The 114,422-nt window shown below is 73.4% G+C and carries 102 protein-coding genes (2 of these 102 only partly in view); 52 read left to right on the plus strand and 50 right to left on the minus strand.

What is annotated here, in order from left to right:
• The 4 genes from GA0070610_RS23030 to mfd all read right to left on the minus strand — a co-directional run.
• Positions 1-1,423, minus strand: the 5' portion of a protein-coding gene (locus GA0070610_RS23030) for a DUF885 domain-containing protein (protein WP_089001976.1). It extends 197 nt beyond the left edge of the window; the window shows 1,423 of its 1,620 coding nt (coding positions 1-1,423); its start codon is at positions 1,421-1,423; its stop codon lies off the left edge, out of view.
• A 9-nt stretch (positions 1,424-1,432) separates the two neighbouring features.
• A complete protein-coding gene (locus GA0070610_RS23035) occupies positions 1,433-2,404 on the minus strand; it encodes a nucleoside triphosphate pyrophosphohydrolase (protein WP_089001977.1) in 972 nt (323 codons plus the stop codon).
• 2 nt (positions 2,405-2,406) lie between these two features.
• A complete protein-coding gene (locus GA0070610_RS23040; RefSeq protein WP_089003681.1) occupies positions 2,407-3,177 on the minus strand; it encodes a hypothetical protein in 771 nt (256 codons plus the stop codon).
• Positions 3,178-3,347: 170 nt separating this feature from the next.
• Positions 3,348-6,992, minus strand: a complete 3,645-nt coding sequence (mfd, locus tag GA0070610_RS23045; protein WP_089001978.1) for a transcription-repair coupling factor — start codon at positions 6,990-6,992, stop codon at positions 3,348-3,350.
• A 151-nt stretch (positions 6,993-7,143) separates the two neighbouring features.
• On the opposite strand from mfd, the gene GA0070610_RS23050 reads away from it, so the two are divergent.
• The 4 genes from GA0070610_RS23050 to GA0070610_RS23065 all read left to right on the plus strand — a co-directional run bounded on the left by GA0070610_RS23050 (position 7,144) and on the right by GA0070610_RS23065 (position 11,471).
• Positions 7,144-8,037, plus strand: a complete 894-nt coding sequence (locus GA0070610_RS23050; protein WP_157747216.1) for a helix-turn-helix domain-containing protein — start codon at positions 7,144-7,146, stop codon at positions 8,035-8,037.
• Positions 8,038-8,155: 118 nt separating this feature from the next.
• A complete protein-coding gene (locus GA0070610_RS23055) occupies positions 8,156-9,046 on the plus strand; it encodes a helix-turn-helix domain-containing protein (RefSeq protein ID WP_089001980.1) in 891 nt (296 codons plus the stop codon).
• A gap of 442 nt (positions 9,047-9,488) precedes the next feature.
• Positions 9,489-10,412 carry a cyclase family protein gene (locus GA0070610_RS23060; protein WP_089001981.1) on the plus strand — a complete coding sequence of 308 codons (924 nt, stop codon included), beginning with the start codon at positions 9,489-9,491 and terminating at the stop codon, positions 10,410-10,412.
• A gap of 168 nt (positions 10,413-10,580) precedes the next feature.
• Positions 10,581-11,471: a DUF559 domain-containing protein gene (locus GA0070610_RS23065; RefSeq protein WP_231925781.1), complete on the plus strand. Its 891-nt coding sequence runs from the start codon at positions 10,581-10,583 to the stop codon at positions 11,469-11,471.
• 167 nt (positions 11,472-11,638) lie between these two features.
• Here the strand turns inward: GA0070610_RS23065 and GA0070610_RS23070 are convergent, their stop codons facing one another.
• Complete coding sequence (locus GA0070610_RS23070; protein ID WP_089001983.1) at positions 11,639-12,679, minus strand: S66 family peptidase; 1,041 nt, start codon at positions 12,677-12,679, stop codon at positions 11,639-11,641.
• Between the two features lie 114 nt (positions 12,680-12,793).
• Between GA0070610_RS23070 and GA0070610_RS23075 the strand changes: the two genes are divergently transcribed.
• Together GA0070610_RS23075 and ppc are read left to right on the plus strand one after the other, a co-directional pair.
• On the plus strand, positions 12,794-13,450 hold the full coding sequence (locus tag GA0070610_RS23075; protein ID WP_157747217.1) for a hypothetical protein: 657 nt from the start codon (positions 12,794-12,796) through the stop codon (positions 13,448-13,450).
• Between the two features lie 330 nt (positions 13,451-13,780).
• Entirely contained in the window at positions 13,781-16,567 is a 2,787-nt protein-coding gene (gene ppc / locus GA0070610_RS23080) for a phosphoenolpyruvate carboxylase (RefSeq protein ID WP_089001985.1), read from the plus strand.
• An 86-nt stretch (positions 16,568-16,653) separates the two neighbouring features.
• Here ppc and GA0070610_RS30955 read toward each other — a convergent pair whose 3' ends face one another.
• A complete protein-coding gene (locus GA0070610_RS30955) occupies positions 16,654-17,427 on the minus strand; it encodes a hypothetical protein (RefSeq protein WP_172896580.1) in 774 nt (257 codons plus the stop codon).
• Positions 17,428-17,626: 199 nt separating this feature from the next.
• Here GA0070610_RS30955 and GA0070610_RS23090 point away from each other — a divergent pair, with 199 nt between their 5' ends.
• Positions 17,627-18,805 carry a DNA recombination protein RmuC gene (locus GA0070610_RS23090; RefSeq protein ID WP_089001987.1) on the plus strand — a complete coding sequence of 393 codons (1,179 nt, stop codon included), beginning with the start codon at positions 17,627-17,629 and terminating at the stop codon, positions 18,803-18,805.
• A gap of 162 nt (positions 18,806-18,967) precedes the next feature.
• A complete protein-coding gene (locus GA0070610_RS23095) occupies positions 18,968-22,237 on the plus strand; it encodes a S8 family serine peptidase (RefSeq protein WP_089001988.1) in 3,270 nt (1,089 codons plus the stop codon).
• Positions 22,238-22,303: 66 nt separating this feature from the next.
• Here GA0070610_RS23095 and GA0070610_RS23100 read toward each other — a convergent pair whose 3' ends face one another.
• Complete coding sequence (locus GA0070610_RS23100; RefSeq protein ID WP_089001989.1) at positions 22,304-22,756, minus strand: hypothetical protein; 453 nt, start codon at positions 22,754-22,756, stop codon at positions 22,304-22,306.
• Positions 22,757-22,799: 43 nt separating this feature from the next.
• On the minus strand, positions 22,800-23,789 hold the full coding sequence (locus GA0070610_RS23105; protein ID WP_089003682.1) for a 4-hydroxy-3-methylbut-2-enyl diphosphate reductase: 990 nt from the start codon (positions 23,787-23,789) through the stop codon (positions 22,800-22,802).
• A 229-nt stretch (positions 23,790-24,018) separates the two neighbouring features.
• Here GA0070610_RS23105 and xseA point away from each other — a divergent pair, with 229 nt between their 5' ends.
• Together xseA and GA0070610_RS23115 are read left to right on the plus strand one after the other, a co-directional pair.
• Entirely contained in the window at positions 24,019-25,185 is a 1,167-nt protein-coding gene (gene xseA, locus GA0070610_RS23110; RefSeq protein WP_392567340.1) for an exodeoxyribonuclease VII large subunit, read from the plus strand.
• A gap of 36 nt (positions 25,186-25,221) precedes the next feature.
• Positions 25,222-25,434, plus strand: coding sequence for an exodeoxyribonuclease VII small subunit (locus GA0070610_RS23115; RefSeq protein ID WP_089001991.1), 213 nt, complete (start codon positions 25,222-25,224; stop codon positions 25,432-25,434).
• 158 nt (positions 25,435-25,592) lie between these two features.
• On the opposite strand, the gene GA0070610_RS23120 is transcribed toward GA0070610_RS23115, so the two are convergent.
• The 3 genes from GA0070610_RS23120 to GA0070610_RS23130 form a co-directional block, all read right to left on the minus strand.
• The gene (locus tag GA0070610_RS23120; protein WP_089001992.1) at positions 25,593-26,465 is read right to left on the minus strand and encodes a hypothetical protein; all 873 of its coding nucleotides are present in this window, start codon (positions 26,463-26,465) and stop codon (positions 25,593-25,595) included.
• Positions 26,466-26,711: 246 nt separating this feature from the next.
• Positions 26,712-27,518, minus strand: coding sequence for a hypothetical protein (locus GA0070610_RS23125; RefSeq protein ID WP_089001993.1), 807 nt, complete (start codon positions 27,516-27,518; stop codon positions 26,712-26,714).
• 114 nt (positions 27,519-27,632) lie between these two features.
• Positions 27,633-28,346: a DUF4245 domain-containing protein gene (locus GA0070610_RS23130; RefSeq protein ID WP_089001994.1), complete on the minus strand. Its 714-nt coding sequence runs from the start codon at positions 28,344-28,346 to the stop codon at positions 27,633-27,635.
• Positions 28,347-28,498: 152 nt separating this feature from the next.
• Between GA0070610_RS23130 and glpX the strand changes: the two genes are divergently transcribed.
• Positions 28,499-29,530 carry a class II fructose-bisphosphatase gene (glpX, locus tag GA0070610_RS23135; RefSeq protein ID WP_089001995.1) on the plus strand — a complete coding sequence of 344 codons (1,032 nt, stop codon included), beginning with the start codon at positions 28,499-28,501 and terminating at the stop codon, positions 29,528-29,530.
• On the plus strand, positions 29,527-30,507 hold the full coding sequence (locus tag GA0070610_RS23140; protein ID WP_089001996.1) for a DMT family transporter: 981 nt from the start codon (positions 29,527-29,529) through the stop codon (positions 30,505-30,507). Before glpX ends, GA0070610_RS23140 begins: the two co-directional genes overlap by 4 nt.
• A gap of 73 nt (positions 30,508-30,580) precedes the next feature.
• Here GA0070610_RS23140 and GA0070610_RS23145 read toward each other — a convergent pair whose 3' ends face one another.
• The 6 genes from GA0070610_RS23145 to GA0070610_RS23170 form a co-directional block, all read right to left on the minus strand.
• Positions 30,581-31,549 (minus strand): NAD(P)/FAD-dependent oxidoreductase, encoded by a 969-nt coding sequence (locus GA0070610_RS23145; RefSeq protein WP_089001997.1) that lies wholly within the window; start codon positions 31,547-31,549, stop codon positions 30,581-30,583.
• Positions 31,550-31,664: 115 nt separating this feature from the next.
• The gene (locus tag GA0070610_RS23150; protein WP_089001998.1) at positions 31,665-32,315 is read right to left on the minus strand and encodes a rhomboid family intramembrane serine protease; all 651 of its coding nucleotides are present in this window, start codon (positions 32,313-32,315) and stop codon (positions 31,665-31,667) included.
• 115 nt (positions 32,316-32,430) lie between these two features.
• Positions 32,431-33,129: an aggregation-promoting factor C-terminal-like domain-containing protein gene (locus GA0070610_RS23155; protein WP_089001999.1), complete on the minus strand. Its 699-nt coding sequence runs from the start codon at positions 33,127-33,129 to the stop codon at positions 32,431-32,433.
• A 274-nt stretch (positions 33,130-33,403) separates the two neighbouring features.
• The gene (locus tag GA0070610_RS23160; protein ID WP_089002000.1) at positions 33,404-34,819 is read right to left on the minus strand and encodes a PhoH family protein; all 1,416 of its coding nucleotides are present in this window, start codon (positions 34,817-34,819) and stop codon (positions 33,404-33,406) included.
• 376 nt (positions 34,820-35,195) lie between these two features.
• On the minus strand, positions 35,196-35,534 hold the full coding sequence (locus GA0070610_RS23165; protein ID WP_089002001.1) for a hypothetical protein: 339 nt from the start codon (positions 35,532-35,534) through the stop codon (positions 35,196-35,198).
• Positions 35,535-35,565: 31 nt separating this feature from the next.
• Positions 35,566-35,910, minus strand: coding sequence for a hypothetical protein (locus GA0070610_RS23170; RefSeq protein ID WP_089003683.1), 345 nt, complete (start codon positions 35,908-35,910; stop codon positions 35,566-35,568).
• A 264-nt stretch (positions 35,911-36,174) separates the two neighbouring features.
• Here GA0070610_RS23170 and GA0070610_RS23175 point away from each other — a divergent pair, with 264 nt between their 5' ends.
• From GA0070610_RS23175 to otsB, 3 genes are all read left to right on the plus strand, one after another.
• On the plus strand, positions 36,175-36,615 hold the full coding sequence (locus tag GA0070610_RS23175; RefSeq protein ID WP_089002002.1) for a helix-turn-helix domain-containing protein: 441 nt from the start codon (positions 36,175-36,177) through the stop codon (positions 36,613-36,615).
• 162 nt (positions 36,616-36,777) lie between these two features.
• Positions 36,778-37,131, plus strand: a complete 354-nt coding sequence (locus GA0070610_RS23180; RefSeq protein WP_089002003.1) for a hypothetical protein — start codon at positions 36,778-36,780, stop codon at positions 37,129-37,131.
• Between the two features lie 103 nt (positions 37,132-37,234).
• Positions 37,235-38,059, plus strand: a complete 825-nt coding sequence (gene otsB / locus GA0070610_RS23185) for a trehalose-phosphatase (RefSeq protein ID WP_089002004.1) — start codon at positions 37,235-37,237, stop codon at positions 38,057-38,059.
• 144 nt (positions 38,060-38,203) lie between these two features.
• Here otsB and GA0070610_RS23190 read toward each other — a convergent pair whose 3' ends face one another.
• From GA0070610_RS23190 to GA0070610_RS23205, 4 genes are all read right to left on the minus strand, one after another.
• A complete protein-coding gene (locus tag GA0070610_RS23190; RefSeq protein WP_089002005.1) occupies positions 38,204-38,974 on the minus strand; it encodes an isoprenyl transferase in 771 nt (256 codons plus the stop codon).
• A gap of 31 nt (positions 38,975-39,005) precedes the next feature.
• Complete coding sequence (locus tag GA0070610_RS23195) at positions 39,006-40,163, minus strand: geranylgeranyl reductase family protein (RefSeq protein ID WP_231925782.1); 1,158 nt, start codon at positions 40,161-40,163, stop codon at positions 39,006-39,008.
• Between the two features lie 502 nt (positions 40,164-40,665).
• Complete coding sequence (locus GA0070610_RS23200) at positions 40,666-41,526, minus strand: hypothetical protein (protein WP_089002006.1); 861 nt, start codon at positions 41,524-41,526, stop codon at positions 40,666-40,668.
• A gap of 43 nt (positions 41,527-41,569) precedes the next feature.
• Positions 41,570-43,411, minus strand: coding sequence for a phosphoenolpyruvate carboxykinase (GTP) (locus tag GA0070610_RS23205; RefSeq protein WP_089002007.1), 1,842 nt, complete (start codon positions 43,409-43,411; stop codon positions 41,570-41,572).
• Between the two features lie 395 nt (positions 43,412-43,806).
• Between GA0070610_RS23205 and GA0070610_RS23210 the strand changes: the two genes are divergently transcribed.
• The gene (locus GA0070610_RS23210; protein ID WP_089003685.1) at positions 43,807-44,340 is read left to right on the plus strand and encodes a GtrA family protein; all 534 of its coding nucleotides are present in this window, start codon (positions 43,807-43,809) and stop codon (positions 44,338-44,340) included.
• A 64-nt stretch (positions 44,341-44,404) separates the two neighbouring features.
• Positions 44,405-45,151, plus strand: coding sequence for a GtrA family protein (locus tag GA0070610_RS23215; RefSeq protein WP_089002008.1), 747 nt, complete (start codon positions 44,405-44,407; stop codon positions 45,149-45,151).
• A 25-nt stretch (positions 45,152-45,176) separates the two neighbouring features.
• Here the strand turns inward: GA0070610_RS23215 and GA0070610_RS23220 are convergent, their stop codons facing one another.
• Positions 45,177-45,749: a PH domain-containing protein gene (locus GA0070610_RS23220; protein ID WP_089002009.1), complete on the minus strand. Its 573-nt coding sequence runs from the start codon at positions 45,747-45,749 to the stop codon at positions 45,177-45,179.
• Between the two features lie 84 nt (positions 45,750-45,833).
• Complete coding sequence (locus GA0070610_RS23225; RefSeq protein ID WP_089002010.1) at positions 45,834-46,709, minus strand: biotin--[acetyl-CoA-carboxylase] ligase; 876 nt, start codon at positions 46,707-46,709, stop codon at positions 45,834-45,836.
• 105 nt (positions 46,710-46,814) lie between these two features.
• Here GA0070610_RS23225 and GA0070610_RS23230 point away from each other — a divergent pair, with 105 nt between their 5' ends.
• Entirely contained in the window at positions 46,815-48,398 is a 1,584-nt protein-coding gene (locus tag GA0070610_RS23230; protein ID WP_089002011.1) for an acyl-CoA carboxylase subunit beta, read from the plus strand.
• 55 nt (positions 48,399-48,453) lie between these two features.
• Here GA0070610_RS23230 and GA0070610_RS23235 read toward each other — a convergent pair whose 3' ends face one another.
• From GA0070610_RS23235 to GA0070610_RS23245, 3 genes are all read right to left on the minus strand, one after another.
• On the minus strand, positions 48,454-49,365 hold the full coding sequence (locus GA0070610_RS23235) for a hypothetical protein (RefSeq protein WP_089002012.1): 912 nt from the start codon (positions 49,363-49,365) through the stop codon (positions 48,454-48,456).
• The gene (locus GA0070610_RS23240) at positions 49,358-49,858 is read right to left on the minus strand and encodes an RNA polymerase sigma factor (RefSeq protein WP_089002013.1); all 501 of its coding nucleotides are present in this window, start codon (positions 49,856-49,858) and stop codon (positions 49,358-49,360) included. Before GA0070610_RS23240 ends, GA0070610_RS23235 begins: the two co-directional genes overlap by 8 nt.
• Positions 49,859-49,941: 83 nt before the next feature.
• Positions 49,942-50,691: a M50 family metallopeptidase gene (locus tag GA0070610_RS23245; RefSeq protein WP_089002014.1), complete on the minus strand. Its 750-nt coding sequence runs from the start codon at positions 50,689-50,691 to the stop codon at positions 49,942-49,944.
• A gap of 101 nt (positions 50,692-50,792) precedes the next feature.
• Between GA0070610_RS23245 and GA0070610_RS23250 the strand changes: the two genes are divergently transcribed.
• From GA0070610_RS23250 to GA0070610_RS23260, 3 genes are all read left to right on the plus strand, one after another.
• Positions 50,793-51,344, plus strand: a complete 552-nt coding sequence (locus tag GA0070610_RS23250) for a Uma2 family endonuclease (RefSeq protein WP_392567267.1) — start codon at positions 50,793-50,795, stop codon at positions 51,342-51,344.
• A 116-nt stretch (positions 51,345-51,460) separates the two neighbouring features.
• On the plus strand, positions 51,461-52,240 hold the full coding sequence (locus GA0070610_RS23255; protein WP_088998274.1) for a transposase family protein: 780 nt from the start codon (positions 51,461-51,463) through the stop codon (positions 52,238-52,240).
• A gap of 125 nt (positions 52,241-52,365) precedes the next feature.
• Positions 52,366-53,118, plus strand: coding sequence for a GH25 family lysozyme (locus GA0070610_RS23260; RefSeq protein ID WP_089002015.1), 753 nt, complete (start codon positions 52,366-52,368; stop codon positions 53,116-53,118).
• Between the two features lie 96 nt (positions 53,119-53,214).
• On the opposite strand, the gene GA0070610_RS23265 is transcribed toward GA0070610_RS23260, so the two are convergent.
• Positions 53,215-53,445 (minus strand): hypothetical protein, encoded by a 231-nt coding sequence (locus tag GA0070610_RS23265; RefSeq protein WP_089002016.1) that lies wholly within the window; start codon positions 53,443-53,445, stop codon positions 53,215-53,217.
• 91 nt (positions 53,446-53,536) lie between these two features.
• Positions 53,537-55,465 carry a serine/threonine-protein kinase gene (locus tag GA0070610_RS23270; protein WP_089002017.1) on the minus strand — a complete coding sequence of 643 codons (1,929 nt, stop codon included), beginning with the start codon at positions 55,463-55,465 and terminating at the stop codon, positions 53,537-53,539.
• Positions 55,466-55,557: 92 nt separating this feature from the next.
• Between GA0070610_RS23270 and GA0070610_RS23275 the strand changes: the two genes are divergently transcribed.
• The 5 genes from GA0070610_RS23275 to GA0070610_RS23295 all read left to right on the plus strand — a co-directional run bounded on the left by GA0070610_RS23275 (position 55,558) and on the right by GA0070610_RS23295 (position 59,695).
• Complete coding sequence (locus tag GA0070610_RS23275; RefSeq protein ID WP_089002018.1) at positions 55,558-55,764, plus strand: acyl-CoA carboxylase subunit epsilon; 207 nt, start codon at positions 55,558-55,560, stop codon at positions 55,762-55,764.
• A 152-nt stretch (positions 55,765-55,916) separates the two neighbouring features.
• A complete protein-coding gene (locus GA0070610_RS23280; protein WP_089002019.1) occupies positions 55,917-56,390 on the plus strand; it encodes a hypothetical protein in 474 nt (157 codons plus the stop codon).
• A complete protein-coding gene (locus GA0070610_RS23285; protein ID WP_089002020.1) occupies positions 56,387-57,757 on the plus strand; it encodes a GumC domain-containing protein in 1,371 nt (456 codons plus the stop codon). Before GA0070610_RS23280 ends, GA0070610_RS23285 begins: the two co-directional genes overlap by 4 nt.
• A 155-nt stretch (positions 57,758-57,912) precedes the next feature.
• A complete protein-coding gene (gene mycP / locus GA0070610_RS23290) occupies positions 57,913-58,929 on the plus strand; it encodes a type VII secretion-associated serine protease mycosin (protein WP_231926232.1) in 1,017 nt (338 codons plus the stop codon).
• 109 nt (positions 58,930-59,038) lie between these two features.
• Entirely contained in the window at positions 59,039-59,695 is a 657-nt protein-coding gene (locus GA0070610_RS23295) for a Maf family protein (protein WP_089002021.1), read from the plus strand.
• 27 nt (positions 59,696-59,722) lie between these two features.
• On the opposite strand, the gene GA0070610_RS23300 is transcribed toward GA0070610_RS23295, so the two are convergent.
• Entirely contained in the window at positions 59,723-60,931 is a 1,209-nt protein-coding gene (locus tag GA0070610_RS23300; RefSeq protein ID WP_089002022.1) for an RNA-guided endonuclease InsQ/TnpB family protein, read from the minus strand.
• Between the two features lie 153 nt (positions 60,932-61,084).
• Between GA0070610_RS23300 and GA0070610_RS23305 the strand changes: the two genes are divergently transcribed.
• A complete protein-coding gene (locus GA0070610_RS23305) occupies positions 61,085-61,738 on the plus strand; it encodes an O-methyltransferase (protein ID WP_089002023.1) in 654 nt (217 codons plus the stop codon).
• A 99-nt stretch (positions 61,739-61,837) separates the two neighbouring features.
• Here the strand turns inward: GA0070610_RS23305 and GA0070610_RS23310 are convergent, their stop codons facing one another.
• The 4 genes from GA0070610_RS23310 to GA0070610_RS23325 form a co-directional block, all read right to left on the minus strand.
• Positions 61,838-63,199, minus strand: a complete 1,362-nt coding sequence (locus GA0070610_RS23310; protein WP_089002024.1) for an MFS transporter — start codon at positions 63,197-63,199, stop codon at positions 61,838-61,840.
• An 84-nt stretch (positions 63,200-63,283) separates the two neighbouring features.
• A complete protein-coding gene (locus GA0070610_RS23315) occupies positions 63,284-64,039 on the minus strand; it encodes an ABC transporter permease (protein WP_089002025.1) in 756 nt (251 codons plus the stop codon).
• Positions 64,040-64,059: 20 nt separating this feature from the next.
• Positions 64,060-65,019, minus strand: a complete 960-nt coding sequence (locus GA0070610_RS23320; protein ID WP_089002026.1) for an ATP-binding cassette domain-containing protein — start codon at positions 65,017-65,019, stop codon at positions 64,060-64,062.
• Positions 65,020-65,149: 130 nt separating this feature from the next.
• Entirely contained in the window at positions 65,150-65,761 is a 612-nt protein-coding gene (locus tag GA0070610_RS23325; protein WP_089002027.1) for a PadR family transcriptional regulator, read from the minus strand.
• 147 nt (positions 65,762-65,908) lie between these two features.
• Here GA0070610_RS23325 and GA0070610_RS23330 point away from each other — a divergent pair, with 147 nt between their 5' ends.
• On the plus strand, positions 65,909-67,660 hold the full coding sequence (locus GA0070610_RS23330; protein WP_089002028.1) for an acetyl/propionyl/methylcrotonyl-CoA carboxylase subunit alpha: 1,752 nt from the start codon (positions 65,909-65,911) through the stop codon (positions 67,658-67,660).
• An 87-nt stretch (positions 67,661-67,747) separates the two neighbouring features.
• Here the strand turns inward: GA0070610_RS23330 and GA0070610_RS23335 are convergent, their stop codons facing one another.
• Positions 67,748-68,635 (minus strand): LysR family transcriptional regulator ArgP, encoded by an 888-nt coding sequence (locus GA0070610_RS23335; protein WP_089002029.1) that lies wholly within the window; start codon positions 68,633-68,635, stop codon positions 67,748-67,750.
• 96 nt (positions 68,636-68,731) lie between these two features.
• Here GA0070610_RS23335 and GA0070610_RS23340 point away from each other — a divergent pair, with 96 nt between their 5' ends.
• Both GA0070610_RS23340 and GA0070610_RS23345 read left to right on the plus strand, forming a co-directional pair.
• Positions 68,732-69,328, plus strand: a complete 597-nt coding sequence (locus GA0070610_RS23340; RefSeq protein WP_089003688.1) for a LysE/ArgO family amino acid transporter — start codon at positions 68,732-68,734, stop codon at positions 69,326-69,328.
• A gap of 77 nt (positions 69,329-69,405) precedes the next feature.
• Complete coding sequence (locus tag GA0070610_RS23345; RefSeq protein WP_089002030.1) at positions 69,406-70,845, plus strand: GuaB1 family IMP dehydrogenase-related protein; 1,440 nt, start codon at positions 69,406-69,408, stop codon at positions 70,843-70,845.
• Between the two features lie 109 nt (positions 70,846-70,954).
• Here the strand turns inward: GA0070610_RS23345 and GA0070610_RS23350 are convergent, their stop codons facing one another.
• Positions 70,955-71,524 (minus strand): TetR/AcrR family transcriptional regulator, encoded by a 570-nt coding sequence (locus tag GA0070610_RS23350; protein ID WP_089002031.1) that lies wholly within the window; start codon positions 71,522-71,524, stop codon positions 70,955-70,957.
• 84 nt (positions 71,525-71,608) lie between these two features.
• Between GA0070610_RS23350 and GA0070610_RS23355 the strand changes: the two genes are divergently transcribed.
• The 4 genes from GA0070610_RS23355 to GA0070610_RS23370 all read left to right on the plus strand — a co-directional run bounded on the left by GA0070610_RS23355 (position 71,609) and on the right by GA0070610_RS23370 (position 76,388).
• The gene (locus tag GA0070610_RS23355) at positions 71,609-72,055 is read left to right on the plus strand and encodes a DoxX family protein (protein WP_089002032.1); all 447 of its coding nucleotides are present in this window, start codon (positions 71,609-71,611) and stop codon (positions 72,053-72,055) included.
• A gap of 25 nt (positions 72,056-72,080) precedes the next feature.
• On the plus strand, positions 72,081-72,545 hold the full coding sequence (locus GA0070610_RS23360; RefSeq protein WP_089002033.1) for a MarR family winged helix-turn-helix transcriptional regulator: 465 nt from the start codon (positions 72,081-72,083) through the stop codon (positions 72,543-72,545).
• Positions 72,539-74,272 carry an ABC transporter ATP-binding protein gene (locus tag GA0070610_RS23365; protein ID WP_089002034.1) on the plus strand — a complete coding sequence of 578 codons (1,734 nt, stop codon included), beginning with the start codon at positions 72,539-72,541 and terminating at the stop codon, positions 74,270-74,272. Before GA0070610_RS23360 ends, GA0070610_RS23365 begins: the two co-directional genes overlap by 7 nt.
• A gap of 76 nt (positions 74,273-74,348) precedes the next feature.
• Positions 74,349-76,388 carry an ABC transporter ATP-binding protein gene (locus GA0070610_RS23370; protein WP_089002035.1) on the plus strand — a complete coding sequence of 680 codons (2,040 nt, stop codon included), beginning with the start codon at positions 74,349-74,351 and terminating at the stop codon, positions 76,386-76,388.
• 59 nt (positions 76,389-76,447) lie between these two features.
• Here the strand turns inward: GA0070610_RS23370 and thrS are convergent, their stop codons facing one another.
• Positions 76,448-77,665 (minus strand): threonine--tRNA ligase, encoded by a 1,218-nt coding sequence (gene thrS / locus GA0070610_RS23375; protein ID WP_089002036.1) that lies wholly within the window; start codon positions 77,663-77,665, stop codon positions 76,448-76,450.
• Between the two features lie 525 nt (positions 77,666-78,190).
• Here thrS and GA0070610_RS23380 point away from each other — a divergent pair.
• Positions 78,191-78,841 carry a DedA family protein gene (locus GA0070610_RS23380; RefSeq protein ID WP_089002037.1) on the plus strand — a complete coding sequence of 217 codons (651 nt, stop codon included), beginning with the start codon at positions 78,191-78,193 and terminating at the stop codon, positions 78,839-78,841.
• 48 nt (positions 78,842-78,889) lie between these two features.
• Here GA0070610_RS23380 and GA0070610_RS23385 read toward each other — a convergent pair whose 3' ends face one another.
• Positions 78,890-80,293 carry an NAD(P)H-quinone dehydrogenase gene (locus GA0070610_RS23385; protein ID WP_089002038.1) on the minus strand — a complete coding sequence of 468 codons (1,404 nt, stop codon included), beginning with the start codon at positions 80,291-80,293 and terminating at the stop codon, positions 78,890-78,892.
• A 165-nt stretch (positions 80,294-80,458) separates the two neighbouring features.
• On the opposite strand from GA0070610_RS23385, the gene GA0070610_RS23390 reads away from it, so the two are divergent.
• The gene (locus GA0070610_RS23390; protein ID WP_089002039.1) at positions 80,459-80,914 is read left to right on the plus strand and encodes a gamma-glutamylcyclotransferase; all 456 of its coding nucleotides are present in this window, start codon (positions 80,459-80,461) and stop codon (positions 80,912-80,914) included.
• 91 nt (positions 80,915-81,005) lie between these two features.
• On the opposite strand, the gene GA0070610_RS23395 is transcribed toward GA0070610_RS23390, so the two are convergent.
• Genes GA0070610_RS23395 through GA0070610_RS23410 form a run of 4 tightly spaced genes read right to left on the minus strand, consistent with a single transcriptional unit; the run spans position 81,006 to position 84,393 of the window.
• Positions 81,006-81,968, minus strand: a complete 963-nt coding sequence (locus GA0070610_RS23395; protein WP_089002040.1) for a GNAT family N-acetyltransferase — start codon at positions 81,966-81,968, stop codon at positions 81,006-81,008.
• 58 nt (positions 81,969-82,026) lie between these two features.
• Complete coding sequence (locus tag GA0070610_RS23400; RefSeq protein ID WP_089002041.1) at positions 82,027-82,770, minus strand: SCO6745 family protein; 744 nt, start codon at positions 82,768-82,770, stop codon at positions 82,027-82,029.
• Between the two features lie 37 nt (positions 82,771-82,807).
• Positions 82,808-83,758 (minus strand): hypothetical protein, encoded by a 951-nt coding sequence (locus GA0070610_RS23405; RefSeq protein ID WP_089002042.1) that lies wholly within the window; start codon positions 83,756-83,758, stop codon positions 82,808-82,810.
• Between the two features lie 5 nt (positions 83,759-83,763).
• The gene (locus GA0070610_RS23410; protein WP_089002043.1) at positions 83,764-84,393 is read right to left on the minus strand and encodes an MBL fold metallo-hydrolase; all 630 of its coding nucleotides are present in this window, start codon (positions 84,391-84,393) and stop codon (positions 83,764-83,766) included.
• Between the two features lie 116 nt (positions 84,394-84,509).
• Here GA0070610_RS23410 and GA0070610_RS23415 point away from each other — a divergent pair, with 116 nt between their 5' ends.
• Positions 84,510-85,496: a DUF4349 domain-containing protein gene (locus tag GA0070610_RS23415; RefSeq protein ID WP_089002044.1), complete on the plus strand. Its 987-nt coding sequence runs from the start codon at positions 84,510-84,512 to the stop codon at positions 85,494-85,496.
• Here the strand turns inward: GA0070610_RS23415 and GA0070610_RS23420 are convergent.
• Both GA0070610_RS23420 and GA0070610_RS23425 read right to left on the minus strand, forming a co-directional pair.
• A complete protein-coding gene (locus GA0070610_RS23420; RefSeq protein WP_089002045.1) occupies positions 85,453-86,712 on the minus strand; it encodes an amidohydrolase in 1,260 nt (419 codons plus the stop codon). The two genes, GA0070610_RS23415 and GA0070610_RS23420, sit on opposite strands and share 44 nt — an antisense overlap.
• Before the next feature lie 708 nt (positions 86,713-87,420).
• Positions 87,421-89,004 carry an acyl-CoA mutase large subunit family protein gene (locus GA0070610_RS23425; protein ID WP_089002046.1) on the minus strand — a complete coding sequence of 528 codons (1,584 nt, stop codon included), beginning with the start codon at positions 89,002-89,004 and terminating at the stop codon, positions 87,421-87,423.
• Between the two features lie 213 nt (positions 89,005-89,217).
• Between GA0070610_RS23425 and GA0070610_RS23430 the strand changes: the two genes are divergently transcribed.
• Positions 89,218-91,386 (plus strand): serine/threonine-protein kinase, encoded by a 2,169-nt coding sequence (locus tag GA0070610_RS23430; protein ID WP_089002047.1) that lies wholly within the window; start codon positions 89,218-89,220, stop codon positions 91,384-91,386.
• A gap of 48 nt (positions 91,387-91,434) precedes the next feature.
• The gene (locus GA0070610_RS23435) at positions 91,435-93,159 is read left to right on the plus strand and encodes a phospho-sugar mutase (protein ID WP_089002048.1); all 1,725 of its coding nucleotides are present in this window, start codon (positions 91,435-91,437) and stop codon (positions 93,157-93,159) included.
• Positions 93,160-93,304: 145 nt separating this feature from the next.
• Here the strand turns inward: GA0070610_RS23435 and GA0070610_RS23440 are convergent, their stop codons facing one another.
• On the minus strand, positions 93,305-93,982 hold the full coding sequence (locus GA0070610_RS23440; RefSeq protein ID WP_089002049.1) for a GOLPH3/VPS74 family protein: 678 nt from the start codon (positions 93,980-93,982) through the stop codon (positions 93,305-93,307).
• 77 nt (positions 93,983-94,059) lie between these two features.
• Positions 94,060-94,692 (minus strand): uracil phosphoribosyltransferase, encoded by a 633-nt coding sequence (gene upp, locus GA0070610_RS23445; protein WP_089002050.1) that lies wholly within the window; start codon positions 94,690-94,692, stop codon positions 94,060-94,062.
• A gap of 133 nt (positions 94,693-94,825) precedes the next feature.
• On the opposite strand from upp, the gene deoC reads away from it, so the two are divergent.
• From deoC to GA0070610_RS23495, 10 genes are all read left to right on the plus strand, one after another.
• Positions 94,826-95,785 (plus strand): deoxyribose-phosphate aldolase, encoded by a 960-nt coding sequence (gene deoC / locus GA0070610_RS23450; protein WP_089002051.1) that lies wholly within the window; start codon positions 94,826-94,828, stop codon positions 95,783-95,785.
• Between the two features lie 6 nt (positions 95,786-95,791).
• Positions 95,792-97,222 carry an aldehyde dehydrogenase family protein gene (locus GA0070610_RS23455; protein WP_089002052.1) on the plus strand — a complete coding sequence of 477 codons (1,431 nt, stop codon included), beginning with the start codon at positions 95,792-95,794 and terminating at the stop codon, positions 97,220-97,222.
• Complete coding sequence (locus GA0070610_RS23460; protein ID WP_089002053.1) at positions 97,215-98,039, plus strand: aldehyde dehydrogenase family protein; 825 nt, start codon at positions 97,215-97,217, stop codon at positions 98,037-98,039. The genes GA0070610_RS23455 and GA0070610_RS23460 overlap by 8 nt, the downstream gene beginning before the upstream one ends.
• Positions 98,040-98,138: 99 nt before the next feature.
• Positions 98,139-98,597 carry a BlaI/MecI/CopY family transcriptional regulator gene (locus GA0070610_RS23465; RefSeq protein ID WP_089002054.1) on the plus strand — a complete coding sequence of 153 codons (459 nt, stop codon included), beginning with the start codon at positions 98,139-98,141 and terminating at the stop codon, positions 98,595-98,597.
• A gap of 10 nt (positions 98,598-98,607) precedes the next feature.
• Positions 98,608-99,513 (plus strand): M56 family metallopeptidase, encoded by a 906-nt coding sequence (locus GA0070610_RS23470; RefSeq protein ID WP_089002055.1) that lies wholly within the window; start codon positions 98,608-98,610, stop codon positions 99,511-99,513.
• Positions 99,514-99,768: 255 nt separating this feature from the next.
• Complete coding sequence (locus GA0070610_RS23475) at positions 99,769-101,019, plus strand: cytochrome ubiquinol oxidase subunit I (RefSeq protein WP_089002056.1); 1,251 nt, start codon at positions 99,769-99,771, stop codon at positions 101,017-101,019.
• A gap of 10 nt (positions 101,020-101,029) precedes the next feature.
• A complete protein-coding gene (locus tag GA0070610_RS23480; RefSeq protein WP_089002057.1) occupies positions 101,030-102,037 on the plus strand; it encodes a cytochrome d ubiquinol oxidase subunit II in 1,008 nt (335 codons plus the stop codon).
• Complete coding sequence (cydD, locus tag GA0070610_RS23485) at positions 102,034-103,710, plus strand: thiol reductant ABC exporter subunit CydD (RefSeq protein ID WP_089002058.1); 1,677 nt, start codon at positions 102,034-102,036, stop codon at positions 103,708-103,710. The genes GA0070610_RS23480 and cydD overlap by 4 nt, the downstream gene beginning before the upstream one ends.
• Positions 103,707-105,473 (plus strand): thiol reductant ABC exporter subunit CydC, encoded by a 1,767-nt coding sequence (cydC, locus tag GA0070610_RS23490; RefSeq protein WP_089002059.1) that lies wholly within the window; start codon positions 103,707-103,709, stop codon positions 105,471-105,473. Before cydD ends, cydC begins: the two co-directional genes overlap by 4 nt.
• A 79-nt stretch (positions 105,474-105,552) precedes the next feature.
• Positions 105,553-106,212, plus strand: coding sequence for a permease prefix domain 1-containing protein (locus GA0070610_RS23495; RefSeq protein ID WP_089002060.1), 660 nt, complete (start codon positions 105,553-105,555; stop codon positions 106,210-106,212).
• Between the two features lie 9 nt (positions 106,213-106,221).
• On the opposite strand, the gene GA0070610_RS23500 is transcribed toward GA0070610_RS23495, so the two are convergent.
• On the minus strand, positions 106,222-106,563 hold the full coding sequence (locus GA0070610_RS23500; protein WP_089002061.1) for a PadR family transcriptional regulator: 342 nt from the start codon (positions 106,561-106,563) through the stop codon (positions 106,222-106,224).
• A gap of 118 nt (positions 106,564-106,681) precedes the next feature.
• On the opposite strand from GA0070610_RS23500, the gene GA0070610_RS23505 reads away from it, so the two are divergent.
• The 3 genes from GA0070610_RS23505 to GA0070610_RS23515 all read left to right on the plus strand — a co-directional run bounded on the left by GA0070610_RS23505 (position 106,682) and on the right by GA0070610_RS23515 (position 111,467).
• Complete coding sequence (locus GA0070610_RS23505; RefSeq protein WP_089002062.1) at positions 106,682-107,632, plus strand: DNA primase; 951 nt, start codon at positions 106,682-106,684, stop codon at positions 107,630-107,632.
• A 40-nt stretch (positions 107,633-107,672) separates the two neighbouring features.
• A complete protein-coding gene (locus GA0070610_RS23510; protein WP_089002063.1) occupies positions 107,673-110,114 on the plus strand; it encodes a transposase in 2,442 nt (813 codons plus the stop codon).
• A 129-nt stretch (positions 110,115-110,243) separates the two neighbouring features.
• The gene (locus tag GA0070610_RS23515; protein WP_089002064.1) at positions 110,244-111,467 is read left to right on the plus strand and encodes an ABC transporter substrate-binding protein; all 1,224 of its coding nucleotides are present in this window, start codon (positions 110,244-110,246) and stop codon (positions 111,465-111,467) included.
• Positions 111,468-111,605: 138 nt separating this feature from the next.
• Here the strand turns inward: GA0070610_RS23515 and GA0070610_RS23520 are convergent, their stop codons facing one another.
• From GA0070610_RS23520 to GA0070610_RS23535, 4 genes are all read right to left on the minus strand, one after another.
• A complete protein-coding gene (locus tag GA0070610_RS23520) occupies positions 111,606-112,199 on the minus strand; it encodes a GTP-binding protein (protein WP_089002065.1) in 594 nt (197 codons plus the stop codon).
• 1 nt (position 112,200) lies between these two features.
• Positions 112,201-112,578 (minus strand): DUF742 domain-containing protein, encoded by a 378-nt coding sequence (locus GA0070610_RS23525; protein WP_030329021.1) that lies wholly within the window; start codon positions 112,576-112,578, stop codon positions 112,201-112,203.
• Positions 112,579-112,674: 96 nt separating this feature from the next.
• Positions 112,675-113,079, minus strand: coding sequence for a roadblock/LC7 domain-containing protein (locus tag GA0070610_RS23530; RefSeq protein WP_067370442.1), 405 nt, complete (start codon positions 113,077-113,079; stop codon positions 112,675-112,677).
• Positions 113,076-114,422: the final stretch of a sensor histidine kinase gene (locus tag GA0070610_RS23535; RefSeq protein WP_089002066.1), read on the minus strand. The gene runs 2,217 nt beyond the window's last position; only the last 1,347 of its 3,564 coding nucleotides appear in the window; the start codon falls outside the window, past its right edge; the stop codon is at positions 113,076-113,078. The genes GA0070610_RS23530 and GA0070610_RS23535 overlap by 4 nt, the downstream gene beginning before the upstream one ends.

The raw sequence follows: 114,422 nt of genomic DNA on the forward strand, positions 1-114,422 counted from the left end.
CCTCCTGGAAGCCACGCCCGGTCATCAGCGCCATCGCCTCGGCCTCCGGCAGCTCCTCGCAGTGCACGAGCTGGTCCAGCAGCGCGTTGATGGTCATCCGCAGCTGCATCTTGAGCTGCTGCAACCGCACCGGCAGGCCGCCGAAGCCGAGGCCGGCCATCAGCTCCTCGGTGTAGACCGCCCAACCCTCGATGAAGGGCCCCGACTCCGTCAGGGCCCGCACCCGCGTCGGACCCACGTGCCGGCGGGCGTGGGCGAGCTGGAGGAAGTGCCCCGGCATCGCCTCGTGCACCGTCAGGTTGCGGATCATGTGGTCGTTGTACTCCCGGTAGAACGAGTCGACCCGGTGCGCGGGCCACTCCTCGGGAGTGGGCGCGATGCAGTAGAAGGTCGGCACGTCCGCCGTCTCCAGCGGGCCGGGCGAGTCGCAGTACGCGACCGCCACGCCCCGGGCGAACCGCGGCATCTCCTGGATCACGCACGGATCGTCGACCAGGGTGACCAGGTCGTGGGCGCGTACGAAGTCGGTCGCCTCGTCCAGGCTGACCGAGGCCAGGTCCACGATCGTGGCGTCGTCGGGGTGCTCGGCGGCCAGCAGGTCCAGCGCCCGGCGTACCGTCTCGTCGTCGGCCGGGCCGCCGACCAGCTCGACGGCCGCCGCACGGATCTCCTCGCCGACCCGGTCCAGGTTGGCCCAGGCCTGACGCTGGATCTCGGCGGCCCCCAGCTCCGTGTCGAGGGTGTGCCAGAGCCGCGCCTCCCAGCGACGGCGGCCCAGCCGCGGGTCCCGCCCGGGGCCGGCGTCGGCGGCCAGGCCCTGACGCAGCCACGCGACGAACTCCTCCAGCGCCGCGATCGCCGCCGTGGCGGCCGGCTCGACCCGGTCGTGCAGGGCGGGGGCCTGCGCGAGCAACGCCGGCACCTCGTCGCGGATCAGCGCCGCCGTGCCGGTGAACTGCCCGACGGCCGTGTCGGCGTGGATCCGCGGCATGTCGCGCAGCGTCGCGCGCGCCGTCGCCAGCGCGTCCGGTACGGCGGCGAGCCGCCCGGCCAGGCTGGTCAGCCGGACCTCGACCGGGGCGTACGGGCGGGCGAGCAGCGCGTGCAGCAGCGGCCCGGGGTTGTGCCGCAACGGGTCCCACTCGTGGGCGCGGATGTCGCCGGACTCGAACAGCTCCCGGTCCACGAACGAGGTGAGCAGCGCGTGGTCGACGCGCTGCTCGACGTCCAGGGCGTCCGGGTCCAGCTCGGCGAGCGCGTCCGCGGCCTCCCTGAGCATGGCCTGGTCGGCCGCGACCGCCTCGGCGGAGAGGTCCGGCAGCCGGTCGTCGTAGCGATGGTCACCGGTGGTGGTCGCCAGCCCGGGCCGGCTCTCCAGCAACGCGTCGACGATCCGCTCCGCGAGCGGCACAAACGATTCCACCCGCCGACCCTACCGGCGTTCGGCCGTCCTGACGGCGTCGGCGTAGGCGAGGGCGGCGCGGCGCAGGGACGCCTCCGGGTCCAGACCCGCCTCGCGGGCCGCCGCGACCGTGGCGAGCAGGCTCGCGCCGAGCCTCGCCTCCGGGTCCGCCTGGGAATCCGTGAGGGGCGGCGGTACGGCGAGGCCGACCCGGCCGGCGCGTTCCAGGATCTTGGCGGCCAGGGCGAGCGCGGGCTGGCTCAGCGCGATGCCGTCCAGCACCGAGTCACGCGCCTTTTCGGCCCGCTTGATCCGCTCCCAGCTCGCCTCGATCTCCTCCAGCGTGCCGGCCTCGGCGTCGGCGAAGACGTGCGGGTTGCGCCGGACCATCTTGTCGACCAGCCCACCGGCCACGTCGTCGACGGTCCACCGCTCCCCCTCGGGCAACTCCTCGGCGAGCCGGGCGTGCAGCACCACCTGGAGCAGCACGTCGCCCAGCTCCTCGCGCAGCGCGTCGGTGTCGCCCGCGCTGATCGCGTCGTACGCCTCGTAGCACTCCTCCAGCAGGAAGCCGGCGAGGCTGCGGTGGGTCTGCGCCCGCTTCCACGGGTCGCCGCCCGGGGAGGCCAACCGGTCCATCACCGCCACGGCGTCGAGCAGCCGGGCCCCGGGCGGGTCCCAGGAGCCGTACATCAGCTCCAGCTCGGCCAGGCCGGGCTCGCGCGCCAGCCGCAGGCCCAGCTCGCGGGCCAGCGACTCGTCGCCGGCCGGACCGGCCAGCCACACCGCGACGCCGTGCGCCGCCGCCGCGTCGAGCAGCGCCTGCGTCGCCCGGCCGTCGACCACCGTGACCTCGGCGCCCGCTGCGCGTACCGCCGTCGTCAGCTCGCTCTCCGCCCCCGCCAGCACCGGATGCCGGCGTACGGCGTCCCACGCGGCGGCGGTCAGCAGACCGGCCGGCAGACGGGGCGAGGTGACGAGCAGGACGATCCGGGCAGGCATGCTCAGCTGTCGGTCCCGCCGGCCGCCTGCGGCCCACCGGGGGACAGCGGGTCCGGGGTGGAGACGTCGGTGACCCCGTCGGAGCCGGCCTCGCCCAGCGGCACGCTCACCGCCGGCGCGTTGCCGGAGAAGCTCAGCACCGGGAACTCCAGCGGACGGTAGCGGGGGTTGACCGTCACGTCGTACGCGGCGACCGCCTCGGCCAGCGACTTGCGGGTGGCCAGCGCGGTGCGCAGCTGCTCGCCGTCGAGCTGGCCGGCGGCGGCCTCGTCGGTCACGTCGGCCGGAATGGCACCCGCCTTGCGGCCCGCCGCCACCACGTCCGCCAGATCCTGCGCGGTCGGCTCGGCCGGCGCACCGGTCGGCACCCCCGACAGGCAGGTGTAGAGCTCGGCGACCTGGCGCACGTAGCCGGTGTCGGGCGACAGGCCGAACTGCTGGGCGAGCTGCTCCGGCGCCACCTGCCCGCGCGGCTGGTAGTTCTTCTCCGCCGAGACCCGCTCGCAGACCTCGGCCAGCACCAGCACGCTGACGACCTGACCTCGGCCGGGCAGCTGCGGCGCCTGCGCCGGAGGCTGCCCCCCGGGCGCCTCGGGCTGCCCGGTCGGCGCCGGGTTCTTCGCCCGCAGGTCGGCCACGACGTCGGTGACGGCATCCTCGGTGATTCGCAGGTCGCCGACGTAGGCGGCGACACCGGGCTCGGCACGGCAACCGGAGAGGGCGACGAGGCCGAGCGCCACGCTGGCGACGGCGACAAGACGGCGAGCACGCATGACGGTCACTCTCTCATGCCACCCGGGACCAGCGTGACGCCGCCCACCGGTCTGCCCGCCGCCCGTCCCCCGGCGTCCGCGCGTGCCCGCCCCGGGCCGCCCGGGCCCCGCGACTGACCCGCCGGCCCGCCCTACCGGCGTGCGATCGCCGCCCACCGGGCGCCCGCCGCTCACCGGGCGGGGGCTGCCGCCGTCGCCGGCTCGCCCAGGACGTCGGAGAGGAGCTGGGCGCACCACTCCAGCAGGGCCTGGTCGCGCAGCGGCTCGCCGCCCACCCGCCGGGTGCTCGGCCGGGGCACGCTGACCTGGTCGAGCGCGGACTTGTAGACCGAGTCCGGGTGGTAGCGCTTGAGCCGCAGCTGCTTCGAGTCGGGCAGCGGCAACGGCCCGAAGCGGATGTGCTTGCCCTGCATGGAGACGTCGGTGAGGCCGTAGCGGCGGGCCAGCAGGCGGAACCGGGCCACCGCGACCAGGTTCTGCACCGGGGCCGGGGGCTCGCCGTAGCGGTCCGTCATCTCGGCGACCACCTCGCGCAGCCGCTCGGCGTCGCGCGCCTCGGCGAGCTTGCGGTACATCTCCAGGCGCAGCCGCTCCACGCCGACGTAGTCGTGCGGCAGGTGCGCGTCGACCGGCAGGTCGACCTTGACCTCGGTCTCCTCCTCCGGGCGCTCGCCCTTGAACGCGGAGACCGCCTCGCCGACCATCCGCACGTACAGGTCGAAGCCGACGCCCTCGATGTGCCCGGACTGCTCGCCGCCGAGCAGGTTGCCGGCGCCCCGGATCTCCAGGTCCTTCATCGCCACGTACATGCCGGCGCCCAGCTCGGTGTGCTGGGCGATGGTCGCCAGCCGCTCGTGGGCGTGCTCGGTGAGCGGCTTCTCCGGCGGGTAGAGGAAGTACGCGTACGCCCGCTCCCGGCCCCGGCCGACCCGGCCGCGGATCTGGTGCAGCTGGGCCAGGCCGAGCAGGTCGGCCCGCTCCACGATGAGGGTGTTGGCGTTGGGGATGTCGATGCCGGACTCCACGATCGTGGTGCAGACCAGCACGTCGAACTCCTTCTCCCAGAAGCCGACCATGACCTTCTCCAGGGCCTCCTCGCCCATCTGGCCGTGTGCCACCGCGACCCGCGCCTCGGGCACCAGCTCGCGCAGCTTGCGGGCCGTCCGGTCGATCGACTCGACCCGGTTGTGCAGGTAGAAGACCTGCCCGTCGCGAAGCAGCTCGCGGTGGATGGAGGCGGCCACCTGCCGCTCGTCGTACGCCCCGACGAAGGTGAGCACCGGGTGCCGCTCCTCCGGCGGGGTGGCGATGGTGGACATCTCCCGGATGCCGGTGATCGCCATCTCCAGCGTGCGCGGGATCGGGGTGGCCGACATGCTCAGCACGTCGACCGAGGCGCGCATCGTCTTCAGGTGCTCCTTGTGCTCGACGCCGAAGCGCTGCTCCTCGTCGACGATGACCAGGCCGAGCGACTTGAACCGGGTGGCCGCCTGGAGCAGCCGGTGGGTGCCGATGACGATGTCGGCGGTGCCCGCGGCGGCCATCTCCAGGGTCCGCTCGGCCTCCTTCGGCGTCTGGAAGCGGGAGAGCTGCTTGATGGTCACCGGGAACTGGCTCATCCGCTCGGCGAACGTGTTGTAGTGCTGCTGCACCAGCAGCGTGGTGGGCACCAGCACCGCCACCTGCTTGCCGTCCTGCACCGCCTTGAACGCCGCCCGTACCGCGATCTCCGTCTTGCCGTAGCCGACGTCACCGCAGATCAACCGGTCCATCGGGACGGTCTGCTCCATGTCCCGCTTGACCTCCTCGATGGCGGCGAGCTGGTCCGGCGTCTCCTGCCACGGGAAGGCGTCCTCCAGCTCCCGCTGCCACGGGGTGTCGGGGCCGAAGTTGTGCCCCTTGGACGCCTTGCGGGCGGCGTAGAGCTGGATGAGCTGGGCGGCGATCTCCTTGACCGCCTTGCGGGCCCGGGCCTTGGACTTCTGCCAGTCCGAGCCGCCCATCTTGTGCAGGGTGGGCTGCTCGCCGCCCACGTAGCGGGAGAGCTGGTCGAGCTGGTCGGTGGGGACGAAGAGCCGGTCGCCGGGCTGGCCGCGCTTGCTCGGGGCGTACTCGATGACCAGGTATTCCCGGGAGGCGCCGTTCACGGTGCGCTGCACCAGCTCGACGTAGCGGCCGATGCCGTGCTGCTCGTGCACGACGTGGTCGCCGGCCTTCAGCTCCAGCGGGTCGATGGTGTTGCGCCGCCGGCTCGGCATCTTGCGCATGTCGCGGGTGGAGGTGCCCCGCCCGCCGGTGACGTCGTTGCCGGTGAGCAGCACGAACCGCGACGCCTCGTCGACGAAGCCGCTGGTCAGGCTGCCGCAGGAGACGAGCACCTCACCGGGGGCGGGCGCGGTCGGGATCTCCTCCGTCAGCCGCGCGCCGAGGCCGGCGTCGCGGAGCACCTCGACCGCCCGCTGGGCGGGACCGTGCCCCTCGAAGACCAGCGCGACCGACCAGCCCTCGCCGGTCCAGCGCTTGAGGTCGTCGACCACCCGGGCGGTCTCGCCGTGGTAGAGCGGGGCCGGCTGCGCGGCCAGGGTCACCGCGATCGCGTCGTCGGGGGTGACGTCGTACGCCTCCGGCCCGTCCTCCCACGGCTGCCGCGCCGGGGCGGCGTCCGCCTCCACGAGGCCGAACGGCGACAGCGTCCACCAGGGCTGGCGCAGCTTCGCCGCGACGGCGCGTACCTCCGCCAGGGTCCGGAAGGCGGCGGCGCCGACGTCGATCGGGGCCTGGCCGCCGACGGCCGCCGCGGCCCAGCTCGCCTGGAGGAACTCGTCGGAGGTACGCACCAGGTCGTGCGCCCGGGTGCGGATGCGTTCCGGGTCGCAGAGGAGCACGTGGGTGCCGGCCGGCATGGCGTCCAGCAGCAGCTCCATCGAGTCGGCGCCGATCAGCGCCGGGGCGAGGGACTCCATCCCCTCGACCGGGATGCCCTCGGCCAGCTTGTCGAGGATCTCGGCCAGCTCCGGGTGCTCCTCGGCGAGGGCGGCGGCCCGCTTGCGCACCGACGGGGTGAGCAGCAGCTCCCGGCACGGCGGCGCCCACAGCGTCGGCACCTGCTCGATGGTGCGCTGGTCGGCGACGGCGAAGGTGCGGATCTCCTCCACCTCGTCGCCCCAGAACTCGACCCGCGACGGGTGCTCGTCGGTGGGCGGGAAGATGTCCAGGATGCCGCCGCGCACGGCGAACTCGCCCCGCTTGGTGACCAGGTCGACCCGCGCGTACGCCATGTCGGTCAGGCGGCGGGCGACCTCCTCCAGGTCGGCCTCCTTCCCGGCGGCGAGCTGCACCGGCTCCAGGTCGCCGAGGCCCTTGAGCTGCGGTTGCAGCAGCGACCGGACGGGTGCCACGACCACCCGCAGCCCGCCGGTGCGGCCGTGCGCGTCGGCCGCCCCGGGGTGCGCCAGCCGGCGCAGCACGGCCAGCCGCCGGCCGACCGTGTCGGAGCGGGGCGACAGGCGCTCGTGCGGCAGCGTCTCCCAGGACGGGAACACCGTCACCTGCCCGGGTGGGAGGAGGCTGCCCAGCGCGGCGGCCAGGTCGTCGGCCTCCCGGGTGGTGGCGGTCACGGCGAGCACCGGACGACCCGCGCCGCCGCCCGGCCCGCCGGCCTCGTCGGCCGCGACCGCGGCGACCGCGAAGGGACGCAGCGCGGCCGGCGCGGTGATGTCGAGGCCGTCGACCTGCGCGGCACCGGAGCGCGCCAGGTCACGTGCCCGGGCCAGCCCCGGATCGGCCAGGGCGGCGGAGAACAGACCGGTGAGCATGGGATCACTTCCAGCGGGAGGACACGACGATCACCCCTCGTCCGGCTGGACGGGGGGCCACCGGTCGACACTATCTCTCCGGCCGGACAAGTCACCCGCGCGTAGGTTGGATCGTCGACAATCCGCGCAGGGCCACCCGAGGGGGGACCGGATGCCTGAGGGAATCGGCAGCGACCCGCGCCGCAAGACCACGCCCGCCCGGTGGCGGGTGCTGGGTCACCCGGACGGCATCCTGATCTACGAGGTGCGCTGCATCGTCGAGAACCACGGCTGGACGGCACCGACCGCCGAGCTGACCCACAAGGTCCTCCTCGGCCGGTCCGGGGCGTACCGGCGGCGGCTCAACGGTCGTACGTCGTTCTCGGACGCCACCTCGGTGCTGCTCACCCGGCCCGGCGACGAGATGTCCGTGTCGCACCCCATGGGCTGCGGCGACTCGTACACCTGCCTGGAGGTCGACGAGGCGGTGCTGGCCGACCGCCCGGACGGGGCGCGCTGGCTGGACACCGCGGGCTGGGAGGGCACCTCGGACGCGCCGCTCGACCTGGCCCACCGGATGCTCATCGCGGAGTTCCGGCGCGGAATCGACCGGTTCGAGATGTCGGAGCGGCTGCACCGTTTCCTCGACGGGGTGCTCAACCTCACCGACGCCCGGGCCGAGCCACCGGGGGCCGATCTGGCACGCGCCATCGGCCGGCGGCCCGCCACCCAGGTCGCCCACCGCCGCCTGGCCGACCGGGCCCGCGAGGTGCTCGCCGCCGGTGCCTTCTCGCTCGGCCTCGACGAGGTGGCCCGGGAGGTGGGCGCCTCTCCGCACCACCTGAGCCGGGTGTTCCACCGGGTCACCGGCAGCAGCCTCACCGCGTACCGCAACCGGCTGCGCGTCCGCGCGGTGCTCGACACCCTCGCGGAGGCGGACGGACGGCCGCTGCGCACCGTGGCGGCCGAGCACGGCTTCGCCGACCAGGCCCACCTCACCCGCGTGGTCCGGGACCACGTCGGCCACCCCCCGGCCCACCTGCGCCGACTGCTCACCCACGACTGACCGACCCGCCCACCGCCCTCCGCGCCTCTCCCCGCCGACACTATTTCTCCGAACGTGCGAGCCACTCCCGCGTACGCTTCGTCGATGGTCCGCGACGGTCAGCCGAGGGGGAGGACGGATGACTGAGAAAGTCGGCAGCGACCCACCCCGAACGACCACGCCCTGCCGCTGGCGGGTGCTGGGTCACCCGGCGGGGATCTCGATCTCCGAGGTGCGCTGCGGCGTCGAAAAGCGCGGCTGGACGGCACCGACGGTCCTGCTGCGTCACGAGGTCAGCCTTGGCTGGTCGGGCGCCTACCGGCGGCGCATCAACGGTCGTACGACGTTCTCGGACGCCACCTCGCTGCTGCTCACCCGGCCAGGCGACGAGCTGCAGGTGTCCCACCCGCTGGGCTGCGACACGTTCACCCGCCTGGAGATCGAGCCGGAGGTCCTCGCCGAACACCGGGGCGGGGCGCGCTGGTTGGCGACCGCCGGCTGGGACGGCACCTCGGACACGGCGCTCGACCTGGCACACCGGATGCTCGTCACGGAGTTCCGGCGAGGGCTGGACCCGTTCGAGATGGCGGAGCGACTGCACGGCTTCCTCGGCAGGGTGCTCGACTTCGTCAACGGCCGGGCCGAGCCACCGGGGGCGGACCTGGGGCGCGTCGTCAACCAGCGCCCCGCCACCGCGGCCGCCCACCGTCGCCTCGCCGACCGGGCCCGGGAGGTGCTCATGGTCCGCGACTTCTCCCTCACGCTCGACCAGGTGGCGCGGGAAGTGGGCGCCTCACCACACCACCTGAGCCGGGTGTTCCAGCGGGTCACCGGCAGCAGCCTCACCGCGTACCGCAACCGGCTACGGGTCCGCGCGGTGCTCGACACCCTCGCGGAGGCGGACGACCGACCGCTACGCGCCGTGGCGGCGGAGCACGGCTTCGCCGACCAGGCCCACCTCACCCGTGTGCTCCGGGAGCACGTCGGCCACCCGCCGGCCCGCCTGCGCCGCCTGCTCACCCGCGACTGACCGACCCGCCGCCCTCCGCGCCGGGTCCCGGCTGCTGGCGTCGGAGCCACAGGGCGGCGGGATCGCGGGCCGGTCGGGGCCGAGGCCGAGTGGGCGACGAACCGAGCATCGATGTTCAAGACCCGCGACCGCCCGACGGACGACCATGGAATCCGTCAGCCGGGATCGAGCCGCCGCAGCGGCGGTCGGGGTGCGCGGACCTTTTCGGGGAGGCCCGCAGCTCCACCCGGCTGCGACCTCGGCGGCGGCGAACTGCCGTCGCCACCCGCCGGCGGTGTCGTACACCCCCCTGTACGGCACTCCGGCGGGCGCGCGGCGCTGTGGCTCGCCGGTTGATCACTAAACGTGCCGGCGGCCGGGCCCGGGGCCGCGAGGACCCTGCCCGAGCCGGCCGGCCAGCCAGGATCTTGACGAGGGCGACCGGCCGTGATCGGCTGCGCTGATGGACAACCAGTGGCGGGCACAGTTCGACGCGGAGGTCACCTTCGCCAACGGCGGCGGGCTGCGGACGGACGGGTTCCGACTGGACGTCCCCGGCCCCGACATCACCGACGACGAACTGGCGGCGCTGTTCGTCCGGCACCTCGGGCTGCTCATGGTGGCCGAGGTACGGATCACCGGCCGGACGATGATCGAGGAACCGCACAAGGGCGGCCGGGGCGTGCCGGCCCGGCCCGGCCCGGAGGGCAACTCCCGGCGGCTGGTCGAGCTGAGCCACGTGGTCACCGACGGCATGACCACCCTGCCGGGCTGGCCGGCGCCTCGGATCACCGAGTGGCTGACCCGGGAGGCGTCCCGGGCCAACTACGCCCCCGGCACCGAGTTCCAGGTGGGGCGCATCGACATGATCGCCAACACCGGCACGTACGTCGACACGCCCGCCCACCGCTTCGCCGACGGCGCCGACCTCGCCGCCACCGGGCTGGAGCGCCTCGCCGACCTGCCCGGCGTCGTGGTCCGGGTGCCGGCGGGCACCCGCGCGGTGGACCGGCTGCTGCTGGCGCCGTACGAGGTCGCCGGGCACGCGGTGCTGCTGCACACCGGTTGGTCGGCGCACTTCGGCACCGGCCGGTACGGCGCGCCGGAGGCGCCGTACCTCACGGGGGACGGCGCCCGGGCCCTGGTCGACGCGGGCGCCGCCCTGGTCGGCATCGACTCGATCAACATCGACGACATGAGCCCGGCGGCGGCCGGCGAGCGCCCCGCGCACAGCGCGCTGCTGGCCGCCGGCGTACCGGTCGTGGAGCACCTGACCGGCCTCGACGCGCTGCCCCCGACCGGCTTCCGGTTCACGGCCGCCCCGCCGATGGTGGCCGGCATGGGCACCTTCCCGGTACGGGCGTTCGCCGTCCTCGACCCCACCTGACCTGCCGCCCCGCCGCCGCCCCCGCCAACCTGCGGCCGGGGCTCGGGTGGTGGTGTCGAGCGACAGCCCCCTGCGACAACACCCCGGGATCGGCTTTCGGGTCGGCGCGCGAGCGGGCCGTGACCGCAAGCTGCCCGAATGCCACGGGCACCGCACGTTCCCAGAGAGTTGACGTTCCTCCCGTTCTCCGGCAGCCGGGCCGTCGCCGCCGGCCTCGTCACCTGGCGGATGCTTCGCGGACCGTCCTGGCGTCGGCTGCTGCCCGACATCTACGTCCACGTCGACGGTCATCGCGAGGAGGACCACAGGATGTGGTGCGACGCCGTCGCCCTGACCCTGCCGCCGGGGGCGGCCATCAGCGGTCTCAGCGCGGCGTTCCTCTGGGGCGCGGACCTCCTCCCACGCGCGAGCCCGGTCTTCGTCACGCTTCCGGGGCGGGCCCGCCGACGCACCACTCCACGAGTGGTGGTCGACCAACGGTCGCTCTCCGCCCGGGAGATCACCCGGATCGCCGGCTTGCCGGTCACCACCGGCGTCCGCACGGCCTTCGACCTCGGGCGACAGCTGCCCCGGACGGACGCGCTGGTCGCGGTGGACGCGCTGCTGCATCGGCGGGTGGCGAGGCTCCCCGCGTTGAGCAGTTACCTGGACACGCACAAGGGCTGGCCCGGCACCGCCCGGCTGCGCGAGGTGCTCGTGCTGGCCGAGCCACTGAGTGAGTCCCCCATGGAGACGCGGCTCCGGCTCCTCCTGCACGACGCCGGGCTGCCACCCCTGACCGCGCAGCACGACGTGCACGGCGCCCACGCGCAGCGAGGACGCGTCCTCCTCGGCCGCGTCGACCTCGCCTACCCCCGGTGGCGGATCGCCATCGAGTACGAGGGCGACCACCACCGGGAACGTGTCCACTTCCAGCGCGACGTAGCTCGGCTCAACGCACTACGCGCGGCGGGCTGGTTGGTGCTGCGCTTCACGGCGGACGACGTACTGCGGCACCCCGCCCAAACCGTCCGGCTCGTCACCGACGCAATCGACGAGCGCCGGCCCAGCCGACGGTGATCAGGACGCCATGGACCTTAAAACAGCCGCGTAACGTCCATGGCGTCCTGATCACGAGGCACTCGCACCCGGAGGCGGCGCGGCGGGTGCTCGGCGCTAGGGGCGGGCGCTAGGAGCGGGCGGGCGCTCGGGCGCGAAGGCGGGGCGCTCGGGCGGAAGGAGGCGGGTCAGTAGCGGACCGAGATGCGGCGTTCGACGGCGTCTACGCGGATCTCGCCGCCGTACGGGACGATCAGCTGCGGGTCGGTGTGGCCGAGGTCGACGTCGAAGACCACCACGGCGTCCGGCGCGTACGTGGCGAGCGCCCGGCTGACCGCCTCCCGCTGCGCGTCGGCCCAGGCGCGCCGCTCTTCGGGGCTGTGCGGTCGTTCGAAGTCCCACGCCTTCACCCGGCCCACGAGGACCGCCGGGAAGCCGGCGAGCAGCCCGCGCTCGCCCATGTTGCGCAGGATCCGGAACACCTCGGTGGCCGGGGGCAGTTCCTCGGAGGTCTCGACCATCAGCACCGACCCGGCCAGTTCCCCGGCGGCGGGTACCCGGTCGGCGGCCAGCAGCCAGTGCAGGATCTCCAGGTTGCCGCCCCAGGTGCGCCCCTGGACCACCGTCGCCGGCCCCTGCCAGCGCCAGCCCTCGCCCGGCAGCATCTCCGGCTCGTCGGCCAGCGCCGCCGGGTCGTGCCAGTCGTTCGGCCGGTCGCCCCACTGCGGCGCGGGCGTGAGGTCGTACCAGCCGGAGGTGAACAGGGCCGCGCGCAGCGAGTCGAAGGTCAGCGGGTGCGGGCTGCCCGGCCGCCCGAGGTGCACCAGCACCGACCCGCCGTGGTAGGACACGATGCCGAGCCGGTACAGGTGGTTGAGGACGTTGGTGTTGTCGGAGTAGCCGAAGTACGGCTTCGGGTTGGCCCGCAGCACGGCGTCGTCCAGGTGCGGGGTGACCGTGATCAGGTCGTCCCCGCCCACCGTCGCGAGCACGGCGGTGATCGTCGGGTCGGCGAAGGCGGCGGTCAGGTCCCGGGCCCGGTCGCGGGGGTCGGCGCCGAGCACCCGGGTCGTCGGGTACTCCACCGGCTCCAGGCCGAACTCCTCGCGCAACCGGCGCAGCCCCAGCTCGTACACGTGGGGGAAGAGAGCCGGCAGGCCGGCGGAGGGCGAGACGACCGCGACCCGGTCTCCGGGGCGGGGCTTGGGGGGATAGCTCGGCGACGTCATGATCGGACGCTACCGACCGGCTCCACCGGTTTTCTCCTCGTCCGACCCGCCGGGGCACTGGCAGAGGACCTCTAGGCTGGCCCCGCCGAAGTCGATCGAGCATTCGGAGGCCGCGTGAGCACCCCCGCCGGACATTCGCCGCAGCCCTTCCACCACGGGCCGCCGCCCGGCGGCCCGTGGGGAGCCCCCGTGCCGCCGCCGGTGACCAGGCGCATCCCGGAGGACCAGCCCTTCGTGGTACGCCCCAACGTCGTGAAGCGCGGTCTGCTGATGATGGGGGTGGTGCTGGTCCTCATCCTCCCGATCGCCTGCTGCGCCGGCCTCGGCGTGGTGAACTCGGCCGACCCGCAGTTGCGCTCCCAGTCCGTCGTCGGCCTCCTCGCCGTGGTGGGGTGCCTGCTGGCCCTGATCGCCGTGCCGCTGGGGATCCAGCTCTGGCTGATCGGCTCCGGCGGCCCGGTGCTGGCGCTCGGCCCGGCCGGGCTCTGGATCCGCACCCGACCGACCCGGGGCCAGGCGATCTGGCTGCCCTGGGAGGGCGTCGCGCAGATCTCCCGCCGACGGTGGAGCCTGGAGAAGATGCTGGTGGTCACGCCGCGCGACGCACGGGTGCTCCAGAACCTCGGGGCGTTCACGGCGCTGGACGGCGCGGCGCTGAACGCCTTCTACGGCTCGGGGCTGGTCGCCACGCTCAACTTCGCCGACCGGCCCGAGGCGGAGATCATGGCGGCGGTGGCCCACTACAGCGCGGGCCGCTGCCAGCTCACCTGATCGACGGCGTCCCCGGCCGGGCCACCGACCCGCTCAAGTCCGTCGGCTACTTCGACCGGCTGGCCGATCGCCGGGCTCACCATCTGGACGTCGCAGGGCGTGGCGGGTGTGCTCAGCGCCACCCCGTTCCAGGCGCGCCGCCGCGCCGGTCGACGCACCGCACCCGGCTCCACCAGCGAAGACGCGCCCGGCACCGGCGGAGACGCGAGGAAGGGCCACCTGCCGTACCCCGGGCGATTGCCCGGGTCCCCCTCCTTCCCGGCGGGGGACGCGGATACGATCCAGGGAGTCGGACAGCGCTGTCCTTCGTACTCGCGTAAGGAGCGCATCGTGACCGACCAGCACGACCACGACGGCCCCGACGCCGCCCTGCGGGCCGACATCCGCCGCCTCGGCACCCTGCTCGGGCAGACCCTCGCCCGCCAGGAGGGCCGGCCACTGCTCGACCTCGTCGAGGAGATCCGCGCCCAGGTGCGCTCCGACGCCCCCGCCGCCGCGCAGCGCCTCGCCGGCCTGGACGTCACCACCGGCACCAAGCTGGCCCGCGCCTTCTCCACCTACTTCCACCTGGCCAACATCACCGAGCAGGTGCACCGGGCCCGGGAGCTGCGGCGCCGCCGAGCGGTGCAGGGCGGGTGGCTGGACCAGGCGGCCAAGATGATCGCCGAGCGCGGCGTGCCCGCCGAGGAGATCGCCGCGGCGGCGCGGCGGCTGGCGGTACGGCCCGTCTTCACCGCCCACCCGACCGAGGCGGCGCGCCGGTCCATCCTGTCCAAGCTGCGCGCCATCGCCGACGAGCTGGACACCGAGACCGCCAACGCGATCCTCTACGGCGCCAGCGACGAGGGCCCGGCCAACCGCCGCCTCGCCGAACTGCTCGACCTGATGTGGCAGACCGACGAGCTGCGGCTCGACCGCCCGGACCCGACCGACGAGGCCCGCAACGCCATCTACTACCTGCGCGACCTGTACGCCGAGGCCGCCCCGCAGGTCCTCGACGACCTCGCCGACACGCTGCGTACCCTCGGCGTGGAGACCTCCCCCACGGCCCGGCCGCTGTCCTTCGGCACCTGGATCGGCGGCGACCGCGACGGCAACCCGTTCGTCACCCCGGCGGTGACCCGCGAGGTGCTGACGATCCAGCACGAGCACGGCATCGCGGCCACCGAGAAGGCGATGGACCACCTGATCGACGAGGTGTCGGTGTCCCGGCGGCTGCGCGGGGTGTCGCTCGACCTCTCCGCGAGCCTCGCCGCCGACCTGGACGCGTTGCCCGAGGTGGCGGCCCGGTTCCGCCGGGTCAACGCCGAGGAGCCCTACCGGCTCAAGGCCCGCTGCGTGAAGGCGAAGCTGGCCAACACCCGGCAGCGGCTGCGCCAGGGCACCGCGCACGTGCCCGGGCGGGACTACCGCGGCTCCGCCGAGCTGGTGGCCGACCTGGAGCTGCTGCGCGCCTCACTGGCCCGCAACGCCGGGCAGCTCACCGCCGTGGGCCGGCTCGCCTCCACCATCCGTACGGTCTCCGCGTTCGGGCTGCACCTGGCGACCATGGACGTCCGGGAGCACGCCGAGGCGCACCACGCGGTGCTCGCCCAGCTCTACGCGGCCGTCGGCGAGGTCTCCGACTACCCGTCGCTGAGCCGGCAGGAACGCACGAAGCTGCTCGCCGACGAGCTGACCGGGCGCCGGCCGCTCTCCACGGTGGACACCCCGTTGACCGAGGCGACCCGCAAGACGTTCGACGTGTTCGGCACCATCCGCGAGGCGCAGGACCGGTTCGGCGGCGAGGTCATCGAGTCGTACATCGTCTCGATGACGCTCGGCGTGGACGACGTGCTCGCCGCCGTGGTGCTGGCGCGCGAGGCGGGCCTGGTCGACGTGCACAGCGGCCGGTCCCGCATCGGGTTCGTACCGCTGCTGGAGACCCCCGCCGAGCTGAACGCGGGCGGCGAACTGCTCGACGAGCTGCTCTCGCTGCCGGCGTACCGGGCGCTGGTCGCGGCGCGCGGCGACGTGCAGGAGGTGATGCTGGGCTACTCCGACTCCAACAAGGAGGCCGGCATCACCACCAGCCAGTGGTCGATCCACCGGGCCCAGCGCGCGCTGCGCGACGTGGCCGCCCGGCACGGGGTGCACCTGCGGCTGTTCCACGGCCGCGGCGGCACCGTGGGTCGCGGCGGCGGGCCGACGCACGAGGCGATCCTGGCCCAGCCGTACGGCACCCTGGACGGCGCGATCAAGGTCACCGAGCAGGGCGAGGTCATCTCCGACAAGTACTCCCTGCCGTCGTTGGCCCGGGAGAACCTGGAGCTGACCCTGGCCGCGGTGCTCCAGGCCACCCTGCTGCACACCGCGCCCCGGCAGCCCGCCGAGATGTTGGAGCGCTGGGACGCCACCATGGAGCTGGTCTCCGACTCGGCCTTCCGGTCGTACCGGTCGCTGGTCGAGGACCCGGACCTGCCGGCGTACTTCTGGGCGTCGACGCCCACGGAGCTGCTCGGCGCGCTGAACATCGGCTCCCGCCCGGCGAAGCGGCCCAACACGGGCGCCGGGCTCGCCGGTCTGCGCGCCATCCCGTGGGTGTTCGGCTGGACCCAGACCCGGCAGATCGTGCCCGGCTGGTTCGGGGTCGGCTCGGGCCTGGCCGCGGCGCGGGAGGCCGGCCTGGAGGACGTGCTGGCCGAGATGCACCGCAACTGGCACTTCTTCCGCACGTTCCTGTCGAACGTCGAGATGATGCTCACCAAGACCGACCTGAGCATCGCCCGCCGCTACGTCGAGACGCTGGTGCCGAAGAAGCTGCACCCGATCTTCCACAAGATCGAGCAGGAGTACGAGCTGACCCAGCGGGAGGTGCTGGCCGTGACCTCCTCGCCGGCCCTGCTGGAGAACTCCCCCGTGCTCCAGCGCACCCTGGCCGTCCGCGACACCTACCTGGAGCCGCTGCACCACCTCCAGGTGGCCCTGCTGCGCCAGTACCGGGAGTCCGGGGCGGCGGGCCGGGCGGTGGCCACCGCGCCAGGTGGCCGGCGCGCGCCGAACGACGGTACGGCGCTCGAGCGCGCGCTGCTGACCACCGTCAACGGCATCGCCGCCGGCATGCGCAACACGGGCTGAGCGGCGGCCGGGACACCTTCCCGCGCCTTGCGCGCCGGAGGGTGTCCCGGCCGACCCGCCACTGACGAGCCCGCCCGACGCTGGTGCTACCAGTCGCCGCCGCCGAAGTCGCCACCCCCGAAGTCGCCGCCGCCGAAGCCCCCACCGAAGTCACCGCCACCGCCGAAGTCGCCCCCGACCTCGCCGCCCTGCTCGCCGAAGCCGGTGGCGTCGCCGAAGCCCTCCTGGTAGCCGGCCTCGTAGCCGTACCCGGGATCGGCGAAGCCGGGCGAGAAGAGCGCGTCGGCGATCAGGATGCCGCCGAGGACGCCCGCGCCGGCGCCCAGGGCGGTCTTCCACCACGGGGTGGAATACCAGCCCGCCGGCACCGGCCGGCCCTGGTAGCGCCCGCCCGGGTAGTAGTAGGGGGTGTCCCGGCCGGGCTGCGGCCCGGCCTTGAAGGTCTGCCCCTGCACGTCGACCTGACGCTCCCGGGTGAGCCGCCCGGCACCCTGTGCGGCGGCCAGCGGCGGCAGCTCGGGACCGGGGTCGATGCCGAGCGCCACCCGGGCCGCCCGCGCGTACGTCAGCCCCTCCAGCGCGGTTTCCCGGGCGAGGCGGAACTGCTCGACGCTGCGGGCCTGCTCGAGCTGGCTGCCGGCCGCGTTGTAGCGCTCCCCGGCGTCGACCAGCGCCTGGCGTACGGCCGGGTGGTCGCCGTGCAGGTTCATCACCTGGCCGCCGAGCCGCTCGTACCACCGCTGGGCGTCGGCCCGTACGTCGGCGAGGCGCCGCGCCTCCCGCGCGGCGCTCTCCCGGCGCCACCACAGGAACGCGCCCACCAGCAGCACCACGAGGATGAGCAGGGGCAGATATCTCATGGCAGCGACGTTACCCAGGCCAGGCCAGTGCCACGCCTGGGATCGGCGCCGCGCAGCGGGGCCGGCGGGCGGGGGCCAGGCCCGCACCGGCGAGCGGCACGCCCCTGCCGGGGAACGGCACCGCCCCGCCGGCGAGCGGCACGGTCCGCGCGGGAGCGGCACGGCGGCGCGCGGCGCGCCGGTCTGGCAAGCTCCGGGGGTGGACTTCTCGACGCTGGCCGTGGTGATCGTCTGCCTCGCCGCCGGGGGTGCGGTGGGCTGGTACGCCGCCCGGACCCGCTCGGCGACCGAGATCGCCCGGCTGGACGCCACGCTGCGGGCCACCCGGGAGGGCGAAGGGCGGCTGGAACAGTCCATGCGGGCGCTGAGCTACGAGGCCACCGCGCAGTCCCAGGAGGCGGTGGCCCGCGCCGTCGCCCCGCTGCACGACACGTTGCGCCGCTACGAGCAGCGCGTCGCCGAGTTGGAGCACGACCGGGTCGACGCGTACGCCGAACTGCGCGAGCAGGTCCGCGCGATGAGCACGGTCTCGGGTGAGCTGCGTACCGAGACGAAGCAGCTGGTGGCGGCCCTGCGGGCACCCCAGGTGCGGGGCCGCTGGGGCGAGCACCAGTTGCGCCGGATCGTCGAGGCGGCCGGCATGCTGGAGCACTGCGACTTCTCCGAGCAGGTCACCGCCGCCACCGACCACCAGGGGGTCCGTCCCGACCTCGTGGTGCGGCTGCACGGCGGCCGGTCCGTGGTGGTGGACGCCAAGGCGCCGTTCGACGCCTACCTGACGGCGATGGAGGCCCGCGACGAGCGGGGTCGGAACACCAATCTCGACGCGCACGCGAAGCACCTGCGCGCGCACGTGGACGCGCTGGCCGCCAAGACCTACTGGGCCGCGTTCGACAGCACGCCGGAGTTCGTGGTGCTCTTCGTGCCGGCCGACCCGTTCCTCGACGTCGCGTTGCAGCGCGATCCGACGCTGCTGGAGCACGCGTTCGCCCGCAACGTGGTGCTGGCGACCCCGGCCACCCTGGTCGCGCTGCTGCGTACGGTCGCCTACTCGTGGCGGCAGGAGGCGCTGGCGCGCAACGCGGTGGCGGTGCACTCCCTGGCCCGCGAGCTGTACGGGCGACTGTCGACGTTGGGTGAGCACGTCGGCAAGCTCGGCGCGTCGCTCAGCGGCGCGGTGACCGCGTACAACCGGGCCGTCGGGTCGTTGGAGGCGCGCGTGCTGGTCAGCGCCCGCAAGCTCGCCGAGCTGGGGGTCTCCGACCAGGAGCTGGCCGCGCCGGCGCAGGTCGAGCTGGCACCCCGTCAGCCGCAGGCCCCGGAGCTGCTCGGAAACGCCGAGGCCGGGGCACCGACCGGTCGGTTCACACTGGACTGACGACCGATACCTACCATCGCCGATGTGACAATGGACGGCCACCCATGTCACGAAGTGGTCACAACGAACTCCACGCTAGTGACAGTGCCCAGCGGCAGCGCGAAGGATTCGCCTCACGCGTGCCCTGCATCTGAGGGCCCTGTTCTCTGGAGGAAAGAGAACGTGAGCAAACCCCGAAACCTGAGCCGGCGGACCTCCGCCGCGCTCTTCGCGTCGGTCGTGGCGGCCAGCGCGGTGACGGTGGCCGGTGGTGCCGCCACCGCGAGCGCCGCACCGACCGCCGCACCCGACGCGTCCCAGGCCACCCCTGTGGAGGCGCTGGGCTCGCACGACGCCAAGCTCCTCGCCGAGGCGGAGGCGAAGAAGGCCCCGACCGTCACCCTGATCGTGGCCACCAAGAAGGGCGAGGCGCAGGACGTCGCCGCGGACCTCAAGAACCTGGGCGCGGCCGTCACCGAGCGCTACGACAGCATCGGCTACGTCCTGGCGAAGGTCCCCACCTCGAAGGTGGTCAAGGCGGCCACGCTGCCCGGCGTCTCCGCCGTCGACCTGGACGAGACCATCCAGCTGCCCGACCCGACGCCCGAGGTCGCCCCCTCCGGCAAGAAGGCCACGAAGCAGGCGGCGACGCTGCCCGGCCCCGGGGCCGACACCCCGGCCGCCAACCCCTACATGCCGACCAACGAGATCGGCGCCGTCGACTTCGTCGCCAAGAACCCCCAGTGGGACGGCCGCGGCGTCACGATCGGCATCATGGACTCCGGTGTGGACCTCGGTCACCCGGCGTTGCAGAAGACCACCACGGGTGAGCGGAAGATCGTCGACTGGGTGACCGCGACGGACCCGTTCGAGGACGCCACCTGGCGCCCGATGCTCACCGAGGTGACCGGTCCGACGTTCACCTCCGGCGGCGCGACCTGGACGGCCCCGGCGGGCACCTACCGGTTCAACCGGTTCGCCGAGTCGATCACGGCTGCCAGCGACCCGGCCGGTGACATCAACCGCGACGGGGACCGGACCGACACGTTCGGCATCCTCTACGACCCGGCCACCCACAACATCTGGGTGGACGTCAACCAGAACAACGACTTCACCGACGACGCCATGATGCGGCCGTACAAGGAGAAGTTCGACGTCGGCTACTTCGGCACCGACAACGCGGCCACCCCGGTGGTCGAGCGGATCCCGTTCGTGGTCGAGTACCGCGAGGACGTGGACACCGCCCCCATCGGCGGTCCCGGCCTGGTGGACTACGTCAACATCGGCATCGTCGAGAGCACCCACGGCACCCACGTCGCCGGCATCACCGCCGCCAACGACATGCTCGGCAACGGCGCCTTCGACGGTGCCGCGCCCGGCGCCAAGCTCGTCTCGGCCCGCGCCTGCTCCTGGGGCGGCGGCTGCACGTACGCCGCCCTCACCACCGGCATGGCCGACCTGGTGATCAACCGCAAGGTCGACGTGGTCAACATGTCGATCGGCGGCCTGCCGGCGCTGAACGACGGCAACAACGCCCGCGCCGAGCTCTACAACAACCTGATCACCACCTACGGCGTGCAGATGTTCATCTCGGCCGGCAACTCCGGCCCGGGCCTGAACACCATCGGCGACCCGTCGGTGGCCGCCAACGTGGTCAGCGTCGCGGCGAGCATCAGCAAGGACACCTGGCTGGCCAACTACGGCTCCGCGGTGAAGAAGAAGAACGCGCTGTTCAACTTCTCCTCCCGTGGCCCGCGCGAGGACGGCGGCGTCAAGCCGAACATCGCCGCCCCCGGCTCGGCCATCTCCACCGCCCCGACCTGGCAGCCCGGCAACGCGGTCCCCGAGGCCGGCTACGCGCTGCCCCCGGGCTACGCGATGCTGAACGGCACCTCGATGGCCTCCCCGCAGGCCGCCGGCGCCGCCGCGCTGCTGCTGTCGGCCGCCAAGGCGACCGACAAGGGCGTCACCCCGGCCGCGCTGCGCCGGGCGATCTACACCTCGGCCAAGCCGATCGCGGACGTTCCGACGTACGCCCAGGGCTACGGCATGTTCAACGTGCCGGGCGCGTGGAAGCTGCTGCGCAAGGGCGTGGAGACGCGCTCCTACACCTCCGAGGCCCCGGTCTGCACCGTCCTGTCCGGTCAGCTGGGCACCCCGAACCGGGGTACCGGCCTCTACAACCGCTGCGCCTCCACCGAGGGTGGGCAGCGGATCGGCCAGTCGAAGAGCTACCAGGTCAAGCTGACCCGCACCAGCGGGCCGGCCGGCACCGTGAAGCACAACGTGGGTCTGCGCGGCAACGACGGCACCTTCAAGGCGCCGAAGATCGTCTCGCTCCCGCTGAACAAGACCGTCACCGTCTCGGTCACCGCCAAGCCCGCCACCGCTGGCGCGCACGGCGCGATCATGACGATCGACGACCCGGCCACCTCGGTCGTCGACTTCGAGGTCTCCACCGTCGTGGTGGCCTCGAACGACGTGAAGAAGCCGAACTTCTCCTTCTCGGCCGAGGGCTCGGTCGACCGGAACGGCTTCACGTCGTACTTCGTGACGGTTCCGCCGGGCACGGGCGCCCTCCAGGTGAACCTCTCCGGCATCGCCACCGGTTCGCAGACCCGGTTCATCGCCTTCAACCCGTACGGCGTTCCGGTGGAGAGCACCTCCAGCCTCGCCTGCTACACCAACTTCTCCGACGCCAACGCCTGCAAGCCGCAGGAGCGCGACTACCAGAACCCGATCGCCGGGGTCTGGGAGATCGAGGTGGAGTCCCGTCGGACCTCGCCGTCGCTGAACAACCCGTTCCAGCTCACGGCGCGGGTGCAGGGTGTCGCGGTCGAGCCGGCCGTGGTCGAGCTGCCGGCGGTCACCGCCGGTACGGCGACCCCGGTGACCTGGTCGCTGACCAACACCTTCGGCCCGGTCGCGGTGACCGGCCAGGGTGGCCCGCTCTCCAGCGTCCACGCCGAGCGGCCCACCATCGCCGAGGGCGCGTCGCAGGAGTACACCGTGGAGGTGCCGGCGGGCGCGACCCGCTTCACCGCCCGGATCGGCAACCCGGCCAGCGCCGCGGCCGACCTCGACCTCTACGTCTTCCGCGGTACCGCGGAGGTCGGTCGGGCCGCCGACGGCGACTCCGAGGAGGCCGTGACCATCAACAACCCGCCGGCGGGCACCTACCGGGTGGTCGTCGAGGGCTACGCGGTGGACGGGGCCGGTGGCAGCACCGCCTACGACTACCGGGACTCGTTCTCGGCGGCGGCGCTGGGCACCCTCTCGGCGCCCGCCACCCCGCTGAACCTGGCCCACGGCGCCACCGCCACCCTCACCGGTACGGTGACCGCCCAGTCCACCCCGGTCGCCGGTCGGGCGCTCTTCGGTGAGCTGTCCGTGGTGACCACCGAGGGCGCGGTCGTCGGCCGCGGCGCCGTCTCCATCGGCACCGTGAACTGACCCGTCCCGCACCGGAACACCGGAGCCCGCCCCCACCCGGGGGCGGGCTCCGCCCGTTGTGTCGGCTCAGCCCCGGCGGGCAGTCTCGACCAGGAAGGGCGTGCCCTGCTGGCAGGTGGTTAGCAGGTCGCGCTGGACCCGGCCCGTCACCGTGACCTTCGCGCCCGGCTTCAGCAGGTCACGTGGGCCGCCGACCAGCAGGTAGTTGTCGAGCAGCAGGCAGTTGGGCTCCACCCCGGAGGTGACGGTCCCGGTCAGGGTGGTGCCGCCGGTCGGCGGCTTCGTCGGCGCGTTGCTGGGCCTCGGGGGCGGGGGCAGGGCCGGCCCCGTCGGATCCACCGGGTCGCCGGGGGTCGGGGTCACTCCGGGGATGCTCGGATCCGGGCTGGGCGGGCTGGTCACCGGCTGCGCTCCCGTCGGGGTCGGGGTGGGGGTGTCGCCGGCACCGCCCTGACCGCCGCAGGCGCTCAGCGCCACGCAGACGGCCAGCGCGGAGACGGCGAGCCGAAGAGTCCTCATACCCTTGTCTGACGCAGCGGGGCCGCGTGCCGTTCCCTCGCGGTCAGCCACGGGCCGCGGCGGCTGCCTTCATGTCCCGCTTCAGCTCCTGCGGCAGCGAGAAGGTCAGCCGCTCGTTGGCGGTCACCACCTCGTCGACGTCGGTGAAGCCGCGCGCCGCGAGGTGGGCGAGCACCTCCTGGACCAGCTCGTCGGGGACGCTGGCGCCCGAGGTCAGGCCGACCGTACGCGCCCCCGCCAGCCACGCGTCGTCGATCTCGTGCGCGAAGTCGACGAGGTAACCGGCGCGCGCGCCGGCGTCAAGGGCGACCTCGACCAGGCGTACGGAGTTGGAGGAGTTGGTCGAGCCCACGACGATCATCACGTCGCACTCGGGCGCGATCTCCTTGACCACGTGCTGCCGGTTGGAGGTGGCATAGCAGATGTCGTCGCTGGGCGGCGACTGGAGCATCGGCAGCCGCTTCTTGAGCCGGGCCACCGTCTCCAGCGTCTCGTCGACCGAGAGGGTGGTCTGGGAGAGCCAGACGACCTTGTTCGGGTCGCGGACGGTGATCGTGTCGGCGTCCTCCGGACCGTCCACGAGCTGGATGTGCTCGGGTGCCTCGCCGGAGGTGCCGATGACCTCCTCGTGCCCCTCGTGGCCGATCAGCAGGATGTCGTAGTCCTCGGCGGCGAACCGCTTCGCCTCCTGGTGCACCTTCGTGACCAGCGGGCAGGTCGCGTCGATGGCCCGCAGCGAGCGGCTGCGGGCCTGCTCGTAGACCTCGGGGGCCACCCCGTGCGCGGAGAAGATGACGGTGGCGCCCTCGGGCACCTCCTCGTTCTCCTCCACGAAGATCGCGCCCTGGGCCTCCAGGGTCTGCACGACGTGCTTGTTGTGCACGATCTGCTTGCGTACGTAGATCGGGGCGCCGTAGAGCTTGAGTGCCTCCTCCACGGTCTGCACCGCGCGGTCCACGCCCGCGCAGTAGCCGCGGGGCTTGGCCAGGATCACGCGCTTGCCGGTCCGGGACGTCACTTCAGCCTCAGTCACCCACCCATCGTACGTGTCGCCCCGTGGGGCGACACGGGCCGCGACCGCCGCCACCACGGCCCGCACCCGGCCGGACGGGCGCACCTGGCGCGACGCCCGCCCCGCCGGGCCGGCTCCCGGGTGCCGCCCGTCGAGCCGCGCGGGAGTGTCCGGGGCGGGCCGTAGGGTGGGGCGGGTGAGCACAGGTGAGGTGGGGCGGAGCACGTCCGAGGAGCCGTGGCCGGTCCGGGTGGTCAGCCAGAAGGTCGGTGCCTGGATCGCCCGGCTGGGCTGGGTGTGGGTGGACGGGCAGGTGGCGCAGATCAGCCGCCGGCCGGGCGCCAGCACCGTCTTCCTCACCCTGCGTGACCCGTCGGCCGACCTGAGCCTGACGGTCACCACCAACCGCGACGTCCTGGACGTCGGCGCGCCGGAGCTGCGCGAGGGTGCCCGGGTGGTGCTGCACGCCAAGCCGGAGTTCTACGCCGCCCGGGGCACGCTGAGCCTGCGCGCCGACGAGATCCGGCAGGTCGGCCTCGGCGAGCTGCTGGCGCGGCTGGAGAAGCTCAAGAAGCTGCTCGCGGCCGAGGGGCTGTTCGACCGGGCGCGCAAGCGCCGGCCCCCGTTCCTGCCCAACCGGGTCGGGCTGATCACCGGCCGCGCCTCCGCCGCCGAGCGCGACGTGCTGACCAACGCCCGCCGGCGCTGGCCGGCGGTGGAGTTCCGCACAATCAACGTGGCCGTGCAGGGGCCGAGCGCGGTTCCCCAGATCGTCGACGCGCTCAAGGTGCTGGACGCCGACCCGACCGTCGACGTGATCGTCATCGCCCGGGGCGGCGGCGGCATCGAGGACCTGCTCCCCTTCTCCGACGAGGCGCTCTGCCGGGCCGTCTTCGCCTGCCGCACGCCGGTGGTGAGCGCGATCGGCCACGAGACCGACGCGCCGCTGGTCGACTACGTCGCCGACGTACGGGCCTCGACCCCGACCGACGCAGCCAAGCGCGTGGTGCCCGACCTCACCGAGGAGGTACGCGTCATCCGCCAGGCCCGCCACCGCCTCGAACGCGCGGTGCGCAACCTGGTGGACCGCGAGTCGCACCGGCTCGACGGACTGCGTTCCCGGCCGGTGCTGGCCCGCCCGCAGGTGATGGTCGACCAGCGGTTCGTCGACCTCAACGGGCTGCGCCAGCGGGCCGGCCGCTGCCTCGACCACCGGCTCGCCGCCGCCGACGACGACCTGCGGCACACCCTGGCCCGGCTGCGCGCCCTCTCCCCCGCCGCCACCCTCGACCGGGGCTACGCGATCGTCCAGCGCGCCGACGGTCACGTCGTACGCGCCGCGTCGGAGGTCGGCAAGGGCGATCCGCTCCGGGTACGCCTCGCCGACGGCGAGCTGGCCGCGACGGTCGACGGCTGAACGACGACGGGATCACGATGTGGTGGGATGGCAGCGATGACTGACGAGAAGAAGGACGAACCGCTCAGCTACGAGCAGGCCCGCGCCGAGCTGGCGTCGGTGGTCGAGCGGCTGGAGACCGGCGGCACCACGCTGGAGGAGTCACTGGCGCTCTGGGAGCGCGGCGAGAAGCTCGCCGACACCTGCCAGCGCTGGCTCGACGGCGCCCGCGCCCGCATCGACGCCGCCCGCCAGGACCCGACCCCCTGACCCCCTCACCCCACCCCGCGCGGACGCCGGGCTCGCCGGTGATCATGGAGTGGTGGTGGGCGATACAGGGCGTTCTGCACCTTGTGTCGCCCACCACAACTGCATGATCGACACGGCCGGCAGCTGCGACGCGGCCGGAGCCGGCGGGGCGGGTGGGGTCAGTTGAAGAGGTTGTAGAGCTCGGCGGGGGCCTCGACCACCTGGTCCGCCGGGGGCTTCTGGGCGGCGGTGGCGTTGCCGTAGTCCGAGTACGTGATCCGGATGTCCTGCGCCTTGCTCTGGCCGGCGGCCGGGATCTGGATGACCATCTCGCTGAGCCGGCCCTGCGGGTCGAGCTTCGCGGTGAACGGCACCGACTTCGCCTGCGCACCGAGCGCCGTGATCACCGTCGGGTCCACCGAGCCGGCCTCCGCCGCCTTCGACACGTCGATGGTGCCGGCGTACGCGCCGTCGCCGGTCTGGCGTACCTCCGTGATGCCCTGCGTCAACACCTCGCTGCCGGCGGGGTCGACCTTGTCGAAGTCGAAGCCGAGGTTCCGGTTGCCCTTGATCCGGGTCTGGTCCAGGTGCTGGTACTTGCCGAGGTTCAGCTTCTGCACCCCCGGCACGCTGCTGGCGGTCGTGCCGCCGAGTTCGACCTTCACCCAGCTGTCCGGCTTGTAGTGGACGAGGTCGAGCTTCATGAACAGGTCGTCGGTCGGCTTGCCGATCGTCACCCGCATCTCGGCGCTCTGGGTGGGCTCGTGCACCCGCCCCTCGGCCGTCGAGCCGACGCCGGACATGGTGAACCGGAAGTTGCCGTTGCTGATCTCGCGGGTGGAGGCCAGCAGCGCCTGCTTGGCGTCGCCGGACCCCGGGGCCGCGCTACCGGAGGCCGGGGCCCCGCTGCCGGAGGCGGGCGTGCCGGACGCCGAGACGGACGGGGAGGCGGACGAGCCCGCCGTCGGGGTCCCGGAGGCGTTGCAGGCGGCCAGGCCGGGAGTGAAGAGGGCGGCGGCCACCAGGCCGGCGCTCAGGCGTCGAACAGTCATACGTGTCTCCCACGTGGGTCACCCGACGCACCTGGCGGCGGCCGGAAACCGGGCGACGCACCACGTCGGCTGCGCCGCACGAACCCCGCCGGGCCGGCTGCCGGAGGCGACCCGGCCCGGGTTCGCCCCACTCCTGTTCCCTGTCGCCGCGTCGCACAATCACCGGGATGTCCGGTTGCCCCGGTCGGGTGACCCCGGGAACGCGGAAACGGGGCGGCCGAGGCCGCCCCGTTCCGTGTGCCGGTGCTACTTCTTGAACATCTCGTACGTCTCGGGGGACGCCTCGACCACCTTGTCGGCCGCCGGCTTCTGGGCTGCGGTGGCGTTGCCGTAGTCCGCGTACGTGACCTTGATGTCGTGCGCCTTGGTCTCGCCGGCGCTCGGCACGGAGATGACCAGCTCGGTGAGCCGGCCCTCGGCGTCCACCTTGGCGGTGAAGGGCAGCGCCTTGGCCTGCGCGCCCAGGGCCTTGACCATGTCGGCGTCCACGGCGGAGGAGTCGGTCGCGGCGGACGCGTCGAGCTTGCCGGCGTAGCTGCCCTCGGCGGTCTTCTCCACGTCGGTGATGCCCTTGGTCAGCATCGCGCTGCCGGCGGGGTCGGCCTGCTCCATGTAGCGGCTGAGCTCACCGGCGTCCTTGACCTTGGACTGGTCGAGGTGCTGGTACTTGCCCTTCATCTTCTCCGCGCCCGGGATCATGGCACCCAGCTCGCCGAGGTCCAGCTTCACCCAGCTGTCCGGCTGGATGAAGATCAGTTCCATGCCCATCGACGAGCCGGAGCCGTCGTCGAACTTCATGCTGAACTGGGCGCTGTTGCTGGGCTTGTGCACCAGGCCCTTGCCGCTGAGCCCGTCACCGGCCAGGGTGAAGGTGAAGTTGCCCTTCTCGAGCTCCTTGGTGGAGGCGATGAGCGCCTCCTTCGGGTCGGCGGGCACGGCCGACGCTGCCGAGCCCGCACCGGCCGGCGCGGGATCGTCCGACTTGCAGGCAGTCAGGCCGGGAACGAGCAGGGTGGCGGCGAGCACGCCGACGCTCCACCGTCGAATGTTCACAGTTGTCTCTCTTCGGGAAACGGAAAGCACGCGGCAGGACTCAGCCGCCGGGCAGTGAGCCGGGGCAGCGTAGCCGATCCGTCCGACACCCGGGGGGCGGTTTCCCGGGGCGGGCTACCGGATCGCGGTGGCCAGGTGCCGCAGCTCGTTGTCCCGGGCGTCGCCGACCACGATCACCGTCCGGTTCGGTTCGAGCAGGACCAGCGCCTGCTCGTTGCCGCGGGCGGTGTACCGCTGCCAGGTGCGTCCGCCCAGGTCGGTCTGACCCTGCGGTTGCCCCTCGGCGGTCAGTTCGGTCGGCAGCAGCCGCTCCGGCGGCACGCTGCTCTGCACCAGCTGGGCGCCCCGCCCCTCGGGGGTGAGGTAGCCGAGGCGGAGGCTCGATCCGCCCTCGGCGGTCTGGAAGTTCGCGCTGACCGTGTGCCACCCGTCGTCCAGCTCCGCCGGCTCGCTGACCGGGAAGGCGTTGGCGGCCCGCGCCGACTCGATGGCGGGCGCCGGGTCGACGGTCGTCGGCTGCTCGCCGCCGAGGAACCCCCGGTAGAAGGCGATCAGCAGGGCGATCGGGACCAGCAGCACGAGCAGCGAGATCGCCATGTCCTTCGGCGAGCGTTCCGACTTGCGGGTGTCGATCGCCGGCGGCGGCGCGGGCCGCTCGCCCGTCTCCGCCACGCCGTCGGGCGGGGGCGCCCCCGCCGCGCCGGCGGGCTCGACCAGCGCCGGTTCCCCCTCCGGTACGGCGGCGGCCCGGGTCGGGGCGACCGGCGGCTGGCCGTCCGGCGGCGTCGGGTCGGCGGGTACGCGATCGGCAGGCTGTGCGGCTTCCACCCTGCCATCTTCGCAGCCGCCCGACCGGCCGTATCCGGGCCATCACCGCCCCGATCCCGCACCGGGTGAGCCATCGTGTGAGGATCAGCGACAAAGCCGGCAGCGGCGACGCCGCACCCTGCCGCCCCGCAACGTCGCGAGGAGGAGCCGTCATGACGAACACCAGGACCCGGATCCCACAGGATCTCGACCGCAACCTCGCCCTCGACCTGGTCCGGGTCACCGAGGCCGCGGCGATGGCCGCCGGTCGCTGGGTCGGCCGGGGCGACAAGGAGGGCGGCGACGGGGCCGCCGTCGACGCGATGCGCAAGCTGATCAACTCGATCCCCATGCGGGGCGTCGTGGTGATCGGCGAGGGCGAGAAGGACAACGCGCCGATGCTCTTCAACGGCGAGCACGTCGGCGACGGCAGCGGCCCGGAGGTGGACGTCGCGGTCGACCCGGTCGACGGCACCACGCTGATGAGCAAGGGCATGCCGAACGCCGTGGCGGTGCTCGCCGTGTCCGAGCGGGGCGCCATGTTCGATCCGAGCGCGGTCTTCTACATGGAGAAGCTCGCCGTCGGACCGGCGTACGCCGACGTGGTGGACATCAACGCCGGGGTGGCCGAGAACCTGCGCCGGATCGCCAAGGTCAAGGGCACCGACGTCTCCGAGGTCACGGTCTGTGTGCTGGACCGCAGCCGCCACGACGACCTGGTCACGCAGATCCGTCGGGCCGGGGCGGGCATCCGCTTCATCTCCGACGGGGACATCGCCGGTTCCATTGCGGCGGCCCGGGGCGAGTCGGACGTCGACGTGCTGATGGGCATCGGCGGCACCCCCGAGGGCATCATCTCCGCCTGCGCCCTGAAGTGCATGGGCGGGGCGATGCAGGCCAAGCTCTGGCCGCGCGACGCCGAGGAGCGGGAGAAGGCGCTCGCCGCCGGGCACGACCTGGACCGGGTGCTCAGCACCGACGACCTCGTGACCGGGGACAACTGCTTCTTCGTGGCCACCGGCGTCACCTCCGGCGACCTGCTGCGCGGCGTGCGCTACCGGGCCGGCGGCGCGTACACGCAGTCGATCGTCATGCGCTCGAAGAGCGGCACGATCCGGGTCATCGACTCGTACCACCGGCTGGAGAAGCTCGCGCTCTACTCGGCGGTCGACTTCGACGGCCGCCCGCTGGCCGAGCAGGAGTGAGCGTCACCGGGACGCTGGCCCCGCCGGCTCCGTCGGCGGCCCGCCGGATCACCGGCGTGGGCCTCGCGACCGCCTCCGGGCTGGCCGTGGCCGTGCAGTCCCGGATCAACGGCGAGTTGGGCGTACGCCTGGCCGACGGGATCGCCGCTGCGGTCGTCTCGTTCGGGCTGGGCCTGTTGGTGCTGCTGGTGCTTGTCCCCGCCACCCCGGGTGGGCGGCGGGGGCTGGTCGCCCTGCGCGACGCGCTCACCGACGGCACGCTACAGCCGTGGCAGTGCCTCGGCGGGGTGTGCGGGGCGTTCCTGGTCGCCGCCCAGGGGCTGACGATCGGCGCCCTCGGCGTGGCGGTCTTCACGGTCGCGGTGGTGGCCGGCCAGTCCGGCAGCAGCCTGGCCGTCGACCGGGCGGGCGTCGGCCCGAGCGGCCCCCAGCCGGTCACCGGCCAGCGGCTGGCCGGCGCGGCGCTGACCGTGGTCGCGGTCCTGCTGGCCGTCGGCGACCGGCTCGGCGATCCCGCCACCCTCGGGCTGGCCCTGCTGCCGCTGCTCGCCGGCGTGGGCATCGCCTGGCAGCAGGCCGTCAACGGCCGGGTACGGATGGCCTCCGGCAGCGCGCTGACCGCCACCCTGGTCAACTTCTCCGTCGGCACGGTGGCGCTGCTGGTCACCTTCGCCGTCGACGTCGCGGTACGGGGCTGGCCGGCGGGCGGCGCGCCGGCCGAGCCGTGGCTCTACCTGGGTGGCCCCATCGGGATCGTGTTCATCGCGATCGCCGCGACGATCGTCCGGTTCACCGGCGTGCTGCTGCTCGGCCTGGCGACCATCGCCGGGCAGATCGTCGGCGCCGTACTCCTGGACGTGCTGCTGCCCACGGCGGCCTCCCGGCCGGGCCCCGTCACCCTGCTCGGCGCGGCGCTGACCCTGGTCGCCGTCGGGGTCGCCGCCCTCGCGCCGGTCGTGCCCCGCCCGTCGCGCTGACCGGCCCGCCGCCGGCCGGGCTGCCGGGGTCCGCGGCGGCCCCGGCGGGAGGCGCACCGTGGCCGCCGGTACGTCAGGTGCCGTCGGACGAGTGACCGGGGAACAGGTGGGCGCTCGGGTCGATGGCCACCGCCGCGTTGTTGACCGCCGTGGCGGCCTCGCCGAAGCCGGTCGCGATCAGCCGCACCTTGCCCGGATACTCCGTGATGTCGCCCGCCGCGAAGACGCGGGGCAGGTTCGTCGCCATCGCGCTGTCGACCACGATGTGCCGGCGGTCCAGCCGCAGCCCCCACTCGGCCAGCGGGCCGAGGTCGGCCGTGAAGCCGAGGGCGGCCACCACCGTGTCGACGGGCAGCAGCTCCGCCGCGCCGCCGCGTACGGTGATCTCGGCGCCGGTGACCGCGCCGTCGCCGTGCAGCCCGGTCACCTCGGCGTTGACGATCACGCGGACCGGCAGGCCCAGCACCCGGGCGACGGTGGCCGCGTGCGCCCGGAACTTCTCCCGCCGGTGCACCACCGTCACCGAGCGGGCCAGCGGCTGGAGCGTCGACGCCCAGTCGAACGCGGAGTCGCCGCCGCCGACGATCAGCACGTCCTGGCCGGTCAGCTCCGTCGGCCGCGGTACGAAGTAGACGATCCCGGTGCCGGCGAAGTGCTCCGCCACGGGCAGCGGGCGGGGCGTGAAGCTGCCCAGCCCGCCGGTGACGACCACCGCACCGCAGCGCAGCTGCCCGCCGTCGGCGAGGCCGAGCACCGGCTGCCCGTCGGCGTACGAGAGCTTCTCGGCGCGGTTGCCGAGCAGGTAGCAGGGGTCGAAGGGGGCGGCCTGGGCGACGAGGTTCGCCACCAGGTCCCGGCCCTTGACCGCCGGGAAGCCGGCCACGTCGTGGATGAGCTTCTCCGGGTACATGGCGGTGATCTGGCCACCCGGCTCGGGCAGGGCGTCGACGACCGCGACGGAGAGCCCGCGGAATCCGGCGTAGTACGCCGCGAACAGCCCGGCGGGGCCGGCCCCGATCACCGCGACATCGACCTCGCGCATGGGCGTACCGTCGCTTTCCGCTCACGGATCAACGCGTGCTGATCCCGACGGTAGGGCCGGCGGTGCGCTTCGGGCAAGCATGTCCCGTGCTCGGCTGGTGCCGGCGCGTCGGCGCTCAGGGCATGGTGAGCGTGGACTCCGAGCGGTAGGGGCCGCCCAGGTCCCGGCGCCGCCGGAAGATGATCGCCGCCACGACCCCGCCGAGCAGCCCGAACAGGTGGCCCTGCCAGGAGATCCGCTCGTCGGTGGGGAGGATGCCGACGAGTTGCCAGCCGTAGAGCAGGCCGACCAGCAGGAAGACCGCGAAGTTCCACCAGCTCCGCTCGACGATGCCCCGGGTGAGCAGGATGCCCAGGTAGCCGAAGATGACGCCGCTCGCCCCGACCACGACGGAGGCCGACGAGCCGGTGAACCACACCCCCAGCCCGCTGACCAGGATGATGACGAGCGTCGACCAGAGGAAGCGGCGGGCGCCGGCGGCCAGGACGAAGGTGCCGAGCAGGATCAGCGGGATGCTGTTGCTGTAGAGGTGGTCGAAGCCGTGGTGCAGGAAAGGCGAGAAGAAGACCCCGTCGAGCCCGTCGATGCGCTTCGGGATGATGCCGGCGGCGGTGTCGAAGCCGGCCGAGAGCCCCTGGTCGAGGGCCTCGATGAGGAACAGGAACGGCACCACCGCACACATGGCGACGAAGGCCCGGCCGAGCGCGGCGTAGAACGCCTCGGTGCCGAACCGGTTCGGGTCGCCGCTTGGCGGGTGCAGGGTCACCCGTCAAGAGCTATCAGGTGCGGGACGCAGCCGCCACTTCTGCGGGCGATCCCGTGCCCGAACGACGAGGGCGGGGTGTGTGGACGCCCACACACCCCGCCCTCGAAGGGATCGGTCAGTACCAGCCCACGTCCTGCGAGTGCGCCCAGGCCTTGCAGGGCGAACCGTAGCGGCCCTCGATGTAGCCGAGGCCCCACTTGATCTGGGTCGTGGGGTTGGTCTGCCAGTCGTCGGCGACGGAGCCCATCTTGCTGCCGGGCAGCGCCTGCGGGATGCCGTACGCCCCGGACGAGGGGTTGCGGGCCTTGTGGTTCCAGCCGCTCTCCTTGTCCCAGAGCTTGTTGAGGCAGGGGAACTGGTCCATGCCGAAGCCCGCCTTGACCATCAGCGCGCAGCCGACCTCGCGGTTGCCGCTGAACTCGGCGCAGGACGCCGGGATCGGCCCGTCGTACGGCTTGCTCTCGGCGGCCTTCTCGGCCGCGGCCTTGGCGGCTGCCTCGCGCGCCTTCTTGCGCGACGCGGCGGCGGCCTCGGCCTCGCGGGCGCGCCTGGCGGCCTCCTTGGCCGCCGCGGCGGCGCGCAGCTTCGCCTGGTACTCGGCGGCCCGCTGCTTCGCGGACTGCACCTGGTGGCTGGCCTGCCGCTCGTGCTGGTACTCGAACTCGGCCTGCTCGACAGCGGCGCTGACCTGCGCGGTCAGGCCCTGCTGCTGGGTCTGTCGGTCTTCGCCCAGGTAGACACCGCCAGCGACGCCCACGGAGAGCAGCGCGACAGCGGCCGTACGGGCGCCGAACCGGCTCCACAGCCGACTCACGAAGTGGTCCCTTCGTCGGGTGCAAGGACACGGCGCGGGGCGGCACCCCGGGTGGGATGCGTCCGCGTCGCGAGCGCCCCGACCCGGTGTCGGTCGCAGCCGACGTACCCGGTGGATGCTGGCGTGTCCTGTGACGAACGATCACCAACGATCTTCTCGGTACGTGGGCGCTCGTGGGACACCATCGCGCACAGTGGGACTGTTGGGAAACCACGAGCCTCAATTGTGATCTGCGCCACAAAGAGAATGCGGACAAACCCCTACATAACGGCCCTCATTGCGGGATGTCCTCCAGCAGATCCGTCACCATCGCGGCGATCGGCGAACGCTCCGAACGGCTGAGGGTGACGTGGGCGAAGAGCGGATGGCCCTTGAGCGCCTCGATCACCGCGGTCACCCCGTCGTGCCGTCCGACGCGCAGATTGTCCCGCTGGGCCACGTCGTGGGTGAGCACCACGCGGGAGCCCTGGCCGATGCGGGAGAGCACCGTGAGCAGCACGCCCCGCTCCAGCGACTGCGCCTCGTCCACGATCACGAACGCGTCGTGCAGGCTGCGGCCCCGGATGTGCGTCAGCGGCAGCACCTCCAGCAGACCCCGCGAGGTGACCTCCTCCAGCACGTTCTCGTGCACCACCGCGCCCAGGGTGTCGAAGACCGCCTGGGCCCAGGGCGACATCTTCTCCGACTCCGAACCGGGCAGATAGCCCAGCTCCTGGCCGCCGACGGCGTAGAGCGGGCGGAAGACGACCACCTTCTTGTGGCGGCGGCGTTCCATCACCGCCTCCAGCCCGGCGCAGAGCGCCAGCGCCGACTTGCCGGTGCCGGCCCGCCCGCCCAGCGAGACGATGCCGACCGACTCGTCCAGCAGCAGGTCCAGCGCGATCCGCTGCTCGGCCGAGCGGCCGTGCAGCCCGAACGCCTCCCGGTCGCCACGGACCAGCCGTACGGTCTTGTCGGGCAGCACCCGGCCGAGCGCCGAGCCCCGGCCCGAGTGCAGCACCAGGCCGGTGTGGCACGGCAGCCCGGCGGCGGCGTCCAGGTCGAGCGTCTCGCCCGCGTAGAGCCGGCCGATCTGCTCCTCGGCGAGCTCCAGTTCGGCCATCCCCGTCCAGGTCGGGTCGCTGGCCTGGCCGTGCCGGTACTCGTCCGCCCGCAGGCCCACCGAGGCGGCCTTGACCCGCAGCGGCATGTCCTTGCTGACCAGGGTCACCTCCCGCCCCTCGGCGGCGAGGTTGAGCGCCACGGAGAGGATCCGGGCGTCGTTGGAGTCGGTGCGGAACCCCGGCGGGAGGACCCCGCCGTCGGAGTGGTTGAGCTCCACCCGCAGGGTGCCGCCGGAGTCGTTCGCGGGCACCGGGCGGTCCAGCCGCCCGTGCCGGACCCGCAGCTCGTCCAGCATGCGCAGGGACTGCCGGGCGAACCAGCCCAGCTCCGGGTGGTGTCGCTTGCCCTCCAGCTCGGAGATGACCACGAGGGGCAGGACCACCTCGTGCTCGGCGAAGCGGTGGAAGGCCGCCGGGTCGGACAGGAGCACCGAGGTGTCCAGGACGAACGCCTGGCCTGCTGGTCGGGGCTCCTCGTTGCCGACCGGAGCGGCGGACGCGCTGCGGCGGCTCCGGGTGGCGCGGCGGGTCGTGGCAGTCGCGGCCGGGGTCTGGTCGGTCCCGGCGGGCGTACGGCGAGTCGTCACAGGCCTGCTCCGACGGATGGGCATCCGCCACCCGCGTTCCGCCTCCTCCGGTGCCCGGGGACACGGGGTCGGATGCGGAACCCCGTGCGCGAGGTCGCAGATCCGGGCGGACCGGCTGGCCCGGGAGAACCCCGTGCCATGCCTAGACGCTAGCGGCGTCGGACCCTGTGGGCTAGAGGGCGACGGTGGATCTGCGGGGACCGGCGGGTGAACTCGGCCGGCGGCGGAACCGGCCGGGATGCATGCCCCCTGCGCGCATCCCGGCCGGTGGGACCACCGTCACCGGTCTGACGTGGCCCCGACGGTGCGTGTCCGCCGCGGACGACGCACCGCGCCGTTCCGGCCGACGGGGCCTCGGGCTCCCCGTCGACCGGGCTCAACCGGTCCGCCGGACCAGGGTGCCGGTCGGGTGCCGCCCGGTGACCGGGGCGACCGGCGCCGAGAACGACGAGCCGGTGTACGTGGTGCCGGGCCGGACCACCGTGCCGGTGACCCGGGCGGCGGTGACGGGCGACGGGCCGGCCAGGGCCGACGCGATGGCGGCCTGGGCGTCGCGGCGACGCCGGTTCCACGCCCCCCGGTCGCCGTCGAAGTAGCCCTGCCGGTAGCCGAACCGGTAGCCGATCCGGTAGCTGAGCTGACCGTGCAGCCGCCCGGCGGCGTAGCTCGTGGCACCGAGCACGAGCACGAGGAAGACGGCGAGGAAGGGGCTCATCCGGCGGCTCCGGTGCGCTGCGGGTCCCGGGTCATCGCTCCTCCGGCTCGGTCGGCGTCGGCTCGGCGACGAGGAGGCGGTCCAGGTCGTCGGTGCTGACCTCCTCGACCAGCTCGACGCTGATCCGGCAGCCGTCCAGGACGACCTCGGCCACGGAGGAGCGACGGATCTCCCCGCCGGCGTCGTACACCCGGACGCTGACCTCGGGGCAGCCGAGGTGGGTACGCCAGGCGTCCCACTCGGTGCGGTCGCCGACGCTGAGCGACAGGTAACGGCAGCCTCTGGCGAGGTAGAGCCGCCATGGCGCGCTCAGGCCCGTGGCCACCCCCTCCGCGATCAGGCCGAAGGCCTGGGCCCGGGTGGCTAGCTCGGTCACCACGCCCCCCTCGCGCCGGGGGCGTGACACATGTGAGCACCGATCGTCTCATGCACGTGACACACCGTAGATTGTCCCATGGACGTGACAGTATCAGCTTTTCGTCCGTTTACGACGGCCTCTACGGGCATCTATTCTGCCCAGGTGACACCCCTCAGGAGCGGTGCCGGATCGTTTACCGGCACGTCGACGACCACGTCACGTCCGCGTGACAACAGCGTGCCAGGACACGCACCGGTGGCCAGATGGTCGTACCGTCACCAGGTGACCGAGACGGCCAACGCACGGAAGATCGCCTTCGCCACCTTCGTCCGGCGGGCGCTCGACGAGGCCCGAGCCACCCGGGCGTGGAGCGGCACCGAGGTGTCCCGTCGCACCGGCGTCTCCCGGCAGACGATCAACCGCTGGGTCCGGGGCGACTGGGCGAGCGACCCGGAGGCGGAGCGCGTGGTCGCGTTCTGCGAGGGCCTCGGGCTCAGCCCCGCGACCGCCTTCGCGGCGCTGGGCTGGGAACGGACGTCCGCCCCCCGCAGCACACCGACTCCGCCGCCGATGGACCCGGACGTGGAGGCGCTGCTGCGGCGGCTCGTGGACCCCGACGTCTCCGACGCGGAGAAGTTCCACATCCGGGAAACCATCAGATACCTCGCGTACCGGCCCACCCTCCCGGTCGATGTCCGAAAACGAGGGAAACAGGCCGGCTAGTTCCTCAGATGGCGAAAGAACGGCAGGTCAGACTCATTCGTTTCGCTCCGGGGCCGGAACGGGCGCGCTAGCGTCCGTATTCGTACTGCTTGGGCTCGTCGTCGGCGGGGGGACGGGACAAGGCCGAACCCAGCCCTGCGGGACAGAAGGAGGGGTCTGTCCATGACCCTGAAGTGGATGGCAGTCGTGATCGCCACCGTGTCGCTGACACTGGGCGTGACCGGAAACGTGGTGACCCTGGCGGTCAACGGCGGGCAGCTTCCCCTGCTCGTCAACCTCCTCGCGCTCACCTCCGCCAGCACCGCGGTGATCCTGGCCGTGGTCGCCGAGCTGCACGACCGGCTCGACAACCGGGTCAGCGCCCTGACCGACTTCCTCGTCGGCCGGCTGAAGGAGATCGAGGAGCGCACCGGCGACCGCAACAGCGGATTCGTCGAGGGCTACCTGCTCAGCCACGGCCAGGATGCCGCCGTCGTGCCGTTCGGCCGGCGGGGACGGGGAGCCGCCGAACGCTGACCGTCGGGCCCGCCGCGCACCGACCGCACGCCTCCGGGGCGCCGGCCGGCAGCCACCGCTCGGGCGGGGATTGAGCCGTCCCGCCCGGGGTACGCTGTCGCGCGTGCCGCCGTTGAATCTGGGCAACCAGCAGCCGAGGACCCCGTTGGACGCCGAGCAGGCCTGGCGGACGACCGCCGGTCGGTCGGCCGGGACCGTGCTCTTCTTCGACTTCGACGGCACCCTGGCGCCGGTCGACGACGATCCCACCGCCGTCCGCCCCGCCCCGAAGGTGCTGGCCGCGATCGAGGCGCTCGCCCCGGTGGTCCGGCGCGTCGCGATCGTCTCCGCACGCCCGGTCGACTTCCTCCGGGACCACCTCGGCGGCCTGTCCGGCGTCGACCTCTACGGCCTCTACGGCCTGGAGCACAGCCACTCCGGCGGCGAGACCGTGACGGAGCCGGCGGCCCTGCCCTGGGTGCCCACCATGGCCGAGCTGAACGACCTGGCCCGGGCCGAGCTGCCCGAGGGCACCCTGGTGGAGTACAAGCGGCTCTCCGTGGCGCTGCACTGGCGCACCGCGCCGCAGCTCGGCGCGGACGTGGAGCGGTGGGGTCGGGCCCAGGCCGAGCGGCTCGGGCTCAAGGTCCAGGCCGGGCGCATGGTGCTGGAGCTCAAGCCGCCGGTCGACCGCGACAAGGGCATGGTGATCGACGAGATCGTCCGGGACGCCGAGGGCGCCTGGTACTTCGGCGACGACGTCTCCGACATCAAGGCGTTCGCCGCGCTGCGGGCCCGGGCCGCCGCCGATCCGCACTTCTTCGGCGTCTGCGTCGCCGTCGCCAACCCGGAGACCGGTCACGAGGTCGCGGAGGCCGCCGACCTGACCCTGGACTCCCCCGCCGCCCTCGGCGACTTCCTCACCGACGCCACCCGACACCTCACCTGACGCGCCCGCGCCGGCCGGGGCCGCACGCGCGCAGGCGCGCCCCGGCTACGACGCGCGCACCGGCCCGCCCCGCTACGGCGCGCGCTGCGGGGCCGGCCGGGCGACGGCGCTGCGGGGCCGGCCGGGCGAGGGCGCTGCGGGCGGTCAGGCGCCGTAGCGGCGTTGCCGGTTGGCGTAGGAGCGCAGGGCGCGCAGGAAGTCGATGTGCCGGAAGTCGGGCCAGTTCAACTCGCAGAAGTAGAACTCCGAGTGCGCCGACTGCCACAGCATGAAGCCGGAGAGGCGCTGCTCGCCGCTGGTCCGGATGACCAGGTCGGGGTCGGGCTGCCCCCGGGTGTAGAGGTGCTCGGCGATGTGCTCGACGTCCAGCACCTCGGCCAGTTCCTCGATGGTGCCGCCGGTGGCGGCGTACTCCAGCAGCAGCGAGCGCACCGCGTCGGTGATCTCCCGTCGGCCGCCGTAGCCCACCGCGATGTTGACCTCGGCCCCGCCGCTGCGGTCCCGCGTGCGTTCCTCGGCGGCCTTCAGCGCGGCGGCGGTCGAGGCGGGCAGCAGGTCGAGCGCGCCGACCATCCGCAGCCGCCAGGGGTTGCCCTCCTCGGCCAGCTCGACCACCAGGTCCTCGATGATCTGGAGCAGCGGGTCGAGTTCCTTGGCCGGTCGGCGCAGGTTGTCGGTGGCGAGGAGATAGAGCGTCACGTGCCCGATGCCGGCCTGGTTGCACCAGCCCAGCATGTGCTTGATCTTGACGGCGCCCATGCGGTGCCCGTCGTTCGGGTCGACGTAGCCCATCTCCCGGGCCCAACGACGGTTGCCGTCGCACATCACGCCGACGTGCCGGGGCACCGGCTTGCCCGCGAGCTTCGCCGTCAGGCGACGCTCGTACACCGAGTAGATCAGGTCCCGCAGAGTCATCACCTTGCAGCGTAGCGACCCACGCCCCGGATCACCGCCTCGGAATGCGTTCCCGCGCCGACAGACCGATGCCGATCATGCCGAGGGCGCGGGCGTCGAGCCGCCCGTCGCCCAGCCCCAACTCGACCACCGTCCGGTAGACGCGGTCGTCCCGGCGGGCCGCGCGGACCGCCGCGTCGACCACCTGTCGGCGCCGGGCCAGCCACGCCGCGACCGAGCTGTGCCGCAGGTGGGTGCCGAGGCGGCGGCGCAGCGTCGCCGCGTACCGCCGGGCGGCCTGCTCGGGCGAGCCGGCGGCAGCCGCCCCGGCGAGCGCCCCGGAGAGCAGCGCGTAGAAGATGCCCTCCCCGGTGAACGGGTTGATCAGGGAGAGCGCGTCGCCGGCGAGCACCAGCCGCCCCTGCCCCGGGGTGGGGCGGTGCGTCGACAGCGGCAGGTGGTGGGCGCGCAGGTCGGTGACCGTGGCCGGGTCCGTGCCGGGCAGCAGCGCGCCGAGCCGGTCGACCAGGTGCGCCCGGCTCAGCGGCTCGCCCCGCAGCACCTCCCCGTACCCGACGTTCGCCCGACCGTCGCCGATCGGGAACGACCAGGCGTACGCCGGCCAGCGCGGCGCCGAGGTGACGATGAGCTGTTCGGGCGGGCCGGTCAGCGCCGGCGCGTACCCCCGGATGGCGAGCGCCAGGTGCCGGTCGGGATTCGGCCGGTGGCCCAGGGCCCGCCGGAGGACGGACCCGGCGCCGTCCGCGCCGACCACCGCCCGCGCCGCCAGCCCGCCGTCGAGCACCACCCGGTCGGCCCGGACCTCGACGTGCCGCACCGCGTGCCGGCGCAGCCGCGCGCCGGCCGCGACCGCCGCCGCCACCAGCCGGGCGTCGAAGACCTTCCGGGGCACGGTGTACGCGGGCCGCGGCAGCGCCCGCGCCACGGTGCCGCCACCCGGGCCGACCAGCCGGAGCGCCGGCAGTGGCGTGTACCCGGCCACCGCGTCGGGCACCCCCAGCTCGTCCAGTACGTCCAACGCGTGCGCGGCGATGCCGTCCCCGCACGCCTTGTCCCGGGGAAAGTCGCTCCGGTCCAGCAGCAGTACGCTCGCCCCCGCCCGCCGGGCCGCCAGCGCCGCGGCCGACCCCGCCGGACCGGCCCCGACCACCACCACGTCGAACTCGTCGCCCACGGACTCGTCGCCCACCGCGTCGCCTCCCACCGCCGGTCCGGCTCCCTGCGGCCATCCTGCCGCCGCGAGCGCGCAGCGCACCGGAACCCGCCCGGCACGTCAACGAGGACCGCGAACTCACCGGCGTCCTCCCGGGGACCTCGCTGCGACCCACGAACCAGAAGTCGAGGTCCGGTCCGGGGCCCCCGGACCATCCCGGCGACGACGGCGCCTCCCTACGACGGCGGGATGACGGCGTCCAGGAGATCTTGGCAGTTACGTGCCCCTGGAGGGGCGTGTTCCTACCAAGATCGCCGAAGGGCTGGGGGCGAGCCTGAGGGCGGTGTCGTGGGCGGGGCAGGTCGACAGCGCGAATGGCACCAAAGCCCGGGCTGGTGGGGAACGTCCGGGGCGGGTCCGGGTTCTGCGGCGGATGGTGATCACGCTGGCTAGGGGCGGTGCCTGGATACGAGCGGACCGGCAGAGCCGCGCCGGCATGGCACCTCCGGGGAGACGTGTCGGGCTGTCCGGCGGCGCCCTACGCCCGCCGGACGGCGCGTTCGGCGCGGGCGGCGCGCCAGAGGCCGTAGAGCGTCAGCGCCGCCGCGGCCACCAGCGGCCCGCCGTCGCGGACCAGACCGTCCGGGCCGAGCAGCCACCAGCACAGCGGCAGGTCGACGGCGAGCACGACAGCGGTGACGACCAGCAGCAGCGTGCGCGCCCAGCCCTTGCCGCGCATGAGGAAGGCGGTGCAGAAGAGCACCGCGTAGCTGGTCACGATCCCGGCGGCGAACCAGAGCAGCACGGCCGGCACGGCGGTCAGCCGGTCGTCCAGCACCGCGCCGCCGGCGACCAGGGCCGGGACCAGCATGAGCGGGCTGTACGTGAACGCCGCGACCCGGCTGGTGAGCAGCCAACCGTTGACCTCCGGCCGGCGGGGCGGGGTCTCCCGCCAGGAGATGCCCTCGCGGTCGATGACCAGCCGGGGCCGGTGGCGGACCAGGTGGCCGGACACGGCAGGCGAGCGGTAGAGCAGCCAGACCACGGCGGCGCAGAGCACGGTGAGCAGGGCGAAGCCGAGCAACCCCGGCAGCGGCGGCACGCCCTGGCGGGGCACGATCAGCCGGCCGACCGCGAAGACCGTGGTCACCGCCAGGATCAGCCCGAACGGCCGGGCCACCCGCCGGCCCCGACGGACGTGCCCGATCAGCAGCAGGAAGCCGAGCGAGCGCAGCATCGCCCAGCCCGTCCGTACCGCCAGCCCGAAGCCCTGCTCCGGGGCGTACCACCAGTTGAGCAGCTCGACCACGACGGTGGCCACCGCGGTCAGCGCGAGCAGCGTGGTCAGCGCCCGGACGGCGGACGGCCGCCGGACCTCGGTCGCGGCGGCCGTCCTCATGGGAACCGATGATGCCCGCTCGGGGCGTCGGTCACACCTGTCGTCAGCGCTGCGGCGCCGCGTCGAGCCGGGCACGCAGCGCGTCCAGCTCGGCCCAGAGCACGCCGGGCAGCTTGTCGCCGAACTTCTCGAACCACTCGGTGACCATCGGGAGCTCCTTGCGCCACTCCTCCGCGTCGACCTTCAGCGCGATCCGGACGTCCTCCGGGGTCATGTCCAGGCCCTCGACGTCGAGCGCGTCCTGGGCCGGGACCATGCCGATCGGGGTCTCCACCGCGTCGGCGCGCCCCTCGATCCGCTCGATGATCCACTTGAGCACCCGGGAGTTCTCGCCGAAGCCGGGCCAGAGGAAGTTGCCCTCCGGGTCCTTGCGGAACCAGTTGACGTAGTAGATCTTCGGCAGCTTGGACTCGTCGCCGTCGGTGCCCTTGCCCATCTCGATCCAGTGCCGGAAGTAGTCGCCGGCGTGGTAGCCGATGAACGGCAGCATGGCCATTGGGTCGCGGCGGACGACGCCGACCGCGCCGGAGGCGGCGGCGGTGGTCTCCGAGGAGAGCGTCGCGCCCATGTAGACGCCGTGCACCCAGTCGCGGGCCTCGGTCACCAGCGGGATGGTGTCCCGGCGGCGACCGCCGAAGAGGATCGCGTCGATCGGCACGCCGTTCGGGTCGTAGTAGTCCTCGGCGAGGATCGGGCACTGCGTGATCGGGGTGCAGAACCGGCTGTTCGCGTGCGAGGAGAGGCTGTCGCTCTCCGGCGTCCAGTCGTTGCCCTTCCAGTCGACCAGGTGCGCCGGCGGCTCGCCCATGCCCTCCCACCAGATGTCCCCGTCGTCGGTCAGGGCCACGTTGGTGAAGATGGAGTTGCCGCGGTCGAGCGTGCGCATCGCGTTGGCGTTGGTCTTCCAGTCGGTGCCGGGCGCGACGCCGAAGAGGCCGTACTCGGGGTTGACCGCGTAGAGGCGTCCGTCGGGGCCGAAGCGCATCCAGGCGATGTCGTCGCCGATGGTCTCGACCTTCCAGCCCGGGACGGTCGGCTCCAGCATCGCCAGGTTGGTCTTGCCGCAGGCCGACGGGAAGGCCCCGGCGACGTGGTAGACCTTGCCCTCCGGCGAGGTGATCTTGAGGATGAGCATGTGCTCGGCGAGCCAGCCCTCGTCACGGCCCATCACGCTGGCGATCCGCAGCGAGTAGCACTTCTTGCCCAGCAGCGAGTTGCCGCCGTAGCCGGAGCCGAAGGACCAGATCTCCCGGCTCTCCGGGAAGTGCGAGATGTACTTCGTCTCGTTGCACGGCCACGCCACGTCCTGCTGGCCCGGGGCGAGCGGCGCGCCGATGGAGTGCAGCGCGTGGACGAAGTCCGCGTCGTCGCCCATGGCCTCCAGGACCGTGGCGCCCATCCGGGTCATGATGCGCATGGAGGCGACCACGTACGGGCTGTCGGTGATCTCGACGCCGAACATGGGGCTCTCGGCCTCGACCGGGCCCATGCAGAACGGGATGACGTACATGGTGCGCCCGCGCATGCAACCGCGGTACAGCTCCGTCATCGTCCGCTTCATCTCGGCCGGCGCCATCCAGTTGTTGGTGGGGCCGGCGTCCGCCTCGTCGACGGAGCAGATGAAGGTGCGCTCCTCGACCCGGGCGACGTCCGTCGGGTCGGTGCGCGCGTAGAACGAGTTGGGCTTCTTCTCGGGGTTGAGTCGGATCAGGGTGCCGGCCTCGACCAGCTCGTCGGTGAGTCGACGCCATTCCTCGTCGGACCCGTCCACCCAGACGACACGGTCGGGGGTGGTCAGTTCAGCGACCTCACGGACCCAGGCGAGCAGTTTGGGGTGGGACGTCGGGGCCTGATCGATACCCCGAACGGTAGCCGGAGCAACCATGACACATCTCCTTGGTGGTCGACGCTGACCGATCTATGGGATGCACGAGTCTTGACGGCGCCATGCGTCGTCTTCGTGGAAACCTGGGATTGGCCTCAGCGTAAACCGGGCGAGGTCACCAGTCAGTGGGACTGGTTGTGAAGAACTGCACAAGCTGCGGTCACGCTGCGGCATCACGAGCTAATACCCGCTTTCACGCGCAGTTTCACGCAAATGCTCTGGTGAAACCTCACACCCCCGCCAGCGGCGTCCCGTCGACGGAACCCACCGAACCGCCCCGCCGCGTCGTCGATCTCGTTACGCTCTGTCCACAGGCGCACACCCGGACAGGTGGTCCGTCGTTGCTACCCGTGCGGGGTGCCGCCAGCCGGTAGGCTCGCGTCGTGGCCGCGACGATGACCGGGGAGCCCGGCTCCCGGCAGACCCGCACGGGTCTGGTCCACTCGCTGGTGGACCGTTTCGGCCATCTGGTCCGCGAGCTGAGCAAGTTCGCCACCGTGGGCGGGGTCGCCTTCCTGATCGACTTCGCGCTCTTCAACTACCTGACGAGCGTGCGGGGCGTCGAGCAGGTCACCGCGAAGACCATCTCGACGGTGATCGCGGCGACCGTCGCGTTCGTCGGCAACCGGTTCTGGACGTGGCGCCACCGCAAGCGCTCCAACCCGGCCCGCGAGTACGCGCTGTTCTTCTTCTTCAACGGCGTCGGCCTGGGGATCGCCGTGGCCTGCCTCGCGATCAGCCGCTACGGCCTGGGCAGCATCTGGCCGGAGGTGTTCCAGACCCCGCTGGCGGACAACATCGCCAGCTTCATCGTCGGGACCGGCCTCGGGACGCTGTTCCGGTTCTGGTCCTACCGACGGTTCGTCTTCGTCGAAGCGGGAACTCCCACCGTTCCGGAAGAGAAGGACGACCGAGACCACCGGGCGTGACCTCCCGCCCACCCCGTCCCGGCCGGAGCCTGCCGGCCCCGCCCACTGCCCTAAGGTGTTCCGCATGCGTCTTGTCCGTCTGCTGCCTGAGCGCTGGCAGAAGTTCATCCACGAGGCGCTCAAGTTCGGAATCGTCGGCGGCGTCAACACCGTAATCAATTACGCCGTGTTCAACGCGCTCGCACTGACCGTTTTCGTCGACGGTCAACTGAAGGCGACGGTCATCGCGACCGTGGTGGCCACCATCACGTCGTATCTGATGAATCGTCACTGGACGTACCGGGATCGCCCGAAAGCGGCCATGCGGCGCGAGTACGTCCTCTTTTTCCTTTTCAACGGGGCCGGCCTGCTCATCGAGCTGGGCGTCCTGGCCGCCGCCAAGTACGGACTGGGCCTGACCAGCCTGCTCGCCCTCAACGTGGCGAAGACCGGCGGCGTGCTGTTGGCGACGCTGTTCCGCTTCTGGTCCTACCGGACGTTCGTCTTCCAACCGGCACCCGCCCACGCGGCGGACACGTGGCACAGCATTCCGCGCGACGAGTGGGACACGATGGCCGAGATGGACCCGGTGGCCGAGCTGGCCGAGTCGATCTCCGAGCTGGAGGAGTCCGAGCCGCCGCCGGGTGCCGGGCGGCGCGTCCCGCGCGTCGCGCCCGGCCCGGGCCCCGCGCCGGCGGCGGGCCCGGCGGCCCCGGTCCAGGGGCGCCCCGCCCCGCTCGACGCCGGCCTCGGCGGCTCGCTGGATCGGGAACTGGAAGCGGAACTGGCCGCCGAGCTCCAGGCGAGTACCCGCCGCCCGCCGCGCCGCTGACCCGCGCCGGGGCCCGCCGCCGGTCTCAGGCGGTGGGGTCGCGCAGGGGCTTGCCGTCGTGCAGGTCCGCCAGGATGTCGCGCATCTCGGAGTCACCGAGGGAGTGCTTGTCGTGGTGGGCCTCCACCAGCTCGTAGAGCTTGGTCTGGACCTGACCGACCTTCGGCACGTCGTGCAGGACCGACTGGCCGCGCTCGCCGGCCGACTCGATGGTCAGCGTCCCGCAGCCGAGCAGGCGCTCCACGAACCGCTGGTTCATGGCGTGGTCGTTGATCCGGGTCAGCGGGATGTCCCGCCGGTCCCGGGAGAGCACGCCCTGCTGGAGCAGCACCCGCTCGTCGGTGAAGAGGTAGTGGGTGGTCCGCCAGACCAGGAACGGCCACAGCGCCAGCCACAGCACCGCCAGCAGGGCCAGGCCACCGATGACGGCGAGCGCGATCGAGCCGCCCCCGCCGGACGGCAGCAGGACCACACCGGCCACCACCGCCGCGATGGCGAGCACGAGCACCGCGACCGGCCGGACCAGCGCCTTCCAGTGCGGGTGCAGGTGCAGTACGACGTGCTCGTCCTCGGTGAGCACGTCATCGGGGAACGCCACGGGAACCTCCTCGCAGAAACGGACGCGCTGACCGTAACCGCTCCCCTGTCGCCGGGGGATCAGCCGCGCGGCGGTCTGCGGGATTCAGCGCAGGTGCAGCACGTCGCCGGCCGCGAGGGCGCGGGTGCCGGCGGAGGTGGCGACCAGCAGCTGGCCGTCGGCGTCCACGCCGGTCGCGGTGCCGGTCACCTCCTCGCCGCCGGGCAGCAGCACGCGTACCTGCCGGTCGACCGTCGCGCAGGCGGCCAGGTAGGCGTCGCGCAGGCCGCAGGCGACCGCGTCGCCGCCGGCCGCGCGCCACTCGGCGTACCAGTCGGCGATCCCGCGCAGCAGTGCCCGCAGCAGCGGGTCCCGGTCGGTGGCCGCCGCGCCGGCCAGTTGCAGGGAGGTCGCCGGCAGCCCCGTCGGGTTCTCCGGCAGCTCGTCCGCGCGCAGCGTGACGTTGAGGCCGACGCCGAGCACGATCGCGGGCGGCCGGGCCGGCGAGGCCCCCGGCACCGCCTCGGCGAGGATCCCGGCGCACTTCGCGTCGCCGACGAGCAGGTCGTTCGGCCACTTCAGGCCCGCGTCCAGCTCGGCCAGCCGGGTGACCGCCTCGACGAGGGCGACGCCGGCGAGCAGCGGCAGCCAGCCGTACCCCGTCTGGGGTGCCGCCGGCCAGTCGCGGTCGGCGACGGCCTCCCCGGGGCGGAGCAGCACGCTGGTGGCGATGCCGGCCCGGGCCGGCGACTGCCAGACCCGGCCGCGCCGGCCGCGCCCGGCCGTCTGCCGCTCGGCGACCACCACCAGGCCCTCGGGCTCGCCGGCCCGGGCCGCCTCGGCGGCGTCCGCGTTGGTCGAGCCGGTCTCGGCCCGCAGTTCCAGCCGGGCCCAGGGTCCGTGCGGGGCGACCAGCGCCCGCCGCAGCCGCGCCGCCGACAGCGGCGGGCGGTCCAGATCGGTGTACGGCGAACCCGGCATCCCGTCAGCCTACGGCCGCCCCCGTCCGGCCGGCCCGGGGCGTCGCGGCTCGGCTGAGGCGAACTGCACAGCGGCGGCGGCCTGAACCATCGTTATATTCCCAGGGTGACTACCGAGACCGGGATCAACCTCCACAGCACCGCGGGCAAGCTGGCCGACCTGGATCGGCGGGTCGACGAGGCGGTGCACGCCGGGTCGGCGCGTGCGGTCGAGAAGCAGCACGCGAGGGGCAAGAAGACCGCCCGCGAGCGCATCGAGATGCTCCTCGACGAGGGTTCCTTCGTCGAGCTGGACGAGCTGGCCCGGCACCGGTCCACGAACTTCGGGCTGGCGAAGACCCGCCCGTACGGCGACGGCGTCATCACCGGCTACGGCACCGTCGACGGCCGGCAGGTCTGCGTCTTCGCCCAGGACTTCACCGTCTTCGGCGGCTCCCTCGGCGAGGTCTTCGGCGAGAAGATCGTCAAGGTGATGGACCTGGCCATGAAGATCGGCTGCCCGGTCGTCGGCATCAACGACTCCGGGGGCGCGCGCATCCAGGAGGGTGTCGCCTCGCTCGGCCTCTACGGCGAGATCTTCTTCCGCAACGTACGGGCCAGCGGCGTCATCCCGCAGATCTCCCTGATCATGGGTCCGTGCGCCGGCGGCGCGGTCTACTCCCCGGCGGTCACCGACTTCACCGTGATGGTCGACCAGACCTCCCACATGTTCATCACCGGCCCGGACGTCATCAAGACGGTCACCGGCGAGGACGTCGGCATGGAGGAGCTGGGCGGCGCCCGTACGCACAACTCGCGCAGCGGCAACGCGCACTACCTCGCCACCGACGAGCAGGACGCGATCGACTACGTCAAGGCGCTGCTGTCGTACCTGCCGTCGAACAACCTGGACGAGCCGGTGGTCTTCGACGCCCCCGCCGACCCCGACGTGACCGACGCCGACCGGGAACTGGACACGCTCATCCCCGACTCGGCCAACCAGCCGTACGACATGCACCGGGTCATCGAGCACGTCCTCGACGACGGCGAGTTCCTGGAGGTCCAGCCGCTCTACGCGCAGAACATGGTCGTCGGCTACGGCCGCGTCGAGGGCCGGCCGGTAGGCGTGGTCGCGAACCAGCCGATGCACTTCGCCGGCACCCTGGACATCGCCGCCTCGGAGAAGGCCGCCCGGTTCGTGCGCACCTGCGACGCGTTCAACATCCCGGTGCTGACCTTCGTGGACGTCCCCGGCTTCCTGCCGGGCACCGGGCAGGAGTGGGACGGCATCATCCGCCGGGGCGCGAAGCTCATCTACGCGTACGCCGAGGCCACCGTCCCGAAGGTCACCGTGATCACCCGCAAGGCGTACGGCGGGGCGTACGACGTGATGGGCTCCAAGCACCTCGGCGCGGACCTGAACTTCGCGTGGCCGACCGCGCAGATCGCGGTGATGGGCGCGCAGGGTGCGGTGAACATCCTCTACCGCTCGGAGCTGGCCGCCGCCGAGGACCCGGCAGCCGTGCGGGCGGAGAAGATCGCCGAGTACGAGGACACCCTCGCCAACCCGTACATCGCGGCGGAGCGCGGTTACGTGGACAGCGTCATCCCGCCGCACGAGACGCGCACCCAGATCGTCCGCGCGCTGCGGATGCTGCGTACCAAGCGCGAGACCCTGCCCCCGAAGAAGCACGGCAACATCCCGCTCTGACGCCGCCGTGCCCGGCCGGCCCGGCCGATCGCCGCGCCGGCCGGGCACGGGTCGGTCAGCAGCCTGGATTCGCCGACGCGCACATCCGGCGCGCCGCCGTCCTGCCCAGCGTCTGTAGGTCGGCGGAGCTCAGGCCGCCGGGGCGCGTTCCGGCGGCCGTGTCCTCCAGGGTCCCCGGGCTGAGCGCGACCACGGTGACCAGGTCGCCGACCCGCACCACCATGGTGACCTCGACCGCCTCGTCCGCGGCCGCCACCTTCCCGCTGACCCGCAGGCGGGAGGGCATCGACACGTGGCGCAGCATCACGGACTCGTCGCCGGCGAAGCCGCTGATCGACGTCTCCCAGCGGTGCGTCTGGGTGGTCGCCACCGGACTGCCGCCAAAGAGCGTGGACTTCGTCAGCTGCCACTCGGCACAGGCGTTGAGCAGCAACCCGACCAGGCCGAAGACCAGCCGGCCCTGGCCCGGATGGACACGGTAGACGTCCTGGGTGAGCGCCGGGCCCCGCGTCACCGGGCTCACCGGGGCCCAGAGCAGGGTCTGCGACCGCGAGTAGCGGGACGTGGGCGCCGCCGACGGCACGCCCCGCTCGCGGCCGCAGGACTCCAGCACCGGGTCGACCCGTACCGGTTCCATCAGGCCGGCCTCGCCGAGCTGCACGCCGGTCCTCAGGGGCAGGTCCGCCGGGGCGAGCAGCGCGTCCTGCGGGATCTCGGCCGGCCCGGCGGTCGTCGGCGACGCGGCGGTGGCGGCGGCCACGGGCGCCGGGGGCGCGTCCCTCCGCCCGGCCCACTCCCCGACCGCCACGGCCGAGCCGGAGACGACGACGAGCACCGCGACGGCCGCCGTCAGCGCCGTACGCCTGCTGCGTCTGCGCGCCCGCGCGCGGATCTCCGCCGGCTCCGGCCAGCGGACGTCACGCAGGTCACGGTGCAGTTGTTCGACGAACCTCGGCTCGTCACGCATCGGCGGCCTCCTCCAGGTCAGAGACGGCGAGCAGCCCGGCGAGCGCGGCACGCCCCCGGGAGAGTCGGGCCTTGACGGTGCCCACCGGGGCGGCCGTCTGCCGGGCCACCTCGGCGACCGGCATGCCCATCAGGTAGTAGAGCGCGATGGCGGTGCGCTGTTCCTCGGGGAGCCGCCGCAGGGCGGTGACCACCTCCACGGTGGCGGTGTCCGGGCCGGGCACGCTCTCGTTGGCGCCGTGCCGCAGGTAGGCGCGGGCCCGGCTGCGCAGGCTGCGCCACCGGCTGACCGCGATCCGGCTCGCCACGACCCGCACCCACGCCTCCGGCTCCTCGTACCCGCTCACCGTCGACCAGCGCTGCCAGGCCCGGATGTACGCCTCCTGCACGGCGTCCTGCGCCTCGGCGAGGTCGCCGGTGAGCGCGTAGACGAAGCCGAGCAGCCGTTGCCGGCTGCCCCGGTAGAACTCGTCGAACCCGTCGACGTCCGGCACCTGCTACCTCCCCGTGACGGTCACAGGGGACACGCGCCCGGCGGTGCCGCCGGTTGCCCGGCCGGCCGGTCATTTTCCGGGGGTCAGGTTCCGAGTGTCAGGCCGGCCTCGGTGACGATCGGACCGGCCAGCAGCAGCGCGCCGGCGCCGAGGGCGACCAGGTTGACCAGGGCGAAGACGGTGACCCAGAAGAACGCGGGCAGCGGGGTGAGACCGGCGAGCTGGTCGGCGTCGGAGGCGGGCATCCGGCCGCGCGAGCGCATCCGTTGCAGCTCCACCACCGGCCGTACGCCGCCGAGCAGCAGGAACCACACCCCGGCGTACGCGAACGCCGCCTGCACCTGCGGCGTGGCGTACCAGGAGACGGCGAGCACCACCCCGCCGGTGACCAGCAGTGAGATCACCCCGAAGACGTTACGGATCATGACCAGCATGGCCAGCAGCAGCGCCACGGCGACCCAGAGCAGCAGGGTGATCCGGTTGCCGCCGAGCAGCCACGCGCCGGCCAGCCCGACCAGCGGCGGGGCGACGTAGCCGGCGAGCAGGGTGAGGATCATCCCCGGGCCGGTGGGCCGGCCGGCCGAGAGGGTCAGCCCGGAGGTGTCGGAGTGCAGCCGGATGCCGTGCAGGCGGCGGCCGGTGAGCAGGGCGACCAGCGCGTGCCCGCCCTCGTGGGCGATCGTGATGGCGTTGCGGGCGATCCGCCAGGGCAGGCGGGTGCTGACCACCACCAGCGCGACGGCGGCGGTCAGCAGCACCAGCAGGGGCGGTGGGTCCGGCTGCGCCGCGAACAACTTGTCCCAGAGACCGCCGAGCCCGTCGATCGACACCATGGGGCGCGAGCCTACCGGCCCCGACCTGTGTCGCTGCGTCCTCTCCGGCCCGTATCAAGGGAGGCTGATCCGGTGGCGACAGGAGCGGGAGGTGGACGCCGGTGAGCGTGGTCCTCCGGGAACCCCACGTCGGGCTGTGGACCGAGGCCGAGTACCTCGCCATGGGCGAGACGCCGCACCGGATCGAGTTGCTCGACGGGAGCCTGATCGTGAGCCCTGCCCCGAGCAAGCGGCACCAGTTGGTGTCGTGGAGCCTGACGAACAGCCTGCGGCCGGCAGCGCTGCCGCAGGGCCTACTGGTCTTCGAGGCGGTGAACGTCCGGCTCGGCGTCGACCGCATCGTCATCCCCGACGTGGTGGTGGCCGACACCGACGACGAGGGCACCGTGGTCGAGGCGAGTGCGGTCGTCCTCGTCTGCGAGATCGTCCCGCCGGGGAACGCGGCCGCCGACCGGTTGGTCAAGATGCAGCTCTACGCGATCGCCGGGATCCCGTGGTACCTGCTGGTCGAGCAGGACGGGGCCGGCCACTCGCTGCGGCTGCACCGGCTCGACGGCACGCACTACGTCGAGGAGCAGGTCGCGAAGCCGGGCGAGGAACTCCACCTGACCGAGCCGGTCCGCTGGCGCGTCGACCCGGCCACGCTGCGCTGAGGCGGCGACACCCGCTCGGCGCGGTAATCCACTTCTACCGTTAATGAAGAATTCCTTAAGGGATGTCTCGTAACCCCGGTGTCTGTCCGTTGAGGATGGTCGGTCAAGATGCCTGGGTGCAGGTGATCTCGGCAGCCCGCCCGGAGTGGATCTTCCCGTTCACCGGGCTGCAGCCCGCCCAGTTCCGTTCGCTGGTCCGGCTGGTCGCCGAGCGCGGCGGTGACGGCATCGCCGACGGCCGGCCGGGCCGGCAGTGGGCCCTCGACCTGCCGGATCGGGTGTTGCTGGTCGCCGCGTACTGGCGTACGAACCTGACGATGCGGCAGATCGGCCCGCTGTTCGGGGTGTCGCACTCCGCCGCGCACCGGGTCATCGACACCCTCGCGCCGCTGCTGGCCCTGGCGCCGGTGCGTAAGCGGCCGGTCGAGCAGATCGCGATCGTCGACGGGACGCTGGTCCCCACCCGCGATCACCGCCTGGCCGCCCGGAGCAAGAACTACCGCTACTCCACCAACCTGCAGGTCGCCATCGACGCCAGCACCCGCCTGGTCATCGCCGTCGGCGACCCGCAGCCCGGCAACCGCAACGACACCATCGTCTACCGCACCTCAGGCATCGCCGAGAAGCTCGACGGGCGGCCGGTGATGGCCGACGGCGGCTACCGCGGCAACCCCGAGGTGATCATCCCGTACCGCAAGCCCACCGACGGCAGCGACCTGCCGGACTGGAAGGAAGCCCTCAACGTCGAACACCGCACCGTCCGAGCAGGGGTCGAACACGCCCTGGCCAGGATGAAGTGCTTCAAGATCCTGCGCGACTACCGCCGCGCCGCCCACACATTGACCGACGCCGCGTCCGGCATCGCTAACCTCCACAACATCATCCTGGCCGGCTGAACGCCGGGCCGGTGCCGGGCAACGCCTCCACCCAGTTACGAGACGTCCCTTAGCGCCCCTTGCCATCCGGGGCACTTACCTCCAAAGATGAACGTCTATTAAGTCCGGCGTCCTTGGAGGCATCCATGACCCGTACCGGAACATCCCTGCGGCGGCTGCTGGCCGCCACCCTGGCGGCCCTCGCCACCGCGGCGGCGGGGCTCGTCGCGACCGCGACCCCCGCGGCGGCCGCCACCACGCCCGGCATCGACGTGTCGCACTACCAGGGCGCCATCAACTGGACCAGTGTCCGCAACGCGGGCATCCAGTTCGCCTTCATCAAGGCGACCGAGGGCACCAGCTACAAGGACCCGAGGTTCAACACCAACTACGTGGCCGCCTACAACGCCGGCGTCATCCGGGGCGCGTACCACTTCGCCCGGCCCAACATCTCCTCCGGGGCGGTGCAGGCGAACTACCTGGCCTCCAACGGCGGCGCCTGGTCGGCCGACAGCCGCACCCTCCCGGCCGCGCTGGACCTCGAGGCCAACCCGTACGCCGGCGGCTACTGCTACGGCAAGACCACCTCCGGCATGCGGGCCTGGGTGCAGGACTTCCTGAACACCTACCGCTCCCGCACCGGCCGCTACGCCGTCATCTACACCACCACGAGCTGGTGGAACCAGTGCACCGGCAACTGGACGGCGCCGTGGGCCAACCACCCGCTCTGGATCGCCCGCTGGTCGAGCACGGTCGGCACCCTGCCGGCCGGGGCGCCGTTCTGGAGCTTCTGGCAGTACACCGACCGGGGCAGTGTCCCGGGCATCAGCGGCGCCGTCGACCGCAACTACTGGAACGGTGACCGGAGCCGGCTGATCGCGCTGGCCAACAACACCTGAGCCTGAATCGCCTGGGGAGGCGTTGGCGGCAGCGGGACCGGTTGTCACCGTACGGTCGACAACCGGTCCCGCTGCCGCCACGTCGCGTCGCGGGTGTCAGACCCGCCGTCGGGCCGCCACGGGCACCGTCGCCGCATTCTCGCGGGCGAGCGCGTTGCGCCGGGGGAAGCGCCGGACGCCCACCCCGGCGAGGGTGACGGTGACGACGCTGAGCAGCGCGAACAGCAGCGGCAGGCCGGCGGCGGCGAGCAGCAGGACGATGTCGCCGAGGGCCACGAGCATCCACAGTGCCACTCGGGGCCGGGCGTCCCTGCGTCGGTAACCCATGTCGTACCCTCCCTTCCGTCGTGCAGGTCAGATACCCCGTACGGCGGAAGGTCATGCGAGTCGATCTCGCAACGGGCGCGAATCCCGCGGGTCAGTCCTTGCGGTCGGGCACGAAGCCCTCGGCGATCCGGTCGAAGTTGGCCAGGTTGGCCTGCCAGTCCTTCGCGGCGACCTCCCAGCGCAGGGCGTAGCCCCGGTTCTTGGCCGTGACGAAGCCCCGGTTGCGGACGTGGATCCGGGTGCCGTCGCGGGTCTCCAGCCACTCCCAGTCCGCGCAGGTCTTCCAGAAGCCGTCGCAGCTCGTGATGTCGACGTACTGGTAGCTGTTTACGTACTTCCTGCGATCCGGCTCTTTCTCCTTCCAGTCGGCCAACGCGTCCGACTCCGGCGTGTTGGTCCACTGGATCAGCAGCTCGCCCACCCCGTTGGGCTCGTCGAAGACGACGGTGTTCTGCCCGGCGTTGCGGCGCACCCAGTTCGCCGGGATCGGCAGCGCGAAGCCGGCGGGGTCCTTGTGCAGCTTCCAGCCCGCCGGCAGCGCGTCCGGGGTCGGCGACGGGGTGGCCGACGGCGTCGGGCTCGGCGCGGCGCTCGTGGGCGGGGCCGGCGCGGAGGACTGCGGCGGCTGCCCCTGCGAGGTCGCCGCGCCGGTCGGGTCGGCCTGCGGTGTGCCGCCGCCGTCCCCACCGTCGCCACCGGTCAGCATCGGCACGACCACCACCAGGCCGAGCAACAGCAGCGCCACCAGCACGCCGATCAGCACGTTGCGGCGGGTGTTGTCGGGCTTCGTACCGTCGGACGCCACGACCGCCGCCCGACCGGACGGCGGGCTCACCGGCGCGGGCATCACCGAGGTGGGATTCGCCGGCTTCCGGGGCGCCGGGTCGGCCTTCGTGTCGTCGAGCGCCGGCTTGGGCGGGTCGACCTTCGCGGTCGGGGCCGGGTCCGACGTGGAGGCTCCGACCTTGGCCGTCGGCGCGGCGTCCGAGGAGACCGCCGCCGTGGGGTCCTCGGCGGTGGACGCAGCGGCGGCACCGGCACCGGCCGCCGCCAGGGGCGCACGCGGAGCCGGCGGGCTGACGGGCCTGTCGGACGCGCCCTCGGCCGGGCGGGGCGCCGGCACCAACGGTGGGCGCGGCTCACGCGGACCGTTCGGCCCCGGCCGGCGTACGCCGTCGAGCAGCGGGATGGTCCGGGTGCGCTTGCCACCGGCGCGGCGCAGCAGCTTCTCCGCGACCTCGGCGGTGATCCGCTCCTTCGGGTCCTTGCGCAGCAGGCCGTTGAGCACCGGCTTGAGCGGCCCGGCGTTCTTCGGCGGCGGCATCGGCTCGGTGGCGAGCGCCGCCAGGGTGGCGATCGCCGACGGCCGCGCGTACGGCGACTTGCCCTCGACCGCCGCGTAGAGGGTGGCGCCCAGCGACCAGAGGTCGGCCTCCGGCCCGGCGGTGCCCTCGCGGGCCCGCTCCGGCGAGATGTACGCGGGCGACCCCAGCACCATGCCCGTGCGGGTCACGTTGGGGTCGCCGGGAATCGTGGCGAGACCGAAATCGGTCAGCACCACCCGGCCGTCGTCGCCGAGCAGCACGTTCCCGGGCTTGACGTCGCGGTGCATCACGCCGGCCTTGTGCGCCGACTTCAGCGCGGCCAGCACGCCCAGGCCGATCTCCACCGCGCGCGCCGGCGTCACGGGGCCGTCCTCGGCGAGCGTGTCCTGCAACGACTTCGACGGCACGTACTCCATGACGATCCACGGGTCGCCGTCGGTACGCAGCACGTCGAAGATGCGGACCACGTTGATGTGGTTGAGCCGGGCGATGGCGCGGGCCTCGCGCAGCGAGCGCTCCCGCATCTCGCGGCGCTCCTCGTCGGTGAGGCTGGGCGGCGGGACGAGTTCCTTGATCGCCACGTCCCGGTGCAGCACCTCGTCGCGCGCCTTCCACACCCGACCCATGCCACCCTGACCGAGCGGCGACAGAAGCCGGTATCGGTCAGCGACGAGTTGGGGCAGCGCGTTCGACATCGCCCAGACGGTACCCGGAGCCGGCGACGCTCACACCGCCGGCACGCCACTGTGCGGTTCAGGTCAACCTGTCCGGCGCGTACGCTGGCGCCATGTCTGCCGAAGAGCCGCTGTTCCGGGTCGTCCGCGGGGTCCCCACCGCCGAGGAACTGGCCGCGCTGGTGGGCGCGATCGTCGTACGGTCCCGCCCGGCCGCCGCGTCCCCTCCGGTCGCCGCGTCCGCCTGGGCGCGCTCCGGCCGGCCCGCAGCGGCGGTCGCCGGCCCCGGCGCGTGGCGGGCGTCCGGCCTGCCCCGCTGACCTTTCCGTCCTTTTCCGTACGGATCACCGCAGCTCGGCGCCCCTACGCGCCCGCAGGGTGACCGGTGTCGGTCGGGGCGGGGCTGCCGACATGCCCGGGGACCGATTAACCTCACTCAGGGAAACGGCGCAGTGACGGGCAGGGAGGGCCGATGATCCCCGAAGAGGACGGTCCAGCGTCCTGGCTCCGCGGCTACGGCAGCATCGAGGCCGACATCCGCCAGCTCCGCGAGTTCGCCGACAAGCTCCAGGCCGAGGTGGAACGCAACTACGCCCCGCACCTGTCGTACATCGCCGAGGACATGACCGCACCGGTGCCCAACCCGGCCGACGCGTTCATCGAGCTGGTCAACTTCCTGCGCGCCCACCACGAGACCCAGCAGGCCACCGCCGACATGGTCTGGGGTGTCCGCGACGCCACCGGCCACCTGGCCACGGCCGCCGGCACCGTCGCCACCAACTACACCGGGTCGGACGCCTTCGCCTCCGCGCGCGTGACCGACGTCGAGCGGGCCCTCGCCAACCCGGCCGCCACGACGCCTCGCGGCGCGCCGCCGGTGCTGCCCGATCCCACCGGGCCGGAGCCCACGCCGGGGCAGGTGCGGGGTCCGGTGGTGCTGCCATGATCGAGCGGGGCACCGGCGGCCGCACGTCGGCCCTCACCGACTGGCGGCTGATGGACGTCGCCAGCATGTGGGCCTGCCTCCAGGACCACGACACCACCAACCACTGGAAGCAGGTCGCCGGCTGGCGCAAGGTCTGCGACCTCGCGCGGGCCCACCTGAGCCGGCTCCAGGAATACCGCAAGGGGCTGGCCGAGGCCTGGCCTCCGCAGAGCAACGAGGCCGCCCGGGCGTACATCCGTGAGCTGGACGAGCTGATCGACAAGGTGCAGCGCACGCACGACGCCGCCAGCGCCAACTACACCGTGCTCTCCGCCGCCACGCAGGCCATCAGCACCACCCGCGCGGAGCTCAAGAAGATCTACGAGACGTACGCCGTCAAGGTCCAGGAGAAGCAGACGTACGACGCGACGCTCGCCGACCCGAAGGCAGCCATGGGCAGCCGGGTCCCCGATCGACCGGTGACCGACGCCGACCTGGAACGACTCAACGTCCAAGCACGCGGCATCATGTACGGCCTCAGCAACGAACTCCAACAGGCCCAAGTAATGCTCCGCCAACCACCACCCAGACCCAAGGTTGACAACGGGGCGACCGAATCGGGGTTCACCAGTTCGCAGGCCCCGGCAATCCCGCCGATCATGCCGGTTCCGATATTGCCAAACGTTGGCACCCCTTCCACACGTCAACCAGGGTCGACGCCCCGACAAGTAACCAGCCCAAGCACACCTGGCCTCGGTCCCATTTTGGGCGGAACTGGCACCGGATTGGCACCTCATCCATCAGGCCCTGGCCTACCTACTTCACAGCCTACCGCGCAACCGAATCCATCACCGGGGATCGGAACCTCAGGGCTTCCGACGGGAGTTTCCCGACCTGGCATATCAGGGCCAGTGAGCAACCAACCAGGTCAAGCTACTCGACCGAATACCGGTTCTGTCCAGCCCTCCACCCCGCCTTCCACGAACTCACGACCTCTGCCGCATGGCGGCCTAATCGGCGGCACTCCCGGAATCGGATACGGCCCGCCCGGAACAGGAAACACTCAACCGAAGCGAGTCAACCCGATTGGCGGATTAATTGGAGGCGGCGGCGCAGGCACCGCCCCTTCAGGCGGTGCAGGATCTCGCCCAGGTGGCGGACGTGGCCTCGCATCCGCCCACGGGATACCCCCGATCGGCGGAACCCCTTTCGGCGCCGCCAACCCAATGCAGGGCCGCCAAGGACATCGCGAACGAGGCGGCGAGGCCCCCCGACAGTGGGATCCGGAGCACCCCTGGGAAGTCGACCAAGGAGTGCCTCCGGTTGTCCGCCCGCCCAGCGAGGATGGCCCAATCGATCCCGGCCCAGCAATTGGTTTCAACCGGTGATCCTTGGCAATGTCCCGCACTTCGTCGCGATGCTCTCACTATCCTCAGCCCTCGCAACGACCCCCACGCACGTCGATTCTTCAGTGATCGCGGAGCGGATCAACAATGGCCCGGACATACGTGAGAGTCAGTGGCATTTGAGATATCTGCAAGCGATGACGGCGCATCGACTTTCTCAGGGGGCAGGAATCACGGTAGCCCTACCCGACACTGGCGTTGATCCACATTCCGACCTTACTCACAATATTTTGCCCGGAATCGACATGGTTCCTGGCGGAAATGGTGACGGCAGACGGGATCGGAACGGCCACGGCACAGGGATGGCAGGCTTGATCGCGGCGCATGGGGGAATTAATGACAAGGGCGCACTTGGCATCGCGCCCCAAGCTCAAATTCTACCTATTGTCGACTCACCAGCCGACGGCAACGGCGACCCAGACGTCTTGGCCCAAGCCGTCGAATATGCAATCGACAAGGGCGCGGATGTAATCAGCATCTCAAGCGGAGGAGGAACCAGCCCTCGACTGACCCAGGCGGTGAAGAGAGCGCTCGTGTCCGACATCGTCGTAGTTGCAGGGGCAGGGAATTTCCCCTCTGACCAGAGGGTCGCATACCCGGCGAGCGAGTCTGGCGTCATCGCCGTCGGTGGGATAGACCAGACCGGACGTCATGCCTCAATCTCAGTGACAGGCCCCGAGATTGATGTGGTAGCCCCCGCCGTCGACATCTACAGCACGAGTCGCGACGGGGGGTATCGCAGAGCGACGGGAACATCCGGTGCCACCGCTATCGTTGCCGGAGCCGTCGCGTTGATTAGATCCAAGTACCCGAACCTGCCTGCCTCCGAGGTGGCGCACAGGCTCACGGCTACCGCGATCGACAAGGGCCCCCCGGGGCGGGACGACGAGTACGGGCACGGGGTCATCGACCTGGTGGCGGCGTTGACTGCTGACGTACCGCCGCTGGGTTTTGGTTCGGCGACGGCGAGCGCGCCGGCCCCCACCGCCGCGACCACGACGGCGGTAGCGGAGCCGGCGGACGACGGGAACAGTGCGGCGACGGCCCGTGGCCTGGTCACTCTCGGTGTGATCGTGGCGGCCGGCGGCGCGTGGGCGTTCGTCGCCCGTCGACGTCGTCGGGGTGCCGATCCGCCGCCGCGCATCAGTCGCTGAGCCGCCCTGACGACCGACGGGCGGAGGAGCCCGCGACGCGGCGCGGGCAACAGGCCGACACGGCCCGCCGGGGGCGTGGTCGCTCCGGTCAGCCGGTAACGTCGGCGACGTGCCGAAGTCCTTGCCGCTCCGCCTCGTGCTCGCGTCCGCCAGCCCTGCCCGCCGCAAGATTCTCCAGGCCGCCGGGATCGAGACGGACGTGCTGGTCAGCGGCGTCGACGAATCCCTCGTGGTCACCGAACGGGCCGAGGAACTCTGCCTGGAGTTGGCCCGGATGAAGGCGCAGGCCGTGCTCACCCGGCTGGGGCCGGCCGACGACCAGCGGACGCTGGTGATCGGCTGCGACTCGGTGCTGGCCTTCGACGGGGAGATCCTCGGCAAGCCGACCGACGCGGCGGACGCCACCCGGCGCTGGAAGCGGATGCGCGGGCGCAGCGGTGTGCTGCACAGCGGGCACTGCCTGATCGACGTCGAGGCCGGGCGGCGGGCCGAGGCGGTCGCGTCGACCGTGGTGCACTTCGCCGACGTCAGCGACGACGAGATCGCCACGTACGTGGGCACGGGCGAGCCACTGGCCGTGGCGGGGGCCTTCACGATCGACGGCCTGGGCGGTCCCTTCGTGGAGCGGATCGAGGGTGATCCGAGCACGGTCATCGGGCTCAGCCTGCCGATGCTGCGCCGCCTTCTCGCCGAACTGGAAATCCCGATCACGGATCTGTGGACGAAGATCGCGCCCGGCAGTCAGACCGTCGAACTGCTCGGCTAGCGTCCGTTCTTGACTTCCTTCCCACGCCTAGAGGCGGGGGATTCCAGCGGTCGCCCGCTGGGTTTCCTGCTTCACCGACGACCGCCCCGTCCGGACGTTCGTCCGTTGAGGTCTTATACCGCCTCCACAGGCAATCACGGAGAGCCCCTCCGCGAGAATGTTGCGGGCCGCGTTGACGTCGCGGTCGTGGACAGTGCCGCATCGGCAGGTCCACGACCGCATGTTAAGCGGCATCCGCTCAGCGAGCGCACCGCACGCCGAGCACAGTTTGGACGACGGGAACCAGCGGTCCACAACCACGAGGTTGCGGCCGTGCCAGTCGGCCTTGTATTCGAGCAGGGTGCGGAACTGCCGCCAAGCCGCGTCGCTGATGGCGCGGGCCAGGCTGTGGTTTGTGACCATGTTGCGCACGGTCAGGTCCTCGACGACGATCGTTTGGTTCTCACGAACGAGCCGAGTGGTCAACTTGTGCAGATGGTCCCGCCTGCGGTCGGTGATCCGGGCGTGCACGCGGGCGACCTTGAGTCGGGCCTTGGCCCGGTTCGCGGAGCCCGTCTCCTTCTTGGCCAGGTTCCGCTGCGCCTTGGCGAGTGCGGCCCGGTCGCGGCGCTCATGCTTCGGGTTGACGACTTTCTCACCGGTGGACAGCGTGAGCAGGCTGTCCAGGCCGGCATCGACCCCGACGGCCGGGCTCGGCGCCGGAGCCTGCTCGATCCGGTCGTCGCACAGCAGCGACACGAACCAGCGACCGGCCGCGTCCTGCGACACGGTCACCGTGGACGGCTTCGCGCCCTCGGGAAGCGGCCGGGACCACACAATGTTCAGCGGCTCGGCCATCTTCGCCAGGGTGAGCCGGCCGTCGCGGTAGCGGAACCCGCTGGTGGTGTACTCCGCCGACCGGCGCGACTTCTTCTTGCTCTTGAAGCTCGGGTACCGGGCTCGTTTGGCGAAGAAGTTGGTGAACGCGAATTGCAGGTGCCGCAGGGCCTGCTGCAACGGCACGGCCGACACCTCGTTGAGGAACGCCAGGTCGTCAGTTTTCTTCCACGCGGTCAGCATCGACGACGTCGCGTTGTAGTTCACCCGTTCTTGGCGCAGCGTCCACGCCTCGGTGCGGGCCTGCAACCCCATGTTGTAGACCAGCCGGACACACCCGAACGTGCGGGCAAGCTCGCAAGCCTGCTCGGAGCTCGGGTAGAAGCGGAACCTGAACGCCCGTTTCACAGCCCTGGCCATGGCTCACAACCTAGCAAGATAGCCAGTAAGCTTTACGGTGACATGTGGGTGGACACCCATCCGCCTTGGCGCGGATCGGCCTTTCCTGTCCCGACCTGCAAGAGTTCCGTTTGCTCCCACGGCTAAAGCCAGGGGTTTCCACGGAGGTTTTCGATGACCACCAAGTCGATCCCGCTCACCTCGGAACTGCACGCGTACCTGGTCTCGCGCGGTGCGCCGCCGGACGAGATCATGCGGGACCTGGCCGAGGAGACCCTCGCGGCCCTGCCGAACGACGCGCAGATGCAGGTCGCGCCGGAGCAGGCCGCCTTCCTGACCTTCCTCACCCGGCTGCTGGGGGTACGACACGCCGTCGAGGTGGGCACGTTCACCGGCCTCTCGTCGCTGGCCATCGCCCGAGGGCTGCCCGAGGGCGGGCGGCTGACCTGCTTCGACATCTCGGAGGAGTTCACCGGGATCGCCCGGCGCTACTGGGCCCGCGCCGGCGTGGACGACCGCATCGAGCTACGCATCGGCCCGGCCGGCGACACGCTGCGCGAACTGCCCCACGAGCGGCACCTGGACTTCGCGTTCATCGACGCCGACAAGACCGGCTATCCGATCTACTGGGCGGAACTGGTGCCCCGGATGCGCCCCGGCGGGGTGATCGCGGTCGACAACGTGCTGCGCGGGGGCCGGGTGATCGCCCCGCAGAACGCCGACGACCGGGCCATCGCCGCGTTCAACGACGAGGTGCTCGCCGACGTCCGCGTCGACGCGGTGATGCTCCCGATCGCCGACGGCCTCACCCTGGCCCGGGTGCACTGACGCCTCGCCCTGCGCGATCTTGGTAGGGAAAGGCCCCTGGAGAGGCCTTTCCCTACCAAGATCCAGGGGGACCGAAGATCCACGGGGCGCCGCTCGGCGTCAGGCGGGGGCCGGGCGCAGGGCGCGGCCCAGGCGGGCGGCAAGCAGCGCGGCAGCCGCGATGAAGGCCGGCAGCAGCAGGAAGGCCAGGTGCGGTCCGACGCCGTCGGCCACCCAGCCGAGCACGACCGGCGCGATCCCGAAGCCCACCCCCATCGAGTACGACGCATAGCCGGCCGCCCGGTCCGCGGCCGGCCCGGCGACGGCGAGCGCGATCGAGATCGCCAGCGGGTAGTGCAGGGCGTTGCCGAGGCCGAGGACGACCAGGCCGGTGACGGCGAGCCAGCCGACCGGCGCGATCCAGAAGAGCGCGAACCCGGCCAGCGACACGCCCAACGCGGCCAGCAGCAGCGGCACGGGCCGGTACCGCAGGGCGAGCCGGCCCCCGGCGAGCCGGCCCACGAACATGCCGCAGACGATCGCGGCGACGGCGGCCGAGGCGCCGCCGGCCGCCATCCCGGCGTGCGAGCGGAGCACGTCGGCCGTCCAGAGCGACAGGCAGACCTCGATCGAGCCGGTGACCGCCATCAGCACCCAGGCGATCCAGTAGGCAGGCGGCAGCCGCCGACCCGACCGCTGGGCGTCGGGCGCCGCGCCGACACCCGGGGCCGAGGCCACGTCGACACCGGCAGGGACCGCCGAGCCCACGGCCGCACCCGAGGCCACGTCGACACCAGCGGCGGCCGCCGAGCCCACGGCCGCACCCGAGGCCACGTCGACACCAGCGGGGACGGTCAGGGCGGCGGCGGCCGGGTCGGTGGCCGGCGGATCGCCGGGAGCCGCGGCAGCGGGGGCGGGTCGCGGCAGGCGTACGCGGAAGGTCAGGGCGGCGAGCGCGACCAGCGCGATCAGGCCGACCTCGACGGCCATCGCCGGTCGCCAGCCCCAGCCGGCGTCCACGCTGGCGCCGATGACCAGCGGGGCGAGGATGCCGGCGCCGGCGCAGACGGCGTTGGCCTCGGTCAGCGCGGCGGGCGCGCCGGCGCCGTGCCGGTCGGTGAGCACCACGGACACGCCGCTGATCACCAGCATGCCGAAGGTGGCGATCACCGCGACGGCGGTGATGGTGGCGGGCAGGGCGCGGACGAGGCCCAGGGCGGCGACGCCGGCCGCCACGCCGGTGAGCCCGGCCCAGATGGTCCGGCCCCGGCCGAACCGGCCGGCCAGGGGGGCGAAGAGCGCCCCACCGGCCAGGGCGCCGACGGCGATGCCGGTGCTGTGCAGGCCGGCGACGGCCGCCGAGGTGCCCTGTTCGTCGCGGAGCAGCGGCACGACCGGCCCGAAGCCGTAGAGGAAGAAGCCCCACAGCCCGAGCTGGGCGTAGGTCAGCCAGGTGAGCCGGTCACGGGTGAGGCGGGGCACCGGCCTCACGCTACAAGTGTCGGACCGGCGCCCCGCCCCTGGTGAGAGGCAGCTCTCCCCGCCGTCAGGAGGGGGGACCCGCGCTCAGCGGACGCTGCGGGCGAACTGCCGCGCGGCCCAGACGACGCCGGCGGCGGCGAGGACCGCGATGATGCCGAGGCCCTGCCAGACCTTGTCGTCGCCGAGTTCGCCGGCGAAGAGGGCCCGGGTGCCGTCGACCGCCCAGGAGAACGGGTTCCACTCGGCGATGCCCTGGAGCCAGCCGGGGGCGAAGGTCAGCGGCAGCAGGATGCCGGAGAGCAGCAGCACGGGCTGGGCCACCGTGTTCATCAGCGGGGCCAGCGCGTCCTCGCTCTTGACCTTGAGCGCGATGCCGTAGGAGACGGCCGAGGTCATCAGCGCGATCAGGGCCAGCATGAGGTACGCCAGCAGCAGGTCGACGAGGGACACGCGCAGGTCGAACAGGAGCGCGAGCAGCGTGATGATGACCGCCTGCACGATGAGCGACACCACGTCGCGCAGCGAGCGGCCGAGCAGCAGGGCGAGCCGGCTGACGGGGGTGACCCGGGAGCGTTCGATGACCCCGGCGCGCAGCTCGGCGATCAGGCCGAAGCCCTGGAACAGGCCGCCGAAGATGGCCAGCAGCACCAGCAGGCCCGGTACGAAGATCTTGTAGGCCGCCGCCTGGGTGGGCGCGTTCAGCGCCGGCTTGAGCAGCGGGGCGAAGAGCAGCAGGTACATCACCGGCTGGAAGACGCCGACGAAGACCCAGACGGGGTTGCGCAGCAGCAGCTGGAGCTGGCGCTGGAAGATCAGCCAGGTGTCACGGGCGAGTTTCATCAGATCTCTCCGGTCTGGGCTCAGGACTCGCGCAGCGAGCGGCCGGTCTTGGTGAGGAAGACGTCGTCGAGGCTGGGCCGGTGCAGCTCGATGGAGCTGAGCGCCAGGCCGGCGCCGTCCACCCGGCGAAGGATCTGCGGGATGGCGGTCGCGCCCTCGTCCACGTAGAGGCGCAGCCCGCCCTCGTCGACGGTCTCCAGCTTGTTGACGTACGGCTCGCCGTCGAGCAGTTGCGCGGCCTGCGGAGTGGCCGCGGCGTCGAGCCCGACCATGACGACGTCGCCGGAGATCTCGCGCTTCAGGTCGGCCGGGGTGCCCTCGGCGACCATCTCGCCGTGATCCATGATCGCGATCCGGTCGCAGAGCGCGTCGGCCTCCTCCAGGTAGTGGGTCGTGATGAAGACGGTCATGCCGTCGGTACGCAGTCGCCGGATCTCGTCCCACATGTGCGCACGGCTCTGCGGGTCGAGGCCGGTGGTCGGCTCGTCCAGGAAGACGATCTTCGGCTCGTGGATGATGCCGAGGGCGATCTCCACCCGCCGGCGCTGGCCGCCGGAGTAGGTCTTGCACTTGCGGTCGGCGTACTCGGTGAGCTGGAAGGCGTCGAGGGCGCGGGCGGCCCGCCGCTGCGCGTCGGCCTTGCCGATGCCGTACATCCGGGCGTGCAGGACCAACTCCTCCCGGGCGGTGGACTCGTCCCAGGTGCTGCCGCCCTGGGCGACGTAGCCGATGCGCCGGCGCACCTCGGCCGGGTCCTTGCGCAGGTCGGCCCCGGCGACGGTGGCCTCGCCGCCGTCCGGCTCGATGAGCGTGGCCAGCATCCGCAGGGTGGTGGTCTTGCCGGCGCCGTTGGGGCCGAGGAAGCCGAAGATCTCCCCCTCGGCGACCTTCAGGTCCACGCCGCGCACCGCGTCGACGGTCTTCGTCTGGCGACCCTCTCGGGAGCGGAAGGACTTCCGCAACCCTCTGGTCTCGATCATCTCTGCTCCTGGTCGTCCGGGCCGGTGCCACCGGCCACCTGTCTGTCCCTCGGAGACGACGCCGGACGGCATGCTCCCCCGTGGCGTCCCGGGCAGGCTAACGCGATATAACTTTTATGGTCAACGTTGATTATTCGTCGATCGCGCTCCGGGGCGGCAGCCGCTCCTCCCAGCCCTCCCACCCCTGCGCCCGCTCGAAGCCCTCGGGCAGGTACGGCACCCCCGACTCGATCCGCTCCGCGATCCGCTCGCACCACGAGATCTCCGCCTCGGACCGGGCCGTCCACAGCTCGAACATCCACCCCACGTGCACCGGCTTGGTCTCACGCATCCAGCCAGAGCTCAACGACGTACGCATCCACTCGACACCGGCGCGCAGCAGGTTCGCCCGGTTGCGCAGGGCGGCCGCCGCCTCCTCGCGCGGCATCGCGGGGAGGAAGGAGAACGCCGCCGTGAACGGATCCGGTGGCTCGTGCAGCCGCCACCACAGGCCGCGCAGCAGCGACTCGAACTCCTCCTCCCCCTTCGGGGTCACCTCGTACGTGGTGCGGGCCGGACGGGCGCCCACCTGCTCCGTGGCCACCGCGCGCAACAGCCCCTCCTGGGTCAGCTTGCGCAGGGCGTGGTAGATCGACCCGGGCTGCACGTTCGCCCACTTGTCGGCGTTCCAACTGAGCAGCTCGCGGCGCACGTCGTAGCCGTGCACGGGCTGCATCCAGCGCACCAGGCCGAGGATCATCATTCGCGTGGCAGACACCGGACGAGCGTAATAGGCAAATTTGACTAGGGTGGCGGAAGACAGTGCGGCATCCCACACTGAGCGATCGTTAGGGCCGACACGGTGGCCGATACACTCCCGGTCAGTGACCCTCCGGGAGGAGCCAGCAAGGTGCGCAAGGTACTCATCGCCAACCGCGGCGAGATCGCCGTCCGCGTCATCCGCGCCTGCCGCGACGCCGGCCTCGGCAGCGTCGCCGTCTACGCGGACTCCGACCGTGACGCCCTGCACGCCACGCTGGCCGACGAGTCGTACGCGCTCGGCGGGGACACCGCCACCGAGACGTACCTGCGCATCGACAAGCTGCTGGAGGTCGCCGCGAAGGCCGGGGCCGACGCGGTGCACCCCGGCTACGGCTTCCTCTCCGAGAACGCCGACTTCGCCCAGGCCGTCATCGACGCCGGGCTGACCTGGATCGGCCCCACCCCGCAGGCGATCCGGGACCTCGGTGACAAGGTGACGGCCCGGCACATCGCCCAGCGAGCCGGCGCGCCCCTGGTGCCCGGCACCCCCGACCCGGTCGGCGGCCCCGACGAGGTGTTGGCGTTCGCCGTCGACCACGGCCTGCCGGTCGCCATCAAGGCCGCCTTCGGCGGCGGCGGGCGCGGGCTCAAGGTCGCCCGCACCATGGAGGAGATCCCGCACCTGTTCGAGTCGGCCACCCGCGAGGCGGTCGCCGCGTTCGGCCGGGGCGAGTGCTTCGTCGAGCGCTACCTCGACAAGCCCCGCCACGTCGAGGCACAGGTGCTGGCCGACCAGCACGGCAACGTGATCGTGGTCGGCACGCGCGACTGCTCGCTCCAGCGCCGACACCAGAAGCTCGTCGAGGAGGCCCCCGCGCCGTTCCTCACCGACGCGCAGCGCGCCCAGATCCACGACAGCGCCAAGGCGATCTGCCGGGAGGCGGGCTACCACGGCGCCGGCACGGTGGAATACCTGGTCGGCGCCGACGGCACCATCTCCTTCCTGGAGGTCAACACCCGCCTCCAGGTCGAGCACCCGGTCACCGAGGAGACCGCCGGCATCGACCTGGTCCGCGAGCAGTTCCGCATCGCCGACGGCGAGAAGCTGCGCCTCACCGAGGACCCGACCCCGCGCGGGCACTCCATCGAGTTCCGGATCAACGGCGAGGACCCGGGCCGCAGCTTCCTGCCCGCGCCCGGCACGGTCACCGCGCTGCGGCTGCCCACCGGTCCCGGTGTCCGGGTCGACACCGGCATCTCCGCCGGCGACGTGATCGGCGGCAACTTCGACTCGCTGCTGGCCAAGGTGATCGTCACCGGCGAGACGCGTACCGAGGCGCTGGAGCGGGCCCGCCGCGCCCTGGACGAGATGGTCGTCGAGGGCATGGCCACCGCGCTGCCGTTCCACCGGCTGGTGGTCCGGGACGAGGCGTTCACCGCCGAGCCGTTCGCCGTGCACACCCGGTGGATCGAGACCGAGTTCGACAACACCGTCCCGCCGTTCACCGCCGCCGCCGGCGCCGCCGAGGCGCCGGCCGAGCGCGAGACCGTCGTGGTCGAGGTCGGCGGCAAGCGGCTGGAGGTCAGCCTTCCCGCCGGCCTCGGCGGGGGTACGGCCACCGCCGCGCCGGCCGCGCGCAAGCCGGCCCGTCGTGGCGGCGGAGCCAAGGCCGGCGTCGCGGTCAGCGGCGACGCGCTCACCTCCCCGATGCAGGGCACCATCGTCAAGATCGCGGTCGCCGACGGCGACACCGTGGCCGAGGGTGACCTGGTCGTGGTGCTGGAGGCGATGAAGATGGAGCAGCCGCTGCACGCCCACAAGGCGGGTACGGTCAGCGGCCTCGCGGCCGAGGTCGGCGCCGTCATCACCGCTGGCGCGGCGATCTGCACCATCGCCTGACCCGTCGCCCCGGCGATCTGCACCATCGCCTGACCCGTCGGCGTGGCGCCGGGCGCCCCGCGCCGCGGAGACCGGGTGAGGTCGGCGTCAGCGCAGCTCGGCGGCGGCCACCGCCCGGACGGCGGCCGTCAACGCCTCCAGCGTGGTGGATGCCACCCGCCAGTGCTGCCAGTACAACGGGCGGTCCAGGTGCCGCCCGGCGCCGAGGTCCACGCAGCGTCCGGCGGCGATGTCGGCGCGGGCGACGCGTTCCGGCACCATCCCCCAGCCGAGCCCGAGCCGCACCGCCTCGTTGAAGCCGTCGAAGGACGGGACGTAGTGGACCGGCGGGTCGAGCCGGCGCCGGGTGACCGTGCGGGCGAACCGCTGCTGGAGCTGGTCCTTGCGGTCGAACGCCATCGCTGGCGCGGACGCGAGGGCGGCCTCGGTGAGACCGTCGGAAAAGTGCCGGGCGGCGAACCCCGCCTCGGCCAGCGCGACGTACCGCATGGCGCCCAGCCGCTCCACCCGGCAGCCCTGCACGGCCTCGCGCTGCGCGGTAACGGCGGCCATCGCCGTGCCGTCGCGGACCAGCTCCGCGGTGTGGTGCTCGTCGTCGCGGCGGACGTCGAACAGGAGCGCCAGCTCGGTCGGCAGTCGCGCCAGCGCGCCGACGAACCAGGTGCCCAGCGAGTCCCCGTTCGCCACGACCGTCACCCGGGTGGGTACGGGCCCGCCGACGGCGGGTCGCGCGGCGTCCAGCGCCTCGCGTTCGAGCAGGGCGACCTGCCCGGCCAGCCGCAGCAGCGGCCGACCCGCGTCGGTGGCCCCGCACGGCTTCGTCCGCCGGACGAGCACCTGCCCGACGGCCTGCTCCAGCGCCTTGATCCGCTGGCTGACGGCCGAGGGGGTGACGTGCAGGGACCGCGCCGCCGCCTCGAAGCTGCCCTCGCGGACCACCGCGGCGAACGTCCGGAGCTGCGTGGTGTCCAGCATGATGAAGCCGAGCTTAACTGTCATGAAAATCCTTAGCTGGGCTGCATCACGTGCGGCTCGTAGCCTCGGTGCGTGCCCGACATCCTCAGCAGCTCCGTGGCCGGCTCCGCCGCCGCCGGCTTCACCCTCGCCATCGCGCTGATCGCCGCCATCGGCGCGCAGAACGCCTTCGTCCTGCGGCAGGGCCTGCGCCGCGAGCACGTCCTGCCGGTCGTCGCCGTCTGCGCCGGGTCCGACGCGCTGCTCATCGCGCTCGGCATCGCCGGCATGGGCGGCGCCACGGCCGAACACCCCGGCGCCCTCACCGCCGTCCGGTGGTTCGGCGCCGCGTTCCTGCTCGGGTACGCCGCGCTGGCCGCCCGCCGCGCGCTGCGCCCCGGCGCGCTCTCCCCCGCCGACCGGCCGCCGGCCACGCTCGGGGCGACGCTGCTGGCCTGTCTCGCGTTCACCTACCTCAACCCGCACGTCTACCTCGACACCGTGCTGCTGCTCGGCGGGGTGGCCCGCCAGCACCCGCACCACTGGGTCTTCGGCGCGGGCGCCGCGCTGGCCAGCGTGGTCTGGTTCACGGTCATCGGCGCCGCCGCCCACCGGCTCGCGCCCGTGCTGGCCCGCCCGGTGGCCTGGCGGATCATCGACGGCACGGTGGCCGTCGTGATGGTGGCGGTCGCGGCCACCCTGCTGTTCGACTGACGGCGCCGACCTGCCGGTCGGGGTGTTTTCGGCGACCACCGGGGGCGCGGGCGCCGTCGGGCGGGAATGATGGCGACGTGCGGTTCCTTCACGGCGCGGCTCCCGCGCACGACCTGACCTACAACGACGTCTTCATGGCGCCCGCCCGTTCCGAGGTGGGCTCGCGGCTCGACGTCGACCTGGCCACCACCGACGGTACGGGCACCACCATCCCGCTGGTGGTGTCGAACATGACGGCGGTGGCCGGCCGCCGGATGGCCGAGACGGTGGCCCGGCGCGGCGCGATCGCGGTCATCCCGCAGGACATCCCCATCGAGGTGGTGGCGAACGTCGTCGCGTGGGTCAAGCGGCGGCACCTGGTGCACGACACGGCCATCACGCTGGGCCCGACCGACACCGTCGGCGACGCGATCCACCTGCTGCCGAAGCGGTCGCACGGTGCCGTGGTGGTGATCGACGACGAGAGCCGGCCGGTGGGCGTGGTGACCGAGGCCGACACGATCAGCGTGGACCGTTTCGCCCAGCTCCGGCACGTGATGTCCACCGAGCTGCACACCGTGCCGGCGGACGCGGACCCGCGTACCGGCTTCGACCGGCTCTCGGCGGGCCGGCGCCGGCTCGCCCCGGTGGTCGACGCGGAGGGGCGACTGGTCGGGGTGCTGACCCGGCAGGGCGCGCTGCGGGCCACCCTCTACCGGCCGGCCGTGGACGACCGGGGCCGGCTGCGGATCGCCGCCGCCGTGGGCATCAACGGCGACGTGACCGGCAAGGCGGCGGCGCTGCTGGAGGCGGGGGTGGACACGCTGGTCGTGGACACCGCGCACGGCCACCAGGAACGGATGATCAGCGCCCTGCGGGCGGTCCGGGCGCTGGACCCGGCGGTCCCGGTCGCGGCCGGCAACGTGGTGACCGCCGAGGGCGTACGCGACCTCGTGCGGGCGGGCGCCGACATCGTCAAGGTCGGCGTCGGCCCGGGCGCGATGTGCACCACCCGGATGATGACCGGGGTGGGCCGGCCGCAGTTCTCCGCCGTGCTCGACTGTGCCGCCGCGGCCCGCCAGCTCGGCCGGCACGTCTGGGCCGACGGCGGGGTCCGCCACCCGCGCGACGTGGCGCTGGCGCTGGCCGCCGGGGCCTCGAACGTGATGATCGGCTCCTGGTTCGCCGGCACGTACGAGTCCCCCGGCGACCTCTACACCGACGCCGACGGCCGGCGCTACAAGGAGAGCTTCGGCATGGCCTCGGCACGGGCGGTCAGCGCGCGCACGGCCGACGACAGCGCGTACGACCGGGCCCGCAAGGCGGTCTTCGAGGAGGGCATCTCCTCGGCGCGGATGTACCTGGACCCGGCCCGTCCGGGCGTGGAGGACCTGATCGACGAGATCATCGCGGGGGTGCGCAGCGCCTTCACCTACGCGGGCGCGCGCGACCTCGCCGAGTTCCACGAGCGGGCCCTGGTCGGTGTGCAGAGCACGGCCGGCTACACCGAGGGGATGCCGCTGCCCACGAGCTGGTGACACCGCCACCCGGCCGACGGCCTCGCGGACCGCAGCCGCTCCCGCTGCCGGGTGGCGGCCGGCTCGCCGCGCTGCCGCATACCGTCACGGCTGCGTCCGAGAGGGCCCGTCAGGGCTTTGGGAAGAGGCGGTGGATCACCTCGCGGGCCGCCTTGCGGGGGTCGTCGCCGACCCGGGGCGGCAGCGCGCCCGAGAGCCAGAGCGTGGCGAAGCCGTGCACGATGGACCAGGCTGCGAGCGCGTCGCCCAGCGGGTCCTCCGCCGTCGGGCGGCCCTCGGGCAGCCCGGCGACGCCCGAGTGCAGCGCGTGGCCGGCCCGCTGGCGGGCCACCACCAGTTCCTTCGCGTCGGAGCGGTAGAGGTCCGGCCGGAACATCACCTCGAAGTGCGCGCGGTGCCCGACCGCGAAGTCGACGTACGCGACGCCCCTGTCGAGCAGGTCGCCGCCGGCACCGTGCAGCGCCTCGGCCAGCAGGTGGAAGCCCTCGGCGGCGAGGGCGGTGAGCAGCCCGGCCTTGTCGCCGAAGTGGTGTGCGGGGGCGGCGTGCGAGACACCCGCCCGGCGGGCGAGGTCGCGCAGGCTCAGTGCCGCGGGTCCGGATTCCTCGATCACCCGTACCGCTGCGGTGAGCAGGGCACGACGCAGGTCCCCGTGATGGTAGCCGCGCGTTCCGGTCATGGCACGATCCTAACTTGTCATTGACAAGTTGACGCTTCGAGGGGCAATCTTGTCGGCGACAAGTTTCCCCTCGAGGAGGTACCGATGGCTCCGCTCGTCGCTCTCGTGACCGGCACCGCACTAGCCCGGCTGGCCGGGCTGGTCGGCGTGGGCGCCCTCGACGGCTGGCACCCCGCGCTGCGGGTGGGACTGGCACTGATGTTCGTGGTGACCGGGGTGGCGCACTTCGCCCCGGCGTACCGCAGCGACATGATCGCGATGGTGCCGCCCGCCCTGCCCCGGCCCGACCTGCTGGTCACGCTCACCGGGGTGCTGGAACTGGTGGGCGCGGTCGGGCTGCTGGTGCCCGCGACCGCCCGTTGGGCCGCGGGCGGGCTCGCGCTGTTGATGCTGGCCATGTTCCCGGCGAACGTCTCGGCGGCCCGGCGCGGACTGACCCTCGCCGGCCGGCCGGCGACCCCCCTCGGCCCACGTACGGCGGAGCAGGTCCTCTTCGTCGGCGCGGCGACCGCTATTTGGTTTGGGGCCTGACGTTCAGGGAGCTAACCTGCTTCCCATGCATCTGACAGAGCTGCGGGACGTGCCTCTCGCGCGGCTGCTCGTGGTCGCCGGGCACGTCACCGGGCAACGGTGGAACCGCTACCTCGCCGAGGCGCACGGCCTCACCCAGGCCGGGATGGTCACCCTGATGACCCTCGCCGAGCACGGCGAACTGCCGCACCGCACGGTTGCCGAGCGCTGCTTCGTCCGGCCGGCGACCCTGACCGGCATCGTCGACACCCTCGTGCGCGACGGCCTCGTCGAGCGGCAGCGCGACACGGCCGACCGGCGCAGCGTCAAGATCGCGATCACGACGGCCGGTCAGGCCCGCGTCGAGGCGGTGACCGCCATGATCCGCTCCGGCGCCCCGCTCACCTCGGTGGACGCCGACCCGGCGAAGGCGGCGGTGATCCGCGAGTTCCTCCTCGAGGTCATCGGCAACGGCGACCAGGCCACCCCGGAAGGGGGCCCGGCATGCTGACCCGGCTGCTGCGTACGCACCTGCGCCCGTACCACCGGCCGCTGGCCGCGGTGGTGCTGCTCCAGTTCGTCGGCACCATCGCGTCGCTCTACCTGCCCAGCCTCAACGCCGACATCATCGACCTGGGCGTGGCCCGGGGCGACACCGCCTTCATCCTGCGTACCGGCGGCTGGATGCTCGCGGTCAGCCTGGTCCAGATCGTCTGCTCGGTCGCGGCCGTCTACCTCGGCGCGCGGACCGCGATGGCCTTCGGCCGGGACGTCCGCTCGACGATCTTCGGGCACGTCAACCGCTTCTCCGCCCGTGAGGTCGCCCGGTTCGGCGCGCCCTCGCTGATCACCCGCAACACCAACGACGTGCAACAGGTGCAGATGCTCGTGCTGATGAGCTGCACGATGCTCGTCGCCGCACCCATCATGAGCGTCGGCGGCGTGGTGATGGCGCTGCGCGAGGACGTCGGGCTCTCCTGGCTGATGCTGGTCAGCGTGCCCGGTCTGGCCGTCGCCCTGTGGCTGATCATCCGGCGGATGGTGCCGGGCTTCCGGCTCATGCAGACCCGCATCGACACCGTCAACCGGGTGCTGCGCGAGCAGATCACCGGCATCCGGGTGGTGCGGGCGTTCGTCCGGGAGCCGTACGAGACGGAACGCTTCGCCACGGCGAACGCCGACCTCACCGCGACCGCGCTGCGCATCGGTCGCCTGATGGCGTTGGTCTTCCCGGTGGTGATGCTGGTGGTCAACGTCTCCAGCGTCGCCGTGCTCTGGTTCGGCGCCGAGCGGGTGGACGCCGGGGCGATCCAGGTCGGCTCGCTCACCGCCTTCCTCCAGTACCTGATGCAGATCCTGATGGCCGTCATGATGGCCACCTTCATGCTGATGATGGTGCCGCGCGCGGCGGTCTGCGCCGAGCGGATCGTCGAGGTGCTCGACACCGACTCCTCCGTGGTGCCCGCCGCCCGGCCCGTCACCGAGGTGACGACCCACGGCGAGTTGGAACTGCGCGGCGTCGGGTTCCAGTACCCGGGCGCGGCCGAGCCGGTGCTGCGCAACGTGTCGTTCCGGGTGACCCCGGGCACGACGACGGCGGTCATCGGCAGCACCGGCGCGGGCAAGACCACCCTGCTGTCGCTCGTGCCACGGCTGGTCGACGCGACCGCCGGCGCGGTGCTCGTCGACGGCGTCGACGTACGGGACCTGGCGCCGGACGAACTGTGGCGCCGGATCGGACTGGTGCCGCAGCGGCCGTACCTGTTCACCGGGACGGTGGCGAGCAACCTGCGCTACGGCAACCCGGACGCGACCGACGCGGAGCTCTGGGACGCGCTGGAGATCGCCCAGGCGCGGGACTTCGTCGCCGCGATGCCCGAGGGGCTGGAGTCGTCCATCGCGCAGGGCGGCACGAACGTCTCCGGCGGGCAGCGGCAGCGGCTGGCCATCGCGCGGGCCCTGGTGCGGCGCCCGGAGATCTACCTCTTCGACGACTCGTTCTCCGCGCTCGACCTCGGCACGGACGCGCGGCTGCGGGCGGCGCTGCGCCCCGTCACCGCGGACGCCGCCGTGGTGATCGTGGCGCAGCGGGTCTCCACCATCGTCGGCGCCGACCAGATCGTCGTGCTGGAGAGCGGGGGCGTGGTGGGCATCGGCCGACACGACGAACTGTTGAGGACCTGTCCGACGTACGCCGAGATCGTGGCGTCGCAGAACACGGCGGAGGTGGCGGCATGAGCGAGCGGAGCGAGCGAACCCTCAGGCACAGCAGCGTGGCGCCTCGTGCCGCTGCCGAGCGAAGCGAGGTGGCGGCATGAGCGCCGTACCGCAGCAGAAGCCGGCCGCCGAGGAGCGGACGCCGAAGCGGCTGCCGCCCGGCGGACAGCGCGGCGGGCCGTCGTGGGCGGGGGCCGGGATGCCCGCCGAGCGGTCGATGAACTTCGGGCCCTCGGCCCGACGGCTGCTGGGCCGGCTGCGCCCGCAACGCCTCCAGCTCGTCGCCGTGATCGCCCTGGCGGTGGTCAGCGTGGCGCTCAGCGTCATCGGGCCGAAGGTGCTCGGCTGGGCCACCGACCTGATCTTCACGGGGGTGATCGGCCGGCAGCTGCCGCCGGGCACCACCGCCGACCAGGCGGTGGCCGCCGCGCGGGCGGCCGGCAACGACAACTTCGCCGACATGCTCGCCCGGATGGACGTGGTGCCCGGAGTGGGCATCGACTTCGCCGCGCTGGCGCGCGTGCTGCTGCTGGCGCTGGGGCTCTTCGTGGGGGCCAGCCTGCTGATGTGGTGGCAGGGCTGGCTGCTCAACGGCGTGGTGCAGCGCACCGTGCTGCGGCTGCGCGCCGACGTGGAGGACAAGCTCAACCGGCTGCCGCTGCCCTACTTCGACCGGCAGCCCCGGGGTGAGCTGCTCAGCCGGGTCACCAACGACATCGACAACATCTCGACCAGCCTCCAGCAGACGCTGAGCCAGCTGCTCACCTCGCTGCTCACCGTGGTCGGCGTACTGGCCATGATGTTCTGGATCTCGCCGCTGCTCGCCCTGGTGGCCCTGGTCGCGGTCCCGGTCTCGGTGGTCGTCACCACCAGCATCGCCAAGCGGTCGCAGCAGCAGTTCATCGCCCAGTGGACGCACACCGGCGAGTTGAACGGCCAGATCGAGGAGGCGTTCACCGGCCACGAGCTGGTCAAGGTCTTCGGCCGCCAGCGCGAGGTGGAGGCCGCCTTCACCGCGAAGAACGAGGAGCTGTTCCGGGCGAGCTTCGGTGCCCAGTTCGTCTCCGGGATCATCATGCCGGCGATGATGTTCGTCGGGAACCTCAGCTACGTGGCGATCGCCGTGGTGGGCGGCCTGCGGGTGGCGTCGGGGTCGATGAGCCTCGGCGACGTGCAGGCGTTCATCCAGTACTCCCGGCAGTTCACCCAGCCCCTCACCCAGGTCGCCTCGATGGCGAACCTGCTCCAGTCCGGGGTGGCCTCCGCCGAGCGGGTCTTCGCCGTGCTCGACGCCGAGGAGCAGAGCCCCGACCCGGTCGAGCCGGCCCGGGTACGCGACCCACGCGGCCGGGTCGAGTTCTCGAACGTCTCCTTCCGGTACACCCCGGACAAGCCGCTGATCGAGGACCTCTCCCTGGTCGCCGAGCCCGGCCACACGGTGGCCATCGTCGGGCCGACCGGCGCCGGCAAGACCACGCTGGTCAACCTGGTCATGCGCTTCTACGAGCTGGACGCCGGGCGGATCACGCTCGACGGGGTGGACGTCACCACGATGCGCCGCGACGACCTGCGCGGCCGGATCGGGATGGTGCTCCAGGAGACGTGGCTCTTCGGGGGCACCATCCGCGACAACATCGCGTACGGCCGTCCGGGGGCAAGCGAGGAGGAGATCGTGGCCGCCGCCCGGGCGACGTTCGTCGACCGGTTCGTCCGCAGCCTGCCCGACGGCTACGACACGGTGATCGACGAGGAGGGCAGCAACGTCAGCGCCGGCGAGAAGCAGCTCATCACGATCGCCCGCGCCTTCCTCGCCGAGCCGTCGCTGCTGATCCTGGACGAGGCGACCAGCTCGGTGGACACCCGCACCGAGGTGCTGCTCCAGCGGGCCATGGCCGCCCTGCGCTCGGACCGGACGAGCTTCGTCATCGCGCACCGGCTCTCCACCATCCGCGACGCCGACCTGATCCTGATGATGGAGGACGGCCGGATCGTGGAGCAGGGCACGCACGACCAGCTGCTCGCCGCGCAGGGCGCGTACCACCGCCTGTACCGGTCGCAGTTCACCGCCGCCGTCCAGCCCGACCCCGACCCGCAGCCCGAGCCCGAGCCGGCGCTGATCGAGGGGTCCACCCGGTGAGGGGCGGGCCGCCGGTGGCGCGGGGCGGGCGGCCGACGGGGTCGGGGCCGGACGGGGGCTCAGCCGGCCGGCAGCAGGGTCGGGGCGCGGTCGGCCACCACCGCGCCGATCAGCCGCAGGGCGTCGGCGGCGGGCATCGGGTCGAGGGCGCGTCCGCCGCGCAACCGCAGCGCGACCGCGCCCTCGGCCGCCTCGCGGGGGCCGAGGACGGCGGCGTACGGGACCCGGGCCCGGGCCGCGTCGCGGATGCGGGAGCCCAGCGACCCGGCCCCGTCGACCTCGACGCGCAGCCCCGCGGCCAGCGCGTCACGGGCGAGCCGGGCCGCCGCGTCGGCCTGGCCGTCCCCGACGGGCAGCACCACGAGCTGCACCGGGGCGTACCAGGCGGGGAAGGCGCCCTCGTGCACCTCGATCAGGTAGGCGAAGAGCCGCTCCATGCTGCCGACGAGGCTGCGGTGCACCATCACGGGTCGACGCCGCGCCCCGGACGCGTCGGTGTAGGACAGGTCGAACCGCTCCGGCTTGTCGAAGTCGAGCTGGACGGTGGAGAGGGTGAACTCCCGCCCGGCGGCGTCGCGCACCTGGACGTCGATCTTCGGCCCGTAGAACGCGGCCTCCCCCGGCGCCTCGGTGAACTGCACCCCGTCGAGCGCGGCGCGCAGCAGCTCCTCGGCCCGCGCCCAGCCGGCGTCGTCCCCGACGTACCTCTCCCCCGGACCGCGCAGCGACAGCCGGAACCCCGCCGGCCGTACGCCGAGCGCGGCGTGCGCCTCGCGGATCAGCCGCAGGATCTCGGCGACCTCCTCGCCCACCTGTTCCAGGGCGCAGAAGTTGTGCGCGTCGTTGAGCGAGATGGCCCGCACCCGGGACAGCCCGCCGAGCACCCCCGAGCGCTCGGCCCGGTACATGCCGCCCAGCTCGGCGATGCGCAGCGGCAGCTCCCGGTAGGAGCGGCCCCGGGCCCGGAACACCAGGGCGTGGTGCGGGCAGAGCGCCGGGCGCAGCACGAACTCGTCGTCGGCGCCGAGCGCCATCGGCGGGAACATGTCGTCGGCGAAGTAGCCGAGGTGGCCGGAGCGTTCGAAGAGTTCCCGCCTGCCCAGCGGCGGGGTGACGACGTGCCGGTAGCCGGCCCGGCGTTCCAGCTCGCGGACGTACTCCTCGACGGCGTGCCGGGCGGCGGCGCCCGCCGGCAGCCAGAGCGGCAGCCCGGCGCCGGCCAGCGGGTCGGAGTCGAACAGCTCCAGCTCCCGGCCGAGCCTGCGGTGGTCGATCATGTCGCGCTCCTTCGGGTACGACCCGGAGGCGACCCGGTCACCGGACGCGACGAGGCCCCGGGGCGGATCGCCCCGGGGCCTCGTCGACGGTCAGGTCAGTGCGGCGCGCCGGGGTCTCCCGGCGTCGTGGTGGATACCGCTCTGCGCATGCGGCGACGGTACGCCCCCGCCCGGGGCGGCCGCAGCCGGATTTCCGGGCGGTCCGGGAAGGCGCTGGTCGGCGCGCCGGGCGGGACGTGGGTGGGCCGCCGGCACGGGACCTGCCGGCGGCCCGCGGCGGCCGCACCGTCGGAAACGGGGGACCCGACGGTCGTGGGGCCGCGCGCCGACAACGGTACGCCCGGCCGCTGCGATCCGCCGACCCTCGGCGTTACGCGGATCCGTCACCTCCGGCGGTGTCCGCTCGTTGCACCCGGTGGCCCTGCCGTGTCGGTGGTCACCAGGAGCCAGGGTCGTGCCCCGTGACGTCGGACGACCAGTCAGGCTCGGTACCCGCAATCGGCCCCGTCCGGCGAGGTGGCAGTCGTGCCCGAACTACTCACTGAGATCGCGTCGCCGGCCTGGGCGTACGTCGTACTGCTCGCGCTGCTGGTCGCGGACGCCTTCGTCCCGGTGATCCCCACCCAGGTCGTCATGATCACCGGCGGCGCCCTCACCGTGTACGGCGGGCTGAACCTGCCGGTGACCATCGCCGTCGGCGCGCTCGGCGTCTTCGTCGGGGACCTGGCCTGCTACCTGCTCGGGCGGGGCGCCCCGGACCGCCGGGCACCGCGCGACGTGCAGCGGGGCCGGGCCCGGCGGGTCGCCAACCGGGTCACCCGGGGGCTGCGCCGGCCCGGGCCGCTCGTGATCCTGCTCTGCCGCTTCGTGCCGGGCGGCCGGATGGCGGCCTGCTTCTCGGCCGGCCGCAGCCGGTACCCGTACCGGCTCTTCGTGCTCTACGAGGGCCTGGCGGCGATCGGCTGGGCCACCTACGGCGGGCTGGTCGGGCACCTCGGCGGGACGGCGCTCACCGAGTCGGCGTGGCGGCTGGCGCTGATCGCGGGGCTCGCGGCGGCCGGCTTCGCGGCGGCAGGCTGGGCGATGACCGTCGTCGGCGCCCGGCGGGCCGCGGAACCGGTGGCGGTGGTGCCGGTCGTCGTCCCGGCCCGCACGGACGCGCCCGGGGCGGAGTGACCGGCCGCGCCGGTCGCCGGGGTGGCCCGGGCGGCGCGGCCGGTGCGGTCACTCCAGCTCGTGCAGCATGAGCTGGCGGGCGGCCTCGGTGATGGAACCGGAGAGGCTCGGGTAGATCGTGATCGTCTGGGCCAGCTCGTTGACCGTGAGGTTGTTCTCCACCGCCATGGTGATCGGCAGGATCAGCTCGCTGGCCTTCGGCGCCACCACGACGCCGCCGATCACCTGGCCGCTGGCCGGGCGGCAGAAGAGCTTGACGAAGCCGTCGGCGAGGTCGTCCATCTTCGCCCGGGCGTTGCCGTCCAGCGCCAGCATCACCTGCCGGGCCGGCACCTTGCCCGCGTCGACCTCGTCCTGCGAGACGCCCACGGTGGCCAGCTCCGGGTCGGTGAACACGTTCGCCGCGACGGTACGCAGCCGCAGCGGCCGTACCGCCTCGCCGAGCGCGTGCCACATCGCGATCCGGCCCTGCATGGCGGCCACGCTGGCCAGGGGCAGCACGCCCGTGCAGTCGCCGGCGGCGTAGATGCCGGGCACGTTGGTCCGGGAGACCCGGTCGACGGTGACGTAGCCGCCCCGGGCCAGCGCGACGCCGTACTCGGCGAGGCCCAGGTCGGCGGTGTTGGGGATGGAGCCGACCGCGATCAGGGCGTGGGAGCCGGCCACCCGGCGGCCGTCGGAGAGTTCGACCTCCACCCCGTCGGCGGTACGCCGGACCGCGTCCGCCCGCGAGTTGTTCAGGATGCTCATGCCCCGGTTGCGGAAGACCCGCTCGATCGCCATCGCCGCGTCGGCGTCCTCGTGCGGCATCACCCGGTCGCGGCTGGAGACCAGGGTCACCTGCACGCCCATGGCCAGGTAGGCGCTGGCGAACTCCGCGCCGGTGACGCCGGAGCCGACCACGATCAGGTGCTCGGGCAACTCCGGCAGGTCGTACACCTGGCGCCAGGTCAGGATGCGCTCACCGTCGGGAACGGCGGTGGGCAGCTGGCGCGGGGTGGCGCCGGTGGCGATGAGCACGGTCGACGCGGCGATCGACTGCTCCTCGCCGCCGCCGGTCGGGGTGACGAGCACCCGGTGGGTGTGGCCGAGGGTGTCCTCGCCGAGGCGGGCGGTGCCCGGCACGAAGGTCACCCCGGCCTTGACCAGCTTGGCGTGGATGTCGGCGGACTGGGCGAGCGCGAGGCGCTTGACCCGCTCGTGCACCGCGCTGGCGTCGACGGTGACGGCCTCCAGCCCGTCGGAGTGCACCCCGAACTCCTCGGTGTCCCGATAGCCGGTGACCACCTCGGAGCTGGCGATGAAGGTCTTCGACGGTACGCAGTCGGACAGCACGCAGGCCCCGCCGGCGCCCTCGGCCTCGACGACGGTGACATCAGCGTCCAACTGCGCGGCGACCAGGGCCGCCTCGTAGCCGGCCGGTCCACCGCCGATGATCACGATCCGGCTCACAGGGCCATCCTTTCGTTCGCGACTGCGGGGCTCCGCTCCGCTGCACTCCTCGCGCTCACCGCGCTCGCCCTTCGTCAGTGCTCACAGTGACTTTCTTCTCCCGAAAGCGTCCGACACGCTCTGTCGTATTCTCCCCCACCCCGCGGGCGGGCTATCGTCATCGCCGTGCGTCATCACGCCGCCTACGGCTCAAACCTCGACCCCGCCCGCATGCGCGCCTACTGCCCGCATTCGCCGATGGTGGGCACCGGCTGGCTGGAGGGCTGGCGGCTCACCTTCGCGGGCGAAGACGTGATCGGCTGGGAGGGCGCGGTCAGCACGGTCGTCGAGTCCCCCGGCGACCGGGTGTTCGTGGCGATCTACGACATCCACCCGTACGACGCCGCCCAGCTCGACGAGCTGGAGGGGGTGGCCGCCGGCACCTACCGCAAGCTGCACGTGCGCATCTCCACCCTCGACGGCGACGTGACCGCGTGGATCTACGTCTTCGACGGGTACGAGGGCGGGCTGCCCACGGCGTGGTACCTCTCGGAGATCGCGAACGCCGCCGAGAAGGCGGGTGCGCCGGACGACTACGTCACCGAGCTGCGGTCCCGCCCCACCGGCACCGCGTCGGCCTGACGCCTCTCGTCGGCCCAGCGCGTATCCCACGGCCCCCAGTCTGCTCCGGTGCCGGGCGGAGCCTCCAGCCGGCCCCGGCCGGCGTCGTCAATCACACACCGGCGGCCGGGACCACCAGTTCGTACATGTCGACCCAGCGCACCTCGCCGAGCCCCACCGACCGGTAGAGCGAGAGCGGGGCGGTGGGGTTCGTCAGGTCCACCCCGAGGCCGGCGGAGGCCCGGCCCTTCGCCGCGTACCGGGCGAACGCGTGGTGCAGCAGGGCCGCGCCCACGCCCCGGCGCCGCTGCCCGGGAAGCACGGCGAGGTTCTTGACCCAACCCTCGTTCCGGTCGAGCCCCTGGTCGGACGACTGGAGGATGCCCGCCGGCTCCCCGTCGACCTCGGCGACGAACCACTCGTCCCAGGCCGGGTCGGCCCCGATCCGGGCCCGCCACAGGTCGAAGCCGAGCGGCTCGTAGTCGGGGATGTCGCGGAAGGAGGTGTCGTAGATCCGGTGGAAGTCACGCAGATCCGACTCGTCGCCGGGGCGCAGCGGACGGACCGTCACCCCCGCCGAGGGTGCCGGCGGCTCGGCGGGCAGCCCCGCCAGCGACCGGCTCATGACCTGGTAACGCTTGACGAAGCCGAATCCCGCGTCGACCAGTTCCTCGGCCCACCGCCGCTCGGGCGGGTACGCGGGGCTGCGTACCGTCAGGGCCGGCAGACCGCGCTCGGCCGCCCGCCCGGCCACCCGGTCCAGCTGCCGGGCCAACAGCGACGCCCGCACTGCGGCGCCCCGCTCCGGGTCGACGAAGACGTCGACGAACTCCCGACCCACCCCGCCCGGGTTGTCCAGCATCGCCCACGCCACCAGCGTGCCGTCCGGCTCGGCCACCACCCAGGAGTCCCGTTCCGGGTCGACGTTCGGCGCGGTCAGCGCGTCACGCACGTCCTCGGCGGTGAAGTCCGGGTAGCCGAGGGTGAAGGTGTCGGCGGCGTGCACCACCGCCAGGATCGCCGGTACGTCGTCGAGGGTGGGTCGGCGGGCCTGCCAACCGGCGGGGAGGGTCACGGAGGCGATCCTGACAGCCGGGCCGCAGAAGCGCCGCCGAATTTCCGGCTGCGGCGGCTCAGCCCGCGTCGGCCAGGCGGGCCCGGGTCGCGGTGAGCAGTTCCAGCAGCTCGGCGCCGTCCGCCGGGCCGAGCGCCGCGAAGGCCGGCGCGGCCAGCCGGTCGGTCACCGCCTGGGCCCAGAGCCGCCGCCGGACCAGCGGCCCGACCGGAGGGTACGGCGGCGGCCAGCCGCAGGCGACCGCACCCGCCTCGCCGTCCGGGCCGGCGAGCACGGCCTCCAACGGCGTCATCCCGCTGGCCCGGACCGCGATCAGGTGCGCGCCGGCGAAGTGCTCCCGGAGCAGACGCAGGCCGACGGCCGCCCGGGCGCCGGCCGTACGGACCGGCACCGGCATGGCCCGCCAGGCGGCGAAGAGCGGCATGCCGCTGGCGTCCGCGGCGTCGACGGCGCGGCCGAGCAGGGCGGCGAGTCGGCTCACCCCGGCAAGGGGGTCGAGCCGCTCCTCGCCCCACCGGCAGCACTCGGCCAGGGTGGCGGCGGCCACCTCGACCGGCGGGACGACCCGCCGGGCCGCGTCCCAGCCGTCGGCGACCGCGTCGGGGGCCAGGAAGCCGAGGGCGGCGGCGACCGTCTCCGCGCGGACGTCCCCGAGGGCGCCGGCCCGCCCGGTGACGTAGAACGCCCAGCCGGAGATGCCGAGCAACCGCGCCCGGCGCAGGGTGGTCGGGCAGCGGGTGAAGAGGTCGCCGAGTTCCAGCACGACCGGCTTGCTGGCCGCCGCCACCTGTTCCGGCGTCATCCGCACGCTCCCCGGTCGCCCCGTCCGTCCACAAGGGTCAGTCTGCCGCGCCGGCGTCCGCGTCGGCATCCCCCTCTTCGGCGTCGAGTGCCTCCACCGCCGCCTCCACCTCGCCGGCGCGCCGGCGGGCGGCGGTCACGGTCCGCTCCGCCCCGCGCCGCGCCAGCCGCGCCCGGCTCAGGTCCTGCTCGGCGACGGCCCGGCGGCGCTCCAGCTCGGCCAGTTCCGCCTCGATCGCGTCCAGGGCGGCGACGCCGTCGCGCTCGGCCGCCGTCGCGCCCGCCAGCTCCGCCTCGGCCCGTTCCTGATCGGTACGCGCCCTCGCCAGCTCCTTCTCGATCGCCCGCCGCCGGCGTGCCCGCTCCGCCCGGGCGGCCCGCTGCGCCTGCTCGGCGCGGAGCGCGCCGCGCTCGGCGTCGCGCCGTTGCCTGTCGCCCGGCTCGGGGTGGGGTGCCGGTTCCGGCTCCTCCCCGCCGGTCACCAGCCGCAACTGCGGGCGGGGCACCTCCCCGAAGCCGGCGTAGGTGGCGGCCTTCAGCAGCCGGCCGGAGCGGACCTGCTCGGCGACGGCGGTGTCGGCGAGCGCCGCGTTGAGGGTGGCCTCCACCTCGGCCAGCGGCAGCTTCCCGGCCGACGGGGCCCCCTCCGCCCCGGCCGCGAGCTTGCGCACCTCGGCGACGAGCGCGCCGACCACCGCCCGCCGCTGGGTGGAGAGTTCCCGCAGCCGGGGCCCGCGCAGCTCGCGTTGGGCGGTGCGTAGCGCCTCGGCGAGCTGGGCCAGGTCGGCGACCAGTTCGGGTCGGCGGATGGCGAGCAGGTTGACCAGCCAGGCGGCCACGGTGGGCCGGCGCAGCCGGGCGATCTCCCGCGCGCCCTTCGGGTCGCCGGCACTGCGGGCCTCGGCGACCGCCTCGTCGCGGATCGCGACGAACCGGTCCGGCGCGGTGGTGTAGAGCCGGTGCACCAGCTCTCGGGACGGGCCGGGCATCGCCGTCAGGCGTCGATCCGGGTGCCCGGTTCGAGCCGGCGGTAGTCCACTTCGGACATCCTGGTGAAGTTGCCGTTGAGCACGTTGAGCCCGTTGTCGTTGAGCAGCCCGTCGTGCAACGCGTACGCCCGGCGCGGAGCGACCGCCCGGAGGAAGTCCAGCGACTCGGAGAACTTCGTCCACGGGGCGTGGATCGGCAGGAAGAGCGTGTCGACCTGGGCGTCCTCGGGGACCACCAGGCTGTCCCCGGGGTGGTAGACCACGTCGTCCAGCAGGTACGCCAGGTTGTCCACGACCGGGATGTCGGGGTGGATCACGGCGTGCCGGCCGCCGTAGGCGCGTACCGGCACGCCGGCGGCCGTGAACGACTGTCCCGGTCGGACCGCGTCGAGCGCCTCGGCGGCGTCGCCCAGGGTGCCGGCCAGCGACGCCGGACCGTGGATGACGAACCGACGCCGGTCGAGCTGCCGGCTGACCGCCTCGACGTCGACGTGGTCGGGGTGCTCGTGGGTGATGAGCACCGCGTCCGCCCCGTCGAGCGCCGCCGCCTCGCTGAACACGCCCGGGTCGATGACCAGCACTCCCCCGTCGTGCTCCACCCGCAGGCAGGAGTGGGCGTACTTGGTGAGCTGCATCGTGACTCCAAGATTATCGAATCGTGACGTCCTGAGCGCAGTCTGCCGGAACCGACGTGGTGACGCGTCACGTCTGAGGTATCGCCCCACACGGGGGCGAGGACGATGGAGGCGGGATGGACGTAGGGGAACGGCGACGTCGAGGCGTACGGCTGACGGCTGCCGCTCTGGTCGCGCTGCTCGCGTTGGCGGGCTGTGGCAGCGACGCGGGCGACAACGCCGACAGCGCGCCGGCGGCGGCCCCGGCGGAGCGGGACCGGGCGGGCGACGCGGCGGACCAGGCGGGCGGCGCGGCCGAGCCGGGCGCCGGCAAGGCCGAGCCGGGCGCCGGCGCCGGTGCGCCCGACCTGCGGGTCGACCAGCGGTCCATCATCTACACCGGCACGATGCGCGTGCAGGTGGAGGATGTGGACGACGCGGCGCGCAGCGCGATCGCCACGGTCACGGCGGCCGGCGGTTTCGTCGGCGGCGACCAGCGGCGCAGCGCCGACGCGGACGCGCGGGCCGAGCTGGAGCTGCGGGTGCCGGCGGCGAAGTTCCACGGCGTCGTCGAGGAGCTGGCGAAGCTGGGCCGGCAGCAGCGGCGGGAGATCCGCACCGAGGACGTCACCGAGCAGATGGTCGACCTGGACGCGCGGATCACCACCCAGCGCGCCCGGGTGGAGAGCGCCCGCAGGCTGCTGGCGAAGGCGACCTCGATCAGCGACCTGGTGTCGTTGGAGAACGAGCTGTCCCGGCGGGAGGCGGACCTGGCGTCGCTGGTGGCGAAGAAGGAGCGGCTGGCGGACCTGACCAGCCTGTCGACGATCACCGTGTCGCTGGTCGGTCCGGATGCGAGCACCGCCGACGAGGAGACCGAGGTCGGCTTCATGGTGGGGCTCGAGGGCGGCTGGAAGGTCTTCCTGACCTCGATGACCGTCCTGCTGACGGTGCTCGGCGCGGTGCTGCCGTGGCTGCTGGCGATCGGCGTACCGCTGACGGTGCTGCTGGTGGTGCTGCGCCGGCGGCGGCGCACGAGCCCGCCGCCGGCGATGCCGGGCGGACCGGCGGCGCCGCTGCCTACCGGGCCGCCGCCAGTGCCCGCAGCGCGGTCTGGACCATGAGCCGTACGCCGACCGGGATGGCCCGTTCGTCCACGTCGAACGAGGCCCGGTGCAGGTCCACGTTCGGGCCGGAGCGGCCGACACCCAGCCGGGCGAGCGCGCCGGGGACGTACTCCAGGTACCAGGAGAAGTCCTCGCCGCCCATGCTCTGCGGGGTCTCGGCCACGCCCTCCGGCCCGAGCGTGGCGGTGGTGGCGCCCGTGAGGACCTGGATGGCGCGGGAGTCGTTGCACACCGGCGGGCGGCCCCGCAGGTATTCGAGGTCGACGGTGGCCCCGGTCGGGGCGACGACGTCGCGGACGACCTGACCCACGATCTTGGGGGCCAGCTCCCAGGTGTCGCGGTCCATCACCCGCAGGGTGCCGGACGCGGACGCCTCGGAGGGGATGACGTTGTAACGGGTGCCGGCCGAGGCGTGGCCGAAGACCAGCAGCAGCCCGCTGTTGGCCGGCACCCGGCGGCTGACCAGCGCCGGCACCTCGGTGATCAGGCGGCCCAGGGCGTCGACCAGGTCGACGGTCAGGTGCGGGCGGGCGGTGTGCCCGCCGGGGCCGGTGAGCCGGACGGTGACGTTGTCGGCGGCGGCGGTGATCGGGCCGACCCGCAGGCCGATCTGCCCGACCGGCAGGTTGGGGTCGCAGTGCAGCGCGAAGATCTGCACCACGTCGTCCAGGCCGCCGGCCTCGATGACCTCCAGCGAGCCGCAGGGCAGGATCTCCTCGGCGGGCTGGAAGATCAGCCGGACCCGGCCGGGCAGCTCGCCCAGGTCGGCGAGCTGGGCGAGCAGCATGCCGACGCCGAGCATGACGGTGGTGTGCACGTCGTGACCGCAGGCGTGGCAGACGCCGTCCACGGTGGAGCGGTACGGCACGTCCTTCGAGTCGGTCAGCGGCAGGGCGTCGATGTCGGCGCGCAGCGCGACGACCGGACCGTCGGGGCGCCCGTCGATGTCGCAGATGACCCCGTTGCCCTTCGGCAGCAGCCGCGGCCGCAGCCCGGCCAGGGTGAGCTCCCGGGCGATCAGGGCGGCCGTCTCGAACTCCTCGCCGGAGAGCTCCGGGTGCGAGTGGAGGTGGCGACGGGTGGCGATCAGCCCGGGCACCCGGAGGGCGAGCAGGTGGTCCAGCTCGAACGGCAGGGGCTGGGACCCGGACGGCGCCTCCGGCCAGGACGACGCCAGCTGGTTGCCGGTGGGCAGCGTCAACGCACTCGTCACGTCGAATTCTCGTTCGCTAGAGATGGATGGATCATCAGGAACAGCAGACAGCCTAGACCTCCGACGGTGACGCTGCGCAACGTCGTTCCGGTAGCCGTCGGACCGCGCAGCGTCACGTATGCCCTGCTCGGAGCGCTCGTAGATCTGCGGGACAGCAGGTAGATCGCGGTCGAACGCCGTCATCTGCCACCCACCTCCTACAACGCGTAATCGGCCCGGCCGTCGCGAAATCGATGCCGATCGCAGAGGCCGCTTTTCCGAATTGTCGCATTAGTCGGTCACGTCGACGGACACTCCGACAATTACCCGACCTTCGTCAGAGCGAGGGCACCCGAGACGGTCACACACCCCGTCGCCGACCAACCGCACACCGTGTGCGTCCACGTCCACCCGGTCGGGTTACCCCCGAACCCGTCCGGCACACGCCGTGGCCGGTGGGCCACGTCGCCCCGCACTGCGCGCGCAGCCACCGGCGGCGTCGCCGGGGCCGCATCCACGCGCCCGCGCCGCCGATGGGCGGCCAGGGTCCCCTCCGACTGTAGCGCTCCTCCCCGCAGGCCCGCGACCAGCAGGAACGCGCCGTGGGCGGGTCGTTACCCGCACGTGCACCCGCCGGTTACGGCGCAGGGGTGAAGCGGTGCCGCGCCGACGCCGACGGCCGCCCACCCCCGGCGCGGCGGGAGGTCGGACGGCCGTCGGTCGACGTGATCAGAACCGGTCGCTCGGGCGGTACAGCCCCCACACCTGGCGCAGGGTGCCGCAGACCTCGCCCACGGTGGCGCGGGCCCGCAGCGCCTCCTTCATCGGGTAGAGCACGTTCTCCGTGCCCTCGGCGGCGGCCCGCAGCTCCGCCAGCCCCCGCTCGACCGCCCCGGCGTCGCGCTCGGCACGCAGCCGGGTCAGCCGCTCGCCCTGCGCCGCCTCGATCGTCGGGTCGACCCGCAGCGGCTCGTACGGCTCCTCCTCGTCGACGGTGAACCGGTTGAGGCCCACCACCACCCGCTCGCCGGAGTCGATCTCCTGCGCGATCCGGTACGCGGACTGCTCGATCTCCCGCTTCTGGAAGCCCGCCTCGATGGCGTCGACCGCCGAGCCGTGGTCGGCCACCCGCTCCATCAGCTCGGTCGCCGCCGCCTCGATCTCGGCGGTCATCGCCTCCACCACGTACGAGCCGGCGAACGGGTCCACCGTCGCGGTCAGGTCCGTCTCGTACGCCAGCACCTGCTGGGTACGCAGCGCCAGCCGGGCCGCCTTCTCGGTGGGCAGCGCGATCGCCTCGTCGAAGCTGTTGGTGTGCAGCGACTGGGTGCCGCCGAGCACCGCGCCGAGGCCCTGCACCGCCACCCGGACCAGGTTGACCTCGGGCTGCTGGGCGGTGAGCTGCACGCCCGCGGTCTGGGTGTGGAAGCGCAGCATCATCGACTTCGGGTTCTTGGCGCCGAAGTCGTCGCGCATCAGCCGGGCCCAGATCCGGCGGGCGGCCCGGAACTTGGCCACCTCCTCCAGCAGGGTGGTGCGGGCGACGAAGAAGAACGACAGCCGGGGCGCGAAGTCGTCCACGGCCAGGCCGGCCGCCAGCGCGGCCCGGACGTACTCGACGCCGTTGGCCAGGGTGAACGCGATCTCCTGCGCGGGCGACGCGCCGGCCTCGGCCATGTGGTAGCCGGAGATGGAGATCGTGTTCCACTTCGGCACCTCCTTGCGGCAGTAGCCGAAGGTGTCGGCCACCAGCCGCAGCGAGGGCTTCGGCGGGAAGATGTACGTCCCCCGGGCGATGTACTCCTTGAGGATGTCGTTCTGGATCGTGCCGTTGAGGGCCGAGCCGGCGACCCCGTTCTCCTCCGCCACGAGCTGGTAGAGCAGGAGCAGCACCGACCCCGGCGCGTTGATGGTCATCGACGTCGAGACCTTGTCGAGCGGGATGCCGTCGAAGAGCAGCCGCATGTCGTCGATCGAGTCGATGGCCACCCCGACCTTGCCCACCTCGCCGTGCGCGATCGGGTCGTCGGAGTCGTAGCCCATCTGCGTCGGCAGGTCGAAGGCCACGGAGAGACCCATCGTGCCGGCCCGCAACAACTGGTGGTACCGCGCGTTGGACTCGGTGGCGGTACCGAAGCCGGCGTACTGGCGCATGGTCCACGGGCGGGAGGTGTACATGGTGGGGTAGACCCCGCGCGTGTACGGGAACTCGCCCGGTCCGCCGAGCCGGGAGTCCAGTTCCTCCGGAAGGTCCGCCGCCGTGTAGACGCCCTTGATCGGAAAACCGGACTCGCTTGACCGCGGTTCGCTCATTAGCGGATGGTAGGACGCGCGACGGCGTCGACGGGTGAGGGATACCGCACACCGGTCGACGCGTCGACGGGCATCGACGAGAGGTGAACGCTCGGACACGTACCGTCCAGTTCGACAAACGTCCGCCGCGTCGGGTTTCGCATCGGGCGTCGGAACCAGCAAGATAGGGGGGTTGTGTCCCAGCCCCCCTCGAATTCCCCCGGTGGCTTTTCTGTGACTCAGATCCCGACGTGGAGCGGCGGACCAGTCAGTTCCCCCAACGGACGCGCGACGCCCGGCACGACCATCGGCGACCGTTACTCGCTGCGTTCGACGGTGGGCAACGGCGGCATGGGTACGGTCTGGCGTGCCACGGACACACTCCTGCGGCGGGACGTGGCCGTCAAGGAGGTCGTCCTGCCCCCGGGGCTGGCCCCCAGCGACCGCGACGCCATGTACGAGCGCACCCTGCGCGAGGCCCGCGCGGCGGCGGCGATCCAGCACCCGGCCGTCGTCCAGGTCTACGACGTGGTCACCGAGGGCGGCCGGCCGTGGATCGTGATGGAGCTGCTCGACGCCCGCAGCCTCGCCGACATGGTGATCGAGGACGGGCCGGTCGCGCAGCGGGTGGTCGCCAAGATCGGCATCGCGCTGCTCGGCGCGCTGGAGGTGGCGCACGCGATCGGCGTGCTGCACCGCGACGTCAAGCCGGCCAACGTGCTGATCTGCGCCGACGGGCGCTGCGTGCTGACCGACTTCGGCGTGGCCCGGATGCCCACCGACGTGCAGCTCACCACCCCCGGGATGGTGCTCGGCTCGCCGCACTTCATCTCCCCCGAGCGCGCGATGGGCCAGGAGTTCGGCCCGCCGAGCGACCTCTTCTCGCTGGGCGTCACGCTCTACACGGCGGTGGAGGGGCGGCCCCCGTTCGACAAGGGCGACCCGATCGAGACCATGCACGCCGTGGTCGAGGACCCGCCCGCCCCGCCGCAGCGCAGCGGGCCGCTGGCCCGGGTGCTGATGGGCCTGCTGGAGAAGGACCCGGCCCGCCGTCTCGACGTGCACACCGCCCGGGCCATGCTGCGCGAGCTGCTCGCCGGCCCGCTGACCAGCAACGCCGCCGCGGTGAACTCGGTGACCGATCCCTACTCCGTGGTGCCGGTGCAGCGGCCCGTGCCGACCCCGCCGGCCGCCCAGCCGGAGCAGCCGAAGCCGAGCGGGCAGATCGGCGGCCGGGCGATGCTCAACCCCGGCGAGTCGCTCACCGACCGGCTGGCGGCGCTGCGCCGGGGCGAGCGCCCCGCGCAGGCCGCCCTCGCCGCGAGCCCCGCCGCGATGGACGACACCAGCGCCGACGCCCTGGCCGGGCCGCTGCACACCCCCACCGGCGCGATGCCGGCGCCGGGCGGCCCCACCCCGGCCGGCCGCACCTACGGCGGCGCCGAGGCGACCCAGCGGATGGGGTCCGGCGGCTCGGACGCGACCCAGCAGCTACGCACCAACGCCGCCGGTCTGGTCGGCTTCAGCGGCCCGACGGAGGCGACCCCGCGGGTGAAGGCGGGCACGCCTGCCTTCGGGCCCCCGCCGGAGGCCACCCAGCGGGTGACCGCCGGCACCCCCGTCTTCGGCGCACCGCCGCCCGAGGCGACCCAGCAGCTCGGCGGGACGTACGGCGGCGGTCAGTGGTCGGTGCCCGGCACCGGCCAGGCGTGGGCGACCCCGGCCACCGCGCCGGCCGCAGGCGGATCCGGCGGCGGCTTCGCCGGTCGGGTCGGCACCGTCGGCAACCAGCTCGTCGGCACGGTCAAGGGCTGGCCGCGCAAGGTGCAGCTCGCCGCCGCCGGCGGCCTGGCCGCGCTGCTTCTGATCGGAGCGGTCGTCCTCTTCACCGGCGGCGACGACCCGGCACCCACCGTGCCGCAGGCCGCCCCGACCTCGCAGGCCCCGGCCGCCGGGGTGCCCGAGATGAAGGAGCACACCGGCAAGGGCGTACGGGTCCTGGTGCCGCAGGGCTGGGAGGTCAAGAGCGCCGGCGTGTGGGTGGACTACATCGACCCGGAGGACGAGGGCCGCAAGGTCCGGATCCTGGTGGAGGACTTCCGCACCACCTCCATGCGCTGGGCGGAGGTCGCCGAGGACACCCTGAAGAACCGTTCCAAGTCCTGCGCCAAGCCGTACGCCCAGGTCGCCATGAACGAGGTGCAGTGGGTCGGCAAGGCGGCGGCCGAGTTCGAGTACACCTGCGGCGAGGGCGAGGCCAAGCGGCACGGCGTGTGGCGCGGCGTGGTCCACGAGGGCAAGGTCTACTCGTTCTACCTGACCTCGACCGACGCGAAGTTCGCGGACAGCAAGCCGATCTTCGACGAGATGGTGAAGTCGTTCCAGCTCACCGAGGCCGGCTGAGCCCCGGGGGAAGCGCGGTGGTGATCCGCCGGCGTGCTATCAAGAGACATGCCGGCGGAAACCACTGACATCGACGACATTCGCGAGCGAGCGCGGCGCTGGCTCGACGACGATCCCGACCCGGCCAGCCGGGAGGAGCTGCGGGCGGTGCTCGACCGCCTGCCGGCGAGCGCCCCGGAGCTGGCCGACCGGTTCGCCGGCCCGCTGACCTTCGGCACCGCCGGGCTGCGCGGGCCGCTGCGCGCCGGCCCCAACGGAATGAACCTCGCGGTGGTCACCCAGGCCGCCGCCGGGCTGGTCGGCTGGCTCGCCGCCCAGGGCGGCACCGGTCCGCTCGTGATCGGGTACGACGCCCGGCACGGTTCCCGCGAGTTCGCCGAGCGCACCGCCCAGGTCGCCACCGGCGCGGGACGCCCGGCGCTGCTGCTGCCCCGTCCCCTGCCCACCCCTGTGCTCGCATACGCGGTGCGCCACCTCGGGGCGGTCGCCGGGGTGATGGTCACGGCCAGCCACAACCCGCCGCAGGACAACGGCTACAAGGTCTACCTCGGCGCGGAGCTGGGCGGGGCGCTGGGCGCGGGCGCCCAGATCGTGCCGCCGGCCGACGCCGGCATCGAGGCCGCGATCCGGTCGGTCGGGCCGCTGGCCGGGGTGCCGCTCGGCCCGGCCGGGCAGGTGCTCGGCGACGACCTGGTGGCCTCCTACGTGGAGCGGGCCACCGCCGTCATCGACCCGGACGGCTCGCGCGACCTGGCGGTGGCGTACACGCCGCTGCACGGGGTGGGCGCGGCGGTGCTCACCGCGGCGTTCGCCAGTGCGGGCTTCCCCGTGCCCGGTGTGGTGCCCGAGCAGGCCGAGCCCGACCCCGCGTTCCCGACCGTCGCCTTCCCCAACCCGGAGGAGCCGGGGGCGGTGGACCGGCTGGTCGCGCTGGCCGAGGCGACCGGCGCGGACATCGCCATCGCCAACGATCCCGACGCGGACCGCTGCGCCGTGGCCGTCCGGGACACCGCTCGGGCGGCGAGCGCGGGCGGCGAGGTCGCCGGCCCGGCCCAACCCGACGGGAACCCGCCCGGCTGGCGGATGCTGCGCGGCGACGAGGTGGGTGTGCTGCTGGCCGACCACCTCATGCGGCGCGGCGTGACCGGGCTGTACGCCACCACGATCGTGTCGTCGTCCCTGCTGCGGGCGATGTGCGCCGCCCGGGGCCTGCCGTACGACGAGACGCTGACCGGGTTCAAGTGGATCGTACGGGCCGGCGGCGGGGCCGAGCCGCTGGTCTTCGGCTACGAGGAGGCGCTCGGCTACTGCGTCGCCCCCGAGCACGTACGCGACAAGGACGGCATCACCGCCGCGCTGACCGTCGCCGAGCTGGCCGCCGGGCTCAAGGCGCGGGGACTCACCCTGACCGACCGGCTCGACGAGCTGGCCGCCGAGTTCGGCGTGCACCACACCGACCAGCTCTCGGTGCGGGTGGACGACCTGCGGCTGATCGCCGACGCGATGGCCCGGATCCGGGCCGCCACCCCCACGACGCTGCTCGGCCAGCCGGTCACCGAGACACAGGACCTGCTCCCCGAGGCGGACGTGGTGATCCTGCGTACCGGCACCGCCCGGGTGGTGATCCGCCCCTCGGGCACCGAGCCGAAGCTCAAGGCGTACCTGGAGGTGGTGGAGCCGGTGGCGGACGGCGACGTCGCCGGAGCCCGCGCCCGTGCCACCGACGCGGTCGCCACCCTCCGCACGGAAATGGCCACGACCCTAGGCCTCTGACCCACCCACCCCACCCCGCCGCGTTGATCGTGAGGTTGGCGGCACTGGAAAGCGCTTCCCCGCCCCGCCAACCTCATGATCGACGGGTGTCGGGGGCACGGCCGGATGGGTGGTGGGGTGGGTGGGGTGGTCCAGCCGGGGTGGGTCAGCGGCGGGGGCCCAGGGCGGCGTCGACGGCGCGGCCCAGGGCGGCCACGACGAGGCCGACCGAGGGGCGGACCACGGAGTCGTCCAGGCTGACGGTGCCGGAGAAGCCGGCGCCGCCGGCGATCTCCTCCAGGCGCTGCCGGGCCTCCCGGGCCGCGTCGCCGGTCAGGCCGAGCGCCGGCTCCATCCGCAGCACCGCGACCAGGGTGGCCAGCGCGGCGGTCCGCTCGTCGGGCAGTTCGCCGCTGGCCAGTGCCTCGGCGAGCCGGCGTCGGGTGTCCGCCTCGACGGCGGGGTCCACGGTCGGGTAGCGGTGCACGTGGATGAAGCCCAGCTCGGTCTCGTCGACGTCACGCACCACGCCCTGGGCGCACAGGTCGCCGAGGATCTTGTCGCGCAGGCCGTGCCGCAGCCGCTGCACCCAGGACGAGGGGCTGTGCGGCGTGTCGGCCGCCATGCGGGCGAGGACCCCGTCGACGAGTGGCTCGCCGGTGGGCGTCGGGTCGACCACCGTCAGGGACCCCGCGGAGTACGCGATCCGCCCGGCCAGGGCCAGTTCGATCAGCACCGCGGCGGCCATCCCCAGGTCGAGGCTGATCCGCGGCATGGTCGCCTTGCCGGTCTCGTCGTCGTACGCGAGGAGAAGCAGCTCTTCGGCGAGCGCAACACCAGTCATGGCCGGAGACGGTAGCGGCTGCGCGCATCCCGCGCACGGACTCGCGCACGGATTCACGCGCAGCCGCGCGACGGACCTCAGAAGCGGGGCATGCCACCGAACTGGCGGTCGCCGGCGTCGCCGAGCCCCGGCACGATGAACATGCGGTCGTTGAGCCCCTCGTCGATGGAGGCGGTGACCAGGCGCAGCGGCAGGCCGGAGCGCTCCAGCCGCTCGATGCCGACGGGCGCGGCGAGCACGCAGAGCACCGTGATGTCGGTGCACCCACGGTCGGCCAGCAGCCGGCAGCAGTGCTCCAGCGAGCCGCCGGTGGCGAGCATCGGGTCGAGCACCAGCACCGGCAGGCCGCTGAGGTCGCGCGGCAGCGACTCCATGTAGGCGCGCGGCTCGTACGTCTCCTCGTCGCGGGCCAGGCCGACGAAGCCCATCGAGGATTCCGGCAGCAGGCCGAGCGCGGCGTCGGCCATGCCCAGGCCGGCCCGCAGCACCGGTACGAGCAGCGGCGGGTTGGCCAGCCGGGTGCCCTCGGTGCCGGTGACGGGGGTCTGCACCGGGTACTTCTCGACGGGGAACGAGCGCGCGGCCTCGTACACCAGCATGGTGGTGAGTTCGTGCAGCGCCGCCCGGAACGAGGAGGAGTCGGTGCGCGCGTCCCGCATGGCGGTCAGCCGCGACTGGGCGAGCGGATGGTCAATGACGTGTACGTCCACGATCGCTCAACCTACCGGTCGCCCCGCTCCCGCACTGCGGGTGCGGCCGGACCAGCGACCTCGCTCACCACGCGCGCCCCCGACAGCACCGTGACCAAGATCACTGCCGGGTCGGGTGCGTAGACTTCGGGCCATGACGGCGACAGCGACGTCGGCCCGGTCGGAGCTCTCCGAGTTGGGACGATCCGAGACCGCTCTGCGGACCTTCCTGCACGGCCTGCCCGGCGTGGATCAGGTCGGCGCGGAGCAGCGGGCGGCACAGCTCGGCACCCGCTCCATCAAGACCACCGCCAAGGCCCAGGCCATCGACCTGGCGATCCGGATGGTCGACCTGACCACCCTCGAAGGGGCCGACACCCCCGGCAAGGTGCGGGCCCTCGCGGCCAAGGCACTGCGCCCCGACCCGGCCGATCCGTCCTGCCCGCACGTCGGCGCGGTCTGCGTCTACCCCTCGATGGTCCCGCACGTGGCCGAGGTACTGCGCGGAAGCGGTGTGCACCTGGCCAGCGTGGCGACCGCCTTCCCGTCGGGCCAGGCCCCGCTGGAGGTCAAGCTCGCCGACACGCGGGCGGCCGTGGCGGCCGGCGCCGACGAGATCGACATGGTGATCAACCGGGGCGCGTTCCTGGCCGGGCGCTACTCCGAGGTCCACGACGAGATCGTGGCCACCAAGGAGGCCTGCGGGGACGCCCACCTCAAGGTGATCCTGGAGACCGGCGAGCTGGCCACGTACGACAACGTGCGGCGCGCCTCCTGGCTGGCGATGCTGGCCGGCGGCGACTTCATCAAGACCTCCACCGGCAAGGTCCCGGTCGCGGCCACCCTCCCGGTGACCCTGGTGATGCTGGAGGCCGTACGCGACTTCCGGGCGGCCACCGGGCGGCAGGTCGGCGTGAAGCCGGCCGGCGGCATCAAGACCACCAAGGACGCCATCAAGTACCTGGTGATGGTCAACGAGACCGTCGGCGCGGACTGGCTGGACCCGGACTGGTTCCGCTTCGGCGCCTCCAGCCTGCTCAACGACCTGCTCATGCAGCGCACCAAGCTGACGACCGGCACCTACTCCGGTCCCGACTACTTCACCCTGGACTGAGAGCCGATGTTCGAATACGCACCCGCCCCCGAGTCCCGCTCGGTGGTGGACCTCAAGGCCTCCTACGGGCTCTTCGTCGACGGTGACTTCGTCGACCCTGCCGACGGCGGCACGTTCAAGACGGTCAACCCGGCCTCCGAGGAGGTGCTCGCCGAGGTCGCCGAGGCCGGCGCGCAGGACGTGGAACGCGCCGTCCGCGCCGCCCGGGCCGCGTACGAGAAGGTCTGGGGCCCCATGCCGGGCCGGGACCGGGCGAAGTACCTGTTCCGGATCGCCCGGATCATCCAGGAGCGCTCGCGCGAGCTGGCCGTGCTGGAGTCGCTGGACAACGGCAAGCCGATCAAGGAGTCCCGCGACGTCGACCTGCCGCTGGTCGCCGCGCACTTCTTCTACTACGCCGGCTGGGCCGACAAGCTGGAACACGCCGGCTTCGGCCCCGATCCGAGGCCGCTGGGCGTGGCCGCGCAGGTCATCCCGTGGAACTTCCCCCTGCTGATGCTGGCGTGGAAGATCGCCCCGGCGCTGGCCGCCGGCAACACGGTGGTGCTGAAGCCGGCCGAGACGACCCCGCTGACCGCGCTGCTCTTCGCCGAGATCTGCCAGCAGGCCGACCTGCCCGCCGGTGTGGTCAACATCGTCACGGGCGCCGGCGACACCGGCCGCGCGCTGGTCGAGCACCCGGGCGTGGACAAGGTCGCCTTCACCGGCTCGACCGAGGTGGGCCGGGCCATCGCCCGCGCCGTGGCCGGAACCCGCAAGAAGCTCACCCTGGAGCTGGGCGGCAAGGCGGCCAACATCGTCTTCGACGATGCCCCCGTCGACCAGGCCGTCGAGGGCATCGTCAACGGCATCTTCTTCAACCAGGGGCACGTCTGCTGCGCCGGCTCGCGGCTGCTGATCCAGGAGAACGTCGCCGACCGGGTGCTGGAGTCGCTGAAGCGGCGGATGGCCCAGCTGCGCGTCGGTGACCCGCTGGACAAGAACACCGACATCGGGGCGATCAACTCGGCCGCGCAGCTCGCGCGGATCCGGGAGCTGTCCGACGCCGGGTCCGCCGAGGGCGCCGAGCGCTGGTCGCCGTCGTGCGAGCTGCCGGAGCGCGGCTTCTGGTTCGCCCCGACGATCTTCACCGGGGTCACCCAGGCACACCGGATCGCCCGCGAGGAGATCTTCGGCCCGGTGCTGTCCGTGCTGACGTTCCGCACCCCGGCGGAGGCCGTCGAGAAGGCCAACAACACGCCGTACGGGCTGTCGGCCGGGATCTGGACCGACAAGGGCTCCCGGATCCTGTGGATGGCCGACCGGCTGCGCGCCGGCGTGGTCTGGGCCAACACGTTCAACAAGTTCGACCCCACCTCGCCGTTCGGCGGCTACAAGGAGTCGGGCTACGGTCGCGAGGGCGGCCGGCACGGGCTGGAGGGCTACCTCAATGTCTGAGCGGGTTGCGGTACGCAAGACGTACAAGCTCTTCATCGGCGGGAAGTTCCCGCGCAGCGAGTCGGGACGGTCGTATCTCGTGCAGGACGCGAATGTCTCCCTGGCCTCCCGCAAGGACGCGCGGGACGCCGTCGTCGCCGCCCGCGCCGCCGTGAAGGGCTGGGCCGGGGCGACCGCGTACAACCGGGGTCAGATCCTCTACCGGGTCGCCGAGATGCTGGAGGGCCGGCGCGAGCAGTTCGTCGCCCTCGGCGTGCCCGGCGACGAGGTCGACGCGGCCGTGGACCGCTGGGTCTGGTACGCCGGCTGGTCCGACAAGCTCCCCCAGGTCTACGGCGGCGCCAATCCGGTCGCCGGGCCGTACTTCAACCTGTCGGCGCCCGAACCGACCGGCGTGGTGGCCGTGGTCGCCCCCGAGTCGCCGGCGCTGCTCGGCCTGGTCAGCGTGATCGCCCCGGCGATCGTCACCGGCAACACCGTGGTGGTGGCCACCTCGCCGACGCAGCCCCTGGCGGCGGTGACCCTGGCCGAGGTGCTCGCCACCTCCGACCTGCCCGGCGGCGTGGTCAACCTGCTCACCGGGCGGATCGCCGAGACCGTGCCGGCGCTGGCCGCCCATATGGACGTCAACGCCATCGACCTGACCGGCGTGACCGACGCCGAACTGGCGGTGGAGCTGGAGGTCAAGGCGGCGCAGAACCTCAAGCGGGTGCTCCGGCCGGCCCCGGCCGACCACGACTGGTCCGCCGACCCGGGCATCACCCGGATGACCACCCTGCTGGAGACGAAGACGGTCTGGCATCCCAAGGGGGTGTGACTGTTCGCTGTCCTGGGGTTTTCCGGGGCGCCCCGCCCGCTCCGGGCGGGGCGGGTGTGCGGGGCGGGGTGGGTCTACTACCGGGGGTAGGATTGCGGCGTGACTCGGCTTGGTGATCTCGAACGCGCGGTGATGGACGTCTTGTGGGACTCGGTCCCGGGCACCTCGGACGGGATCACCGTGCGCGAGGTGGCCGACGCGCTGGACGGCCGCGAGCTGGCGTACACGACGGTGATGACCGTGCTGGACCGGCTCGCCGGCAAGGGCATGGTGCAGCGCGAACGGGAGGGGCGGGCCTGGCGTTACCGGGCCGCCGCCAGCCGTGAGGCGTACATCGCCCAGCTCATGCTCGACGCCCTCGACCTCGGCGGCAGCCGCGACGCCGCGCTGGTGCGCTTCGCCCGCTCGGTGACCGGCACCGAGGCCGAGGTGCTGCGCGCCGCCCTCGGGGCCGAGGCCGGGGCGACCGGGCACGACGGGAGCGCGCTGACCGACCGGGTCGAGGCGCCGTCGGTCGACGGCCTGCCGCCCCGGACCGACAAGGCAGCGGACAGGTAGGGCGGCGGTCGTGGCGTACGCCCTGCACTTCGCCGCGTCGATGCTGGCCTGCTGGCTGACCGCGCAGGTGCTGTCCCGCTCCACCTGGACGTGGCGCAGCCCCCGCGTGGCGATCGTCTGCTGGCAGGCGGTCGGGCTGGCCCTCGGGCTCTCCGCCATGGGCGTGCCGATCGCGCTGGGCCTGGCCGCCTACGACCGCCCGACCGGCAGCGCCCTGGTCACCCTCGCCACGGACCTCGCCCACGGCACCCTGCCCGTCGGGCTGGGTGCGCCGCACCTGGCCGCCGTCGGGGTGGGCCTCGGCATCGGCGCGGTCCTGCTGGCCACGACCGTCCGCAGCATCCACGGCACCGTACGCGCCCAGCGCCGGCACCGGGACCTGCTCGCCCTGGTCGCGCGGCGGGACCCGACGGTGCCCGGGGCGCTGGTGCTCGACCACCCGAGCGCCGCGGCGTACTGCCTGCCGGGGATGCGGCCCCGGGTGGTGGTCAGCGCGGGCACCCTCGACCTGCTGGACCCCGCCGAACTGGCGGCCGTGCTCGCCCACGAGCGGGCGCACGCCCAGGAACGCCACGACCTGGTGCTGCTGCCGTTCACCGCGCTCAGCCGGGCGCTGCCGTGGTTCGCGTGGGTCCGCGAGGCGCACGACCGGGTCGCCCTGCTGGTCGAGATGCGGGCCGACGACAAGGCCCGGGAGGCGCACGCCGACGCGCCGCTCGCCGGTGCGCTGCGCCGCTTCGCCGCCGCCGGCAACCGGATCACTCCGGCGGGCGCCCTCGGGGTGGGCGACCGGGATCTCGACGTACGGGTGCAGCGGCTGCTGGTCGCCGGCCGGCCGCCCCGGCTGCTCGGGACCGCCGCGCTGACCGTGGCGACCAACGTGGCCGCCCTGCCGGTCTCCCTCTTCCTGAGCTGAACTCCGCCCCGCCCGCGAGCGGCCTCCCGGGGGCTCGGCCCGCCCTTGCGATATCGGCGGTTACCGCTGCGTGGAGCGCGTCCCGCCATGCTGGACGAGGCCCGTCCGGGTGGCGACGCGACCCGCCGTCGCTGCTCCCCCACAGCTACTACAAGTCGTCGTAGGATCCACTACGACGGGCCATAGTAGTCATGTGTAGGCAATCTACGTGTAGGCTCGCTACGACAAGTGAGCCAACCGTACGGAGAGCCGGCCATGGACACCCTGCTCCTCGCCCGCCTGCAGTTCGCCACCACCACGTCGATCCACTTCCTCTTCGTGGCGGTGACCCTCGGCCTGGTGACCCTGCTGGTCTATCTCCAGACCGCCTGGGTGATCACGAACAAGCCGGTCTACGAGCGGCTGACCCGGTTCTGGGGCCAGCTCTACGTGATCAATTACGTGCTCGGGATCGCCACCGGCATCGTGATGGAGTTCCAGTTCGGGCTGAACTGGAGCGGGCTGTCGCGCTACGTCGGCAACGTCTTCGGCGCGCCGCTGGCCATCGAGACGCTGGTCGCCTTCTTCCTGGAGTCGACGTTCCTCGGCATGTGGATCTTCGGCTGGCACCGGCTGCGTCGGGGCGTCCACCTCGCCCTGCTCTGGGGCGTCGCGATCACCGCGTACGCCTCGGCGTTCTGGATCATGGTGGCGAACTCCTGGCTGCAGAACCCGGTCGGCTACGAGGTGCGCGACGGCGTCGCCCACCTCACCGACTTCTCCGCGCTGCTGGACAACCCCACCTTCCGCATGGCCCTCGGGCACGTCGTCACGGCGGCGCTGCTGGTCGGCGGGATGCTGATGGCGGCGGTCAGCGCGTGGCACCTGGTCCGGCGCACCCCCGACTTCGCGCTGCACCGCAAGGGGCTGCGGATCGGGCTGGTCACCTCGGCGGTGGCGATCTCCTTCGTGCAGGGCTTCGGCTTCGCCCAGTTCTTCGCGATCGGTGACGTGCAGCCGACCAAGTTCGGCGACGACCCCGCCGCCGCGCCGCTGATCGCCGACTGGACCGCCCGGTTCGGCCCCGGCGACTACACCCCGCCGGCCCTCGCCAACGTCGGCCTCGGTTTCATGATCCTGATCGGTTTCACCCTCGGTCTGCTCTGGCTGATGCTCCCACTGCTCTGGCGGGACTGGGTGATCCGGCTGCGCGTCCCGCTGTGGATCCTCCAGTTCGCCCTGCCGCTGCCGTTCGTCGCGCTCATCCTCGGCTGGATCGCCCGCGAGGTCGGCCGCCAGCCCTGGGCCGCGTACGGGCTGCTGCCCGTGGAGCAGGCCGTGTCGCCGGTCAGCCCCTGGCTGATGCTCACCTCGCTGATCGGCTTCAGCCTGCTGCTCGGCACCCTCGCCGTCACCAACTGGGTGCTGCTGGCGCGGCACGCCGCCCGGGGCGCCCACGACCCGGCCCTGGGCCGGCAACCGGACCAGCCGCCGGCCGACCCCCACCCCGAGCCCGCCTTCGCCTGAGGAGACGACCGTGGAACTCGCCTGGTACGCCCTGCTCGGCCTCTTCTTCGCCGTCTACCTGGTGCTCGGCGGGTACGACTACGGCGTCGGCCTGCTGCTCGCCCGCGACACCGACCCGGCCCGCCGGCGCGCCGCGCTCAACGCGGTCGGCCCGTTCTTCCTCGGCAACGAGGTCTGGCTGGTGGCCGCCGTCGGCATCCTGTTCGGCGCCTTCCCGGTGCTGGAGGGGGAACTGCTCTCCGGCTTCTATCCGGCGGTGCTGTGCGCGTTGACCGGGGTCGTGCTGGTGACCGCCGGCGTGCAGCTGCGCAGCCGACCGGCCGGGCAGCGCGCCCGCACCCGGTGGGACCGGATCGTGGTCGTCGGCAGCGCGCTCGCCGCGCTGGGCTGGGGTGCCGTGCTGGCCGGGCTGCTCCAGGGCGTACCGCTGCGCGCCGACGGCCACGTCGCCGGGGTGACCCACCTCTTCACCCCGTTCGTGGCCGCCGCCGCGCTCGCCGTCGCCGCGCTGGTCGCGCTGCACGGTGCGACCTTTCTCACGCTGCGACTGCCCGCCGCCGACGCCGCGCCGGTCGGGCGGCTGGCCGCCCGGCTCGTCCCGGTGGCGCTGACCACCGTCGGCGCGGCCACCGCCCTCGGCCTGCTCTCCGCCGACGTACGCGCCGCCGCACAGCAGCCGCTGGTGGCCGTACTGCTGCTGTCGTTGCTGGTCACGGCGCTGCTGACGGCCCGCGCAGCGGTTGCGCGGCGGCGGCCCGGGCTGGCCTTCGCCGCCACCTGCGCGGCCCTGGCCCTGCCGGTGGCGCTGGTCGGGGCGACCATCTGGCCCTACGCGCTGGTCTCCACGGTCGACCCGGGGGCGTCACTGACCGTGGCCGACGCGGCGGCGAGCACACCCACGCTGCGGCTGCTGGGCTGGCTGACGCTGCCGCTCCTGCCGGCCCTACTAGGCTTTCAGGCGATGTGCTGGTGGGTGTTCCGGGGACGGACCGACGGCAGGGCACCGGTGTACTGGTGAACCGCCGTCCCTTCGACCCGCGTCTGCTGCGCCGGGTCCCGGGGGCCCGGCGCGACCTCGCCATGCTCGCGCTACTCGGCGTGCTGGCCGCGGGGTTGGTCGTCGCGCAGGCCACGACGCTGGCCGCGCTGCTGGCGACCGCGTTCGAAGGACGGCTCGACCGGCCCGCGCTGGCCGGCTTCGCCACCGCGGTGGCCGCCCGCTCGCTGCTGGTCTGGGCGCAGGGCACGGTGTCGGCGCGGGTCGCGGCGACGGTCAAGGCGGCGCTGCGGGCCGACCTGCTCGCGTCGGTCGGGCGACACGGCCCCGGCTGGGTCGCCGGGCAGCGCGCCGGGCAGCTCGCCACGCTGACCGGGCGCGGGCTGGACGCGCTGGACGCCTACTTCACCGGCTACCTGCCGCAGCTGGTGCTCAGCGTCACCGTGCCGGTCGCCGTGCTGGCCCGGATCTTCGTCGCCGACTGGAGCTCGGCGCTGATCATCGCGGTGACCCTGCCGCTGATCCCGATCTTCGGCGCGCTGCTCGGCTGGCAGGCGCAGGCCGCCACCGAGCGGCAGTGGCGACGGCTCTCCCTGCTCGGCGGGCACTTCCTCGACATGGTCGCCGGGCTGCCCACGCTGCGCGCGTTCGGCCGGGCGCGGGCGCAGACCGAGGTGGTCCGCCGGATGGCCGACGGCCACCGGGTCGCGACCATGAAGACGCTGCGGATCGCGTTCCTGTCCGCGCTGGTGCTGGAGCTGGTCGCCACCCTCTCCGTGGCGCTGGTCGCCGTGCCGGTGGGCGTACGGCTGCTCGGCGGCGGGCTGACCCTCCAGACCGCGCTGCTGGTGCTGCTGCTCACCCCGGAGGCGTACCTGCCGCTGCGAGCGGCCGGCGCCCGGTTCCACGCCAGCATGGAGGGGCTCACCGCGCTGGACGAGGCCCTCACCCTGTCGGCCGCCGCCCCCGCGCCGGCGCCCGGCGAGGGCGCGGCCGTCCCCGACGGCCGCGGCGAGATCCGGTTCGAGGCGGTGACCGTGCGGTACGAGCGGACCACCGCCCTGCGCGACGTCACGCTGACCATCCGGCCGGGCGAACGCGTCGCCGTGATCGGCCCCAGCGGCGCCGGCAAGAGCACCCTGCTCGGCCTCCTGCTCGGCTTCGTCACACCGACCGCCGGCCGGGTCACCGTGGGCGGGGTCGACCTGGCCGACGCCGACGCCGACGGCTGGCGCCGCCAGGTGGCCTGGGTGCCGCAGCGGGCCCACCTGTTCGCCGCCTCACTGGCCGACAACATCCGGCTCGGCGCCCCGGACACCCCGGACGCGGCGCTCGCCACGGCGGTCCACGACGCCGCCCTGGACGACGTGGTCGCCGGGCTGCCCGACGGGCTCGACACCGTGCTCGGCGAGCGCGGGCACGGCCTGTCCAGCGGGCAACGGCAGCGGGTCGCCCTGGCCCGCGCGTTCCTGCGGGACGCGCCCGTGGTGCTGCTCGACGAGCCGACCGCCCGGCTGGACACCGCCGCCGAGGCCGTCGTCCTCGACGCCACCCGCCGCCTGGTGGCCGGCCGGACGGCGCTGCTGGTGGCGCACCGGCCGGCGCTGCTCGCCGACGCCGACCGGATCCTGCGGATCGAGGACGGCCGGGTCACGGAACTGACGCCCACGGCGGCCGGGGAGGCCACCCGATGACCGACGACCGGCCCGGGGCGGGACGTGCCGGCTCCGCCGAGCGGGCCGTGCTGCGGTTGGCCCGGCCGTACCTGAACCGGCTGCTCGGCGCCGGGCTGCTCGCCGCCGCCACCGAGTTCGCCGCCCTCGCCCTGATGGCCACCGCGACCTGGCTGCTGATGAGCGCCGCCGAACGGCCCCCGCTGGACCGCCTCACCGTGGCGATCGTGGCGGTCCGGGCGCTGGCGATCAGCCGGGGCGTGCTCCGCTACACCGAACGACTCGCCGGGCACGACGCCGTGCTGCGGTTGATCACCGACGTCCGGGCCCGGGTCTTCGGCGCCCTCGCCGCCAGCCCGGCGGCACGGCAGCGCTCCGGCGACGCGCTGAGCCGGCTCGTCTCCGACGTGGAGGCGGTGCAGGACCTGCTGCTGCGGGTGCTGGTGCCGGCCTCGGCGGCGGCGCTGGTCGGCGTGCTCGCGGTCGGCGGGGCGGCACTGATGTCGCCGGCCGCCGCCGGGGTGCTCGCGGTCGGGCTGCTGCTCGCCGGGGTCGCGCTGCCCGTGCTGGCCACCGCGCTGACCCGCCGCGCCGCCGCCGAACTGGCGCCGCTGCGCGGCGCCCTCGCCACCGACGCGGTCGACCTCACCCACGGCGCCGCCGACCTGGCCGCGTTCGGCGCCACCGGGCACGCTCTGGAGGCGGCCGGGGCGCGGGCGGAACGGCTGGCCCGGTTGGAGCGGCGGCTCGCCGCCACCGGCTTCGCGGTCGACGCGGCCGGGGTGCTGGTGGCCGGGCTGACCGCCGGGGCGGTGGTGCTCGCCGCGCTCGCCGACGGCGTGGACGGGGTGCTGGTCGGCGTCCTGGCGGTCGGCACGCTCGCCGCCGTGGAGATCGCGCTGGCCCTGGTCGGGGCCGCCCGGCAGTGGACCCAGCTCCGGACCGGCCTGACCCGGGTCGCCGCCCTGCTGGAGGCCCCGGCCGGTCCGGCCGCCTCCGGCGGCGCCGAGCTCGGCCCCGGGCCGTACGAGGTGCGGTTCGAGAACGTCACCGTCCGGTACCGGGAGGGTGCCCCGCCCGCCCTGGACGGGTTCGGCCTCGACCTGCCGCCCGGCCGACGGGTGGCGGTGGTCGGGCCCAGCGGCGCCGGCAAGAGCACGCTGGCCGCCGTACTCACCGGCGCGGTGCGCCCCACGCACGGGCGGATCACCCTCGACGGGCGGGAGCTGTCGGCGTACCGGGCCGAGGAGCTGCCCCGCGCCGTCGGCGGGCTGCTCGCCGAGGCGTACGTCTTCCACGCCTCGGTGCGGGAGAACCTGCTGCTCGGGCGGCCCGGCGCCGACGAGGAGGAGCTGGCGGCGGCCACCGCGGCGGCCGGGCTGCTGGACTGGGTACGCGAGCAGCCCGACGGCTGGGACACCGTGGTCGGAGAGGAGGGCGGTCAGCTCTCCGGCGGCCAGCGGCAGCGGCTCGCGCTGGCCCGGGCGCTGCTCGCGGCCCCGGGTGTGCTGGTGCTCGACGAGCCGACCGAGGGGCTCGATCCCGCCGCCGCCGACGCGGTGCTCGCCTCCGCGCTGGCCGCCACCCCGGCCGGGCACTCCGTACTGCTGATCAGCCACCGGCTCAGCGGGCTCGCCGGGCTCGACGAGATCGTGGTCCTGGACGCCGGGCGGGTGGCCCAGCGCGGCCGGCACGCCGAGCTGGTCGCGACCCCCGGCTGGTACCGGGACCAGTGGCTGATCCAGGAGGCGGCCGAACGCGGGTACCTGGCGCTGCGCCCCTGACGCCCGTCCGCCCGGATCCGGGTCGGGGCCAGGGTTCTCCCCGACGACGTCCGCGGCGCCCCCGTGACAGGGTGGGGCCATGCGGGGCGAGAACGGCGCGACGATCGTGGAGGAACGGCTGCGGGAGCTGGGCGCGCGTCTGCGGGGGCCGCGCCGCCTCAGGTCCGACCTGCTGGCCGAGGCGCGGCACGGGCTGTTGGACGCCGTCGACGCGTACCGGGAGAGTGGGCTGCCGGCGGCGGAGGCGCAGCGCCGGGCGGTGGCCGAGTTCGGCGCGCCGGCGGAGCTCGCCCCGGCCTACCAGGCGGAGCTGGCGGCGGGTGCGCTGCGCGGGCTGTCGCTTCGGGTCGTCGCGCTCGCCACGGTCGCGTTCGTCGCCGGCGACCTCACCTGGCAGGGGGCGAGCTGGGACGGCTCCCCGCCGCCGGCCGCCTACCAGCTGCTGTCGGCGTCGGTGGGCTGGATCTGGGCGGCGGCGTTCGTGCTGGCCGCGATCGGGCTGCTGCCGGCCGGGCGGTCGGCGCTGCGCGGGCGTGCCGTGGACCGGGCGGTGGGGACGGCCCTCACCGGGGTCCTCGCCCTCGGCGTGCTGGCCGGCTCGGCCCTCTTCGCGTGGTCGATCGGCCTCTGGGACGCCGCGCTCACCTGGCCGCCCATGATCATCGGCGCGGTGGTGGCCGCCGCCGGCTACCTCTGGCTCGGCCGGGCCGCACACACCTGGCTGCTCGCCACCCGCTGAAACCGGCGGTCAGGCCGGGGCGGTCGGCGGGGTGTCGGTGTCGAGGAAGCGACCGACGGTGGAGCGGAACTCGTGCCACCCCGACCGCTCGCCGGCCAGCGCCCGCCGGCCGTCGTCGGTGAGCTGGTACGTCCGCCGCTCCCGCCCGTTGACGGTGCTCCAGGTGCTGGCCACGTGACCGGCCCGCTCCAGCCGACGCAGCGCCGGGTAGATGGTGCCGGTCGGCAGGTCGAGCTGGCCGTCGCTGCGGCTGCGCAGCGCCTCGATGATCGCGTAGCCGTGCAGCGGACCCTGCTCGAGCACCGCGAGCAGCAGCGCGTCGAGGTGTCCGTGCAGCGCCTGGGCCTTCATGCGTAGCAACGCTACTTGTCGGCGGGCCGGACCGCCACCGGGGTGCGGGCACCGGTCTCCCGGAGACGCCCACTAGGGTATGTGCCCAGAGTCACTCGTCGGCGGCGGACGCCGACGGGTGGGCAACCCGAAGCACACGGAGGTCAGCGTGGCCCGCCAGTCGCCCCAACGGCCCGACGCCGACGAGCCCGAGCTCGACGACGCCGACGCCCCGGCCGAGTCCGGCACCGCAACCGTCTCTGCCGAGGCCGCCCGCGCCCTCTGGGACGAGCTGCGGATCGACCCGGTGGAGATCGCGCTGCCCGCCGGCACCGGCTACACGCTGCGGGCCTACCGCCCGGCTCGGGAGCTGACCCCGACCGACGTCGCCGAGCGCGACCAGGACGACCCGTTCCTGGCGCGCCGCCAGGTCGCCGAGGAGGAAGAGGAGGACGACGACGAGGCCGTCGTCATCCTCGACGAGGAGGTCGCCCAGGAGTTCGCCGAGAGCGACGAGGAGGAGGCCAAGGGCCGCCGCCGCGACGCGACCGACGACGAGGACGCCAAGGCCGACTCCGACGAGGACGAGGACGAGGCGGGCGACGAGGAGGTGCCGGTCTTCCTCAGCCACCGCGGGAAGCTGCTGCTCTTCAAGACGCCCGAGTCGCTGGTCAGTTTCGTCCGATCCGGGGCGCCCAACGACCTGTCTCAGCTGGACAGCTGGAATGAACTGTCCGAACGGGTGGAGCCGGCCGACATCGCGCCGCTCGACGAGGACGTCTACGAGCTCGACCTGGTGGTCGAGAACCTCCGCGGCGGGCACGACACCTGGGACCCGACGCTGCTCATCGAGGCCGGCGAGGTGGCCCGCGACCTGGCGTACGCGCTGCGGCTGCCCGCGGTGCTGGACATGCTCTCCGCCGGCTCCAGCCTGGACGATCTCGACGAGGCGCTGCGCGCCACGGTCGACGGCGGCGTGGGCGGCTTCTTCGGGCGGCGCCGACTGAAGAAAATCGGGGCACAAACCGCAAGTCTGGGTTGGCGCACCATTGTCGGAAAGATCTCTGCGGTCGTGGACTGGCGCGACTGACCCTTTACGGGGAGCATCAGTCTCTGGCAGTGAAAGCCTTGTGTCCCGGGAGGAGGACGACGCCGTGGCGCTCGTGCGCGTGTACTGCGGTCTGGCCTCGGCGGATCCGGCCGACCGACCGGTCTCGGCCGGTTCGACGCTGACGTCCGCTGTGGTCGACGACGCAGGCCGTCTGCTGCATGTCTGCGAGATCGGCGACGACCCCGCTGGCTACGCCCAGCTGGTCGCGCTGCTCGTGGAGCGGTCGGGCGGGCCGAGCGGTGCGGCCATCGCCGCCGACAGCGACGACCACACGGTCACCTCGCTGCTCAGCGCGGCGGGTCGTCCACTGGCGATCGCGGACGACGACTCCGTCGACGACTTCGCCGAACGCTTCGCCGACGACGACTCCCTGGAGGAGATGCAGTCGCCCCCGGCCGAGCGGCGTGCCGTCGGCCTGGCCCGCGCCCTGCAGGCCGGCGCCCTCTCCGCCGTCACCCTCCCGGCCCCCCGGGACCTCGCCGGCTACAAGCAGGTCCTCGCCGCGCACGCCGCCCTGGCCAGCGGTCGGCACTCCGCCGCCGTCGCGCTGCGGGAGGTGCTGCGCGAGCTCTACCCGGCCGCGTTGCGCGCGTACCCGGACCCGGCCGAGCCGGTCTCGCTGGCGGTGCTGGACGCGCTGCCCGAGCCCGGCATGCTGACCGGCACCGTGGGTCGCGGCGGCGACGCCCCGGCGGAGGCGGTCGCGACGCGTCTCGCCGCCGACGGGGTCGCCGACGCCGACGAACTCACCTCGGCGGTGACCGCCCTGCGGGTCGCCATCAGCGAGACGCCCCGGCGCGCCACCGTCAACCGCGCCCTCACCTCCGCGGTGGCCGACACCGTACGGCAGGCCGTCGCCTCCGTCCGGGCCTGCGACGCCGGCTGCCAGGCCCTGGTCGGCGCGCTCAACGAGCGGGTGGGCGCGCCCGCCACGCCGGCCCCGGGCCGCCGCGCCGCGACCCGCCACGGCGAGCCGCTCGGCGACGTGCCCGGTCGCGCCCCCGCCGGCGCGCTGCCCGGCCTGACTCCCACCGGCGGTGGCCTGCCCGGCCTCGCCCCCACCGGTGCCGCTCCGCGTCCCCTGCGGCCCGCCGAACCCGAGCCCGCCCCGGGCGGTGGCCGCCGCAGCCGGCCCGAGCCCGTCTCCGGCACGACGGCGCCCCCGACCCCCCGGCCGCTCGGCCCGCCGCCGGTCGCTCCGGCCCCCGTCACCCCACCCCCGGTCGCGCCGACGCCGGTCACGCCGGCTGCGGTCGCCGGTCCCCCGGTCTCCGCGCCCCCCTCGCGGCCCGGAGCGCTGCCGAGCCGGATCGACGGTCCGGCCAACCGCCCGGTGTCCGCGCCGCCGCCTCCGCCGCCGGGGATCACCCCCATCGCCCCGGCGCAGCGTGGCGCGGTGCCGCCGGCCGAGGCGGGCGAGCCGTTCCGCCCGACCCTGACCACCGCGGCGATCCAGAACGCCCGCGCCGAGCGCCAGCGCACCGTGATCCCGCCCCGGCCGAAGACGAACGTCGAGCCCGCCCCGCCCACGGGCGGTTTCAGCGCCACCGACCTCAGCGTTCCCGTGCCCACGCCCCGGCCGGACCAGGAGACCACTCCGGCCGCCCGCACGGAGGCCGCTCCGCCCGGCTCCCGGGCGAACTGGCCGCTGGTCAACAACCCGGAGGACCCGGCCGACAGCTCCGCCAAGAACCCGGTCGCCAACTCCTACGGAGAGCGCGGCGGGCGCGGCGTCGACGCCCCGACCGATCCGGGGGCGGAGCGCCGGGTCACCCCGCCCTGGCTGGCCGACGACCTGCCCCAGGAGCCTCCGGTGCTGCGGTTGGTCGAGCCGCCGCCGCTGGCCGACCGCGCGCTGAGCGGCGCGACGGGCCCGGCCCCGGACGCGCAGCCCGAGACGCCTCCGCTGCGGCTGGTCGACCGCGAGGAGGCCGCACGCGGTGGCCGACCTGTCCCCCGTGACGAGCGGCCCGCGGCCGAGTACCGGCCGGCGCCCCCGGTCGAGCGCCGACCTCCGCCGGTGTCCGACGAGGGCGACGGCGACCTGCTGATCTTCGCCCAGGCCAAGTCCGCCTGGTTCGTGGGGCACGACGACGAGTCCAACCTGGACTGGTCCACCACCGCGGACACCGGCTGGCAGGCCGCCGAGCAGGCCGCCCGCCCGGCGGTCGGCGCCGAGACGCCGGCCGGGCTGCCGAAGCGGGTCCCCCAGGCCAACCTCGTCCCCGGCTCCCCGCTGCGGGACGAGCGACCACTGCGGATCGTCCGCGACGCGGCGAGCCTCGCCGAGAACACCACCGGCTACTTCCGTGGCTGGCGCCGCGGGCAGGAGATCGGCGGATTCGCGGTGGGCGGTCGACCCGGTCGCGAAGCCGCCGGAGGCTGGGACTTCACCCGTGACACGGGCGACCGCGACGACGACCGGGAATACGAGTACCGCTCCGCCAGCTACCGCTCCTGACCGCCGGGAAATCGCCTCCCACCTGCGTGTTCATGCCCACACCCGGATAATTTGACGCCACCTCGCGGCGGCCGGGAGCATACCGGCGGAACAGCCGGCGGCAGGGGTCGTCGGGTGGGAAGGCGACTCATGGCGACATCGGCAACCGGCTCCTCCGCGTTCACCCGCCGTGGCCTGCTGGCCGCGACGGCGGGCACGCTCCTGCTCAGCGCCTGCGGGCGGGGCGAGGCGGGCGCGGACGATCCCGCCACGACGGTCGCGCCGGGCGGCCAGGAGCTGCTGATCGGGGTCAGCCTGGAGCTGACCGGGCCCGGCGCCGCGCTCGGCGTAATCCAGCAGCGGGCGTTGGAGATCACCCTCGAATCGCTCAACGCCAAGGGTGTCCCGATCGGGAACCTCCGCCGCGCCGTACGGCTCGAGGTACGCGACAACGCCGGCGATCCCGCGTTGGCGGCCCGGCAGGCCACCGCGCTGGCCCGCGACACCGGCGTGCACGCCCTGCTCGGCGGCACCATGGCCGAGACCTCGATGGCTCTGGTCCAGGTGGCGCAGAAGGAGCGGGTGCCGTTCCTCTCGCTCGCCTTCGGCGACGGGATCGTGCTGCCGCTGGCGCAGCGGACGTACGTCTACAAGATGACTCCGGACGCCGGCGACATGGCCCGTCGGCTCGCCCGGCTCATCGCCTCGCAGCGGCTCTCCCGGGTCGCCCTGCTGGCGGCGGACGGCCTGCACGGCGATTCGGGCGTACGGGCGATGAGAGGTGCCCTGCGCACGGCCGGCGTGGCGCTGGCCTCCGCCACCCGGCTGCCCCGCACCGGCGGGGACTTCCGCCGGGCGGCCCGCGCGACGGCGGGCACCCGCCCCGACGGCGTGGTGGTGTGGGCGACCGCCCCCGACTCGGCCGCCGCCGTCGGGGCGCTGCGCCGGGCCGGCTACGACGGGCCGGTGTTCCTCGACGCGGGCGCGGTGGCGGAGCAGACCCTGGAGGGCGGGAACGCGGCCCTCCTGGAGGGCGCGTACGCCGTGCACCCGACCTCGCTGGGCGGGGCGATGCTCGCCAACACCACCATGTCGGCGTTGGAGCGCAAGGAGTTCGTCTACCGCTACGTGCAGCTGCACGGCGGGTTCAGCGGCTTCGCCCCGTACGCGTCCGACGCGGTGCAGCTGATCGCCGACGCGGCCCGGCTCTCCACCAGCGTCGACCGTGGACGGATCCGCGCGTTCCTTCAGAACCAGGTCACCGAGGGGATGGCGGGGATGTACTCCTTCACCCCCATCCGGCACGGCGGCATGGACCAGGGCTCGCTGGGCGTCTACACCGTCAGCGCGGGTGCCTGGACGCGGGTGTCCTGACCCCGCGCCGACGGGCAACCCCGAGGGCGCCCGGCAGCGCGGGACGGCCCACCCCTCGGGTCAGGCCCTCGCCCCCGTGACCTGGACAGCGACGAGCGCCCGGTGGCGGCCGAGGCCACCGGGCGCGGGTCGCGTCGATCAGGCCGGCGCCACGGCGCGCGAGCGCCGCATGGTCAGCACGTACTCGACCAGCGAGATCAGCACGTGCTTCGTCGACTCCCGGTTGCGGGCGTCGCAGGCCACCACCGGCACGTCCCCGGAGATCGCGAGCGCGTCCCGGACGTCCTGCGGATCGTGGTACTGCATCCCGTCGAAGCAGTTGATGGCCACCAGGTACGGCAGCCGCCGGTGCTCGAAGAAGTCGATCGCCGCGAAGCAGTCGGCCAGTCGGCGGGTGTCCACCAGCACGACCGCGCCGATCGCGCCACGGACCAACTCGTCCCACATGAACCAGAACCGGGTCTGACCCGGCGTACCGAACAGGTACAGGATCAGGTCACGGTCGATCGAGATGCGGCCGAAGTCCATCGCCACCGTGGTCGTCGTCTTGCCCGGCACCTGCCGGGTGTCGTCGACGCCCACGCCGGCGGAGGTCATGATGGCCTCGGTCGTCAGCGGCGTGATCTCCGAGACCGAGCCGACCAGCGTCGTCTTGCCGACGCCGAATCCCCCGGCGATAACGATCTTCGCCGACGTCACGCGCCCACTCGGGGTCGGCGGGCGGTGCGACATGTCAGAGCCTGCGAAGTCCACTCAGCACCCTCTCCAGCAGTTCAGTGCCCACCGCGTCGTCCGAGTCGTCCAAGATGGTCGGCTCGTGGACCGCGACCAGGCCGTCCGTCGCCATGTCGGCGATGAGCACCCGGGCCACACCGAGCGGGAGCTGCATCCGCGCCGCGATCTCGGCGAGCGACTGCACACGTCCATCACACAGCGCAGCGATGTACTGGTGCTCGCGACCCTGACCGCCGTTGCCATTGGCAGCGGCGCGGCCGCGCACCGTCGTCTCGACGAGCGCCTCCAGCGCGATGTCGAGGCGAGGGCGGGTACGACCGCGGGTCACGGCGTATGGACGGACCAACGCTCCGGTCGGCTCGTCACGATCGGCCATGTCGCCGCTCACCTCCCTCGCACCCGGCACCGGCTCCGGTTGGAGCCCGTCGTCGTTGTCGTCGTCGGCCCGCCGACCTCACGGGTCAACGGGTCGTCAGCCCAGCATTCCCGCAGCCGCACGTGGCTGCGGGGTCAACGCGTCGCCCACCCGGTCGACCAGCAGGGCCATCTCGTAACCCACCTGCCCCACGTCGCAGCTGCGGGCGGCGAGCACCGCGAACGACGACCCGTCCGAGATGGACATGAGGAACAGGAAGCCATTGTCCATCTCCACCACTGTCTGCAACACCGCGCCTCCCTCGAAGCAGCGGGCCGCACCCTGGGTGAGGCTGACCAGGCCGGACGCGATGGCGGCCAGCTGATCCGCCCGGTCCCGCGGGAGGTCCCGTGACGACGCGAGGAGCAGGCCGTCCGCGGAGACGGCGACCGCGTGCGCGACACCGGGCACCCGGTCGGCGAAGTTGGCCAGCAGCCAACCGAGATCCTGCGTAGTTGTCATCGTTCTTGCTCCTTCTGCCCGCTCCCGGCCACCGGGCCTGAGCCAGACTGCGAGGATTGCTGCCCTCCCGGAGTCGCCTCCGGGCTGGTCGGGTTGTCCGACGGGTTCGTACGACCCCGCTGCACGCCCCGATGGTAGGCCGACAGGAGGCCGCGGACACCCTCCGGCGTACGCCGCTGCACCGACGTGGTGGGCTTCTCCACCGCGCCGGGCACCAACTGCGCCATCGGGGTGCGCTTCGGCAGCCCCGTCGAGGTGGTCGCCGCGACGGGCACCTCGGTCGCCGCGGTGGCGGCACGCCACCCGTCGTCGGCCGCGGTCTGCCAACCGCCCGTCTGCTGCTGAGCGGACCGCCGGTGACCGAAGCTGTCGGCGAAGGCGGGGCGGGCACCCCCGTTGGCCGTCGATCCGTTCTCGCGCGGCGCTCCTCCGGCCGCCGGAGTGTCTGCCATCGGTGCGTTACCTGTCGTCCCGGGTGGTGTCGGCTGCACGGCCCGACCGCCGGCGTCGACCCGGGCGAACTGCTGGGTCGATCCACTGTCGGTCGGCGTATTCGCGGCGGCCGTCGCCGCCTCCTCCGGCCCCGGGCGGCGGGTACGGAACCAGGCCGACTCGAGCTCCCGGAAGATCGGCAGCTCCATCGTCTCATCCGCGTACCGCTGCCTGTTCTGGGCCGGCGGCGTGGCCGGCCGCGTCTGCGGGGCGGCCGGGGTCGGCGGGGCGGGAGCGGCCGGGGCCGGCGCGCCGGAGCGCGGCACCCGCGGCAGTTCGGTGGTCATGTCCAGCGCGGCGGCCAGACGCTCGGGCACCGGCGGGGTCGCCGCGTCCCGGTCCCCACCGGCGACCGGCGGCCAGGCCGGCGGCGCCGGCGTGGCCGGGCCCGGCGCGGCGGGACCCTGGCGCTGGGGCAGCGGGTTGGTCGGCGGCGCCGAGACCGGCATGCCGGAATACGGCGCGGCCGAGACCGGCGGACCGGAATACGGCGCGGCCGAGACCGGCGGACCCGGGTAAGGGTGGCCGGAGACGGGTGACGCCGAGACCGGCATGCCGGAGACCGGCGGGCTGGACACCGGCGGCGCGGAGTAGGGCACCGGCGGGGTCGACACCGGCGGGCCCGCGTAGGGCACGGGCGGCGCGGAGACCGGCGGGACGGAGTACGGCCGGGCCTCGGGGGTGCTGGGCAGCTGCCGCGGGACGGCCTGCTGCTGACCCGTGGCGTCCTGGTCGTCGGCCGACCGCCGCTGCGGCAGCGGGTCGATCGACTGGCCGTTCGAGGTGCGCGGCTGGAATGCCTCGCCGCCGTTGAAGCCGCTGGCGCCGGTCAGGTCGGACCAGGCCGGCAT

This window comes from Micromonospora echinofusca, from assembly GCF_900091445.1.
Classification (GTDB): domain Bacteria; phylum Actinomycetota; class Actinomycetes; order Mycobacteriales; family Micromonosporaceae; genus Micromonospora; species Micromonospora echinofusca.

What these genes read in the sequence shown, in the direction of transcription:
- GA0070610_RS23165 (WP_089002001.1), bottom strand. Translation starts at nt 35,534, where the DNA reads ATGAGCCCCTTCCTCGCCGTCTTCCTCGTGCTCGTGCTCGGTGCCACG.
- GA0070610_RS23370 (WP_089002035.1), top strand. Translation starts at nt 74,349, where the DNA reads ATGAGCGCCGTACCGCAGCAGAAGCCGGCCGCCGAGGAGCGGACGCCG.
- GA0070610_RS23410 (WP_089002043.1), bottom strand. Translation starts at nt 84,393, where the DNA reads ATGCAGCTCACCAAGTACGCCCACTCCTGCCTGCGGGTGGAGCACGAC.
- mycP (WP_231926232.1), top strand. Translation starts at nt 57,913, where the DNA reads ATGACGGCGCATCGACTTTCTCAGGGGGCAGGAATCACGGTAGCCCTA.
- GA0070610_RS23495 (WP_089002060.1), top strand. Translation starts at nt 105,553, where the DNA reads ATGCGGGGCGAGAACGGCGCGACGATCGTGGAGGAACGGCTGCGGGAG.
- GA0070610_RS23415 (WP_089002044.1), top strand. Translation starts at nt 84,510, where the DNA reads ATGGACGTAGGGGAACGGCGACGTCGAGGCGTACGGCTGACGGCTGCC.
- GA0070610_RS23210 (WP_089003685.1), top strand. Translation starts at nt 43,807, where the DNA reads ATGACCGGGGAGCCCGGCTCCCGGCAGACCCGCACGGGTCTGGTCCAC.
- GA0070610_RS23200 (WP_089002006.1), bottom strand. Translation starts at nt 41,526, where the DNA reads ATGAGGACGGCCGCCGCGACCGAGGTCCGGCGGCCGTCCGCCGTCCGG.
- thrS (WP_089002036.1), bottom strand. Translation starts at nt 77,665, where the DNA reads ATGATCGACCACCGCAGGCTCGGCCGGGAGCTGGAGCTGTTCGACTCC.
- GA0070610_RS23400 (WP_089002041.1), bottom strand. Translation starts at nt 82,770, where the DNA reads ATGACGCCGGAACAGGTGGCGGCGGCCAGCAAGCCGGTCGTGCTGGAA.
- GA0070610_RS23300 (WP_089002022.1), bottom strand. Translation starts at nt 60,931, where the DNA reads ATGGCCAGGGCTGTGAAACGGGCGTTCAGGTTCCGCTTCTACCCGAGC.
- GA0070610_RS23365 (WP_089002034.1), top strand. Translation starts at nt 72,539, where the DNA reads ATGCTGACCCGGCTGCTGCGTACGCACCTGCGCCCGTACCACCGGCCG.
- GA0070610_RS23115 (WP_089001991.1), top strand. Translation starts at nt 25,222, where the DNA reads ATGACTGACGAGAAGAAGGACGAACCGCTCAGCTACGAGCAGGCCCGC.
- GA0070610_RS23245 (WP_089002014.1), bottom strand. Translation starts at nt 50,691, where the DNA reads ATGGTGTCGATCGACGGGCTCGGCGGTCTCTGGGACAAGTTGTTCGCG.
- GA0070610_RS23205 (WP_089002007.1), bottom strand. Translation starts at nt 43,411, where the DNA reads ATGGTTGCTCCGGCTACCGTTCGGGGTATCGATCAGGCCCCGACGTCC.
- cydC (WP_089002059.1), top strand. Translation starts at nt 103,707, where the DNA reads ATGACCGACGACCGGCCCGGGGCGGGACGTGCCGGCTCCGCCGAGCGG.
- GA0070610_RS23475 (WP_089002056.1), top strand. Translation starts at nt 99,769, where the DNA reads ATGGACACCCTGCTCCTCGCCCGCCTGCAGTTCGCCACCACCACGTCG.
- GA0070610_RS23145 (WP_089001997.1), bottom strand. Translation starts at nt 31,549, where the DNA reads ATGCGCGAGGTCGATGTCGCGGTGATCGGGGCCGGCCCCGCCGGGCTG.
- deoC (WP_089002051.1), top strand. Translation starts at nt 94,826, where the DNA reads ATGACGGCGACAGCGACGTCGGCCCGGTCGGAGCTCTCCGAGTTGGGA.
- GA0070610_RS23335 (WP_089002029.1), bottom strand. Translation starts at nt 68,635, where the DNA reads ATGCTGGACACCACGCAGCTCCGGACGTTCGCCGCGGTGGTCCGCGAG.
- GA0070610_RS23190 (WP_089002005.1), bottom strand. Translation starts at nt 38,974, where the DNA reads ATGACTCTGCGGGACCTGATCTACTCGGTGTACGAGCGTCGCCTGACG.
- GA0070610_RS23225 (WP_089002010.1), bottom strand. Translation starts at nt 46,709, where the DNA reads ATGCCGGGTTCGCCGTACACCGATCTGGACCGCCCGCCGCTGTCGGCG.
- GA0070610_RS23280 (WP_089002019.1), top strand. Translation starts at nt 55,917, where the DNA reads ATGATCCCCGAAGAGGACGGTCCAGCGTCCTGGCTCCGCGGCTACGGC.
- GA0070610_RS23355 (WP_089002032.1), top strand. Translation starts at nt 71,609, where the DNA reads ATGGCTCCGCTCGTCGCTCTCGTGACCGGCACCGCACTAGCCCGGCTG.
- GA0070610_RS23500 (WP_089002061.1), bottom strand. Translation starts at nt 106,563, where the DNA reads ATGAAGGCCCAGGCGCTGCACGGACACCTCGACGCGCTGCTGCTCGCG.
- GA0070610_RS23460 (WP_089002053.1), top strand. Translation starts at nt 97,215, where the DNA reads ATGTCTGAGCGGGTTGCGGTACGCAAGACGTACAAGCTCTTCATCGGC.
- GA0070610_RS23180 (WP_089002003.1), top strand. Translation starts at nt 36,778, where the DNA reads ATGACCCTGAAGTGGATGGCAGTCGTGATCGCCACCGTGTCGCTGACA.
- GA0070610_RS23440 (WP_089002049.1), bottom strand. Translation starts at nt 93,982, where the DNA reads ATGACTGGTGTTGCGCTCGCCGAAGAGCTGCTTCTCCTCGCGTACGAC.
- GA0070610_RS23270 (WP_089002017.1), bottom strand. Translation starts at nt 55,465, where the DNA reads ATGTCGAACGCGCTGCCCCAACTCGTCGCTGACCGATACCGGCTTCTG.
- GA0070610_RS23455 (WP_089002052.1), top strand. Translation starts at nt 95,792, where the DNA reads ATGTTCGAATACGCACCCGCCCCCGAGTCCCGCTCGGTGGTGGACCTC.
- GA0070610_RS23525 (WP_030329021.1), bottom strand. Translation starts at nt 112,578, where the DNA reads ATGGCCGATCGTGACGAGCCGACCGGAGCGTTGGTCCGTCCATACGCC.
- GA0070610_RS23315 (WP_089002025.1), bottom strand. Translation starts at nt 64,039, where the DNA reads ATGAAACTCGCCCGTGACACCTGGCTGATCTTCCAGCGCCAGCTCCAG.
- GA0070610_RS23320 (WP_089002026.1), bottom strand. Translation starts at nt 65,019, where the DNA reads ATGATCGAGACCAGAGGGTTGCGGAAGTCCTTCCGCTCCCGAGAGGGT.
- GA0070610_RS23215 (WP_089002008.1), top strand. Translation starts at nt 44,405, where the DNA reads ATGCGTCTTGTCCGTCTGCTGCCTGAGCGCTGGCAGAAGTTCATCCAC.
- GA0070610_RS23435 (WP_089002048.1), top strand. Translation starts at nt 91,435, where the DNA reads ATGCCGGCGGAAACCACTGACATCGACGACATTCGCGAGCGAGCGCGG.
- GA0070610_RS23520 (WP_089002065.1), bottom strand. Translation starts at nt 112,199, where the DNA reads ATGTCGCACCGCCCGCCGACCCCGAGTGGGCGCGTGACGTCGGCGAAG.
- GA0070610_RS23350 (WP_089002031.1), bottom strand. Translation starts at nt 71,524, where the DNA reads ATGACCGGAACGCGCGGCTACCATCACGGGGACCTGCGTCGTGCCCTG.
- GA0070610_RS23265 (WP_089002016.1), bottom strand. Translation starts at nt 53,445, where the DNA reads ATGGGTTACCGACGCAGGGACGCCCGGCCCCGAGTGGCACTGTGGATG.
- GA0070610_RS23530 (WP_067370442.1), bottom strand. Translation starts at nt 113,079, where the DNA reads ATGACAACTACGCAGGATCTCGGTTGGCTGCTGGCCAACTTCGCCGAC.
- GA0070610_RS23235 (WP_089002012.1), bottom strand. Translation starts at nt 49,365, where the DNA reads ATGCGTGACGAGCCGAGGTTCGTCGAACAACTGCACCGTGACCTGCGT.
- GA0070610_RS23325 (WP_089002027.1), bottom strand. Translation starts at nt 65,761, where the DNA reads ATGATGATCCTCGGCCTGGTGCGCTGGATGCAGCCCGTGCACGGCTAC.
- GA0070610_RS23260 (WP_089002015.1), top strand. Translation starts at nt 52,366, where the DNA reads ATGACCCGTACCGGAACATCCCTGCGGCGGCTGCTGGCCGCCACCCTG.
- GA0070610_RS23285 (WP_089002020.1), top strand. Translation starts at nt 56,387, where the DNA reads ATGATCGAGCGGGGCACCGGCGGCCGCACGTCGGCCCTCACCGACTGG.
- GA0070610_RS23275 (WP_089002018.1), top strand. Translation starts at nt 55,558, where the DNA reads ATGTCTGCCGAAGAGCCGCTGTTCCGGGTCGTCCGCGGGGTCCCCACC.
- GA0070610_RS23515 (WP_089002064.1), top strand. Translation starts at nt 110,244, where the DNA reads ATGGCGACATCGGCAACCGGCTCCTCCGCGTTCACCCGCCGTGGCCTG.
- GA0070610_RS23305 (WP_089002023.1), top strand. Translation starts at nt 61,085, where the DNA reads ATGACCACCAAGTCGATCCCGCTCACCTCGGAACTGCACGCGTACCTG.
- GA0070610_RS23100 (WP_089001989.1), bottom strand. Translation starts at nt 22,756, where the DNA reads ATGAGGACTCTTCGGCTCGCCGTCTCCGCGCTGGCCGTCTGCGTGGCG.
- GA0070610_RS23040 (WP_089003681.1), bottom strand. Translation starts at nt 3,177, where the DNA reads ATGCGTGCTCGCCGTCTTGTCGCCGTCGCCAGCGTGGCGCTCGGCCTC.
- GA0070610_RS23035 (WP_089001977.1), bottom strand. Translation starts at nt 2,404, where the DNA reads ATGCCTGCCCGGATCGTCCTGCTCGTCACCTCGCCCCGTCTGCCGGCC.
- GA0070610_RS23060 (WP_089001981.1), top strand. Translation starts at nt 9,489, where the DNA reads ATGGACAACCAGTGGCGGGCACAGTTCGACGCGGAGGTCACCTTCGCC.
- GA0070610_RS23360 (WP_089002033.1), top strand. Translation starts at nt 72,081, where the DNA reads ATGCATCTGACAGAGCTGCGGGACGTGCCTCTCGCGCGGCTGCTCGTG.
- glpX (WP_089001995.1), top strand. Translation starts at nt 28,499, where the DNA reads ATGACGAACACCAGGACCCGGATCCCACAGGATCTCGACCGCAACCTC.
- GA0070610_RS23050 (WP_157747216.1), top strand. Translation starts at nt 7,144, where the DNA reads ATGCCTGAGGGAATCGGCAGCGACCCGCGCCGCAAGACCACGCCCGCC.
- GA0070610_RS23425 (WP_089002046.1), bottom strand. Translation starts at nt 89,004, where the DNA reads ATGAGCGAACCGCGGTCAAGCGAGTCCGGTTTTCCGATCAAGGGCGTC.
- GA0070610_RS23070 (WP_089001983.1), bottom strand. Translation starts at nt 12,679, where the DNA reads ATGACGTCGCCGAGCTATCCCCCCAAGCCCCGCCCCGGAGACCGGGTC.
- mfd (WP_089001978.1), bottom strand. Translation starts at nt 6,992, where the DNA reads ATGCTCACCGGTCTGTTCTCCGCCGCCCTGGCCGATCCGGGGCTGGCC.
- GA0070610_RS23055 (WP_089001980.1), top strand. Translation starts at nt 8,156, where the DNA reads ATGACTGAGAAAGTCGGCAGCGACCCACCCCGAACGACCACGCCCTGC.
- GA0070610_RS23120 (WP_089001992.1), bottom strand. Translation starts at nt 26,465, where the DNA reads ATGACTGTTCGACGCCTGAGCGCCGGCCTGGTGGCCGCCGCCCTCTTC.
- GA0070610_RS23405 (WP_089002042.1), bottom strand. Translation starts at nt 83,758, where the DNA reads ATGCCCGGCCCGTCCCGAGAGCTGGTGCACCGGCTCTACACCACCGCG.
- GA0070610_RS30955 (WP_172896580.1), bottom strand. Translation starts at nt 17,427, where the DNA reads ATGAGATATCTGCCCCTGCTCATCCTCGTGGTGCTGCTGGTGGGCGCG.